Below are 115,343 nucleotides of genomic sequence, written 5' to 3'. Positions count from 1 at the left end.
ACGTAGATCAAACGGTTTTCCTGACGGTCCAGACCAACTGCTCCCGAGCCGACAAGCAAGCCAGCGAGGTTGACCTCAAGCAGATTTGCGTAAACTTCAGAATTATTGGTTGCGGGAAAATCGCCCAGGATCGACAAAAGCACCAAGTGCTTCTTTTCCGGATCATATTGTGCATCGATGATAATTTCATCGAAGCTCAAACGAATGGCATTGTTATCATCCAGCGCAAGACCAGGAATGCCCAGCTTGCGGCCAAAATCGGAAAAGAGAATCTTTGGGTCAGCGACGGTCGACATAAAACGTTTCTCCGCTAGGAAATAACATCGTTCAGAAAATTACGATACGTGCAAAACACTAAAGAAAAACATATAAAAGGAAAGGCAGAAAGTCAAGAACTTACCAGTTTTACAAATGAAAATGGTAATTATGCTCAATGCATAGCATGATTTAAATATGCAATGGTATAATTATGGAATATGCAAAGTATTTTTACGCTGAATGTCTGTCCTCTTAATCAATTGCAGCGTCGTGAGATTCTTACTTCTTGAGGCAGCATTACTTGCCACGTCAACACATCATTTTTTAAGCGTGATCCTAAAGAAGCGCTGCAGATTCTGCGTCTAGGTGCTTTCTTTTTCATGATGAGATGTAAACCGGGCCTCTTCAGCTTTGTGCTTATATTGAGAGCAAACCATCCACCCCTTGGCGGGCCGCAGCACGGCAAGGCACCCTAGCAGGATGAGCGGGAAAGTGGTTATAAAGTGCACCCATAATGGCGCCCCGATTGTGAGCTCAAGCCAGATGCCGAACGCAAGGGCGGGAATGCTCCCGATCCACATTGAGAAAAAGGCCGGCCCATCAGCAGGATCTGCAAAAGAATAGTCTAGGCCGCAGACTTCGCATTCTTTTGCAAGACTTAAGTATCCCTTAAAGATATGTCCTTCGCCGCACCGTGGACAACGTCCACGAATTCCCAGCTGGAAAGCCGATTCTTGGGTCTGTGGAATGTCCGACGTCGCCATCAGGGGTACTCTCCAACCATGTAAAATCACGCGACCTTATCGTTCTGCGTATTCTCATCTGTCCCGGTCACATCCGGAGACAATGTTTTAGACAGGCGTGAGCGCTCAAACAAAATCACGACAATGATAGCGAACGCTAACGGCACGATGAGATATAATAGTCGGAAAACCAGTAGCGCTGCCAGTATGTCAGACTGTGACAGATGATCGCTGGCCATGGCATTCATGAACACGAACTCAAGAACACCGAGACCACCAGGGGCATGAGATATCAGCGCCAGCGAGAATGACGCAAGAAAAACCCCTAAAACGACAAAGTAACCCGGATTGCCCGCCTCTGGCAGTGCAAAATAGATAATTGCAGCTGCACCAAGAAGCTCCAGCGGTGCAGCGAAGAGTTGACGTGTCGCGATGGGCAGGCGGGGATAATAAACCGCAAATTTGCCGATCTTAAGCGGTTTGAATTCGCGCCAGGATCCAAGCATATAAAGCGCAACAAGGGCGAGCAAACCAAACCCTGCAAGTCGGATTAGCCATATCGGTGCATCGATCAACCGTAGCAGCACTTCAGGCTCGCCCACGAGAACCAGGCCACCGAGAAGAATTGTGCCGAATGCAAATGTAAATGAGCATAAAGCAATCAGAACGCCAATCTCAGCGAGGCTCAATCCCATGCTGCCATAAGCGCGGAACCGAACCATTGCGCCGGAAAGCACAGATGCGCCAATGTTGTGCGATAAAGCATAGGTTGTAAACGATACCAGCGATACCACTGCCCAGGAGATCTTGCGCCCAAGGTGTAAGAGCGCGATGCGATCATACCAGGCAAGCGCGCCATAGGCGACCAGGGTCGACAGAGCGCACAAAATCCAGCGGTGCATGCTGATATTGGTTACGCTGTCCCAAACCTCATTGGCTGAAATACCCTTGAGCTCCTTATAAAGGAGCCAGAATGAGAATACGACAGCGGCGAGACCGATCAGCGGCCAAACATATTCAAGCTTCTTTTTCATCGGCTCTCTGGCATCTGATTCTGGTGGCGGGCGATTCCCGCATTAATTGCTTCCATATGAACGATCTTCCTAAGACAGACCTGCACATAAGGGCGCATTGCGGTTACGCCAGGTGGTCGTTTTGCAGGCAAGGTCATCGTTTTTATCGTGGGCACTATAATTTCACGTATGCAGCTTTACAGCTGCACGGTGCAGGCTGTCAGATTAATTCGCCATGTCTGCCCGACACAGCCGCTTGCCGCAAGCAGAACTTGCTACAAAAATGGATATCAGACCATAATTGCAACCGTATTAGGTGGGTTGGCGCTGTTAAATATCCCCAAAAGCGATTTTATCGACTGAAGTTAGTATATTTTTCCTTCAATGGGGCTTTGTGAAGCTTGCCGCAGATGAAATGTCATCGTATCCATGCTGGAGAATGCAAAACAAGCGCAGCGTTGAGGCAAGCGACGCGCATATAAATTGCAACGCATCACATTGGGGTTGGAGCGGCCTTGGCTTATTTTGTCGACCAGTTCATTAACGGGCTGACGCTTGGCGCGGTCTATGGCTTGATCGCTATCGGCTATACGATGGTTTACGGCATCATCGGTATGATCAACTTCGCGCATGGCGAATTGTTCATGATTGGTGCGTTCATCTCTCTCATTGTGCTGTTGCTGCTTGCGCAATTGGGCATCGCGTCGGTGCCGATTGCGATTCTCGTCACACTTGTGTTGTCGGCGGCATTTACGGCTCTCTGGGGCTATGTGGTGGAGCGTGTAGCATACCGTCCGCTACGCGGCGCCATGCGGCTTGCCCCCCTCATTTCCGCTATCGGTATGTCAATTTTGCTGCAAAGTTTTGTGCAGCTGGTACAGGGCGCTGGCCAGAAGTCGCTTGCGCCAATGATTACCGGACGTCTTGTGCTGGGCGAAATCGATGGGCAGACTGTGGAAGTCGCCATTGTGCGCATCGTCATCATCTGCGTGACTGTTTTGTTAATGGTCGGCTTCAGTCTTTTGGTCGCACGGACCAGCTTTGGTCGTGCTCAGCGCGCTTGTGAGCAAGATCGCAAAATGGCTGAGTTGCTGGGAATCAATGTTGATCGTGTGATTTCTATGACCTTTGTTTCCGGTGCAGTGCTGGCAGCGGTGGCGGGGCTTCTTTATACGGTCTACTATGGATCGATTGATTTCTTCATTGGTTTTCTCGCCGGCCTGAAAGCCTTTACTGCGGCAGTGCTGGGCGGAATCGGCTCCTTGCCGGGGGCCATGTTGGGTGGCATCCTTATCGGGTTAATTGAGGTATTCTGGGCGGGCTATGCGTCTGCTGAATATAAAGATGTGGCTGTTTTTGCCATACTCGTGCTCGTGCTGCTCTTCCGGCCGACCGGCCTTCTGGGACGTGCAGTTGTGGAGAAGGTCTGAGCGCTAGTTCAGTCCTTTGTAAGTTGTCCAAAACAGAGTCGCAATAAGACTCGAATCGGGAGACTGAAAATGAAACTGTCTGCAAATAAAGCTCTTGCTGGTGTTGGTATGCTGGCGTTACTGATGGGCGCTACCGCTGCACGTGCTGATGTCACCATCGCACTTGGCATTCCTGCGACCGGTGGGCAGATTGCAGCTCTCGGTGCACAGGCAAAGCTCGGCGCTGAGACGGCCGTTGCGGAGATTAATGCCAAGGGTGGTATTAATGGTGAGAAGATTGTTCTGCAGATCGCTGATGATCAGTGCGATCCCAAGAATGCTGTTTCCGCGGCAAATCAGGTTGTATCGCGTGGCACCAAGTTTGTGCTTGGTCATCTGTGCTCGGGCGCATCAATTGCTGCATCTGACGTTTACAATGACGAAGGTGTGCTGATGTTGACCGCATCTGCGACAGCGCCAGCACTGACTGAGCGCGGCTATCCGCTTATTTTCCGTGCTAATGGTCGCGATGATCAGCAGGGTGCAGTTGGCGGTCAATTTATCGCTGAAAAGTTTAAGGACAAGCGGATTGCCATCGTTGATGACAAGCAGGTCTACGGCCAAGGCCTCGCCAAGGAAGCAACGAAGGTGCTTGAAGCCGCTGGTATCAAGCCAGTTTACACCGGCACGATCAATGCAGGCGAGCGTGACTATTCAGCGCTTGTCAGTCGTTTGAAGGATGAGAAGGTCGATGTCGTATACTTCGGCGGTTACCATCCTGAGCTTGGTCTGATTGTCCGTCAGGCACGTCAGGCTGGCTTGACCACACGCTTCGTGGGCGCTGATGGTCTGGCTGCGAATGAGTTCTGGTCAGTTGCAGGTGAGGGGGGAGCGGGCACGTTGTTTACGTTCTCGGCTGAAGCCAAGGACAAGCCCAGCGCGCAAGCTGCCTATAACGAAATGAAGAAGGGTGGCGAGCCCGATAATTTCGCTTTCTATTACTATGCCGCTACACAAGCCCTTGCTAAGGCTATTGCCGATGGTGACAAGGATCCTCAGAAAGTTGCCAAGGCTTTGAAGTCGGAAAGCTTCGACACCATCGTTGGCACTTTCCGTTTTGACGAGAAGGGCGATCTGGTTGATCCAGAGTACGTCATGTTTGAGTGGCAGAACGGTGAGTATGACCCAACCAAGCTTTGATTGGTGGGAAGACAAACCCCGATGGTCGAACCATCGGGGTTTGGTTGTATATGTTGGACCACTACGCAAATAAACGTCCACGATAGTGCTTTGACCTATTGATGGGCGGGCCGTTTCAAGCGGGAATGCAGCGGTAGATGCGCAATCAAAGAACGAGAACGATAATGCGATATTGATTATCGTATTTATGTCTCAAAAAATTCCAGAGCTACATCATAAGAGCCAATTTCATGAGCCTGCCTGCCACATCTCCTCAGTTGGGAAATCCACTAGCCACTGCGCTGCGCGAGGCGGTGATTGCCGGCATCATCATGATCGGCCTTGCATTGCCGCTGCTTGGTTTTCAGTTGCAAAACCAGACAGGTGGCGGGGTTGCACTTGCATATCGTTTTGACTGGGTGGTGATTGCTGCGCTGATAGCGTTTTTCGGGCGGTTCATTGTCGCGCTTTCGCGGCCATGGATAGCGCATGCATTTGGAAAGAAGCCCGGTTCATCGGCGCGGACAACCACGGAAGGCACTGGCCTTTCAGGCCGCCTGACCTCGGCGCATCTGGGTCTTGTGCTGGGACTTGTGGCGTTGGTACTGCCATTCTTGCCGATCTCGGACCGTTACATCGTTGATACCGCAACGACGGTGATGATCTACGTGATGTTGGGGCTTGGCCTCAACATTGTAGTAGGCCTTGCAGGTTTGCTTGATCTTGGATACGTGGCATTTTATGCGGTTGGTGCTTATTCCTTTGCGCTGTTGTCGACGACTTATGGGCTGTCGTTTTGGATCTGCCTGCCGCTTGCCGGCATTCTAGCGGCATTTTTCGGGCTTATGCTTGGTTTTCCAGTGCTGCGGCTGCGGGGTGACTATTTGGCCATCGTCACCTTGGGGTTCGGTGAGATCGTTAGGCTCATTCTGATCAACTTCAATGCGCTAACAGGTGGCCCCAATGGCATTGGGGGCATTCCTCGCCTCACATTTTTTGGCTTGCCCTTTGCCAATAGCGCGCCTGATGGAGGAATGACGTTTCATCAGTTATTTGGCATCGAATATGCCCCGATCCATCGGGTGATGTTCCTCTACTATGTCATTTTTACCCTGGTGTTGATTACCGCGATGGTATCCATCAGACTTCGCCGCCTGCCAATCGGCCGTGCTTGGGAAGCCTTGCGTGAGGACGAGATCGCATGTCGTTCGCTGGGCGTGAATGTAACGGCAGTGAAGTTGTCAGCATTTGCAACGGGTGCAATGTTCGGTGGTTTTGCGGGCACATTCTTTGCTGCGCGCCAAGGGTTGGTCAGCCCGGAAAGTTTCACGTTCTGGGAATCGGCAATGGTGCTGATGATTGTGGTTCTTGGTGGTCTTGGAAGTCAGACGGGGGTTGTCATCGCGGCCATCGCTGTGGTTGCCGTGCCTGAATTTTCGCGAGATCTGGCGCATTTCCGCATGTTGATGTTCGGTGCAGCAATGGTGCTGCTGATGGTGTGGCGTCCGGGGGGTATTATAGGCACGCGCGCACCTAGCGTGGTGCTTGGCAGATCGTGGCGCAAGAAGCTGGCGGATACCGTTGGCGGTACGTGATATTCCAGGGTTGTGCTTAGACTTGGGCCTGCCATAATCGTCCGGTTATTGGACTTGAGTGTGATAGAGGTAAGGTGAACCATGATTAGGACTGCTGTTGGCGTGGCTGTCGCGATGGTGCTTGGTGCAAGTCCGGCCTGGTCTGAGACGCCTGTTGTTGCGATCACCTCGATCGTTGATCACCCCGCACTTAATGCCGTGCAAGAGGGGGCGAAAGACGCGCTTGCAAAAGCCGGCTTTAACGATGGGAAAGAAATCGAAATCGTTTTCGAAAATGCTCAGGGCCAGCCCGCGACGGCAGTGCAGATTGCGCGTAAGTTTGTTGGCGAAAAGCCTGCGGTGATAATCGGTATTTCAACGCCCTCTGCCCAGGCTTTGGCTTCGGCCACAAAAACAATCCCGGTGGTTTTCAGTGCTGTGACTGATCCGGTGGATGCCCAGCTTGTAAGCTCGATTGAGAAGCCTGGTGGCAATATTACTGGCGTGTCCGATCGTGCTCCAATAGAGGATCAGGTCGCGCTCATTCGCGAATTGACGCCGAACGTCAAAACGATTGGCGTGATTTTTAATCCGGGCGAGCCTAATTCTGTTAGTGCTGTTCGAGACTTGAAAGAAGCTGCCGAGAAGTTGGGGTTTGACGTAATTGAGGCGCCCACAACCAAAACGGCAGAAGTGCAGGGTGCCGCACGTTCGCTGGTTGGTAAGGCAGATGCTGTCTTCGTGCCAACAGATAACACGGTGGTTTCTGCATTTGAAGCAGTCTCTGGCGTGATGGAGGCTGCCAAGATCCCGCTGTATGCAGCAGATACTGATAGCGTTCCGCGGGGTGCTTTGGCTTCTGTAGGCTTTAATTACCGGCAGGTTGGTGAGCAGACAGGTGCGCTTGTGGCGCGTATTCTTAAAGGTGAAAAACCGGGCGATCTGTCGGTGCAGTTTGCTCAAGGTACAGATCTTTACCTCAACAAGGACGTTGCGGAAAAGATTGGTGTGACGCTATCTGAAGAGGCGGTTAAACGTGCGATCAAGGTAGTGGACTAGAGAAAAATGCAATAAATCTGCATTGCTATTTTACTCTAGTCGTTTGTTTTTCATCAGGTTTATCAAAAAACGATATCCATTTTTGAGCCTGATGCATTAAGATTCATTGACAAATATCGCATCGGCGTGCATTCGCACGCCGATGTTTATTTTCAGACGGGTGTTTGCAGAATCATGAGCAGTATCGCCCTACTGGGTGCAGTCGAACTTGGGTTGATTTACGCGCTCGTTGGCGTGGGCGTTTATCTGTCATTTCGCATTCTCGACTTTCCCGATCTCACAGTTGATGGCTCGTTTCCGTTGGGGGCGGCTGTTACGGCAGTTCTCATTATTGGCGATGTCAATCCATGGCTTGCGACGGGCGCTGGGGTGCTTGCGGGCGCAGCTGCCGGGTTCGTGACAGCTTTTGTGAGTGTGCGCTTCGGTGTGCTGCACCTGCTTGCCTCAATCCTGACAATGATTGCGCTCTTTTCCGTTAATTTGCGGATTATGGGGCGGCCTAATATCGCGTTGCTTAATGAGGAAACGGTGTTGACGCCTTATCTCGGCGGAGCAATTCCTGATGAGTATGTGCGCCCGCTAATCCTTGGTATCGTTGTGCTGCTGGTTGTGGTGTTGGTTGCGCTGTTTCTGCGGTCTGAAATAGGCTTGGCGATGCGGGCTACGGGTGCCAACGTACGCATGGCGCGGGCGCAGGGGGTGCGTACTGGTGCGCAGATTATCATTGGCATCATGCTGTCAAACGGACTTGTGGGCCTTGCAGGTGCGCTTTTTGCGCAAACCAATGGCTTTGCCGATGTGACCTCCGGGGTAGGCACCATTGTTGTTGGTCTCGCAGCTGTCATTGTGGGTGAGACCTTTATTCCGGGGCGACGTATTTTCTGGGCACTGATAGGTTGTGTGCTTGGTGCGGTGCTATACCGCATGGCGGTGCAGACTGCGCTTTCATTTGATTTTCTGGGGCTGGAGGCTTCAGATCTTAATCTTGCTACCGCGCTGTTGGTGCTTGTTGCATTGGTGTTGCCTAAATTGCGTAGCAAGGTGCCGGGAAGGAAGGCCGCATGATCGAAGTTCGCGATCTCGTCGTTACCTTCAATGCTGGTACGCCGCTGGAACGTGCCGCCCTGCGCGGTGTCTCGCTGAGACTGGATGAAGGTGAATTTGTTTCCGTAATCGGCTCGAACGGTGCTGGCAAATCGACCCTATTGGGAGCGATTGCCGGTGATGTCATGCCGACATCCGGAAAGGTGCTATTGTCGGATGATGATGTAAGTCGCGTGCCACTTGAGGTCCGTTCGCGCCATGTTGCGCGGGTGTTTCAGGATCCTCTCGCGGGTAGTTGTGGCACATTGTCGATTGCTGAAAATCTGGCCTTGGCAGCATCGAGGGGCCAACGACGCTCATTTCTGCCGGCTTTACGTCATGCGCGTTTAGCGAAAATCCGTCAGCGTATTGAAGAGCTGAACCTCAAGCTGGAAGACCGTTTGGACCAGCCGATGGGATCTCTTTCTGGTGGTCAACGTCAAGCGCTGGCGTTGGTGATGGCGACGCTTGCGCCCTCCAGCGTATTGCTGCTCGATGAACATACGGCTGCTCTTGATCCGCGGAACGCCGATTTTGTTCTCGATCTGACACGGGAGCTTGCTGCACGTTTTAATCTAACCGTCTTGATGGTTACGCATTCCATGCGGCATGCGCTTGACATTGGCACGCGTACGGTGATGCTGCATGAAGGGCGAATTCTGCTTGATGTTGCGGGCAACGCGCGGGCCAGCCTGACCATTGAGGACTTACTCGACCAATTCCGTCAGGCGCGCGGCGAAGCGTTGGCGGAAGATCGTTTGCTGATCAGCTGATGTTCATACACGTATCTCCACGCTCACCTTCATCTTCGCAATCGGACGTCGGGTCGCAAAAGCTCGTTCTTGTACAGGCTTTGCGTGTCTTGGCGGCGTTGATTGTGATTTTTGTCCATGCACAGGTCGATGCAGCGCATTTTGCTGGCCCGGAAGGTTTCATTCCCAACCGCGCGCTGCCGTGGGAGGTGGGGGTTGATATCTTCTTTGTTATTTCTGGTTTTATTATTGTGCACGCTTCGCGCAAATTGTTTGGCCAGCCTGAGAGCCGCCGGATATTTTTAGCGCATCGTCTTATTCGCATTTTGCCGCTTTATTGGGTAGCAACGCTGGCTTTTCTAAGCGTTGCTTTAGTCATGCCGCAGGCGCTGAATAGCTTGCCGCCAACTGTGTCAGAAATTGTTGCCTCATTTCTGTTTTTCCCGCTTACAAACAGTCAGGGGCTTGCACAACCTGTGTTGTCATTGGGCTGGACACTGAATTACGAGATGGCTTTTTATCTCGTTTTTATGCTGGCGGTTGCTTTACCGCGTGAGCGGGCAGTGTTTGTGGTTGCGTTGTTCTTCTCTCTGCTGGTTGGACTTGGTACCGTATTTTCCCTGCCAATGCCGTTATCATTCTGGGCCGATCCTATGGCGATGGAATTCGTATTCGGTATGGGTATTGCCTTGGCGCGGGATACGAAGGGGCGCCCCGGTATCATTTTGCGCGCTGTGCTGGTGTATGTTGCCATCTATATGCTGCGTGAGAATCTGCTTGCTGATGGAGTTGCACGCGTATTTGCGCTGGGTGTGCCTGCGGTGATGTTGGTGATGGCAGCTGTTTTAGGGCCTGAACCGCGGCTTCCACCCCTATTGGGGCGTGCAATTGTGCTTTTGGGCGATGCATCCTATGCGCTTTATCTGTTCCATCCCATGGTATTGCGCGCAACACGTCTGTTCTTTGCGGGAACGGAAATTGGGCCATGGACCTATGTCGTCATTGCCATGAGTATTGCTGTTGCTATGTCAGTGGTCGTGCATCTGGCGTTTGAAAGGCCGCTTACGCGCTATTTACGGCGGGCGTGGGAGCGCGGCGCATTTTCATGGTCGCGCAAACCCCGGTCTATCTAATATTTCGCTCTTCCAGCATCGTGATGGCGCCGGTTTGTGGATCTTGGCCACGTGTGATCAGGCGGATCCTTGAATGCGCGCCATCCGGTTGGATGTCGATCAGATGATATCCAGCACGATGATCATCGGTGCCCTTGATTGCTGATGCAGAGGGGGCACCAAGGATTGGCACGAGGGATCCGTGCGGTCCCGGAATAGTCGCGAACATCGTGCGATGATTGTGCCCATGCAGCACAAGTTCCGCACCTGTTTTAGCTAGAACCTGCTCAAAGGCGCGTGCATCGGTAAGCCTGCGCGTGAACTTGGCGCCGTTGCGATAGGGTGGATGGTGCACCATCACAACGCGGCAGAAGCCTTCGCGGCCAAGTCTGGCGAGCAATGTTTCCAGCGCTCGAAGCTGCGTATTCCCCAAAATACCGGTAGCAAAAAACGGGAATGTCGGGATGCCGGAACAGAGGCCAATCAGAGCGACGCCATTACTCTGTTTCACATAGGGAAAATGGCAACAGCTCTGCTTCGGGTCTTCTTTGTCGCCATCACGTTCGTCCCCGGTCATCCATGCTCCAAGTGCATTGTGCATGGGGGATATGGCTTCACTAACGTAGGCATCATGGTTGCCGGGCACGAAACTTACCGTGAGGGGCGAGCCAAGTTTTTCCAGAAAGTCGCGAGCTAGAGGAAACTCATCGGGAAGACCGATATTGGCGATATCGCCAGTCATCGCGATATGATCCGGCTTATGGGCTGAAATATCAGCCAGAATGCGATCAAGCAGGTCCATATCGTGGGTGCGCCAACGACTGCGGTGCCAGTTCATATAACCAGTAAGTCGCTTGCCGAGCAGATCGCGAAAGCGCGGAGTGGGCAGGGGGCCGATGTGGGCGTCGGATAAGTGCGCAATAAGCATTGGGTCTCAGAATATCTTGATGTTACGCCATAGCGGCACCATGGCCGGCAGCTTTCATGTCGCTGCCAGGACTGAAGCCGTCAAGCGCTGACAATGATATACTTGCCATAAATACCAGAAATCCGAGGACAATCACCTGAAATCTGACAGAAGAGCATTCGGCAAAAGCCAGATATATGCGGATGGACAGGCGCGCGAACTCGTGATAGATGGCGTGCCAGAAGGAAAAGATAATGAAGCAATTCCGGCTGATCCAGCGACGACGATGCAGGTGCATGCGCACGCTGTATGTGTTTGTGCGCGTACCGGCTTGAGTGCCGGACAGGCAGCTTTCAACGCTTCATGATATCTCTGGCTGCGATAGCGCGGCTACCTTGGGTGATCCTTCTTCATGACCTCACTTGCATTGACCATTCGCCACGAGCATCCTGCTGATCAGGATGCTATCGATCGTATGCATGAACGGGCTTTTGGTCCCGGTCGTTTTGCCCGCACGGCCTATCGTTTACGCGAAGGTGCGCCACCGCTTGCGCCGCTCTCATTCGTCTCTTTGGTTGGTACGCTGATTGTTGGCTCTGTCCGTCTTACGCCCGTGATTGCCGGTGGGCAGCCTGCACTGGTGCTTGGACCGCTGACCGTTGAGCCTGCATTTATGGATCGCGGCATCGGCAGTGCGTTGATGAAGGCTTCGTTGGATGCCGCCACTGAGGCTGGACATGGCCTCGTCATTCTGGTGGGGGATGCGCCTTATTACGCGCGTTTCGGATTTAGTGTTGTGCCGCCCGGACGTTTGGTGCTGCCCGGACCGGTTGATCCCAAACGTTTCTTATACCGAGAGCTGCGCGAGGGCGCTTTTGCTTTGGCTAGCGGTGCTGTCGCGGTGTTACCCGCAGCTGCGTGATAAAACGTCGGGCGTTCTGATACATCAGAACTGCGTTCTGAAATTGCATCAAACCAGAAAGTGGATTCTGCTCTAATTTTCGTGTCTTACCGCAACTGACCTTCAAGCGAATGATCAACTTGAAGGCAAACTGCTTTAAGTCACGCGCGTCGGCGGCTTTCGATAAGCCACGCTCCGAGCACCGCCCAGATCAGCAGAGCAAGTCCTGCCAGTCCTATGCCCAGCGGTAGTTCGTGCACGCCTGTGATGATGGCGCTGTTGCTTGGGCGCAGACCAATCCAGCCATTGCCGGCGAAATTTGAGCCCACGCTTACAACATCAATGCGCGGCACCACCGGAGTGCCGCTGCCGTTATCAACGCGTTGCACCATGCCCCCGGTCGCGCCTGCGAGAGGGGCCAGACGTTGTGTATCGCTGAACACATCCGTGAGTTCGCGCGGGTTTTCAGGGCCTGCGTTGACGAATGCAGACAGGGTGCCATCCGTAAGGCGATAAAGGCCAAGTTGATTATTTTCCACGTTGGCGGAAAACAGGCCTGGTTTTACGGGGGCGAGTGTAATCACCTGCGTGCTGCCATCGGGCGCAGTTAGCGTTACGGGTTGTGGCGTATCGGCCATTGTCTGGCGCTCAATGGCGATGAGCCCATCGCGTGAGAATGCGCGTAGTGCTTCCTCTTCCAGTGCTGGTTCGCGCATCAGCCAGTGGGATAGGCGGCGCAGCAGATCCACATGCGGCCCGCCGCCCTCAAATCCACGCGCCCACAACCAGGCGTGGTCAGATAGCAACAGTCCGATGCGTCCTTTTTCGTGGCGTGAAAGGATGAGCAGTGGCAATTGGTTGGTGCCATCCATAAGCGTTGTGCCGCCTTGCACGTTCGCCCCAATCTGACGCAACCATTCTCCCCATTTTGCTTGCCCTCCCGATGGTGCTCCACCGGGCAGATCGCGGGTTACGGGATGTCTGTCCCCGGTTGCTGTGACGTGAGGGCGGAAACTTTTCTCATGTACGCGGCCATCTGGCGTTGCCGGCAGGATCGCGCCCAGCGAGGTGCGCGCAACGCTTGATGCGCCAGCAAACTCCGGCCCCGATGCCAACAGCAGCGCGCCACCCTGACGGACATAATCCGCGATGTTGTCGTAATAGATTGGCGGCAGCACGGTGAGGTTGGCGTAGCGATCAAAGATGATCAGATCAAAATCATTGATCCGCTCCTGAAACAGCGCCCGCGTGGGGAACGCAATCAGAGACAGCTCATTGATTGGTGTACCGTCCTGCTTCTCCGGCGGACGCAGGATCGTGAAGTGTACCAGATCGACGTTGGCATCTGATTTCAACAGGTTACGCCAGGTGCGCTCTCCCGGATGCGGTTCACCAGACACCAGCAGTACGCGCAGTTTATCGCGCACGCCTTCTATGGTGAGGATGGCGCGGTTATTGGCTGGCGTAAGCTCGCCTGCAAGCGGTTCGGTCTCGATTTCAAGAACATTGGGGCCGGGGTGATCGATGGGGATCGATAATGGCACTGGTCGGCCGGTAGGCGCCTGAATTGAGCCAAGCTCCTTGCCATCCCGTCGCACTGTCAGCTTGGCAGCGCCGGTGCCACCACGCTCATCAACGACAACACGGATGGTCTGATTGCGTCCTACAATACCAAAACGTGGGGTGTCGATAAGGGCTACTCGCCGATCACGTTCCTGTTCCTCGCCGGTAATCAGTGCATGCAACGGGGCGTTAAAGCCAAGGGCTGCGGCATTTGCCGGCACATCATGCACCACGCCATCGGTGATTAAAATTGCACCTGCCACACGCTCAGCCGGTACATCGGCCAAAGTGCGTGCAAGGGCGCCAAACAGGCGCGTACCATCGCCGCCTTCACCCTCGCTTACGTCCACGAAGCGTGGTTCTATACCGGACAGCGCCGCCAATTGTTGGGCTACTGCGTTATGCACGGCGGTTGTCTGTGCATCCCGCGGGCCGAGTTTTTGCGACGCGCTGCGATCTGTAATGACAGCGACGATGTCGTTAAGCGGCTCGCGCTCATGCGAAACGATGGCCGGATTTGCCAATGCGCCAATCATCAACGCAAGCGCTATGCCACGGAAAAGCCCGGGCCAGAACCCGCGACCAATAAAGGCGATGATCGTTAAAAGCACAGCGGCAATCGCCAATCCGACCATTACCGGGAATGGCAGCAGGGGAGAAAAGCTGAGTGTGGGCAGTGTGTCGATAAACATCAGCCGTTCCTATTGCCCCAGCCTGTCGAGGAGTGCTGGCACATGCACCTGATCGGCCTTATAGCTACCGGTAAGCACATACATAACCATATTCATGCCCCCACGTGCTGCCATTTCGTGCTGCTCTTTATTGGAGCCGACAGTGGGGTAAAGCGGTGAGCCGAAGTTATCCGTGGCCCACGCGGCAGCGAGATCATTGGAGGTGATGATGATAGGCGACACGTTATCGCCGCTACGTGCCGGGCGCGACTCACCTTGTTGCATAGGGGGCAATGCTTCAACCCACGTTTGGCCAGTGGCATAGCGGCCAGGGAAATTATCCATTAGAAAGAAGGTTTTGGTAAGCACGTGATCCGGCGGCACAGGTTCAAGTTCGGGAATATCGAGACCAGCCAGCATTTGCCGCAGGCGGGCCGTTTCTGGTGAGGGAGCATTGCTGCCCGTCTGGCTCCAGGCGTCGCGTGTATCGAATATCACGGTGCCGCCAGCCTTCATGAAGGCATCGATCCGCCGCAACGATGCTTCGGATGGCATGGGCTGATCTGCCGTGATTGGCCAATAGATCAGCGGATAGAATGCCAGTTCGTCCTTTGACGGATCAATCCCAACAGGATCTGCTGGCTCGAAGGATGTGCGGTAAGATAATTCCTGGCTCAGGCCCGCAAGGCCAGCGCGGCTTATTTCATCCACCTCATTATTGCCCGTTATCACATAGGCAAGGTGCGTTTGCAGTGCCGATTGTTTTGCGGTTTCAGAAAGAGGTTTTTGCGCAGAAGTATGCGTTGTCATGGAAACAACGATGAAGCCTGCAAGCAGTATTGTGGCAGCTGCTCCAGAAGATCGCAGATTGGGGCGCCTCAGCCTGCCGCCGAGCATAGCACTGATTGCGGTATCTGCCATGAACAACAGCAGTGCAAGCAATAGCGCCGGTAACCGCAGATCGATGCTGAGTGGGGAGGACAATGGCTGAATAGTATCCTCAACAGCTGAGAGATCCAATGCAGCCAAGCGATCCTCCGGATTAAGCGCATTGACGGCAATCGGCGCTTCGCTGGTACCATAAAAGCCCGCAGGGTGATCAATCGATGCGCGTGTGGATATACCACGCACAATGGGGCGTGCCGTTGCGGGCGGATTACGGAATACGCCAAAACCGTCGAGAATGCGAAGCGGCGAGGCGGTTTCGAGGGCATCTGCGGTTGCAGCATCGCTGCCAGTATTCTTGCCCGACATCGCAATAATCCGGCGAAGCATATCTACGAATGTCCCGGATAAGGGCAGGTTCGACCATGTTGCATCGGCTGTGACATGCACCAGCACGATCAGCCCGTCGCCACGCCGTTCTGCGGTGACAATGGGTGTACCATCCGAGAGCGCTGCCCAGGTGCGGCGGGTAAGATCGGCATCAGGCTCAGCCAGAATCTGACGGTTCACAGTGACCTCATCAGACAAAGCCAGACCTTCAAATGGGCTTTTTTCCGGGAAGGGAGCAAGCGTACGTGGTGTATCCCATGATAATGCACCACCAATGGTACGTTCACCCTGACGTAGCCTTACTGGCACCAATTCCTCATCACTATTGGCCATGCGTGGACCAGCGAAACGGAGCAGCACGCCACCCTGTTTCACGAATTCTTCCAGCTTGCGGGTGGTCTGTCGGTCAATGTTGCCAATGTCCGTCATCGCGATGACCGTGGCGTTTTCATCGATCAGTTGGCTCACAACTTCAGGCAGAGACCCACGTGGTTCACGTAGCTCAGCGAAGGGTTCCAGCGCGCGTGAAAGATAGAACGTGGGTGACAGCAATGGTTGGCTTGCAGTATCCGCGCCCGCGCCAGAAATCAGGCCGACACGGTTGCGGCGCTGGCGGTCATCGACAAGGGTGACAGCACCAGCCGATGCCTGCCCCACGATATCGATGCGTGCAACGCTATTGCGGATCTCAATCGGCAGCGCGAACAAAGCCTTTGTTTCAAGGGTATCCTGTGCGAAGGCAAACGCGGTTTCGCCCAGTGGCAGGCCTTTGAAATCAACGGCACGCAGGCTACCTTGTGGCAAAGTTTGCGTATTGGCGCGGGTCAAGGTGACTTCAAGACCATCACGGGTGTTGGCGCTGCCCGCAAGAGCGAGAGAAGATGCAAACGGTTCAGCATGGATAACGAGCGCCCGCGCACCCTTCAGCGCATTGAGGCGCGTTGCGAAATTACCCCGCTCAGTATCCGCATTGATGGTTGGGGCTTGGATAGTTGTGCGATCGCTGATCCAGACGATGGCAGCATCGGCATGCTGATCAAGAAACTTCTGAATTTGCGGCAAATGGGCTTCGCGTGTCGCCTCATAAGGGCGTGGCTCCAGCGCGCGAAGACGGTCTTGCGCTTCTGCTCCATTGGTCAGGGTGATGTCAGCCGGGGCATCAGCCAAGCCTACGATGGCAGTGGCGCGCTTGTCACGTGTTGTGGCCGCTAGTACATTCTGGGCACTATTAAGGCGTGCCCGCCAATCATGTGCAGCAGAAAAACCGTTATCGAGCAGCAGTAGCACCGGCCCATTGCCAGGCATGGCTGGAAGCGGGTTCCAGGCGGGCCATGAGGCTGCAAAGATAAGGAGTGCTGCAATCAGCACACGCAGCAGCAACAGCCACCACGGTGTGCGCGCGGGCGTGTTTTGTTGGGGGGCAAGGTCAAGCGCCAACCGTAGCGGGGGAAAGGCGATGCGCTTCGGCGTAGGCGGCGTGATGCGCAGAAGCAGCCACAGCGCGGGCAGCAGCGCCAGCGCCAGCAATGTCAGCGGCGCGGCAAAAGCAAATGGAAGACTGAAGAGTTCCAGGCCAAACATATCAATCATCCCTGCCGCGACGGCTAGCGAGAAGCGTCAGCACGCGAAGTGCAGCCTCGCTTGCGGGTCTGTCGGTGTGATGAATTGTCATCGTGAAACCATGCCGGGTGAAGATCTCGCGCAATCCATCACGATGGGCAGCAATTCGTTGCCGATACTCTGCGCCCCAACTCGCTGCATCGCCAAGATAAAGACGTGCGCCGTTTTCCGGATCAACAAGCTCAGTTTGGCCGGTGAAAGGAAAGGTTTCCTCAACCGGGTCCACAATGAGGATGGCATGCCCATATGCGCCATTTGATGCAATGGATGCGATTGTCTTCTCAACTTGTTCTAATGCAACCAGAAAGTCGCCAATAATCAGAGGTTCGCTGCGGCGTTTCAGTGGGATGTGAGGGGGTAAGTCGCTGTTGACGTCCTGAGTATCTGAGGCAAGCGTTTGCGCGATCTGTTCGCCGATACGTCGTGATGCGCGCGGGCTTAGGCGCCCCATGTAGCCAACGCGCTCGCCAGCTGTCACCAGTGCTTCTGCAAGTGCCAGCCCTAGAACAATCGCGCGCTCGACTTTCGGTGCGGTGGCAAGATCAGAAGCGTAGGCCATGGATATTGAACGGTCGATCCATAGTTCGATGGTCTGGGCGGCCTCCCATTCACGCTCACGTACGTAGAGCTTTCCATCCCGGGCGGAGCGTCGCCAGTCAATACGAGTAGCCGCCTCACCGGAGTCAAAGGGGCGGAATTGCCAAAAACTCTCGCCAGGGCCCGCCCGTCTGCGGCCATGAATGCCATGGGTGAGATTGCTGGCCACGCGTCGCGCCTCCAGCACCAAACGTGGCAGGCGTGTGGCGAGATCATGCGCCAGCTCTGCTTCACCCAATCCGGGGAAGCGGCTGTTTTCCGGCAAGACTTCAACACGCGCCATTCGTTATATATCCGTTTAAGATTTCATCATAACATATTGCAGGTTAATCGTATTTCGTTATATGCCTTCAACCAGCCTTGCGATGATGTCTTCCACTGTGTGGCCCTCAGCGCGGGCGGCGAAGGTCAGGGCGATGCGGTGTTTGAGCACGGGTTCTGCCAATTCACGTACGTCGTCCAGCGATGGCGCGAGGCGTCCTTGAAGGAGCGCGCGGGCGCGCGCAGCCAAGGTAAGGGCTTGGCTGGCGCGCGGGCCAGGGCCCCAGGCGAGCTTGTCGGCAAGGCCAGCTTTTCCCTCACCTGGACGAGCAGAGCGTACGAGATCAAGGATGGCCTCAACCACGCTATCACCAACAGGAAGGCGACGTACGAGACGCTGGATTGCGACAAGCGTTTCCGTGTTAAGGGCGGCCGTAAGTGGCTTGTCTTCCGTGCCGGTTGTTTCCAGTAGAATGCGGCGCTCGGCATCGCGATCGGGGTACGTGACATCGATTTGTAGCAGGAAGCGGTCGAGCTGTGCTTCCGGAAGCGGATAGGTGCCTTCCTGCTCAATGGGGTTCTGGGTCGCGAGAACGTGAAATGGTTGCGGCAGATCGTAGCGTACGCCTGCGACAGTTACATGATGTTCCTGCATGGCCTGTAGCAGCGCAGACTGGGTGCGCGGGCTGGCGCGATTGATCTCATCCGCCATGAGCAGCTGTGTAAAAATCGGTCCCCGCACAAAACGGAAGCTGCGCTGGCCTGATGCGGTTTCGTCGAGAATTTCACTGCCGAGAATATCGGAGGGCATCAGATCTGGTGTGAATTGAACGCGTTGGCTATTAAGCCCCAGAACGGTGCCCATAGCCTCCACCAAACGGGTTTTGGCAAGGCCGGGTACGCCAACCAACAAGCCATGGCCACCAGCCAGGATGGTGACAAGTGCCAGTTCCACCACGCGTTCCTGTCCAAAGATCACAGAGCCGATGGCTTCACGCGCCTTTGCGGTGGCACTCAGCGCCATCTCTGCCTGTGCCACGATCGCAGTGGCGGCAATGGTGGCGTCGTCTAGCGCTGTGGCTGTCATCGTATCGGTTCCTGCCTTTGTGCGCTGACGCTATCTTTGCGTCATCCGCAGACTGCATATTTGGATAATCCCACCGTCTTTGTTGGGTGCAGATGCCGCGTCAGTCAAGCGGGCAACATCACAGGGTGGGACAATGCGCTGATGATGACTATAATAGAACCAAATCACAACACATCCTGCGGATGCTCGCTAATTAATTTCAGTTCAGACTCCGCGCTCTTGAGTTAATGTTTGAGCCAAAACCGCAACGATATAATATGCGGCAAAACTATTAGGGGAGGTGAATATGTCGACCTTGCAAGAAGACACAGGCGGCGCACCACCAGTTAATCCGGCAACAGGTGGTCGTCCAGAGATGCCAATTGATACGCCACAAGGCTTGGCGCGGCTTCTTTCAGCAGCAGAAGGGCTTGGTGCGCGAGAGGGGGTGGACAAATGGAATCCGCCCGATTGCGGGTGCATCGATATGCGTATCGGGGCCGATGGGGTGTGGATTTATCAGGGAACGCCTATCGGACGTCCCGCTTTGGTGCGTCTTTTCGCGTCGATCTTGCGCCGGGAAGGTGATCGTTACGTGCTTGTTACCCCTGTCGAAAAGGTGGGGATAAAAGTTGATGACGTGCCATTCCTTGCTGTTGAAATGGCGCGTGATTCTGCAACAGGCCAATTACATTTCCGCACAAATCTCGATGATGCTGTGGTGGTCAACAAAGACTTTCCATTGCGTTTTTCAATCGATGCGGGTGGCGGATTTCGTCCCTATGTCAAAGTGCGTGGCGATTTGTGGGCGCGATTGACGCGCGCACTCGTCGCGGATCTGTTGGCGCAGGCCGAGGAACGTAAGGTTGATGGCCGTTCTGTCGTCGGTATTGCTTCAGGCGATGCGTTCTTTCCGATTGCTGAGACAGCGGCCTTCTATAGCGAGGATCCCGCGTGAGTGTGCCTGATGTGGCCGTTTCACAGCTGATTACGCATTTGAGTGAAAGGTTATATCCCGCACCTTCCTTTGGTTTAAGCACTGGGGTAGCTGCGGAATATGCCTTTGGAGATCACGCGCTCGGCAATGCCTTGCCGGATATTCATCCTATCCGGCCAGCGGCTGTGCTTGTGCCTCTGGTTGTGCGCGATGGGGCGGGTGGCCCTCAATACAACATGCTGCTGACCCAACGTGCGGCAACGCTGCGTCAACATGCTGCGCAGATTGCCTTTCCTGGTGGAAAAATTGACCCCACCGATGCATCCCCGCTCGCGGCAGCGCTACGTGAGGCCAATGAAGAAATCGGTCTGCCGGCAGCTCTCGTGCGCCCGTTGGGCTATCTCGATCATTATCTTTCTGCAACCGGCTATAACATCGTGCCAGTAGTGGGGATCATAGATCCGCAATTCTCGCCCCATGCGAACCCCGATGAGGTGGAGGATGTTTTCGAGGTGCCGCTCGATTTCCTCATGAACGTTAATCATCATGAGCGTCATGCACGAGAATGGCAGGGTACGCTGCGTCATTATTATGCAATGCCCTATGGCAAGCGCTATATCTGGGGAGCAACTGCGGGAATCATCCGCAACCTCTATGAAAGGCTATATGCGCCATGAAACGTCGCACTATCAATGGGATGCTTTATGAGACAATCTTATGACCAGAGCCGTGTTTGAGGCGCTTGTCCTGTTTCTAAGCCCGTTTGTCCTGTTTGCGATCTATCTCTATTTGCGTCAGCGCAACCCATGGACGCGTGAGGCTTGGGATGGTCACGTGCCATGGCTTGTGCTTGTAGGCCTGCTCATCGCTATTGGTAGTTTTGTCATCACGGGTCTCACGGCAGAGCGCAACACCGGCGCGTATGTGCCCACGCATCTTGAGGACGGCAAGTTGGTGCCGGGACATTTCAAATGATGAACGAAGTGCGTGCACAAAAGCTGCTCGATGATCCTGTATTGCGCCACGTGTTGACGGTGATCGATGCGCAAGGGGCGGACACGCGGATTGTCGGTGGGGCAGTGCGTAATGTGCTGATGGGCCTGCCCGCGAACGATATCGATTGCGCCACGACTGCCACTCCGCAGGAAGTTGCGGAGCTGGCAAGGGCTGCAGGCCTGAAAGTCGTGCCAACCGGAATCGACCATGGCACAGTGACAGTCGTTGCCCATGGTCGGCCGTTTGAGATTACCACCTTGCGGCGAGATGTTGCAACCAATGGCCGCCGCGCGGAGGTTGCGTTCGGGACTGATTTTGATATCGATGCGCATCGGCGCGACTTTACGATGAACGCGCTTTATCTCGATAAGCACGGCAAGCTCTACGATTTCACGAATGGCTTGGCTGACATCACAGCACGGCGTGTGCGTTTTATCGGTGATGCCGCGACCCGCATTCGCGAGGATTACCTTCGCATTTTACGTTTCTTCCGCTTTTCAGCGGATTATGGCGTTGGTGCGCTTGATGCAGCAGGCTTGGCTGCCTGCATTCAGGAACGCGCTGGTCTGGCGCAACTCTCGCGGGAGCGTGTGCGCTCCGAAATGCTGCGGATTCTCGTGGCAAGGCGCGCGGTAGAGGTGGTGACAGATCTCAGTGATATAGGTGTGCTTACGGCAATCACGGGTGGTGTGGCAGAGCTTGGGCGCTTCACGCGTGTTGCTTCAGGCGCAGATGATGCTGTGATCCGCTTGTTGGCGCTTTCGGTTGTGGTGCCGGAGGATGCCGAACGGTTGCGGGAGCGGTTACGGCTCTCCAATGGGGAGTTCGATCGGTTAAATAAGGCAGGCTCGCTGATCGCCCGTATGCATGGTCGTCGCGAGACGGTTGATGTGCGTACGTTGCGCCGTCTGGTTGTTGAGCTGGGATTGCAGCCAGTGGCAGATGCGACAACCGTGCTGGCAGGAGAGCCGACGCCTGTGTTGAATGATGCCGCGCATGCTTTGCTTGCTGATTTTATCAATGGCAGTCAAAGGGTGCCGGTTTTTCCACTTACAGGCAAACATCTTGCCGCAGCAGGTGTTTCTGCTGGGCCGCGTATGGGGCGTGTGTTGGCCCGTGCGCGCGACCTATGGCTTGATGCTGATTGCAGCAGTAATGCAGATGATCTCAACGCGCTGTTGGCCAAGGCGGTTATTCAGGTGCCTTGATCGCTGTTATGGCGTGGGTAAGGGATCAGCAGTCTGTTCAATGTGGGGGGGCATGCTCTGCGATATCAGACATAGCCCAAGCCCGCCGGCAGCTAGCGCTGCCGATACCAATGGCAGGCTGTCATAACTAAGGCCGAGCGTCAGCGCCATGCCGCCAATCCATGCGCCACTGGCATTGCCAATGTTGAAGGCGGCCTGATTGAGTGTAGAGGCCATATTGGGTGCATCGCTGGCCGTATCGACAACACGTATTTGTAGCGGTGCGACGACAGCAAAATCGGCGATGCCCCATAAAAAGATGACAGCGACTGCCAGTTGCCACACAGGTAGGGCGAAATGCAGCCAGATAAGCAAAATGATCAAAGAGATAAAAATCCCGTTGATCGATGACATCAACCGCCAGTCGGCGAGGCGTCCACCCAGAAAATTGCCGATGGTGATGCCGACACCAAACAGCAGCAGCACCCATGTAACATGATGTGGCTCCAGGCCCGATACCTCACGCAGCATTGGGGCAATGTAGGTGAAGAGGCTGAACAGACTGGCAGAGGCCATGATACTCATGCCCATCGCCAGCATGACCTGCGATTTCCCCAGCACCCGAAACTCGCGCATGATGCTCGCCTTCGGGTTTGGGATGTTGGATGGTACTAGCACGGCAAGGGCTGTTACCGCAGCGACACCAATCAATGATACCGCCCAGAAAGTTGAACGCCATCCCAACTCCTGCCCCAGAGCGGTGCCTGCTGGAACGCCAAGAATGTTCGCCAACGTCAGCCCGCCAAACATCATAGCCACTGCTTGAGCGCGCTTATTTTTAGCGACAAGATTTGAGGCGACCACAGCCCCGATGCCGAAATAGGCGCCATGGCAGAAAGCCGTTACGACGCGTGCACCCATCAGAAGCCAGTAAGAAGGAGCGATCGCACACAGCACGTTGCCCAGTATGAACACGCAAGTGAGCGCGATCAGGGTTGCCTTGCGCGGCAGACCGTTGGTGATGACGGCAACAATCGGCGCGCCAACAACAACACCCAGCGCGTAACCCGATACCAGATGTCCCGCCGCAGGAATGCTGACGCCAAGATCTGCGGCGACCTCCGGCAGCAGGCCCATAATGACAAACTCGGTAGTGCCTATGCAGAATGAAGCAGCAGCAAGAGCGAGCAATGATAATGGCATTATGAGCTTCCTCACTCATGGAGTTTTGAGCATGAAGCATTGAGAATTATCGGGTTCTGCAAATAAAACAACTATCCATGTTGCAGTGCAGCTATGTTTTATAAGCGAGTGTTGCTCACACTTTGAGCATAAATTCTTTGATTATGCGTCGGGCTTTTAAGTGAAGGAGATCTGTCCCGCCAGCAATGCACCAATCACGGCCGCAGACAATACACTGCCATCATGCAGTGCCAACACTAGCCGTGAGGGTGGTCCGTTTTCATGTAGCCACTGCGTGGTGCCCGCTACGCTGATCGACCATCCTGCACCTAGCAGCGTAAGTGATAGCGTAAACATGCCCGCTGTTTCTGCGATGGCGAAGACAGGTATGCTCAAGGCAATCAATGCAAGACCGGCCAATGCAATCATCGGCGGTGTGAGGCGAGCGGGTAAATGAGCTGTGAAAAGAGCGGGTGCGTACATCGCAACCATATGCCAGGAAATGCCTGCAAAAATAAGGCCCGGCGATAATCCGCAGCCGGCCATAGCCAAGGGTGCAGCGGCCATCAGCATCGTCATGACCAACCATGCCACGACGCCCGCAAAAGTTGCCCCTGCTACGGCCTGCCAGTCTGTAACAGTTGTTAGGCGCAATGCTGCCGCTTCGACTTCTTGCGCCTCGATCATCTCAGTCGAAGTTGTGGGTAGGGTCAGGGCCAAAGCAAATGCGCCAACCTGCGCAGCAGCAGCGGCGAATGCCGTGCCAACAAAGAGATTGGGCGCAGCCAGCCCTTCCGCGAAACCGGCAAGCGAGGGCGCAACCAGCCCAACAAACGCACCGGCTCCAAATACAGCTGCGATTGCAGCTTTGCGATCGGCCTCGCCTGTAACGCTGGCGGCGGCGTGGCGATAGAAAAGACCAAAGCCATTAGCAATGCCAAGCCAGAATGCACCCAGTAAAAGCGAAATGAATTGATGATGGAGCAGGGCCCATCCCACCATGACGCCGCCCGCAATGCCAAGGCTGGCACCCAGTGCGAAAGCCGCTCGCCTGCCAAAGGCATCCATTAGAAAGGATGCAGGAAATGTCGCCACTGTTGCACCAATCAGCATGGCTGCATAAGGCAGTGTTGCCATCCATGGCATGGGAGCCAGAAATGCCCCTGCGAGCGGCAGGGTGCCAACAGCCAGCACTTGCGACAGCACTGCCAGGGCAAAGCCCACAGCGAGGCGATGGACGTGACGGCTGGCAGCGGGATCGGCAATGCTGAACGATGGCGCGCATAGACAGGCAAGCCTGCCCGCACGTGCTGTCATTTCACCGATCGGCAGTCCCATCAGCGTTGTTCTGCCTGAGATGCAGGAGGGAGATCGTCATCGTTGAGCACCCGCAGGCTTGCGCCCTCCAGGTCCTCATACTGATCGCTGCGCATGCACCACATAAAGCCAGCCAAACCCGCAAGGCCGAGTGCTAATGCCAACGGAACCAGCATCAATAATGCATTCATAGCGTTGCTCCTTGCGCAGAAATGCCCACGGTTGACGCCGCTTGAGAGCTGTCTCCGATCGTGATTTTGCTCTCACCTTTGCGAGCGCGCAAGGCATTGAGCGTGACAATGAGTGATGAACCAGACATAGCCACCGCCGCAACAAATGGTGTGACATGTCCCAGAAAGGCCAGTGGCACTGCTATCAAATTATAAATCGCGGCAATTGCCAGGTTTTGTAACATCAAGCGCCGTGCTTTGCTGCTGACGCTTACGGCAGATAGAACCGGCGCAAGCCGTTCACCAAGAAACACGCCATCAGCCTGTGCCTGTGTCAGGTCTGCAGCGGTGACGGGTGAGAGCGAGACATGCGCTGCCGCAAGTGCTGGCGCATCATTGAGGCCATCGCCCACCATCAGCACTTTGCGCCCCTGTGCCTTAAGCGCTGCCAGCACCGCAATCTTGTCTTGCGGCTTTAGACCGCCTTGCCAGGCCTCAATACCAAGTTGTTGTGCGATGGGGGCGACTGCATCAGGCCGGTCTCCAGAAAGGATGAATAAGGACAGGCCACGCTTTGCCAGATCACGCGTTATTGCAATAGCATCGCTGCGCAGCGTCTGCCGGATTTCCAGCAATGCGCGCTGCTCGCCCAGTTGCACGGCAACCAGTGATGTATCGGCGTTTACGGGTTGCGGTGCTTCGCTAAAACCGCAGAATGTAGGGCTACCAAGGCGGGCCTCCACACCTTCAATGAGCACGCGTACGCCTTCCCCAGGATGTTCTTCCACAGCATCAAAGGGTGCAGCGCGACCTGCTTCCTTTGCAACAGCGGCAGAAAGAGGATGCGCGCTGGATAGCGCCAGCCGGCCTGCAATTACAAGCAAGTCTGCCGGAATGCTCTCAACGTTAGCAACGCGCGGTTCGGGCACGGTGAGTGTGCCTGTCTTATCGAAAACGACGGTATCGGCTTCCGCTAACCGTTCTAGCGCATCACCTGAATTAAGCAGTAGATTGGCGCGAAATAGCGAGCCTGCTGCAACCACCTGCACCGCAGGAATAGCAAGCGCCAATGCGCAGGGGCAGGTGATGATCAGCACGGCAATGGCTGTGATCGCTGCATCATGGAAGGAATAGCCCCAAAGCATCCACACAATCAGCGTCAGAGCGGCAGCACCATGCACGATGGGTGCGTAGGCCCGAGCGGCCCGATCCGCAAGATGCATATAGCGCGAGCGCCCCTCTTGCGCGCTTTCCAGCAAACGTTCGATATCATCGATTAGTGTTGCCTGGCCTGCGGCTGTAACTTCGAGTGTTAGTGCGCCATTGCGGTTCAGGCTGCCTGCATAGACGGTATCGCCCATGATGATATCGCGAGGACGTGTTTCACCGGTGATAAGGCTTTCATCAATCGAGGTTGCGCCCGTTAATGCCCTGCCATCAGCGGGGATGCGCTCGCCCGGCAGTACTTGCACCCGTTCACCCGGATGCAAAGCCTCTGCTGGTGTCAGTGTGATGCTGCCATCTGCCTCAATCCGGCGTGCGGTGACGGCTTTTAAAGCTGCGAGATTGCCTGCAACCGCTCGTGTCTTGCGGCGCATTGCCTGATCCAGCACGCGCCCGCAGAGCAGGAAGAATAAAAGCGTAACGGCTGCATCGAAATACGCATCTCGTGCGTGGTTCATTGTCTCCACGATCGACATGCCAAGCCCAAGCATGATGCCAAGCGTTATCGGCACATCCATGTTGAGATGCCCGTTGCGCACAGCGCGCCATGCACTGGTAAAGAAGGGTTGGCCTGCATAAGCCGCTGCGGGCAGGGCAATGAGGGCGGAAATCCAATGAAACATGTCGCGTGTTTCAGACGTGATATCCGAAACATTGCCAGCCCATACTGATACCGACAACAGCATCACATTCATTGATGCAAAGCCAGCAACCGCAAGGCATTTGAGCAAATGCTGCATACGCTGCGCTTCAGCCTGCTCGACTTCGCGGGCCACAAAGGGCTGGGCACGGTAGCCGAGTCGTCGTAACTCATCGAGGATTGTTGCGGGAGTGAGCTTCTCCTCATCCCAATTGACTGTAAGCCGGTGGCGGCTGTAGTTCACCCGTGCCGCGAGCAGCCCGGGTAGACGTTGCAATCCATGCTCGATCTCGCCAATGCAGGCGGCGCAGGTCATGCCTTCAACCGCCAGATCAAGGCGTGCAGCCCCATTTTCATGGCGGATGAAACCAGCAAGGTCCAGCGTCATCGACATAGCTTATCCCTTCGGCTAGTTCAGCACTACGCGGCTGGAAGAGCGGAACATTTGTTCGCCCTGGCGGTCTAGATCAAGGTCGATGCTCCATCTGCCGGCGGTGGTGTCAATCTCGGTGCTGTATGTGCCGTCGCCCTTATCAACCATCGCAATGTACTGATCGCGACGTGAATCTGTCGGGTGGATGAGGATCAATGTTGCATCCAGCCCTGCAACCGGCTGGCCGTTCATATTTGTTACGCGAGCTTCAACTGGCCCTTTGGCGGCGCATGCGTGCCGCTCACTTGCGCATCCTTGATGTTCAGCGGCTTGTGTGCCTGCAATGCGCGGCAAGGCAATATCGACTTGCCAGTTCAGGCGCTTCTGTGCTTTGGCGGCATCGCGATCGCGTGCAAAGTTAAGGCCGGCGCGGTAGCTGCTGATTTTTTCAGCACCGCCACTCGTGGATAAAGCCGCGCGGATCATAAATGCATTCACGGCTGCAATTGTGCCGAAGAACCCGATCAGACACAGCAGCACCATTCGGCCCGTGAGTTTGCGTTCCCGCAGGGGGCGGGTTGCTTGTTGTTCAGAATGGGGCGCGGGGGTCGGCATGGTTGAGATCCTTAATTATTGGCCGAAGAAGTGATCAACTGCGCTTGCTCGCGCTGTGCCGCTGTCATCAGTAATGTTGAAGACGACTTGCTCTGCGGCAGGTAATGAGCCGCGCGGTTCGTCGTGAACGGTTACAAAGGCCCGGACTTCACGCGTTTGATCTGGCCCTATGGTGAAAGTGACGCGCTCATCGGATGCATTTTCATTGCCAATAGCGGAGAGCGTAGCGCCTGGTAGTAGCGTGCCGTCTGGTCGTGAGATTGAGAGCGTAAAGGTGCGTGCATCGCGGTATTTGTTGATTAAGCGCAGTGTGTACGCGTTGCGTACGGAGCCATCTGTAAGGCGTACCAATATTGGGTTGCGGTCGTGCAATACACTGATGCCTGTGGTTGAGCGCGTTGCCAGCGTATAGATCATCGCGCTACCGACCACCGCGATAATGAGCGCGTAGATGACCGTGCGCCAGCGGATAATCCGCACCCGTGTCGGCTTGCCCTCCATGCGCGCCTGGACATTGCGATCGGTATCGTAGGCGATGAGACGGGTGGGGCGGCCGATCTTTTCCATCACTGTATCGCAGGCGTCGATGCACAATCCGCACTGAATGCAGCCGAGCTGGCTACCTTCGCGGATATCCACGCCCGTGGGGCATACATTGACGCATTGGAAGCAATCGATGCAATCGCCTGCAGGTTCGCCCTTTTCTCGCAGCACGGCACTGCGCTTAAGCGGTCCGCGCGGTTCGCCCCGATCATAACGATAGGTAACGTTGAGGGCATCTTCGTCAGTCAAGGCGGCCTGAATGCGCGGCCACGGACACATGTAGAGGCAGACCTGCTCCCGCATGTGGCCAGCCAACGTATAGGTGGTGAAGGTAAGGATGCCGATCCAGATGTATGCGGAAGCTGGGGCTGTAAAGGTTGCCAGCTCGCGCACGAGGGTTGGTGCATCGGCGAAATACAGTACCCATGCGCCGCCGGTCCACCACGCTATGATGATCCATACGCTATGCTTTGCAATGCGGCGCATGACGGTATCGAGCGTTAACGGGCTGTTATCGCGCTTGATACGTTCGCGTCGGTCCCCTTCGATAAAGCGCTCGACGGTGAGGAACAGATCAGTCCAGACTGTTTGCGGGCAAAGGTAGCCACACCACACCCGCCCGGCGACGGCGTTCATAAGGAAAAGCGCCAGTGCTGCCACAATCAGCAAGCCTGTAATGTAGTAAAACTCTTGCGGCCAGATCTCGATAAAGAAAAAATAGAAGCGTGTTGTCGAGAAATCTATCAAAACAGCCTGATCGGGAGCGCCTGGCCCGCGATCCCAGCGTATGAATGGCAGCAGATAATAAATACCAAGGGTAACAACCAGCACGATCCACTTGATGCGTCGAAAGGTGCCCTGCACCTTTTGAGGGTAGATCTTCTTCTGCGCCGCGAACAACGGGCCATCGTCGGGATCTGTGGTGTCGATTACGCGGGTTGTACCCATGGTATTTCTCAGTTCCAGCTTGTTACTGGCCCCCGCCCAACGTGTGGACGAAGACTGTCAGCGCCTTGATGGTCGTATCGTCAAGCCGCCCTTCCCAGGCGGGCATAACCGAGCCGCGTCCATGCCAGACGCCATCGATAATGGTTTCACGCTCAGGCCCAAACAGCCAGATACCTGTGGTGAGGTTTGGCGCTCCAAGCTCCTGATTGCCCTTGCCTTCTGTGCCATGACAGGCTGCGCAATTATCCGCGAATACCTTTGCACCCTTTACCAGATTGGCTGGCGTACTAACCGGCAGGCCCGACATTGAAAGCACATAATCAGCAACAGCAACGATATCTGCACGTGGTAACATGCCATCGCGACCGAATGCTGGCATATCGCCAATGCGTGCCTCGTCATGACCAGACCGAATGCCGAAACGGATTGTTTGCTCAATATCCGCGAGTGTGCCGCCCCATAGCCAGGAGTCATCATTGAGATTGGGATAACCCTTTGCACCGCCGCCACCTGCGCCATGGCAGGGCGAACAGTTATCGCCGAATGCAGGCCGCGCCAAACCGCGTGCAAAGGATAGAAGGTCCGGATCTGCTTCGATTTCTGCGGTGCTTGCGGTATTCAGACGGCTCATCATGTCTGAACGTTGCTCACGCAGATTTTGCAGCTCTTCGGAAACCGCTCCGCGAGAACTCCAGTTGAGAGTGCCAGGTGTGAAGGTGTTGATTAGCGGCCATGACGGGTAGAAAATCCAGAAGCCGATTGCCCAAACAATGGTGGCGTAAAACGACCATAGCCACCAGCGAGGCAATGGGTTGTTCAGCTCCTGAATGCCATCCCAATCATGCCCTGTGGTGGTGGCGCCGGTTACGGCATCCACCATAACGCCATGGGTTTCGCTATCAGGGTTATGACTGTGCTCTTCTCTCTTCGTCATGATGCTCAGTCCTCCCGCAATGGAATGCGCGAGGCCTCTTCAAAGCTTTTCTTGCGTGAAGGGGCCAGGGCATAAATCAGAATTGCGATGAATATGCCGACGAAGTAGAGCAGGCCCCACGTCTGGGCGAATTCTGAGAGCATGTTATAGGTTTCCATGATCACCTCCGCCTATCGAATGTTGGCTTTGTTATCGTAAAGCTTGAAGTCGACGTGTGTCCCCAGCTGCTGCAGATAAGCGATCAGCGCATCCGCTTCAGTAATACGTCCTGGTTTGCCGCCGAAATTACGCACGTTTGCGTTGGCATAACGCGAACGCAGGCTATCCTCATCGGGATCGTCCAGCGTTGCTTGCGTGGTCAGATCTGCTTGCGCGCGGGTAATCATTTCTTCCGTGTAAGGCACACCGGTGGCGCGCAGCACGCGCATATCATCGGCGATGTAGCGGAAGTCGAGATCGGTTTCTTCAAGGAACCCGTAACGTGGCATGACAGAGCCGGGCACAACAGATTTAGGGTCGCGCAAGTGATCGCGATGCCATTCATCGGAATACTTGCCACCGACACGCGCCAGATCAGGCCCCGTGCGCTTCGATCCCCACTGGAAGGGGTGGTCGTACATACTCTCCGCTGCCAGCGAGTAGGGGCCATAACGTTCCACCTCGTCGCGCAACGTGCGGATCTGCTGGCTGTGACAGTTGTAGCAGCCCTCGCGCACATAAATGTTGAAGCCAGCAAGTTCCAATGGGGTCTGCGGGCGTATGCCCTCCACCTCTTCAATCGTGCTCTTCAAATAGAAAAGCGGAACCGCCTCAACGAGGCCGCCGATAGCGATTACAATAACAATGCCGATCAGAAGGATGATCGAGTTTTTCTCGAAGATCGCGTGTTTTTGCCAAAGCGACATGGTCATCCTCACTCAGCAGGCGTCAGCGCCGGTTTAGCGGCGGTTTCAGGAACGGAATCGGTGGACTCTCCATATTTCACGGTCATCCAGAGATTGTAGACCATGATCAGTCCGCCGATCAGGAACAGAATGCCCCCCATTGCCCGGATGATGTAGAACGGATGCATCGCCTCGACCGTTTCGATGAACGAGTATTCCAGGAAGCCGAGATTGGTGTATGCCCGCCACATGAGCCCCTGCAGAATGCCTGCCACCCACATCGACGTGATGTAGAGTACGATACCAATCGTTGAGACCCAGAAGTGCGCATTTACAAGCTTCAGCGAGTAAAGCTCCTTACGATTCCAGAGCCATGGTACGAGGCAGTAGATTGTGCCGAACGAGATGTAACCTACCCAGCCCAATGCGCCCGAGTGAACGTGGCCGATCGTCCAGTCCGTGTAATGCGACAGCGCGTTGACTTCACGGATCGACATCAGCGGCCCTTCGAACGTGGCCATGCCGTAGAAGGCAATAGCAACGACCATCAGACGTAAAACTGGATCAGTGCGCAGCTTGTCCCATGCGCCGGAGAGCGTCATGAGACCGTTGATCATGCCCCCCCATGAAGGCATCCAGAGGATGATTGAGAAGGTCATGCCGAGTGTTTGTGCCCAGTCGGGTAGGGCGGTGTAGAGCAGATGATGAGGGCCAGCCCAGATGTAGATGAAGATCAGCGCCCAGAAGTGGATGATCGACAGGCGATAGCTGTAAACGGGTCGATCCGCACGTTTGGGTACGAAGTAGTACATAATTGCCAGGAATGGCACCGTGAGGAAAAAGCCGACTGCGTTATGCCCATACCACCATTGGATCAGCGCATCCTGCACGCCGCCCCAGACGATGTAGGACTTGGGCGAGAAAATCGATACCGGTATCGCCGCATTATTGCCGATATGCAGCACCGCAATGGTGACGATAAATGCAAGATAGAACCAGTTTGCCACATAGATGTGGGGCTCTTTGCGCCGTGCGAGCGTAAACAGGAACACCAGCAGATAGGCCACCCAGACGACAGCTAGCAGCAAATCTGCATACCATTCCGGTTCGGCGTATTCTTTCGATTGTGTGATGCCGAGCAGATAGCCTGTGCCAGCAATAACGATAAAGAGGTTGTAGCCCAGCACAACGAACCAGGGGGCAATGTTACCCGCCAGGCGTGCGCGGCAGGTGCGCTGCACAACATAAAACGATGACCCGATCAGCACATTACCCGCGAACGCAAAAATCACGGCGGAAGTGTGCAAGGGGCGAAGGCGACCGAAATTCAGCCACTGATTGAAGTTGAAATCGGGAAATGCCAATTGCAACGCAATGAGGACACCGACCAAAAAGCCAGCAATGCCCCAGACCATAGCAGCAATCGTTGCGAACTTGACGGGTTCGAAATTGTAGTTGGGGCGACCGTTAATTTCTGCCGGTGGCAGCTCCGCCGGTCGGGCATAGAATCGATCTATAATCTTGAAGGTACCCCACGCACAGGCCGCAGCCATCACAAATGCGTGGAATGAGAAAGCCGTTGTGTGAGCCTTCGCTCCAATCAGTATTAACAGAAATGTAAACGCAGCCAATGATGTAGCCGTTCCGGCCTCACCAAATGTCATACGTTTAACAGGTGCGATAGCATGCGCCATGGTCTCTACCCGCCACTTTCAGAAATGCCGGATAAGCTTTGCCCGGCTTTACAATTATTATAGCTTTGGTCTGGGTTACGTTTCCACTCCTTGATTATAATCAATTTTTTTAAAAGAGGACGCTCGGTCGCACCCCCTGCTAATGCTTGGGTTTTTATGCGCGTCATTTTGGCGCGTGGAAGGCATTTCATGGTATGATTACGAGCAAAATGGATAACACTTGCGTATGCTATAAAGCTGTGGGCGGACATTAAGTGTAGGTAATTGGCACGCTTTCTTCCGTCATTTAGAGCCAACGGCAGACAAGCCCGAGGGTAACATTATGAAAGCACAAGATATTCTAAGAGCTGATGTGGTTGCTGTATCGGCGGATACGCCGTTGCCGGAGATCGCCGACCTGCTTGTGCAACATCGTGCCTGTTCTGTGCCGGTTCTGGATGAGGAGGGGTGCGTTATCGGCATTGTTTCGGAGGACGATTTTCTGCACCGTATTGAAACAGGGACCGAAAGACGACTTGATCGATTGGCGGCTTTTTTCACCAGTCATGCTGTGCAGCAGCAGGCATATGTGCGTTCGCGTGCACTGAAGGCGTGTGATATTATGCGTCAGGATTTACCGCTCATTACGCCTGACACCGCGTTGAGCGAGATTGTTGAAACACTGGAAAACCACAACCTCAACAGTGCCGCAGTAACGAAGGATGGCCGTTTGGTTGGTATGATCAGCCGTAATGATATGGTTCGAGCTTATGCTTCTGTCGCCCACCCTTGCGCACCGACTGCAGAGGATGATCGCTCAATCCGCGACGCTCTATTGGCTGAGTTGGATAGCTATTCATGGGGAGGTCGCTTCAAGAATGCGATTTTCGTTACGGATGGTATTGTGCATCTTTGGGGGCATGTCGCATCCCCAACAGAGCTCGCAGCTTTACGAATTGCTGCAGAGCGTATTCCGGGGGTGCGGCATGTACATGATCATACTGTATCCATCAAACCCGTCACGATACCCGAAGAGCATCAAGTCAGAATACAAACGTAGAACGGCCGCGGATTTTTGCATTCTCAGTTGTAGTGCAATACATTGAAGGCACTTTCTGATTAATCAGAAGGTGCCTTCAATAGTATTTATAATGGGATTTTCTTGTAAAAGTGGTAGGAGCCTTTAGAAAATACAGATAGGAAACCTTGAGTTGAGGTTACCATGGAAGCTCAGGGTGACGGAAGGTATCTACTGATCTAGGCCAGGTCATTATTTCCACAGAATCATCAGGATTTTTATCCTTATATACATCAACTTCTATGTCATCCTTATGAGGTAACCTTGGGTTTTTGATTACAGGTACTTTATTATGGGATTCAGAAATATTTTTGTTATTTACAGCAACTGGAAGGGGGACATCAATAGTGTTTGTGATCCTTTTAGAGTCTGTTTGTGCCAGTGCGTTATGGAATATTGCATTAGGAGCTAGGCTGTTCCTTCTGGAATACTGCGGCGTGCTGTTTCTTGAATGCGGGGGTATTGACTGGGAACGTTTAAAAGATTTCTTAGCTTTTTTTTCTTCCTCCTCTTCTTCTTCCATCTCCCATACCAATTGCCTTGTAAACAGCTGATTAGCCCGTACTGCCAGATCAAAAAGTATTGGATACAGCTTAAAAAGCATTGGATAGGATTCCTTATAACTTATAATTTTTTGCGGCCCTGACTCTTGCGGCTGCTTTGTCGGATTACTTGCTGGCGGAGGTGCATCTGTACTGGAGGCTCCCCATCTAAACAGCCAACCAAAAAAAGAAGAGTTATTGTTTCCAGTAGACAAGGGGGAAAGAGTAATAGTGAATATGATATCTTTAGAGGTTTCTTTTGTTTTTGCTTCAATGGTAACTAATATAGGTTCTGGGAAATTACTTGTATCAGATGTCGGAATTGATTGTTTTTGTGTATAAAATTTCTGTGACGGAAGAATTTTTTCTAGATTTTTTATCACATCTGATTTTAAATTCTCCACTATCGGCTCTCTCAGATCCGTATTTAAGCTTTCTCTCAATCTTCCCCCCAGCACTTTTAACCCACGGTATAGGGTACCACCTATCCCAATAACTTCAATTATATTCTCTGCAATTTGTTGCGAGTATTCCTTCTGCATTCTTTCAGTATATATAATCGTTGATTTTACTTCTAACTTTTTCTCTGTCAGGTCCTTGACTATCATCTCCTTTATTACTTTTTTCGCCATTTCTTCTGTCCACTGTCTCCAGTTTTTAGAGAAGAGCGGCCAGTGCATAGTCGCAAGTTCTCCGAATGATAATATTATCTCATGTACCTCTTTTTCAATGCGTAATTTTTCAATTAACTTTTCATTTACAGTATCAAGTAATTTTATTTCTATTGGTGTTTGGTATTCATTCGGAAATTTGCAGATGGGAGTTGTTGATGAAACAGGTTTTCCGACTTCTGTCTTAAAAGCAGGTTTTCCGACTTCTGTCGCATACATTTCTTCGACAGTAATTACACAATGAGATGAGCCGTATTCTCCCGAATATGCCAATATGGGTTGAGATTTTTTAGAGGAGGTTTGTAGCGATGCCTTCTCTTCAAGTATCTCTGTGACCCTATGCAATAGCCATTCTGGTAGTTTTTGAGATGCTCTCTTCTGTGCGCTTTCCAGAAGTTTTTCTACTGGTTCCTCTGGCATCTCTGTTCTTAAATCATTTGCCAGTGCTTGAGCCAGTAATTCCGGCAGCTTTTCCGGTAGCCTTTTTATCATCTTTTCCGATATTATCTGTGCCATTATCTTAAACAGCTCTGCAGGCGCTTCTTCTGGCATCTCTTCCGGCATCTCCTTCGCCAACTCTTGAATCACGCCTCTCCCTTCTCTGTTGGCGCTAACAAGGCAATCATACCCTATTTCCTGTCCCGTCATTATGCAGTTCGCTATTTTCTTTCCGAGACTTGTCGCCACGACGTCCGTCGCTATTTCGCTTCTTGCGAGTATCTTGGCCTTCGCCTTTTCTATTACTGCTGCCGAGAGTTTTACTTCAGTGTTCTTGGCCTTATCGTTGATCGGCGCTGGCTGTGTTGTTTTATTGATATCATCTTTAGGGGCAGCTGTGGTTGTGGCGACAGCAACGTTTCTTTTGTCGAGCGCTACGCCTGGCGTTGTTTTACTGTTAACCACAACTGTGGAAGCGGGATTATGGCTTGTTGTGGTAATTGGTGCAGGCTTCTTTTGCGCAGAAGTTTGCTGCGTTGAATTTTCTTGAGGAATATTCTGAAGCTGCGGCGCAGCTGGACTAGAAAACCAGTTAAACCAGGCCATGAATTTCTACCTTGTTTGATAGAGTCAGAAAGGAACTCATAAATTATTTCTTCAATAGAATTATCGCGTTGTGAATGTGCATCTGTCTAGTTTTTTGAACTAAGGACTAACACTTAGGCGGTGGGGGAGTGTGCATAAGTGATATCTTTGTTAACAATACCATTCAAATGAGATGAGCCAAGCTGGCGGCTTTCATCTTGGTTATAAGATACGCGCCGTGTGCTTCCATAGTATGGAAAGCTAAGGTCATATTTTAGTAATGCTTTTATTGATAAAATTATCTAAAAATCAGATAATAAAATTGGGGGGGCTGTAGTAGATAAGCATTGATGCTAAACTACTGCAATGAAGCTAACACGCTGTAAATTATCAAGGAAACATCAGCATCGCCTGCTTGAGTTTTTTGTGCTGGAAGTGACGGCCCGCTCGGCAGCTGATTTGCTTGGCATTCAGCCCAACACAGCGGCGCTGTTTTACCATAAAATCCGCCAGGTGATTGCGGCTCAGCTGGAGCAGCTGGCGAAAGAAATATTCGGCGGTGAGGTTGAGCTGGATGAGTCTTATTTCGGTGGCGCACGCAAGGGTAAACGGGGCCGAGGGGCTGCCGGAAAAGTCGTGGTGTTTGGCTTGCTAAAACGTGGAGATAAAGTCTATACAAAGATCATTCATGACACAAAGACAAACACATTAATGCCTATTATTCGCAATAAGATAGCTCCAGATAGCATTGTCTATACGGATAGCTATCACAGCTACAATGCGCTCGATGTGAGCGAGTTTCACCATTTCCGTATCAACCACTCAACCCATTTTTCCGAAGAGAAAACAAACCATATTAATGGGATCGAAAACTTCTGGAACCAGGCAAAAGGGTGCTCAGAAAATACAACGGAATACCCAAACAAAATTTCCATTTGTTTCTCAAGGAATGCGAATTCCGCTTCAATTTCGGAACACCAAAACAGCAACTCGCAATCCTCAAAAAATGGTGCTATTAGGAGCGATATCTACTACAGCCCCTTAAATTTTTAAAAATACGATTCATCACCGTCGTGGCTTGCGAGCTCAAATTCAAATTCATAATCTGAGATAAGCTCTGCGTCGGACTCTTCTGTATCTGTTATTGAGTTCTCTGTGTTAGGCCCTTCCGTGTCTGTTATTGCGCTCTCTACTTCAGAGGCTTCTGTATGCGTTAGAGAGTTTTCTGAATCAGAACTCTCAATGCGTAATTTTTCGATTAACTTTTCATTTACAATATCAAGTAATTTTATTTCTATTGGTGTTTGGTATTCATTCGGAAATTTGCAGATGGGAGTTGTTGATGAAACAGGTTTTCCGACTTCTGTCTTAAAAGCAGGTTTTCCGACTTCTGTCGCATACATTTCTTCGACAGTAATTACACAATGAGATGAGCCGTATTCTCCCGAATATGCCAATATGGGTTGAGATTTTTTAGAGGAGGTTTGTAGCGATGCCTTCTCTTCAAGTATCTCTGTGACCCTATGCAATAGCCATTCTGGTAGTTTTTGAGATGCTCTCTTCTGTGCGCTTTCCAGAAGTTTTTCTACTGGTTCCTCTGGCATCTCTGTTCTTAAATCATTTGCCAGTGCTTGAGCCAGTAATTCCGGCAGCTTTTCCGGTAGCCTTTTTATCATCTTTTCCGATATTATCTGTGCCATTACCTTAAACAGCTCTGCAGGCGCTTCTTCTGGCATCTCTTCCGGCATCTCCTTCGCCAACTCTTGAATCACGCCTCTCCCTTCTCTGTTGGCGCTAACAAGGCCATCATACCCTATTTCCTGTCCCGTCATTATGCAGTTCGCTATTTTCTTTCCGAGACTTGTCGCCACGACGTCCGTCGCTATTTCGCTTCTTGCGAGTATCTTGGCCTTCGCCTTTTCTATTACTGCTGCCGAGAGTTTTACTTCAGTGTTCTTGGCCTTATCGTTGATCGGCGCTGGCTGTGTTGTTTTATTGATATCATCTTTAGGGGCAGCTGTGGTTGTGGCGACAGCAACGTTTCTTTTGTCGAGCGCTACGCCTGGCGTTGTTTTACTGTTAACCACAACTGTGGAAGCGGGATTATGGCTTGTTGTGGTAATTGGTGCAGGCTTCTTTTGCGCAGAAGTTTGCTGCGTTGAATTTTCTTGAGGAATATTCTGAAGCTGCGGCGCAGCTGGGCTAGAAAACCAATTAAACCAAGACATGAGTTTCTACCTGCTTGAGAAAGCGAAAAAGAAGGGTTTGGTGAATTGTTGTTTCAACAGTATTATCGTACTGCGAACATTTCACCTGTCTAGTTTTTTGAACTAAGGACTAACACTTAGGCGGTGGAGGAGTGTGCATAAGTGATGTCTCTGTTAACAATACCATTCGAATAAGATGAGACAGGCTGGCGGCTTTCATCTTGGTCATAAGATGTGCGCGGTGCACTTCTACGGTACGGGGGCTGATGCCAAGTTTTATGGCGATACCTTTATTAGGAAGGCCATCTACTAGGCAGCCAAGAACTTCGTGCTCTCGCCCGGTAAGCGTTTGCAGGCGTTCATTGATATCGATGACATCTGTACTTAGACGCTGTACTCCCGCGCTTTCTCCTAATGCTGTCTGTATGGCGGCTAATAGCACCTCATCATGGAATGGTTTTTCCAGAAAATCTTGCGCGCCAACCTTCATGGCTTCAACCGCCAGAGGCACATCGGCATTGCCGGTAATGATGATTACTGGTAGCGTAACGCCTCTCTCTTTAAGAATGCGCAGCAGGTCAATGCCGGTGATATCTGGCATACGCACATCGGAAACGATGCAACCGCCCAGGCCCCAGGGGCGTTGTTCAAGAAACATAGTGGCTGAAGGATAAGTGAGAACCGTCAGGTTCATGCCTTCCAGTAGAAATGCCAGGGAATCGCGAACGGATTCATCGTCGTCGATGACATGCACTGGTCCGTTACGCATCCTCAGAAAACTCCCCTTGTGCTATCCGCAGTGTAAACCGAAAGCGTGTACCGCCCTTGTCCAGCGATTCAGCACTGATCTGTCCACCATGTGATTCAATGATTGTGCGGGAAATCGACAGTCCAACGCCCATACCATTTTGTTTCGTCGTGATGAATGGTTCAAACAGCTTTTGTGAAACTTCTGGCGCAATGCCAGGCCCGGTATCGGTGACGCTCACTTCAATGTTGCCGGTATTCTGTGCTGCAGTTGCTATAATGATTTCACGAACAGGTGCATGGTGCACAGCCTCAAGCGCATTGCGTATAAGGTTTACTAGAACCTGTTGAATCTGCACCTTGTCCGCAAATACCCAAATGGCATGCGAATCAAGCTCATAGGTGATGTGTGCGCCATATTCACGTGCGCCCACAAGGGCGAGAGCGCTGGCTTCTTCAATAATCTTTGTCAGATTTTCAATGCGCCGTTCGCTTTCGCCGCGCGCAACAAACTCACGAAGTCGTCGGATGATCTGGCCGGCCCGCAGCGCCTGATCTGATGCCTTCTCCAGCGCCTCTCGGGCGCGATCTGTGTTTGCATCGGTGTTGTTGTCAAGCAACCTGCGTACGCCACGTAGATAATTGGTGATAGCCGTGAGTGGCTGGTTGAGCTCATGAGCAAGCGTTGAAGCCATTTCGCCCATGGCCGTGAGGCGCGAAATGTGCACGAGCTCCGCCTGAAGATCCTGCAGGCGCGCGGCTGTCATCTGCCGCTCTGTCAGATCACGTATAAAGCCGGTAAAGAAGGTTTCACCAGGTGCTGTGGTTTCGCCGACGGAAAGCTGCATGGGGAATGTGGAGCCATCCTTGCGCCTGCCCATAACCACACGGCCAATGCCAATAATACGCTTTTCGCCGGTTTGCAGGTAGCGCTCTATATAGCGGTCATGATCTTCACGGTAAGGCGAAGGCATCAGGATGTTGACGTTGAGCCCTACCATTTCCTGTGCGCTATAACCGAACAACCGTTCAGCCGCGCGGGAAAAGGAGTGGATGTGCGCGGTTCGGTCTATCACTACCATCGCATCCGGTACCGTATCGAGGATCGATTGCAAGTGTGCTTCCCGGGCCATCAGATCACGCGTAGCGATGGCGGCTTCCATTGTGGCGTTCTGGCGGTGGTTGCGTAAACGCTCGCCGAAGTAAGCCATGCTGAAGCCGAGTATCGCAAAGGCCAATGAACCAGCAATATCAACCTGGGTGTTGCCCTGCGCGTGATGACCCAAACCCCATGTTGCAACAAGCGTCAGTATCGTTGCTGCAATACCTGATCGAAACCCACGTTCGCATGACACAAGTACTGCCAGAGAAAGCATTGGCAGTAATAATATGGGTTTATCGCCAAGCTGAAACACAAGGCCGAGTGCAGAGACAAAAGCGACTGCAATCACAGCCCGCAATGACGTAAAAATAAACCGGATGATGCGATACGCACCCGTTGCGTCAGGTGGTGGGGAGGCTTGTTTTAGGGGGTGTGTATGCTTTGAAAATGGGCAAGCGGATGCATCGCCCTTATCTGCCATCACATCGCGTGACAGTAATTGTTGATCGGGGGCAGATTCATGATCTTTCATCAGTTTTCACTGCAACCTTGCGGGGCCTTAATCAGTGTTTGCCTCAGAAAATGCCCCATACCCTGCTTTGGTATTACGGGATTTCCCTTACGCAGTCGACCCAATTTCATAAGGCGTCCATAGCGGATACACCCATAGCAGGCAACTAATGGGGACGACGAAGGAGAACACATGTCAAGTATCCTGCAAATCCGCCAGCCCGCTTTCGTTGAGCCCCTTTCTGTATCTTTGCCCAATATGCGATCCGGTCGTGGTCATGGGGAAGGGCAACAGGCGCTTTGTGTTGAAAAGATCGTCGATTGGTCGTCCGAAGCGCAGATTGCCCAGCTGTTTACCGAAACTGGCATTTCTTTGACTGTGTCGCGAAATAGCGAGCTTTTTGCCGAGGATCAACCCATCGACAATATTTATCGGGTTGAAAGTGGTGTTATCCGCACGTGCAAACTTCTCAATGATGGCCGTCGACAGATCGATGGCTTTTACATGGCGGGTGACATTGTTGGGCTGGAGATGGGCTGCCGTTATACTTATTGTGCCGAAGCAATTGCGCGCTCCACTGTGCGGGCCATACGAATGCGGAGCTTGCGCGTGCAGGTAGAAGCAGGCGGGCGTATGGCGTCGGTCTTATGGGATATGACAGCGCGAGAATTACAGCGCTCGCGCGAGCATATTCTGTTGCTGGGGAGGCGCAGCGCAACCGAACGGGTTGCCAGTTTTCTACTCTCATTTGCCAGTCACATCGGCCGGCCCAACGCGGCGGAGCCCGGTGGGATGATACTTGATTTGCCAATGTCACGTCAGGATATGGCTGACTATTTGGGGCTGACAATCGAGACAGTTTCGCGCACCTTCACGCAGCTTGAGGGCATGGGCGTTATCGCGCTGCTGTCTGCTCGCCGTGTGCATCTCAGCAATCGTACTGCCTTGCGAGATCTGAATGGATGATAAAATTTAGATAATACTGCGTTAAATCAATTACTTAATTTAAATATATGATCTGTTTTATCAATGTTGTAGCTAGCCCCAAGGCCCTTTTCGCCCAGGTTGCGTGCTGGTTGGGCCAGCATTAGCGCTGCCCCATGGACCAACTTGGTTCGTGCCAGCGGTGTCATCTACCGGTGCATCATGTCCTGAGTTGCTGAAGGGCGCTGATGGAGGGGAGGTTGTAGGGGCACGCCCACCACCGTGGCGCACCAGTGCTTCAATCCGTTTTTCAATCGGAGGATGAGTTGAAAGCAAACTGGCAAAGCCATGACGCGGATTATCGACACACATTTCCATCACCGATGATGGTGCAGAGGGCAGGTCGCTATGGCCTGATATTTTCATCAATGCGCCAATCATGGCATCGGGATTTTTGGTGAGCTCTACCGCACCTGCATCCGCCAGATATTCGCGAGAGCGTGAGAGCGAAAAGCGGATCACAATTGATAGCACCCAAGCCAGCACGACAAGCCCCAGCGCTACCATAAAAGCAATCGCCGCGCCGCCGTTGCCCTTGTCTTTTGAGGATGATTGCGAAGATCTGCGCGGTGTGAACTGCATCCAACGGAAGATCAGCTCACCAAAAAACGAGATTACGCCGGCGATGATCACAGCGGTGACCATCAGCTGCACATCCTTGTTGCGAATGTGTGTCAGCTCATGGGCAAGCACAGCTTCCAGCTCATCGCGCGAGAGCGTTTCCATCAGCCCGCGCGTTACAGTGACGGCATATTGGCCTTCGCTCATGCCGGATGCATAGGCGTTTAGCGCATCAGTTTCCATAATGGAAAGGCGCGGCACGGTGAGGCCACGGGAGATGCAGAGGTTCTCCAGCAAGGCGTAGAGGGCAGGTTCCTCGGTGCGGGTGACGTCATACGATCCGGTGACAGCGCTGATGATGCGGCGGTTAAAGAAGTAAGCAATCGCGATCCACGCGAGTGCCACCAGAGTAGCCACCGGAATCGCCGGTATCATATTGACGAGCGCTCGTTGAAGAAGAACGTTGAACGGCGCATTGTCGGCCAGCGCCTCGCCAGCGAGTGAGCCTGCAAACACAAGCACGTAGACCAGCAGGAAAAGCCCGCCGATCAGAAACATGGAGCGAATGCGGTTCGCCCTGATATGGGTATAAAGCCCAAACGCGGCCATTTGCTTATCCGCCGGATCAGAACTTCACGGCTGGTGGTGCATCGAGTTGCTGACGTGCAGTCTCGCCGACATCAAAGAATTCACGGTGCGTGAAGCCGAAGTTTCGCGCAAAAAGCGCCGCAGGGAACGACTCGATTGCCGCGTTATATTCACTCACCGAATTATTGAAGAAGCGGCGGGCGGCAGCCAGCTTGTTTTCGATATCTGAAAGGTCGATCTGCAACTGCTGAAAATTCTGGCTTGCCTTGAGATCGGGATAGGATTCGGCCAATGCAATCAGACGGCCCAGCGCGCCAGTCAGTGCCTGTTCCGCGCCTGCCTGGCCTGCCGTACCTTGTGCGTTCAGGGCGACCTGGCGGGCTTGTACTACGGAATCAAGCGTTTCACGCTCGTGCGTGGCATAGCCTTTGACTGTCTCAACAAGGTTGGGAACCAGGTCATGACGCTGCTTCAGCTGAACATCAATGTCGCCAAAAGCCTGATTGACCCGCTGCCGCAATGCAACCATGCCGTTGTAGGTGAAGATTGCATAGAGGGCGAGAACAACGATTATGCCAACAATGGCCCATAGCATGACAAAATTCCTCTCAGGACATGACGTAACGCAACAGATTGTGAGCGCGAGTGTGCCATAGGAAGTGTGTGCCGCAAAGCCCTGTTAAGTGGTGCATACATCGAGAAAAGCATTCGATTTAAATATCTTGCTGATGAGGTGCTCTCGACGCTTTACCTATTTGCATCTGTCTTTCGGTGTGGCGCGTGCGCGCTGGTGGCCATTCTGTGAAGCTCGTTACTGCCGGAGGCGCGAAGCGCCATGCCGCCAACCTGCAAGCCGGTTTGGCTAGTATCCTTGTTGCCCAACTGGAAGATAAGGCCGAAAGAATGCCAGTTGTCGGTTGGCACACCGTAATAGGCGACAATGTCTCGCAGGATTGGTTCCAGCCGTTGGGCGATGGAGAGGCGGCGTTCCAAATCGCGATCAAGTGCATGCAGCACTGCGTCGATATCGATAACGTCATCGGGTATGGGTGGCCCGGAGGTGTCGCTGCCGGTCATTTTGCATTCCAGTTTATGGATTGCGCCAAACCTCAATATATCATTGCTATCGTGGGCCTGTCGACTAAATGCAGGTGTTCTTGCCAAATGGCAGGGTGCTTATTTGTGCTATGTCTTCACGCGATGCTACTCCTGCAATAACAGTGGCTTCCGTGAAGGGCCAAGGTACGCTATTGGTCACGAGTCGATTATTCACATCGTGGGTAGTGGTTTTGGGTTCAGCACAGGCGTAGGCGAGCGATGCCAGACAAGCATAATTATATCCGGCGGATACTGACGTCATCGGTCTATGATGTAGCCATCGAAACTCCGCTTGATCCAATGAAGCGTCTTTCTCAACGGCTTGGCACGCCGGTCTTCCTCAAGCGGGAAGATTTGCAGCCGGTTTATTCATTCAAGCTGCGAGGCGCTTATAACAAAATCGCCCAGCTCACGCCTGAAGAGCGCTCGCGTGGTGTTATTTGCGCATCCGCTGGTAATCATGCGCAAGGTGTTGCCTTGTCGACCAATCGGCTGGGTATCCGGGCCGTTATCGTCATGCCGCGTACGACGCCTGCCATCAAGGTTGCGGCAGTGCGCAATCTGGGCGGTGAAGTGGTGCTGCACGGCGATGTATTTGATGATGCGCGCAAGCATGCCGCTATACTCGAAAAAGAGCAGGGACTTGTTTTTGTCCACCCATACGATGATCCCGATGTAATTGCCGGGCAAGGCACGGTTGGTGTGGAGTTACTGCGCCAGCATCCGGGACCGCTGGAAGCAGTATTTGTGCCCATCGGTGGCGGCGGATTGGCGTCAGGTATCGCGCTCTACATCAAATTCCTGCGTCCAGGCGTCAAGGTTATCGGTGTGGAGCCGGATGATGCTGCGAGTATGAAGGCGGCCATTGAGGCCAACGAGCGCGTTGTGCTGCCGCATGTCGGGCTGTTCGCCGATGGTGTGGCGGTGGCGCAGGCTGGTGTTGAGACCTTCAATATCTGTCGTGAGCTTCTTGATGACATCATCACGGTGTCGGGCGATGAAATCTGTGCTGCAATCAAGGATATCTTTGATGATACCCGCGCTGTCGCAGAGCCTTCAGGCGCGTTGGCGCTCGCGGGCTTGAAGCGTTATCGCGAGCTGTCAGTTGGCGGAAACGGGCCGCTGATTGCAATCAATTCCGGTGCTAATCTCAATTTTGATCGGCTGCAACATGTCGCTGAGCGGGCGCAGATTGGTGAGCGTACTGAGGCGCTGCTGGCTGTGACGATCCCTGAACAGCCTGGCAGCTATCGCCAGTTTATCCGATTGCTGGGTGGCCGGCAGATCACGGAGTTCAACTACCGATATGCGGCTGGCACGCAGGCGCATATATTTGTGGGCGTGCAGCTAACCGATGGTGAGCGCGAAAAAAAGCAGATAATCACGCACTTGCAGGAACATGATTATCCTGTCATCGACCTGTCCGATAACGAGCTTGCCAAGCTACATGTACGCCATATGGTAGGTGGGCGCGCTGCTTCCGTTGAGAATGAGCTGGTCTATCGCTTCGAGTTTCCCGAGCGACCGGGTGCATTGCTGCGCTTTCTGGAAGTGCTGCGGTCTGACTGGAATATTTCGATGTTCCATTACCGCAATCACGGCACCGATTTTGCCCGCGTTCTTGCTGGTATTCAGGTGAGTGAAAGCGATCGCGCCACATTTGAGGGCTATCTCGATAAACTCGGCTATCCCTTCTGGGAAGAGACGCAGAATCCAGCGTATCAGCTTTTCCTCGACGGCCATTGACGTTACCGCGATAATTTCACGCTATAGGAGACAATATGCGGGCCTTTGTAGGCGTTTGCGTGTACCGTAGCTTGTACGCGAGTCGGCTGTAACTGCAAATGTTCTGCTGAAAGCCGGGCAACGTGCAGTATAGCTACACTTCTTGATTATGACTTCGTTTCATCAGCAGTATCAACGATGACTTCCTTTTCTGAAATTGCCGGGCAGCCAATGGAAACGCCTTCCTCCGGGCTTCTTGAGATTGATCTTGGTGCAATCCGCGCGAATTATCGTTTGCTCCAGTCGCGTCTTGCAGGTGCCCGTTGTGGTGGTGTTGTCAAGGCTGATGCCTATGGCTTGGGCGCGCTACATGTAGCGCCTGCGCTGCTTGCTGAAGGGTGCCGCGATTTCTTTGTGGCACATATCGATGAGGCTTTTGCCCTTCAACCTGTGCTGCCGCCAGATGCGACGCTTTATGTACTGAATGGGATAACGCGCGAAGCTGTGCGCGCCTGCGCGCAGGCGGCAATCGTGCCCGTGCTGAATTCGTGCGATCAGGTCAATGCATGGCGAGAAGAGGCGCAGAGATTGGCGCGCCCGCTGCCGGCTGTTCTCCAAATCGATACCGGCATGTCACGTCTCGGGCTTACCCCCGCTGAGGTTGCGGAGCTTGTGGGGGATGTGGGGGCCTTTGTCGGGCTGGATGTACGCTTCATCATGAGCCATCTTGCCTGTGCTGATGAGCCATCCCACCCTGCCAATAGCGAGCAACTCGCCAATTTTGAGCAGACGCGGACTCTTATGCTGAAGCATCCAGCGCTTGCGAGGGCGGGGTATTCATTTGCCAATTCAGCGGGCATCTTCCTGGGTGCGGATTATCATTTTGATATCGTGCGTCCCGGTGTTGCTCTGTATGGCGTCAATTCACAGCCGGATAGTAAAAACCCCATGCATAGCGTGGTGCGGCTTTTCACCCGTGTTGTGCAGACGCGCGAAATTATGGCAGACGCGCATATCGGCTATGGCTACTCATTTACCGCTTCAGGGCCTACGCGTGTTGCCACGCTTGCAGTTGGCTATGCCGATGGCTGGTTGCGTAGCCAAAGTGGGCGTGGCAGCGGCTGGTGTGAGGGGTATCAGCTGCCAATATTAGGCCGCGTATCGATGGATAGCATGTCGGTAGATATCTCTGCTGTGCCGGATGGGCTTATCCATTCTGGCACACCAATAGAGCTGATCGGCCCGCATCAAACCGTTGATGATGTGGCCATCGCTGCGCACACCATTGGATATGAAATTTTAACCTCGCTCGGCCATCGCTACCAACGGGTATATAAAGATGGTTCGGCGTCTAGTGACGCAATCAAAATTTGAGAGTTGCCACAGTATGAAAGTGATTGTCCTTGGCGCGGGTGTCATCGGGGTGACATCAGCATGGTATCTTGCGAAGGCGGGTTGTGAGGTGACTGTCCTCGATCGCCAGTCCGGCCCGGCGCTTGAGACAAGTTTTGCCAATGCTGGCCAGATTTCGCCCGGCTATGCTTCGCCATGGGCGGCACCGAATGTGCCGCTAAAGGCTCTTAAATGGCTATTCATGGAGCATTCACCGCTAATCCTGCGCCCACGCGCTGATGCTGATATGATGGCCTGGCTTGTGCAGATGCTCGGCAACTGCACGCCAGCACGTTATGCAATTAACAAATCACGTATGGTCCGCGTTGCCGAATACAGTCGCGATTGCCTTGATCAATTGCGCACTGAAACTGGCATCAGCTACGATGAGCGCATGCAGGGTACGCTGCAGCTGTTCCGTACCCAGCAGCAGCTGGATAACGTGGGAAAAGATCTGGCGATATTGCGCCAGTTTGGTATGCCGCATGAGGTATTATCGGTTGATGAGTGTGTGGCGGCAGAGCCCGCGCTTGCCCTTACGCGCCACAAAATCGCTGGCGGACTGCGGCTGCCGAACGACGAAACGGGCGATTGCTTCAAGTTCACACAAGGATTGGCGCAACTTGCTGAGCGTGCAGGGGTTACATTCCGCTATGGCGTGGACATCAAGGGCCTCGACGTTTCCGCAGATCGCGTAACAGGCGTGCGCACTGATGCGGGCCTTGAGACTGCGGATCACTATGTTGTCGCGCTAGGTAGCTTCTCACCGCAGCTGCTGAAGCCATTGCAGATGCGCTTGCCGGTTTATCCGGTGAAGGGCTATTCGATTACGGTTGATATCACTGATGCGAATGGCGCGCCTGTTTCAACTGTTTTGGATGAGTCCTACAAAGTTGCCATCACCCGTCTTGGAGATCGTATCCGCGTTGGCGGGATGGCAGAGGTATCAGGCTATCGTCTTAAGCTGCACCCTGATCGCAAAGGCACATTGGCGCTTGTGTTGCACGATCTATTCCCGAACGGCGGTGACCCGTCTCATGCGCAGCTATGGTCAGGCCTGCGTCCTATGACGCCTGATAGCACACCAATTATTGGCACAACGCGTCTGGCGAACCTCTTCACAAACACGGGGCATGGTACGCTTGGTTGGACGATGGCGTGCGGATCAGGGCGTGTGCTGGCAGATATCATCACCGGTAAATCGCCGGATATCGATGCCTCAGACCTGTCGCTTGCCCGTTATAGTTGATGTGGCCTCGCGGTAATGGGCCAGCACAAACAAGCGTATCGCAGATGACAGATTGCTGTCACTGCGATGCGAGTCGATTTCAACGATTAAGCTGGCAACCGATGCACCTTTGATCATAGCGATCTCACGCAATGCGTCCCAAAAAGGTGCTTCGAGTGATACGCTGGTGCGATGTCCTGCAATCATCACCGAGCGTTTAACGACCACGTCCGTCAAGATGGATCGCCATTATCAGAGGTATCGCTGATTAGCTGGATTGGCGAGAGCTGATGTCCATCCAGCAGGCGTTTATCTTTCTCGCGCGCTGCAGCAGTCGTTGCTTTTTCTAACTTGGATGCACCGAAGAGCAGGCGGTTTTGTGCCGCCTGCTCTTCTTTTTGCGATTTTGCGCGCGCCTTGCGGACACGGCGCAGATTGATGACTTCAGCCATCGGGTATCCTATCAGTGCGGCGCCAGCATATCCTGCGGACGCACGATCGCATCGAACTCTTCGCCGGTCACCTTGCCAGACTTCAAAGCTTCTTCGCGAAGCGTCGTGCCATTCTTGTGGGCAGCTTTGGCGATATCCGCTGCTGCATCATAGCCCACTTTAGGCGCAAGTGCGGTGACGAGCATCAACGAGCGCTGCAGCAGATCAGTGATACGATCCTGATTGGCCTTGATGCCTACAACGCAATTGTCGGTGAAGCTGACAGCACCATCAGCCAGCAGGCGCACGGATTGCATGAATGCATAAACAATAACAGGCTTGAACACGTTCAGCTCAAGATGGCCCTGGCTGCCAGCGAACGAAATTGTTGTGCCGTTGCCGATAACCTGTGCTGTCAGCATGGTGACAGCTTCCGACTGGGTCGGGTTAACCTTGCCTGGCATGATTGATGAGCCAGGCTCGTTTTCAGGCAGCGACAGTTCACCAAGACCCGAGCGGGGGCCCGAGCCAAGCAAGCGGATGTCGTTGGCAATCTTGAACATCGCGGTCGCAACGCTGACCAAAGCGCCGTGCGCGAAAACCATGGCATCGTTGCTGGCCAGCGCCTCGAACTTGTTCGGCGCAGTAACGAATGGCTTACCCGTGATCTCTGCAATTTTTGCGGCAAACTGCTCTGCAAACAGCGGATGCGCATTCAATCCGGTGCCAACGGCGGTGCCGCCCTGCGCCAGCGGATAGAGCGATTTGATGCTCGTTTTTACGTGCGCGATGCCGGTTGCGATCTGCGCAGCATAACCGGAAAATTCCTGGCCTAGTGTTACAGGAGTTGCATCCTGCAAGTGCGTGCGGCCAATCTTGATGATGTCCTTGAACTCTGCCGACTTCGCAAGCAGTGCTTTGTGCAGGTGCTCCAGCGCAGGCAACAAGCGGCTGCTGATATCGAGAACGGCCGCAATGTGAATAGCTGTCGGGAAGGTATCGTTCGACGACTGGCCGCAATTAACATGATCGTTAGGATGCACAGGCGTCTTGGAACCACGCGGAGCACCAAGAATCTCATTCGCGCGGTTGGCGATGACCTCGTTGGCGTTCATGTTCGACTGCGTGCCCGAACCTGTTTGCCAGACAGCCAGCGGGAAGTGGTCATCAAACTTGCCGTCGATAACTTCTTGTGCAGCGGTGGCAATGGCGTCTGCGACCTTGTTATCAAGCACGCCAAGATCCTTGTTCACCAGAGCAGCTGCACGTTTCACCAGCGCAAGTGCATGAACAAGCGGAAGTGGCATTTTTTCTGTGCCAATGCGGAAATTCTCAAGCGAGCGCTGGGATTGCGCGCCCCAGTAGCGGTCCGCAGCCACTTCAATCGGGCCAAAGGAATCGGTTTCGATACGAGTCTGCGACATCAGACGCTCCTTGGAACGGCGATGCGCTCAACCTTTGCAAGCGCACGCTCAAAGCCACACGCGCAAGGCATGCCCGCATTCTGGAGTGGCGCCGATCAGCCAGGATCGGAAAGCGCTCTAAATTTACGCGGGCGATGCTTTGCTTTTCACTGGTAAGCATGGCGCAGCGCCACACTCCATTGGAGCAGAGGTATAGCCGTACTACAGCACATCCGCCAAGAGGGCTTTCTGCGGCAGCAATCTATTATCACGATAAATCAGGTGACGAACCGTTGCTTTTGTCACTTACGCTGTAAAATAGCGGCACATCCAGGGGCAATTTGCCATGATTATACCGCTGCGCATGATCACAGACGGTTGGCATGTGCACTGGATGCGCTGAACCATTCCCTTTCGAGTCTGAAATGGTTCATGCTCCTTTATTACGGATCAGGTGTTTTTCTTGCGAAACGCATCAAGCCGCACAACCTGTGCACCTGTATGCTCGGTTTCGTTTTCAGAGGCATCATCCGCATCAGGTTTGGATGAGGGTTCTTCGCCCTGATTTTTTGTAACCGCGTTTTCTGCATCCGGCGCCGATGTTGCTTCTTCAGATGAGGACGTTGCGCCGGTTACTTCATCAGCGTTGTTGGACGATGCGACTTCGAAGACGCGGCGTGGGAAAACGCCTTGCGTTACCTGCCCGGTCTCTTCTTCATCATCATCGCTGTCGTCCGCATCATCCTCATCGTCGATGTCCACGCCTGACTCAAAGCGCAACCCGAAATCGACCGAGCGGTCAAAAAATCCTGTAAGTGCTTCGAAAGGCACCACCAATTTTTCCGGCACGCCCTTGAATGACAGGCCGACCTCAAAAGCTTGTTCGGTCACCGTAAGGTCCCAGAACTGGTGCTGGAGGACGATCGTCATCTCAGTCGGGTATTCGGCGCGCATGCGGTTGGAAAGGCGTACGCCAGGATGCTGCGTGTGAAAGGTGATGTAAAAGTGATGCTCGCCCGGCAATCCGTCGCGCACAACATCAGTCAGAACCCGTCTTACAACGCCGCGAAGAGCGTCCTGAACATGGAGGTCGTAACGAATAAAATCCTGAGCCATTTACGAGTGCCTGAAACTACCTGATGCTATGACAACCTTGATGCCAGACTTGCAGGCATCTATGCAAGCCCCAACAAGTATCAATAGCGCTGAAACTGTCAAGAAATCGATTCACCTGAGCGGCGATATCATGCCGTTCTGTAGGAAAATCATTATATCACAAGTTGTTGATAGAATGTTCCAGCTGCCGTTAGGATGACATTGTCTGCGCCGGCTGGCATGCAATAACTTTATGCCTTGCAATCAGGCGTGTTGCCGTAACTCTGCCGTAATGTTGACTAAATATATTAAAAGGTATGAAGCTAACAACATCTACAAAATCTTAAATATTACCACCGCGGAGCATTGTCCGCGTTTGGTCTGATGCTTTGGGTATGCATTCTTTTAATAAGGGGTGGGCGATGGTAGGCGTCGGTGAAAATCACTTGAATCGTTTTAATTCTTTGATCCGTGCTGGGGATTCTTCCAAGCGTAATGATGAGGCCGCTGGCGCCGGCAAGCCGGTTATTTCTCCTGCAAATGGCATGCAGGTTCTAATTTCCGTGATCCTTCAGCAAAAAGCCGATATGACCATCAATTCGGACATCCAGACCATTGCTTTTGATATGCTTACTCGCCAAGGAGAGGCATTGACGGAAATGGGCAAGCTGTTCCTGGACATGCTTATCAAAACGGCTGATGCAGCGCAAAAAGAGGATGAGGCAATAAAAATAGATAACGACTTCTTTGAACAAAAAGCACAGCATAAACGTGATCTCGAAAAAAGAAGCGTTGCTAATATTATCCTTACGCAAGAAAATACGCGCCGGGAAACTCTCCGCCGAATTCAGCAAAAGAGTTCTTTTGCCATATAGATTAAATGCTTTTCATAAGCATCAGTAATCAGGATAAACAGTCAAGAGTCCATATCCAAATGGGCTCTTGTAATTTTTGTTTATGAAATTTTTAAATAAACCAAGCACTTGCAGTAAAATGCGAAATATAATTTTGCTGGCTAATCCAGATTTTTCAGACGCAGAGACACTCGATCCGCTGTCCGCAGCTCGAATTACATAGAGAAGTGCTTTATTAGAATGGAAAGTGGAGGCTTCTGTTGCCAGGTGCCTCCGAACCCCGCCTTACGGGGCTAACCGCAAGGACTTCAAGTAATGGTTACTTTTGCTGCATTACGCAGCTTGAGCAACCGGAGCATAGTTATCGTTTGCAACTATTGCTATGGCCCGATAACGGCGGAACCATTCCGAACGAAAGCACATCCTTTACACCCTCGTCGATCCTATTTCGCCCCCGCCGAAAGCCAACGCTATACGTTGCGCTGGCCTTTGGTGGAGGCGCCGGGTACCGCCCCCGGGTCCGAAAGGCTTATTACGATGACCATTTATCGCCATATCTGTCTTGCGACAGCTCTTCAGATATAGGAGCGATTCTGGTTCGAGGGAAGAGGTATTTTAAAGGAAAATTTCCAGCAGCAATCCTGGCATTAAGGTGGTGCATGGAAGCCCGGTCTATTTTCGGGTAAAACAGCCTTAATTTTATTTTTGGCGCTTTTAACATCGAGCAAGAGTGGTGCATATATTAAAAAAGTATGAAAAGCCGAATCTGTTAATGCTCTGTTTTGGCGCTTTACAGTCTGGCTAATGTCCCACTCACTGTGTTCACGCGCAGTTTGGTGGGCGCAATGCCGAGCACTGAAGGATTTTATGGAATGCGCGCTTACCTAGATTTGCTCGACCGCATCATGAAAGACGGAACCCGCAAGGATGACCGCACAGGTACGGGAACAATATCATTGTTCGGGCAGCAAATGCGGTTTGACCTTTCTGAAGGTTTTCCGTTGGTCACGACCAAGCGTGTTCATCTGAAATCGGTGGTGCATGAATTACTGTGGTTCCTGCGCGGTGACACCAATATTGCTTACCTGCGCGAACATGGCGTTAGCATTTGGGATGAATGGGCGGATGAAAAGGGTGATCTTGGCCCCGTCTATGGCAAGCAATGGCGCGCATTTGCAGGTGCCAATGGCGAGACAGTGGATCAAATCGCGTGGGTGCTGAATGAGATCAGGCATAATCCTGATTCACGCCGCCTTGTCGTCAGCGCCTGGAACCCGGTCGATATTCCGAAGATGGCGCTTGCACCTTGCCATTGCCTGTTTCAGTTTTATGTCGCGAATGGCAAGCTTTCATGCCAACTGTACCAACGCTCAGCTGATGTTTTCCTCGGTGTCCCGTTCAATATTGCAAGCTATGCGTTGTTGACGGCACTTATGGCGCACGTGTGCGGGCTGGAAGTTGGTGAGTTTGTGATTACCTTTGGTGATGCACATCTGTACCTTAACCATATGGAGCAGGCGCAAACCCAGCTTGAGCGCGCGCCACGGCCTCTGCCAAAGCTGCATATCAGCAAGGATCTTACTGATCTGTTCGAGGTGCGGGCGGAAGATATCCTTGTTGAAGGTTATGATCCACATCCGGCAATCAAGGCGCCTGTAGCGGTCTAAGGCGATGGTAGCAAACATTTTGCATTATCCGGTGGTGATTGTTGCGGCAGTTGCGCAGAATGGCGTGATTGGCGTGAACAATACACTGCCATGGCGATTGGGCAGTGATCTGGCGCGTTTTCGTGCGCTGACCATGGGCAAGCCCGTCATTATGGGACGCAAGACATTCGAATCGCTTCCACCTGCGCGCCCTGGCAAAGGCCGTTTACCCGGCAGGCCTCTCGTGGTGCTAAGTCGTTCTTCCTTTGCTGTATCAGCTGATGATGGCGAAGTGGTGCGAGCATCCAGTTTCGATGAGGCGCTAACACTGGCGAATGATTTGGCGCAACGCGATAACGCTGGCGAGATTGTGATCGCTGGGGGGGGTGATGTGTTTGCGCAAGCATTACCTATTACCCAGCGGCTTCATCTCACGTGGGTTGAGGCGTTGCCGCATGGGGATGCCTTCTTCCCCCCCATTGATCCAGCGGCTTTTCGTGAAGTATTGCGTGAAGCGCATAGTGCGGGTGAACGGGACGACCATGCTTTTGCTTTTGTTGACTATGAGCGACAAAGCTCGCCTCTTTGAGGGTGAAAAAGGCGCTCAGAGCTTGACTGCGCCGCCATGGCCACCCAAGTTGCCAAACAGGTTATATAGCATTTGAGATTCAATTGGACGTAGAGGCTGGAAGGTAAAGCGATCTGCAACCACTGCTAATGATTCAAGGATAATGCCAATCGCTTTCGAGCAGGGCGATTTGTGTTTGAATTGGACCATCGTTGGATGCACAACGCTTTTGCTTTGGAATTTTCCCGCGACTTGCGTTCAATTGCTAAATCACATTGAATGCAAACAGCTTTAGGCGCTCCGTATCTTTGCGGAGAATCAAAATCAAGACTTCAGAATAAGGAATGGCTGACTTATGCCTTGGAGTAACCAGAGCGGCGGTCCTTGGGGCCAGAAACCACAAGGACCGTGGGGCACGGGGCCGCAAGGCGGCGGGGGCGGGCAACAGCCCGATCTTGAAGATATGCTGCGACGCGGGCAGGATAAGCTGAAGGGGTTTATCCCTGGTGGCGGCGGCGGCTTTCGTGGTTTTGCTGTCATCGGCCTGGGAGCTATTTTGCTTTGGCTGGCGACGGGCTTTTATACCGTACGCCCCGATGAAGTTGGCCTAAATCTGATTTTCGGGCGCTATGTTGGCAAAACGGGCGAGGGGTTGCGTTATAATTTCCCTTACCCGATTGGTAGCGTTATCAAGCCGCGCGTGACAACGGTGAACACCATCGAAGTTGGGCAGCGGACGGGAGATACTTCGCAGCGAATTACCCAACGCGAAGTGCCAGAAGAAAGCCTGATGTTGACCGGCGATGAGAATATCGTCGACATCAACTTCACTGTGCAATGGCAGGTGAGCCCCACCGATCCGCAGAACTACGTTTTCAACCTGAAAAATCCTGATGCCTCAATCAAGGCCGTGGCCGAAAGTGCCATGCGTGAAGAGGTTGGTCGCCGTAACATTCAGGCTGTTCTAACGAGCGATCGTGGCCCTATCGAAGAAGAAGTGCGCAAGCTTATGCAGACTCAGCTTGATGAGTATGGCGCGGGCGTGGAAATTCGCCAGGTACAGCTGCAAAAAGTTGATCCTCCGCAGCAGGTGATTGATGCGTTCCGTGATGTGCAGGCAGCGCGGCAGGATCAGGACCGCGTGCGCAATGAGGCCGAAACCTATGCCAGCCGTGTCGTGCCTGAAGCGCGAGGTGAAGCCACACGTATTATTCAGGCCGCAGAAGGTTATCGTGAAGGTGTAGTAGCCGATGCACGTGGTGCGGCGTCGCGCTTCACACAGGTCTATGAGACATATAAGACGGCACCTGCCGTTACCCGTGAGCGCATGTTTATCGAAACGTTGGAAAAAGTGTTGGGTGGTTCTGATAAGGTTATTCTGGATCAAAAGGGTGGACAAGGCGCGCTGCCGTTACTGCCGCTCGGAACCTTGCAAGGCTCTGATACGCCATCACAACGTAATGTTGGTGGTCAGACCGGGACAGTGATCCAGCAGGGGGCAGGTCGATGAACGCTCAAACATTTAAAGTCGTAGGTGTTGTTGCCCTCGTTGTGGCATTGTTTGTGCTTTTAAGCGCGACATTTATCGTCAATCAAACTGAACAGGCACTTGTTTTGCGCTTCGGCGGTGTACGCTCTGTTGCAACAAAGCCAGGGCTGTACTTCAAGCTGCCGCTGATTGAAAACGTGGTTTATATCGATAACCGCGTACTCGATCTCGATCTACCGGAACAGGAAGTCATTGCTGCGGACCAGAAGCGCCTCGTCGTAGATGCCTTTGCCCGTTATAAGGTGACGGATCCAGTGCGTTTTTACCAAACCGTCAACAACATCGCTGGTGCAAACTTGCGATTGGCCAACATCATTAACTCGACAGCGCGTTCCGTGCTTGCTGAGGCGACATTCACCGATATCGTTCGCACAAACCGTTCGGGTTTGATGAACACCATCAGGCAAGAGGTGAATCGTCAGGCGCAAGGACTTGGGCTGACCGTGATTGATGTGCGGTTGCGTCGGGCTGACTTGCCACAGCAGAATAGTGAAGCGGTGTTCCAGCGTATGCAGACCGAGCGTCAGCGTGAAGCGGCAGATATTCGTGCTCAAGGTTCGCAGCTCGCTCAAGGCATTCGTGCCCGCGCAGATCGTGATGTCACAGTGATCAAGGCTGATGCTAACCAGCAAGCGCAGCAAGTGCGCGGTCAGGGGGATGCGCAGGTAAACAGCATTCTTGCTGAAGCCTACAATCGCGATCCGGAGTTCTTTGCCTTTTTCCGTTCGTTGCAGGCTTATGGTGCAAGTCTTTCAGGCAATGGAACGCGCTGGGTTCTATCGCCGGATTCTCCATTCTTCCGCTTTTTGAATGGTGACGGTGCGCCTTCGACGCCAGCCGAACGATAGGATTCTATGGGGCAAATGCATTATCTGACTAACTGGCATTTGCTCTGGGCGGGATAAAAATGAGCTGGAATAGAGCGGTGGGCATCTGTCAGGGGCCCACCGTTTTCTTTTTGACGGGCGTTTCAGCATTTCCATTTCAGGGTCGCATAATAAGGATGCGATCATATGCAATACGAACAAAAAAATAGAGCGCCATTGCGTATGACTTACGCAATGGCGCTCTATTTCTTAGAAATGCATTATCAAGCTTGATCGCTACAGCAAGCAGATAGCGAGGATACCGCTTGACTGCCTGCTAGAGGATTATATGCATCAATCGTCCATTTTGAGGGCGGCAATGAAGGCTTCTTGCGGGATCTCCACCTTGCCGAACTGACGCATGCGCTTCTTGCCTTCCTTCTGCTTATCAAGCAGCTTGCGCTTACGCGAAACGTCACCACCGTAACATTTGGCTGTCACATCCTTGCGTAGCGCACGGATGGTTTCACGCGCAATGATCTTGCCGCCAATTGCTGCCTGAACAGGAATCTGGAACATATGCGGTGGGATCAGCTCTTTAAGCTTTTCGCACATTGCTCGCCCACGTGCCTCGGCGCGCGTGCGGTGCACGAGCATGGATAGCGCATCCACTGGCTCAGCGTTCACGAGCAGCGACATTTTAACCAGATCGCCAACCCGGTATTCAGTGATCTGATAATCGAACGACGCATAGCCCTTCGATACCGACTTTAGGCGATCGTAGAAGTCGAAAACCACTTCGTTCAGCGGTAGATCGTAGACCACCATTGCGCGCTTGCCGACGTAGTTGAGATCAACCTGCTCGCCACGTCTATCCTGACAAAGCTTGATAATCGATCCCAGGTATTCGTCCGGCGTGAGAATCGTCGCCCGAATCCATGGCTCGGCAATCTCTTCGATCTTCATGACGTCCGGCATATCGGCTGGATTGTGAAGATCAACAGAGGTGCCGTCGCGCATCTTCAGCTGATAGACAACCGATGGTGCCGTGGAAATCAGGTCAAGATTGAACTCGCGTTCCAGCCGTTCCTGAATGATTTCAAGATGAAGCAGGCCGAGGAAGCCGCAGCGGAAACCAAAGCCAAGCGCTGCCGACGTCTCCATCTCGAATGAGAAGCTGGCGTCGTTCAGGCGTAGCTTACCCATGGCTGCGCGAAGATCTTCAAATTGGGCAGCATCAACAGGGAAAAGGCCGCAGAACACAACTGGCTGAACCGGCTTGAAGCCTGGCAATGCTTCCACGCAGGGACGCTTGTCATCGGTGATGGTATCGCCAACGGCAGTGTCTGCTACTTCCTTGATTGAGGCTGTGAGAAAGCCTACTTCGCCCGGTCCCAGCATATCAACGGTCGACATCTTGGGGCGGAAAACACCGATGCGGTCAACACCATAGGTGGCGTTTGTTCCGATCATGCGGATATTCTGACCCTTTTTCAACTGTCCATCAATGATGCGCACAAGCACCACCACACCAAGGTAGGCGTCGTACCAGCTATCAACCAGCAGCGCCTTCAGCGGAGCCGTTTCATCCCCTTTAGGTGGTGGCAGACGGGTGACGATGGCTTCGAGGACGCCTTCAATATTGATGCCTGTCTTGGCTGAGATTTCCACAGCTTCAGATGCATCAATGCCGATCACTTCCTCAATCTGCTCCTTGACGCGCTCTGGCTCAGCGGCGGGCAGATCGATCTTGTTGAGGACGGGTACGATTTCGTGGTTGGCATCGATCGCTTGATACACGTTCGCCAGCGTTTGTGCTTCAACGCCTTGCGAAGCATCAACCACCAGCAAAGAGCCTTCGCATGCGGCGAGCGAACGCGAGACTTCGTAAGCGAAGTCGACGTGGCCGGGTGTGTCCATCAGGTTCAGGATGTAAACCTTGCCATCCTTGGCCTTGTATTCAAGGCGCACTGTCTGGGCCTTGATGGTAATGCCGCGCTCGCGCTCGATGTCCATGTTGTCGAGCACCTGCTCGACCATCTCGCGGTCAGACACGGCGCCCGTCTTCTGAATAAGACGGTCGGCGAGTGTCGACTTGCCATGGTCGATGTGGGCGACGATTGAAAAATTACGGATGTTGTCAAAGCTGTGCGCGGTCATGGCAACGCCATATCAGTCCGCGCGCGCTTCGCCAAGAGCATCATTGCGTGACATACGTGAATTATTTGTAGAAGACGCCATCATGATGCCGCCAATGGGTGCTTTGCAAAGGGTGTTTTTTACGACCAGCTTGACTTGAGGCGCTCGCGCACTAGTTTGACGCATCCCATTTATTGCTCCCCTGAGGGGCCAGTTCGATAAAGATCGCGATGACCACGCCCGACAATTATGCACCAAGCCTGCACGATCCGCTGCATCCCACGCGTTCATTTCAGGGACTTATCCTGACATTGCAACGGTTTTGGGCTGCTGAAGGCTGCGTCATCCTCCAGCCGTATGATATGGAAGTAGGGGCGGGCACTTCGCATCCGGGCACCATGCTGCGCTCTTTGGGGCCAAAACCCTGGAAGGCTGCTTATGTGCAACCTTCGCGTCGTCCCAAGGATGGGCGTTATGGAGAAAATCCTAACAGACTCCAGCATTATTACCAGTTTCAGGTGATCCTGAAGCCGAATCCGCCGAATCTGCAGGAGCTTTATCTGCGTTCCCTCGATGCGATCGGTATTGATACGCAGCTGCATGACATCCGATTCGTTGAAGACGACTGGGAGAATCCAACCCTTGGCGCCTGGGGGTTGGGCTGGGAATGCTGGTGCGATGGCATGGAGGTGAGCCAGTTTACTTACTTCCAGCAGGTTGCAGGCATTGAATGCTCGCCTGTTTCGGGTGAGTTGACCTACGGACTTGAGCGGCTGGCATGCTATCTGCAGAACGTTGAGAGCATTATGGATCTCAACTTCAACGGTCGCGTGGGCGCTGATAAGGTGACCTACCGTGAGGTATTTTTGCAGGCCGAGCAGGAATATTCGCGCTACAATTTTGAGCATGCCAATACAGAGGCGCTCTTCCGCCGCTTCCGTGAGGCTGAAGAAGAGTGCAGAGCCCTGCTTGAAAAGGGGGCCGATGCTGAAAATGGCCGTCATCTTATGGTGCAGCCCGCGTATGACCAGTGCCTCAAGGCTGGCCATGCGTTCAATCTGCTCGATGCGCGCGGCGTGATTTCTGTGACGGAGCGTCAGAGCTACATTCTACGGGTGCGCGAGCTTGCCAAGGCGTGCGGTGCAGCGTGGTTATTGACGGAGGGCGGTGGCGCAAGTTGATGCGCTAATACCCCTTGCTCACCCCGACTGCTCTTTCGCGATCCAATAGAAAAGCCTTATCCGATGCCCGATCTGCTTCTTGAACTTCACTCGGAAGAAATTCCCGCCCGCATGCAGCGCAAGGCTGCCGACGACCTGAAAAAACTCATCACTGATGCGTTAGTCGAGCAAGGCCTCGTTTATGAGGGGGCGCAGGCGTATGTTACTCCGCGCCGTCTTGCGTTGCAGGTGGTGGGCCTTCCTGTGCGCCAGCCCGATGTTGAAGAAGAGCGTAAAGGTCCGCGTGTGGGTGCGCCAGAGGCGGCGCTTCAGGGCTTTTTGAAGAGCGCCGGGCTTGACAGCATTGATGAGGCGGAAATCGTTTCGGATGCCAAGAAGGGCGAGTTTTACGTTGCGCGCATCCGCCGTGAGGGGCGTGAGACGGTGGCGGTTCTGGCGGAGATTATACCGGCTGTCGTGCGCAGTTTCCCGTGGCCAAAGTCCATGCGGTGGGGGGCGGCTTCAGCAGCACCTGGCAGTATGCGATGGGTGCGCCCGCTTCAGTCCATCCTTTGCACGTTCGGGCCGGAGACGGAGATCCCCGATGTCGTGCAGTTTGATATCGATGGGCTGAAAGCCTCTGATGTCACAAATGGCCACCGCTTTGTGCCAGGTGAGCCGATTCTCGTGCGCCGCTTTGATGATTATATTGCAGCGCTGGAGAAGGCGCGCGTTGTGCTCGACCTTGATGAGCGTAAGCGCCGCATTCTGGCTGATGCCAACACGCTTGCTTTTGCGCAAGGCTACGAGATTGTGCCTGATGAAGGGTTGCTTGAGGAAGTCGGCGGGCTGGTTGAGTGGCCAGTCGTGCTGATGGGTAGCTTCGACGAGGCTTATCTCGCTGTGCCGCCTGAGGTTATCCGCGCCACGATTCGCGCCAACCAAAAGTGCTTTGTGCTGACCAGGGGCGAAAATGGCAAGTTAGCCAACCGCTTCATTCTGGTAGCAAACATTGAGGCCAAGGATGGTGGCGCTGCCATCGTTGCTGGGAATGAGCGGGTGGTGCGGGCGCGCCTTTCCGATGCGAAGTTCTTCTGGGAGACGGATCAGAAGTCATTGCCGGAGTTCTCTGGCAGCGCGCTAAAGCCTCTCGATCAGCGGTTGGAGCGTTTGCGGGCGCTTAATATCGTGTTCCATGAGAAACTCGGCACGCAGGCCGCGCGCATTGAGCGGCTTGCCAGGCTCGCACGCCATATTGCGCCGCTTGTTGGTGCTGATGCCGATAAGGCTGAGCGCGCAGCGTTTCTTTCCAAGGCCGATCTGGTCACCGAGATGGTGGGCGAGTTCCCTGAATTACAGGGCCTGATGGGGCGCTATTATGCTATTGCGCAAGGTGAGGATGCGTCTGTCGCTGCTGCAATCGAGGAGCATTACAAGCCGCAGGGGCCTTCAGACTCCGTGCCATCCGATCCGGTTTCGGTTGCGCTGGCGCTGGCTGACAAGCTCGATACTTTGGCGGGTTTCTGGGCAATCAATGAGAAGCCAACCGGCTCCAAGGATCCGTTTGCACTTCGGCGCGCAGCGCTGGGCGTGATCCGGCTTGTACTGGAGAACAACCACCGTCTGGCGCTGTCCCAACTGATCGCTGCAGCGCTTGAGGCACTGCCGGTTAAGGCGGACCATGCTGCAATCACGGCTGATCTGTTATCGTTCTTCGCTGATCGGTTGACGGTTTATCTGCGCGACAAGGGCGCGCGGCATGATCTGATTGCTGCAGTATTTGCGCTTGGTGGACAGGATGACCTGGCGTTGATCGTGCGCCGGGTAGAAGCGCTTGGCCGCTTCCTTGAGACGGAAGATGGCATCAACCTGCTTGCTGGCTATCGGCGTGCGGCCAATATCCTGCGAATTGAGGAAAAGAAGGATGGGCGCGCCTATGATGGCGGCCCTGATGCGACAATTATCCTAGGACGCGGTCAGCTTGAAGAGAAGGTGCTGATCGAAGCTCTGCGTGCTGCCCGCGAAACAGCACAGGCCGCGGTTGCGCGGGAAGACTTTGAAGCCGCGATGCGCGCGTTGGCAGATTTACGCCCTGCTGTTGATGCCTTCTTTGACAAAGTGACCGTAAATGCTGATGAGGCTGATTTACGGGTGAACCGCCTGAAATTGCTTGATGCATTGCGTGTTGCAACGCACGCCGTGGCTAATTTTGGCGTGATTGCTGGATAAGACGCGCATGACTATCAGCATGCGTTTTATGCAATGTCTTAGATACCAAGTGCACATTATGTCGTCTATCCGTCATATTTGTGCAATGCCGCATTGCTTTTTTGATGCGAATGAGCCACTTCAGCTGGGTTCGGATTTGCATCCTGTCTGCGGCATACATATGCAGCGGATGATACCATATAAAAGCAGGAGCGCTGCTGCATAGGGGGCGTTTGTTGCTGAGCAAAGGATGACGTGGCGGTTGACGACACGGCGCCATGTCGGAGTAGGGCGCTGATCCATGCCGGATCAGTGTCAGGTGGCTTGAAGCGGGATGGGGTGATGCGCAGGCATTACGCCGTTCCTTAGTTGAAGCATATCGTTCTCTGAAATGGCGCGTGCGCTATGATCAGGGATCATGCTCAAAAAGGCGAACGCCAATGACGAAATGGGTTTATACATTCGGTGATGGTCAGGCTGAGGGCGCATCGAGCTTGCGCAACCTGCTTGGTGGTAAGGGTGCAAACCTTGCCGAGATGGCGAATCTAGGGCTCCCTGTGCCGCCCGGCTTTACGATCACAACCGATGTCTGCACCTATTATTACGATAATGGTGAGAGCTATCCGCCAGATCTCGTGGCAGCTGTTGACGATGCATTGGCGCTGATTTCGCGCCAAACCGGCAAGGTTTTTGGCGATTCTGCCAACCCGCAGCTCGTTTCGGTGCGTTCAGGCGCGCGCGCTTCCATGCCTGGCATGATGGACACGGTGCTTAATCTTGGCCTCAATGATGAAACCGTGGTTGCCGTGGCCAAAGCCTCTGGTGATGAGCGTTTCGCGTGGGACAGCTATCGCCGTTTCATTAATATGTTCGGCAACGTGGTGCTTGATGTTGGCCATCATCACTTCGAGGAAGTGCTGGAGATCTACAAAGAGCGCAAGGGCGTTGAGCTGGATACCGATCTGACCGCCGCCGATTGGCAGGAGCTGGTCAAGCAGTACAAGAAAATCGTTGAGCAAGAAACCGGCAAGCCGTTTCCGCAGGATCCTAAAGAGCAGCTGTGGGGCGCAATCAGTGCCGTGTTTGGCTCCTGGATGAACGCGCGCGCTAAAAAGTACCGCGAGCTGCATGATATTCCAGCAAGCTGGGGAACGGCCGTTAACGTGCAGGCCATGGTGTTCGGCAACCGTGGCGAGACCTCGGCGACCGGCGTTGCCTTCACACGGAATCCGTCAACTGGTGAGAAGGAGCTCTATGGCGAGTTCCTGATCAATGCGCAGGGTGAAGATGTGGTTGCGGGTATTCGCACACCGCAGGATATTACCGAAAAGGCACGCATCGCGTCAGGCTCCACCCGTCCATCGCTTGAGAGCGCGTTGCCCGATGCCTATGGCGAATTAGTGCGTATCTACAAGCTGCTTGAGGGACATTATCGCGATATGCAGGATCTCGAATTTACCATCGAGTCCGGCAAGTTGTGGATGCTGCAAACCCGCAACGGCAAGCGCACAGCGAAGGCCGCGCTGAAGATTGCGGTTGATCTTGCGGCTGAAGGTGTCATCACCGAGCGTGAAGCGGTCGCACGGATTGAGCCTGCTGCGCTTGATCAGCTATTGCATCCTACCATCGACCCCAAGGCAGATCGCAAGGTGTTTGCCACCGGCCTGCCAGCCTCACCTGGTGCGGCGTCGGGAGCTGTTGTGTTCACTTCAGAGGCTGCTGAAGAGGCCAAGAAGATGGGGCGCAAGGTTATTCTGGTGCGTGTTGAGACCTCACCGGAAGACATCCACGGCATGCACGCGGCTGAAGGCATTTTGACCACGCGTGGCGGCATGACTTCGCATGCGGCTGTTGTGGCGCGCGGCATGGGCAAGCCCTGTGTATCCGGTGCTGGTACAGTGCGTGTTGATTATGCAGCAGGCACGGTATCTGCAGGTGGTGTGACGCTGAAGGCTGGCGATATCCTGACCATTGATGGTTCAACCGGCCAAGTCATTATCGGCGAAGTGAAGATGCTGGAGCCGGAGCTTTCCGGCGAATTCGCTACCTTGATGGGATGGGCGGATTCCGTGCGTCGCATGAAAGTGCGCGCCAATGCAGAGACACCGCTTGATGCGCGCACCGCACGCAACTTTGGCGCGGAAGGCATTGGCCTTTGCCGCACAGAGCACATGTTCTTTGATGCTGAGCGTATCGTTGCCATGCGTGAGATGATCCTTTCAGATGATGAGGCCGGTCGGCGCGCAGCGCTTGCCAAATTGTTGCCGATGCAGCGCAAGGATTTTGTTGATCTATTCACGATCATGCAGGGATTGCCGGTGACGATCCGTCTGCTTGATCCGCCATTACATGAGTTCCTGCCGCATTCTGATGCAGAAATCGATGAGGTGGCAAATTCTCTGGGCGTATCGGCTGATAAGCTGAAGGCACGTGCACAGGCGTTGCATGAGTTCAACCCGATGCTTGGCTTCCGCGGCGTGCGTCTGGCAATCCTCTATCCCGAAATCGCTGAGATGCAGGCGCGTGCGATCTTTGAAGCGGCTTCGCAGGTCGCGAAGGACACTGGGCAGACGGTAAAGCCCGAAGTGATGGTGCCGCTTGTCATGACGAAGGCGGAGCTTGATCTGACCAAGACGCGCATTGATGCCGTGGCGAAGGCGGTTGCGGACGAAACAGGCGTTGCGCTTGATTATCAGATTGGCACCATGATCGAGTTGCCACGCGCTGCATTGCGTGCGGGTGATATTGCGCAGTCTGCTGAGTTCTTCTCCTTCGGCACGAATGACCTGACGCAAACAACACTTGGGATCAGCCGCGATGATGCCGCGATATTCCTTGGTGATTATACAGCCAAGGGCATTCTGCCATCAGACCCATTCGTGACGATCGATCGTGAAGGCGTGGGTGAGCTTGTTGCATTGGCAGCTGAGCGTGGCAGGGCCACTCGCCCTGATATCAAGCTCGGCATTTGCGGCGAGCATGGTGGTGATCCGGCCTCTATCGCATTCTGCGAAGACACTGGTATGGATTACATATCCTGCTCACCCTACCGCGTGCCAATTGCACGTCTTGCAGCAGCGCAGGCAGCGTTGAAGGTGAAGGCTGAAGGGTTGGCTTAATCTTTATTACCTTTATCGCATTAATGGGCGCCTTCATCGCAAATGATGGAGGCGCCCGTTTCATTTTAACCATGCCTCAACCTTAACGCGCGATAATCATATTTACTGTTTATCGGGTTGAGTGATGATGATGCGTCGACGCAAATCAGGGGTGATCTGGGCGTTTGCTACGGCAGCTCCGTGGGCATTGGCTGGTGGTATGCTGATTTCCTTCACGGCAACAGCAGGGCAGCAGCCTGATGCAGGGGCCAGCTTTTCTAGTGTTAACCGCGGAATGGCATTAACCGCCATTGACGTTGTACCCGGAAACACCCGCGCTACCGCAACCATGATCGGTTTACCTGCGCTTGATCTGGATGGTCTGCTGCAAAGCGCCTCTGCATTACTCATGGCCGCAACTCCCGAAGAAATGCCATCCGATTCATTGCGTGGTGAGCTAAAGCGGTACGCAACAGGATGGCCGGAAGTCGTGCGCCAAGGCAAAGGCGATCCTATTAAGCCCAAGGCGGAATCTGTGGGGCTTCGCAGCCAGCAGGTGATGTTTGGGCGGGGGACGTTTTCGCAGGCCGTGCTGGGGCGCGACATTGAACTATTGCCACCAACATTGTTGATGGAAGGCTCCACCGAAATCCCTACAGCGGATGAAATGTGGGAGATGGAACCGGCAACGGAAGAAGATGTGCTGGCTATTCGTCAGGCGTTGGCACCGCGCACCACTCCAGCTTATGTAAGAGCGGAGGGCGTGACCATTCTGTTAGGAGATGGCGCAACGCCAGCTTCACCACGCGCTCAAGCGCTGGCCTCTGTCACTCCCGTGCCGGCAGAGATTATTCCGGTTGAAATTGCAGCCGTTCCGGTTTCTATGCCTGTCAACGGGTTAAGCGATGGCGCTGCTACATCCGCTTTTACTAAAATGAATGCCAAGCGTAGCGTGGGCTATGCGCATCTGATCGATGCAGATAACATGAAACGTGAGGCGCGGTGCCTGGCTGAGGCTGTTTATTTCGAGGCACGCGGAGAGTCTGAAGCGGGACAGGCAGCAGTTGCGCAGGTGGTGCTGAACCGGGTTAAAAGTGGTCTTTATCCCACCAGTGTATGCGGTGTGGTTTATCAAAATCGCCATCGGTACAAAGCATGCCAGTTTTCATTTGCCTGCGAAGGGCGCTCTTTGCGTGTGAGCGACAGGGCGTCTTGGAGCTCGGCCGTGCGTGTCGCCACGCAGGTGATGGACGGAGCGATCTACAACGCGGAAGTGGGCGGTGCGACCCACTATCATGCTGATTATGTGCGCCCATTTTGGGCAAACAAGCTAAAGAAGATGGATGTTATTGGGCGGCATATTTTTTATAAACTGCGGCCGGGGCAGACTTAAGAGCCTGTTTTTGCAATTATCTACCGTCGCTTTTGCCCTGTTCACCCTCAAGAAAAGGCCGCAGACGGCTGATTGCAGTGGCGGCATAATCCATAAATGCTCGTATGCGTACCGATTGCCGTAAGTCAGGATGGGTGAGAAGCCAAAGGCTGGTTGAGAAGCTGCTGTCGGGTTCTGTTAAACGACGTAATGTGGGCTGCGGATCTGCGATAAAACAGGGCAATGGACCAATGCCAATACCGGCTTGTACCGCTTCCGATAAGCCCAGCACAGAATTGATCCGGTAAACCAATTTGTCGTGACCCGCCATTTCATTCACATAGCGCACCGCTTTCATTGCGCCGAAATGTTCGTTCATTGATACCCAGTTCCGCTCCTTGAGCTCATCCGTACTCACTGAACCCTCGCTGAAATCACTGCGAAGGCCATAGACTGCCCATGCCATGGTGCTTAGCCTTCTGCCAACGAGTGTTTCGGGTGGGTTATCTGTGGCGCGGATGGCGATATCAGCATCTCGGCGGGAGAGGTTCAGGGGGTGGTTTGTGAGCAGGATTTCCAACTGGATATTGGGGTATTCCTTGCGAAAGCCCGCAAAAATCGGTGTCAACAAATGCACCAGTAGCGTGTCGTTGGTTGTAATGCGAAGCTCACCTGCGGGCGAATGCGCACAACCCATCAAAAGCCGCCCAAGTGAAGAGACATCGTCGGCCCAGCGTTCAGATATTGCCAGCATCTCTTCGCCCGGCGGCGTGGGAGTGTAGCCAGAGCGATGGCGCTCGAATAATTGAACACCGATCAGCGCTTCGAGGTTGGCTAAGCGACGAAATACAGTTGAGTGGTTGACGCCTAGTTGTTCTGCCGTAGCAGTCAACGATCCGGTTTCGCTAATTACGCGTACGAGCCTGAAGTCATCCCACGACATACGGCCAATGGCGTCCCGCGGTGGAGGGCTGAATGAGTCCATAGCGTAAGCCTTGCTGTCCTTGATCGTTATAAAAGTCTTTTTCATTGCAAATTTGCAATGTGCATTCTGCGCAGAAAGGTATCGCGATGTCATCAGGAATGGCTATGCTGCGAATAATTCAAATCTGCGCCATCATGCGCATAGCGGAGTATTGATCCATGGCTGCTAAAGTTCTCGTCCTCTACTACTCGACCTATGGCCACATCGAAACCCTTGCCTATGCAGTTGCTGAAGGCGCTGCAGCTGAAGGCGCAGAAGTGGTGGTGAAGCGCGTACCTGAAACCGTGCCAGAAGAAGTTGCACGAAATGCGCATTTCAAGCTTGATCAGAAGGCGCCTGTTGCGACTGTTGCTGAGCTTGCTGAGTATGATGCTATTATCTTCGGTGCTCCTACGCGCTTTGGCGTGTTTGCATCACAGATGCGTGCCTTCATCGATCAGACCGGTGGCTTGTGGGCAAAGGGCGCACTTGTTGGCAAGGTGGGCGCAGCTTTCACCTCATCAGCAACCCAGCACGGTGGACAGGAATCCACCATTCTGACTTTCCTGCCAACCTTGTTGCATCACGGTTTTGTTGTGGCTGGCCTGCCATACGCATTCGCAGGTCAGACCAAGCTTGATGAGATTGTTGGTGGCTCACCTTATGGCGCATCTACGATTGCAGGCAGCGATGGTAGCCGTCAGCCCACACAGACAGATCTCGATGGTGCAAAGTTCCAGGGCGCGCACGTTGCCAAGATCGCGGCCAAGCTGAAGGCGTAAGCATACACGCCTAAAGCAGTTTGCGTTTCATCCAAGCATCAAATAGAGCGGCTTCCCGGGGCCGCTCTTTTTTATGCATTTTGATATTATCGTGGAGCTGCAGCACGTTGTAGGCGATCGTTAATCGCTTCTCCAAGGCCATCGTGGGGGATTGATGCCACTGCGATGCAGTTTGCGCCGGAGGTATCCAGTGTCCGCAATGCGGCAAATAATTGCGCTGCTGCTTCGGATAAATCCCGTTCCTGGCTCAGGTTGAATTGCGCAACGGCATTATCAGTGCCAGGCAGCGGGGCGCCAAATAGCAGGGCTGCTTCACCTGGCTGAATGTCGCTGGCATTGAGGCGCACAGCAGCTTTTGGCGCGTAATGAGAGCTGAGCTGGCCAGGCGCGATAGGTGCATCGCTATTTGCAGAATTGCCAGGGTCGACATCATCTATATCAAAGCCGAGCACTTCTTTGATGGCCTCACGGGTGACACCGCCGGGGCGCAGCAGGACTGGCCGATCGTTGATGCAGGCCACGATGGTTGATTCCACACCGACATGCGTTTCCCCACCATCAAGAACAGCTGCAATCCGACCGTCGAGATCCTGCATCACGTGGAAGGCCAGAGTGGGACTCACGCGGCCTGAGCGATTGGCGGACGGTGCGGCGATGGGCGTGCCAGCTTCCCGAAGGATTGCACGCGCAGTTGGATGTTGAGGAACGCGTAAGGCGACACTATCAAGCCCGGCCGATGCCAGATCGCTGATAGGGCAGTTCTCGGCTTTAGGTACAACGAGTGTCAGAGGGCCCGGCCAGAATGCCTGGGCCAGCTTCTTCGCCGTATTATTAAAACGCCCATGCTGCATGGCGCTTAGAGCATCAGGATAATGGGCGATCAGGGGGTTGAAACTTGGCCTTTCCTTTGCGGTGTAGATAGCTGCTACGGCTTTGCCGTTGGTTGCATCAGCGCCGAGGCCATACACGGTTTCCGTCGGAAAGGCGACGAGCCTGCCTGCGCGCAATAAAGCGCCTGCCGTGGCGATGCCATCCGGCGTTGCTTGAAGTAAGTGTGTGCGCGAATCGTCGACGTGAGCAGACATCTGTGGCAGGTATGCATGAGTTAAAAGAGACAATAAGGAATGCATCAAATGCATTTCCAACTAGCCGATAACAGAAGCAAGGCATAAGCGCCAGTCTGCATGAAGCATACATTGCAGCGCATCACGTTGACCTGGGCGCAGGCTACGCCTAAAGCATCATTGTGGTAGGTGCTCACGGTGGTTGCCGGGCGAATGTCTTGAGCAAGGAATAGTTTGCATGCTGATTGTCTACAGCCTGGCTCCTGGTACAGCGCAATCCAAAGATATGCGGCTGCAGCGCCTCATGCTTGGCTTTGGCGAGCCTATTCCCTCTGATGCACTCTGGATTGATCTGGTTGAGCCAACACGAGCAGAAGAACAGCTCGTGGAAAAAACGCTGGGCGTTGAAATGCCCACGCGTGAGGATATGGAAGACATCGAGCTGTCCGAATTGCTCTATCATGAGAATAGTGCGCGCTATATTACGGTAAAGCTGCTTGTTGCCATTGATGACGAGCCGGACATGGCCGGCGTGACCTTCGTGTTGAAGGGCAATACACTTGTGACAGTGCGCTACGACGAACCGCGGGCATTTCCAATGTTCGCTTTCCGCGCCTCCAAGCCAGGCGGAACGGAAGGCACGGCAGAATCAATTTTCCAGGGACTTATCGAAACCGTAATCGATCGCTCTGCCGAGCTGTTGCAGGTAACGGCTGAGGAGATCAATACGCTATCTCGTTCGGTCTTTGAACAGAAAAGCAAGGCTGCCGGAAAGGGGCATCAGGAAACGCTTCGCACGCTTGGCCATGCAGGCACGTTGATTTCCATGAGCCGCGAAAGCCTTGTATCGCTGGAGCGGGCATTGTTGTTTATGTCTGCAAGTTATCGAGGCGCATCTGGAACAGGAGACCTGCGCAAGGAAATGCGCACGGTGCTGCGCGATATCCAGTCTCTGGAGGAGCACGCGACATTCCAGTCGAACAAGATCCAGTTCCTCTTGGATGCAACGCTGGGCCTCGTCAACCTTGAGCAGAACAACATCATCAAGCTGTTTTCGGTGATGTCGGTGGTGTTCATGCCGCCAACGCTGATTGCTTCAATCTATGGTATGAACTTTCACGTCATGCCCGAACTTGATTGGGATTTTGGTTATCCCGTTGCCATTCTGGTGATGATCATGGCCGCTGTGACACCTTATTTCTTTTTCCGCTGGAAGGGCTGGTTGTAAAAACTGGCTGTTGCCATTCTGTTCTTGATCTCCTATAAGACCCTGCGGCGTGTGGCGTCGTTGTTCGGATATGTGTGAGCGATGCTGGTTCATCTTTCGATTCGCGATATTGTGCTGATAGACCGTCTCGACCTTGCATTCGATGCTGGGTTGACGGTGCTTACCGGTGAAACGGGTGCAGGTAAATCGATCCTGCTTGATGCGTTTGCGCTCGCGCTTGGCGGGCGGGGCGATGGTGCGCTTGTGCGTCATGGTGAGGCGCAGGGGCAAATCACAGCTGTTTTCGAGGTGGCGCCCAATCATCCCGCGCGGCTGGCTGCGGATGAATTTTGCGATCCGGGCGAGGGGCAGATTATCCTGCGTCGTTTGCAATATGCGGATGGGCGCACGCGGGCCTTTGTCAATGACCGGCCTGTCAGTGTGCAGACGTTGCGGGCCATTGGCGTACATCTTGTCGAGATCCATGGCCAGCATGATGATCGCGCACTAACGGATCCTGCTTCGCATCGCAGCATTCTGGACGCGCTGGGCGAGCTGGAAGGGCCTGCGAGGGAGGTTGCAGCAGCCTATGCTGCATATCAGAAATTCAAACGCGAGCTTGCCGAACAGACAGCGCGTGTTGAAGCTGCTCGAAAAGAAGCGGATTTTCTGCGCCATGCGGCTGAAGAACTTGGCACACTTTCGCCCGAGGCGGGCGAGGAAGAGGCCTTGGCTGCACGTCGTCAGGTTATGATGCAATCGGAAAAGGTCGCGCGTGAGCTGCAAGAGGCCTATGAAACGGTTGCCGGCCATGCCTCGCCGTTGCCTGTTTTATCATCTGCCGTGCGCCGGCTGGAGCGCCGGGCTGATCAAGCGCCGCATCTGATTGAGCCTTCGGTCAAGGCGCTTGATGAAGCGCTTAATGCGCTGGAATTGGCAGGCAGCGCGCTGGAGCAAGCGTTGCGCGATGCTGAATATGATCCGCGCGAATTGGAGCAAACGGAAGAGCGGCTTTTCGCCATTCGGGCGGCCGCACGCAAATATAATGTGCCTGCTGATGAGCTGGCTGCATTGCGTGATAAGTTTGAGGCTGATCTTGCGGCACTTGATGCGGGTGAAGAACATGTCTCAGGCTTGTCAGCTGCATTGGCGCAGGCTGAGGCGAATTATTTAACTTTGGCGCGCGTGCTGAGCAAGGCGCGCCATGAGGCCGGCGCAAAGCTTGATGAGGCTGTGAATGCGGAACTACCCCCGCTTAAGCTGGAACGTGCACGCTTCATCTCCCGCGTTGAGACGGACGAGGAAGCGCGTGCGGCTGAAGGGTTCGACAGGGTAGAATTCTGGGTGCAAACCAATCCAGGCACCAAGCCAGGTGCGATGATGAAGGTGGCATCCGGTGGTGAGTTGTCGCGTTTCATGTTGGCGCTTAAAGTGGTGCTGGCTGATCGCGGATCAGCGCCGACGCTTGTGTTCGATGAAATCGATACCGGTGTGGGTGGTGCTGTGGCGGATGCGATAGGGCATCGTTTGGCGCGCCTTTCAACTGGTGTGCAGGTAATGGCCGTTACACATGCCCCGCAGGTAGCTGCGCGCGCAGTGAAGCATCTGCGCATCGCCAAGGAAATTGTCGGTCGGCAGATTGAAGCAGATGGTGTGGCTGAGGACCGTGTGGCAACGCGTGTTTCACCTTTGGCGCATGATGAGCGGCAAGAGGAAATTGCCCGTATGCTGGCCGGTGCGACGATCACCAGCGAGGCACGCGCTGCCGCAATTCGTTTGCTCAAGGGAGCATGACGATGGCAACAGAACTACGCACTGTCGAAGTGGCGGTGCTGACTTCCCGCGAGGCGAAGCGCGAGCATGCGGCCTTGGGCGAGGAAATCGCGGCCCACGATGTACGCTATTATAACGAGGATGCGCCGAGCATTTCGGATGCTGCTTATGACGCACTACGTCAACGTTATGAGGCGCTAGAGGCGCGGTTCCCGGCTTTACGCGATGGCGAGAGCTTGTCGACCAAGGTAGGTGCAAAGCCATCCGAGAGATTTCCCAAGGTACGGCATAAAGTGCCGATGTTATCGTTGGCGAATGGCTTTTCTGATGATGACATAACCGAGTTCGTGGCGCGTATCCGCCGTTTCCTTGATCTGCCTATAGATAGGGCTCTGACTTTTACGGCTGAGCCCAAGATCGATGGTCTCTCATGCAGCCTGCGTTATGAGGCGGGCTGCCTGGTGAAAGCTGCGACGCGTGGTGATGGCGAGGAAGGGGAGGATGTAACCGCAAATGCACTCACAGTTGCGGGCATTCCTCATACGCTTGTAGGCGATGATGTGCCGGATGTTATTGAGGTGCGCGGCGAAATTTATATGCGCCATGCGGATTTCACAGCGCTGAATGTTCGTCAGCAGGAGGCAGGGAAGCCAGTTTTTGCCAATCCGAGAAATGCGGCAGCTGGGTCTCTGCGTCAACTCGATGCAAAAGTGACAGCGGCGAGACCACTGGCGTTTTTTGCCTATGGTTGGGGCGATTATTCTGCGCTGCCAGAGCAAACGCAGTCAGGTGTTATTGCAGCCTTCAGGCGTTGGGGGCTTCCGGTTAATCCATTGATGGAATGCTGCCATTCGGCTGAGGATCTGCTGGTCCATTACCGCGCAATCGAAGCCCAGCGGGCAGATCTGGGCTATGATATCGATGGCGTTGTATATAAGGTTGACAGCCTGGCTTTGCAGCGGCGGCTAGGGTTTGTATCGCGCAGTCCGCGGTGGGCGCTGGCCCATAAGTTCCCTGCAGAACGCGCCACAACAAGCGTACTTGCAATCGATATTCAAGTTGGTCGGACGGGGACACTCACGCCTGTTGCCAAGCTGAAACCGGTGACGGTTGGTGGTGTTGTGGTCTCAAACGCAACCCTGCATAACGAAGATGAAATAGCGCGCAAGGATGTACGGGTTGGCGATACCGTTGTTATTCAACGGGCAGGCGATGTCATTCCTCAGGTTACCGGCGTAGTGCTTGAGCGCCGCTCCGCTGAGGCGCAAGCTTATGTATTTCCGACTGTTTGTCCGGTATGTGGTGCGCATGCGGTGCGAGAAATCAATCCGCGCACAGGCCGGCAGGATGTTGCGCGGCGCTGCACGGGTGGGCTGACGTGCGAAGCGCAGGCGGTGGAGCGCTTGAAGCACTTTGTCTCACGCAATGCCTTTGACATTGATGGGTTGGGTGAAAAACAAATTGAGCTGTTTTTTGCTGAAGGACTTGTGCGCCGACCGCAGGATATCTTCACCCTTGCGGTGCGTGATGCGCAGAGTGCTTCCAAACTCAAGTTTCGCGAAGGTTTTGGCGAAACGAGTGTCCGCAATCTGTTCGCATCGATTGAAACACGTCGTCAGGTAGCGCTGAACCGCTTCATCTTTGCGCTCGGCATTCGGCATGTAGGCGATACGACAGCCAAGCTGTTGGCGCGACATTATGGCAGCTTCGACGCATTCCGCGCTGGGGCGCTTACGGCGGGGCAGGGCATTTCGGCTGAAGCGCTGAATAATGAGGCCTGGGCTGAGTTGACGGCTATTGATGGCATCGGCGAAGTGGTTGCAGATGCGATTGTGCAGTTTTTTGTCGAACCACATAATGCCGAAACACTCGATGCATTGCTCGCTGAAGTGACACCTTTCGCGATGGAAGTGGCGGTGAGTGATAGTCCGGTGGCGGGTAAGACAGTGGTCTTCACCGGCTCGCTCGAACGTATGTCGCGCGATGAAGCCAAAGCCATGGCGGAACGTCTTGGTGCGAAGGTTGCGGGATCGGTGTCAGCAAAAACCGATCTTGTAGTCGCTGGTCCCAAAGCTGGCTCCAAGCTGGAGCGCGCCAAAGAACTGGGCATCGAAACCATTGATGAAGAGGCGTGGCTCGTGCTCGCAGGGGCTTCCAGTTGATGAATATGCATGTAGTTGACCGTGTGAATGTCGCGAGTGAAATCCGCCAAGGCCTGGCTGATATTGCCCCTGTGCTGGTGGCGATGGTGCCTATTGGTCTCTTGTTTGGTGCGGTCTGCACAACGAAAGGTTGGACGACATCTGAAGTGTGGCTGATGTCGTCACTGGTATTTTCGGGCGGGGCTGAGTTCGCGGCTATTGGTATCTGGACGTTGCCAGTTCCTTATCTGGCGCTTTTCGTCTCCACGGTTCTTGTCAGCGCGCGCCATGTGCTGATGGGCGTGTCGCTTGCGCCCAAGATGCGTGCTTTTAAAGGCTGGAAGTTATGGGCCGCCGCCTGGTTCATGACCGATGAAGCCTGGGCATTAGGCGAGAAGCGGGCACGTATGTGCTCGTTGACTGTGTCCTATTGGTTCTTTATGGCGGTGCCGGTTCATCTTGTCTGGTTTATGTCCACAATCACCGGCTCGATCGTTGGGCCGATGCTGGGAGACCCGGCGGTTATCGGACTCGATTTTGCCTTTACAGCATTGTTCATTGGACTGATTGCCGGTTTCTGGCAAGGGCGGTTGACTGTATGGACGCTGGTTGCCAGCGGCAGTGCGTCTGCGGTGGTGGCGATGCTTGTTGGTGAGCCGTGGAATGTGCTGGCAGGTGCTGCGGCCGGGATTGCAGCAGCGTGGTTTGCTTCGCCCGCAGACGTGGAGAAGGCGGCATGAGTGTCGATCCCGCAACCTTGCTGGCGATTTTGATGATGGCGGCGGTCACGTATTTCACGCGTGTGGCGGGCTTTCTACTCGCGAGCAGATTGACGCTAAAGGGGCGCGCGAAAGCAGCATTTGATGCCATCCCTCCTGCAGTGCTCTTTGCGTTGATCGCTCCGACAGCGCTCACTCATGGGTGGCCGGAGACCCTCGCAGCCGTTGCAGCAGGCCTTGCGGCTACGCGTCTGCCATTGCTTGGCGTCATTGCGGTTGGCGTTGCAACTGTGATTTTGCTGCGCGCGATTATGTAGCGTTGGCGCGATGGAAGTGGCGCACGAAACGGATCTCATTGGTCATTTGGCATGGGCCGATCTGGCCGCACCACTTGCTGCGGCAGAGGATGCGTTGGCGCGTCTCGATGAGCGCTTGCGGGCCAGCCCTATCCGCGACGGCTGGATAGCGCGATCACATTTTGCAGACGCGTGTGCGTCGTTGTGGATTGAGGGCGATCTCGTCGCCATGGAAGATCTGGTGCTACACGATGCAGACGCTGATGTGCGTGCACCAACGTTGCAGTTGTTGCGCGCAAAATCCATTGTCGATGCACGTCGATTAATTGTTTCGAATGGCACTGCCTGGTCCTTGTCACCTGCAGGCATTGCACGTCTTTCGGGAGAAGAATCAGCGCAGCAGCAGTTGGCGAACACCTTAGATTTGGATGATGAGCAAGGCTTTCTTGATGCCGCCCTTGCGGATATTGATGCTGCCTTGGCACGCTCTTCGCATGTTTTGTCGGCAGCGTTTCCTAAAGGAAAGCATACATTATCTTCCAGAAATTTGCCGGATAATCCATGGTTTCCGGCCTGGCAGCGGGCGATTGGTGCGCTTGATCATCTACCGCCTGTACTGGCAGCCGGTTTGTTATGGGATGCATGGGAAATGCGTCCACCAGTCCCCCGTCGTCGGTGGATTGGTCGGCAGCTTGTCGGTGCCTATCTTGCGCAACGTGGCAAAACACAGTGGCATTTACCGGCACTCAATATGGGGCTGCGTCAAACTTTGCGTGAACGCCGCCGTGCGCCTGAGAGAGTAACGCGTCTTCTGTCATGGCTTGAAGCTGTTAGCGCCTGTGCGAATGCAGGATTGCGTGAGCATGACAGGATAAGTGTGGCGCTTGCGCTGTTGCAATCCAAATGCACAGATCGGCGTTCAACATCGCGTTTGCCGGATCTTGTTGTCATGGTGGGTGCGTATCCTTTGATAACAGTTGCGATGGCCGCACGTGAGCTGTGCATTTCACAACGTGCGGCGCAAAACCTGATTGACCAGCTGGGCTTACGCGAGACAACGGGACGCGGTCGTTATCGTGCCTGGATGCTATGATATGCATCATGATGCGGAGAAGCTATCGCACTGAGGATGATCCATCATTTTATCCTGAGAGGATCATGATATGGTCAATAGACGGATGTTGTTTCAGTTAGTCTCTTATGGTTCTCTAACATATTGAGTTAATGCGTTTTCATGCTGAAAAAGCGGTACCCATTTTTTCTGGAAACGCTATAGTGCGGACCGGCAAATATGTTTGTGCCTGAGGCTTAAATAATCATAAGGGGACTGTGATGCGTCGTTTTTCCATAACTGCTTCTGCCGTTCTTGTTGCTACGTTAGCGGTGGCGTCATTCGCACCTGCCGCAATTGCCAAGGAGTGGAAGACAGTCCGCATCGCTTCGGAAGGGGGATATCCTCCCTTCAATTTTATGGACTCAACAGGCAAACTCGTGGGCTTTGAGCTCGATCTTGCCGAAGCCATGTGCGAAAAAGCTAATGTGACATGCACCTTTCAGGCGCAGGATTGGGACGGCATTTTGCCAGCCTTGCTAGCCGGTCGTTATGACGCAGTGATCGCTTCTGTCTCTATTACTGATGAGCGGAAAAAGCAGGTAGCGTTCTCCAAGCCCTACTTTGTGCTGCCAGCAAGTGTTGCTGTGCCAAAAGATTCGCCGCTTAAGGATGCTTCTCCTGAAAGCCTGAAAGGGAAGACGATTGGAGTGCAGTCATCCACGGTGCACACCAACTATGCTGAAGGCGTATATAAAGATTCCCGTATCCGCCTTTATCCCAAGCAAGACGAAGCCAACACGGACCTTGCGGGTGGTCGCATCGATGCGACAATGGCTGATAAGCCCACGATCATGGACTTTTTAAAGAGCGCCGAGGGACAGGCATGCTGCAAGCTTCTTGCAGATATCGAAAACAATGTTGAATTCCATGGCGAAGGCATCGGTATTGCGCTGCGCAAAGAAGATAGCGATCTCAAGGCCCTGTTCGATAAGGCTATTGCTGAAATTCATGCGGATGGTACATTCGACAAGATTTCTGCTAAATACTTCGATTACAAGCTGAATTAAGACTGGTTCTATAGCTTGCTATTCATGGCACTCGCTTTGATTATGCATGGCATTCGAAACTCAAAAATGGCGGAGAGGGATATTTCCTCTCTGTCCGTGCTTCGTATTTTTCAGGATATTTACGTTCTAATGTATTTGGTATCTGGACATTCGAGCAAATGTGCGCTTTGAGAAAAGCCAATGCCTTTGGTCGCTTTGAGCATTTTTTATCACAGCTTTTCTCATGTTAACGGGATCTGCTTGGCAGTTTGCGTTTGATTTGGTTTTCAATTTGGGCACAAATTGCGCAAAATAATAAGAGTAAGAATGGGTTGCATCCCAGCCTATAAGTTAATCAAATTGCTAACCGCTCACATAAGAGCGGGCGCGGAGATGCTTTAATGCCGATGCCTGAATTTCTAAACCTTTTGTCATTTGGGAACGGTGGTTGGGGCTATGAGCTTTTCAAAGGTGCGCTGCTTACTCTCACGCTTGCACTGGTAACCTTTCCATTTGGTATTGGCTTTGGTTTCCTGCTCGCGTTGGCACAGCGCTCACGCAGCAAGGTTACACGTAATGCCTCGCTTGCATTCACTTGGGTATTCAAAGGGTTGCCCGAGCTCTTGACGCTATTTCTCGTATTCTACGGCGTGCAGATCGGTATGAGGAGTTTATTTGCCGCAATCGCACCGGGCATTATTATTGAAATTCCGGCGTTTCTTGCTGGCGTTGTTGCGCTTGGTGTAGTCAACGCATCATATGCAAGCGAGGTGTGGCTTGGTGCCTTTACTACTGTACCGCATGGTCAGTATGCAGCAGCGGCTGCTTTAGGGTTGCCACGACATCTGACAATGCGACTTGTGGTGTTTCCGCAGTTGTTACGCGTCGCATTGCCGGGGATTGGCAATCTATGGCTGGTGCTGCTGAAGGACACGTCACTTGTGTCGGTCATTTCATTGGCTGAGCTGATGCGCATGACCCAGGCGGCGGCCGGTACAACCAAGCAATACTTTTTATTCTATATCACGGCTTTTATGATCTATCTGCTGATATCTGCGGTATCGGGTGAGGTCTTTGCCTATCTTGAGCGCCGTAGCGCGCGCGGATTGGAGCGCGAGGCATGAGCGACATCTTCTCTTCTTTGACCGGCTGGTTGCATTTAGGCCTGACCCAGTTTCTGGGGCTGTTGTTCTCGCCATTTGGCGATGCCGAAGCTTGGGAGCGTTATGGCGGGCGTATTGTTTCGGGTCTTGGTATTACAGTACAGATCGTGGTTATCACGTGTCTGCTTGGCGCAGTGCTAGGGCTGGCGGCAGCATTTCCGCTATTGTCCCGTAATCGGTGGATTCGTGCACCGTTTCGCGCTTTCAGCTATTCGCTGCGCGGTACGCCACTGCTTGTACAGCTGTTTCTTGTTTATTATGGTGGCTTGCAGTTTCGTGGGTTCTTTGAGGCCATCGGTGTGTGGTGGTTCTTTCGGGAAGCGTGGTACTGCGTGTTGTTGACATACACGCTAAACACGGCGGCTTATCAGGCTGAGATTTTTCGTGGAGCCATTCAATCGGTGCCTTCTGGGCAATGGGAAGCCGCGCGGGCGTTGGGTGTCAGCCGATGGACGACATTTCGCATCGTGATTCTGCCGCAGGCCATGATTGTGGCACTGCGGCCGCTCGGCAATGAAGTTGTCCTGATGATCAAGGCTAGTGCGCTGGCCGCCCTGGTCACGATTTTCGATCTGATGGGGGAGGTGCGATATGCATATTCACGCACCTACGACTTCACCGTTTATATATGGGCGGCCGTGCTTTATTTGATATTGGTAGACGTGACCCGTCGTCTCTGGATGCGTTTTGAGGTGCGCCTCACACGACATATGCCACAGCAGGTTACAGAATTACCGGGTTAATAGAGCCCAAGATTCAAATGGCATCATGATACTCTGATGCCATTGGTTTTTTGCCCTATGCTAGCGGTCTTTAAGCGGGGCCTGTTTCGATAGGCAGGTCTGCGCGCGCGCCCCATTCTGCCCAAGAGCCGTCATAGAGTGCGGCGGCAGGCTTGCCGATTCGATTGAGGCCTAATGCCAGGATCGCAGCTGTCACACCGGAGCCGCAGGAAACCACTACTGGTTTTTCAGGGTCAATGCCTGAGCTTGCAAATGCCTGTGCGATGTCCTGAGGTGATCTGAGGCGGCCATCTTTTAGAAGTTCGCTGTAAGGCAGATTGCGGCTTCCGGGAATATGTCCAGCGCGCAGTCCTGGACGTGGCTCCGGCGCTTCGCCGCGAAACCGCGGAGCACCGCGTGCATCCACAATTTGCACTGATCCAGACTTGATGTGATCATGTATCTTTTCAGCGGTTATCGCCGTTTCTAATGGCGCTTTGATGGTGAATGTCGCTACGTTACGCTTCACAATATCAGCATTAACTGGCAGGCCTGCGGCTTTCCATTGTGGTAGACCGCCATCCAGCACGAAAACATTCTCAGCGCCAAAGTGGCGAAAGGTCCACCACACGCGTGCAGCCGAGAATATCCCCGCACCATCATAAACGACGATAATATCTGTATCAGAAATACCCAGCCCGGCCATTGCGTGGGCAAAATCTTGCGGAGATGGAAGAGTATGAGGCAGGCCGGATGTCGCATCGCTGACGGCATCAATATCGAACCGTACGGCGCCCGGAATATGTGCTTTGTTGTATTCTGCTTCCGGGTCGCGCTTCTCTGTAGGTAGATACCATGAGCCATCAAGAACGACGACGGCGCGATCAGCAGCTGTTTCCTGAAGGCCAAGTTTTTCTGCTAGCCATTGTGGGGACACGAGAGGCGAGATCATATCATAACTCCAGAGAGCGGCGTAACAGATGGGTTGTTCACCATTCTGGCGTTATTTTGCGCAGATCAACGCATAGGTGCAAGTGAGGAAAGCACTTTATGGGGGAAATTTCTCTTCTGTAATTTATTGAATTATATGCGAAAAATAAAATACGCGCATAACAGGTTTTCTGTCATGCGCGCTAATTCTTTCTACATCACAAATTGCGTGCGCTTCAATTAGCGAGGCGCAAGAATCATGATCATCTGCCGTCCTTCGAGCTGGGGCTCGGCTTCCACCTTGGCAATCTCAGTGGTGTCCCCCTTCACGCGGATCATCAGCTTATAGCCAAGATCCTGATGCGCCATTTCACGACCACGGAACCGCAACGTAACCTTGACCTTGTCGCCTTCTTCAAAGAAGCGCTGCATGGCCTTCATCTTGACGTTGTAATCGTTGTCGTCGATGCCGGGGCGGAGCTTGATCTCTTTTACCTCGACAGTCTTCTGGCGTTTGCGCGCCTCGGCTGCCTTTTTCTGCTCAAGAAACTTGAACTTGCCATAATCGAGCAATTTGCAGACTGGCGGAGCTGAATTGGGAGCAATTTCTACGAGGTCCAGCCCGGCTTCTTCAGCCAGACGTAGTGCATCGAAAAAGGAGACAACACCTTTGTTCTGTCCTTCTTCATCGATAAGCTGAACTTCACGAACGCCACGAATGTCTCGGTTGGCGCGCGGTCCTTCCTTCTGTGGAACCGCAAGCGATCTCATTGGACGGCGAATGGCTGGTCTCTCCTATTGATGCCGGGCAGTTCACGAGCATGTCCCGGATCAAACCGAAAAAACAGACTGCCCTCCCTGCCACGACGCATTGCCTCGATGGAAGCGAACATTTGCATAAAGCAACATAAAGTCAATAGCATCCAAGCCATTTGCGATACGAAATCGGCAAGCTGTGGCATCAACGCCCGCTGGAGGCCTTGTTTGCCAGCAGCGTCATGTAGACGTCAAGTGTCTCGTTCACCATGTATTCTAGTGAAAAGTGTGTTTCGACATGGCGTCGTGCGCGCGTCATTAAAGCCTGTTGAGCAGATGCGCCGAGTGCAAACACATTAGCGATAGCTTCAGCAAGGGCGGGGGCGTCGCCAGGAGGCACGCGCCATCCCGTGCGCTCAGCCGCTGGCACCTCAGGAGGACCCAGGACGGTTTCTGGCACTGCGCCAAGTTCAGAGACAATCACGGGCGTTCCCATTGCTTGCGCTTCAACGGCAACACGTCCAAAGGCTTCCGGTTCGGTGGAGGGGACTACAACGATCGCCGCCGCCTGCAGAGCTGCAGGCATGTCCGTGCAATGCCCCACGTGGCGGACGATACCCTCAAGGCCATAGGTGGCAATATCCTTATCGAGCTGGCGTACATAGCCATCCCGCCCCTGCGGATCACCAGCAAGGATGAACACCACATCTGTAAGGTTTTGCTGTTGCAGCAGATGGGCCGCTTCGATCAATACGCGCTGTCCCTTCCAGGCCGTGAGGCGTGCGGCTAGTAAGACGATGCGCTGATGGGGGGCTACCTGCCATGCCTTGCGCAGGGCTTCAACCCGTTCAGGCGAGACCCTGTCCGGCTGATAACGCGAGAGATCTGTTCCGCGGTGGATAACTTTGAGCCTGCCCTGCGAAATCGGATGTGCGCGCTCGATAAGACCGGCAGTGTAACGAGAATTGGCGATAACGACATCACCACGCGCCATCACGGAATTATAAAGCACCTTGATAGCAGATTTGCCCGAATAGCTGCCGTGATAGGTGGTTACAAACGGTAATCCAAGCGCGCGTGCGGTCAGCAGCGCAACCCAGGCCGGCGCTCGCGAGCGGGCATGAATGAGCTCAACACCTTCATCGCGGCAAACGCGGATAAGTTTGCGGACGTTAAGCACCATTGATGCAGGGTTTTTAGTGCGGGCAGGAAAGGGGATCCAGATGCCGCCGTTGGCTTGTAATTCGCCGATCAGCCTGCCGCCTTCAGTTGCGACGAGCGCACGGGCGCCGGCTTCAGCGAGGCCAGCGGCGATATCAACTGTGGTGCGTTCCGCGCCGCCTGCTTCAAGTTCAGGGACGATTTGCAGTATGGTGCGGCCATACAGCGGACGGGACGCCTGGGGCGAGGCAAGGGAAGCGCCTGGTCGCATGGACGGGTCCACCGGGGGTTAGAAGAAAACTGATAATCTTGCACATTAGAGCATTATGCGTTCAAGATTGATCGAATAATGCTCCGTGTTCTTGAGCTTAAGCGATTTCTGTTCCATCAGATGATTCCATACGACGGACCAGCACTTTAGCCATGCTGGCAGTGGAGTGACCAAAAGTGAACCAACCAAATCCGCATTTCTTCATTAATTCAAGCATATCTGCTGAACGACGCATTGCTTTTTTGCCTCGGGAGGGGCAATCGCCAACAGTTGTGTGGCTTGGCGGGTTCAGATCGGATATGCGCGCTACTAAAGCAGAGGCTTTGGATCGGTGGGCGGAGAAAGCGGGGCATGCATTTTTACGATTCGATTACTCAGGGCATGGAGAGTCGGACGGACAGTTTGAGGATGGTACTATTTCCGATTGGCTGTCGGATGCGGTTGAAATCATCCTTGCGAAAGCCGGGCCGGCACCGGTGCTGGTCGGATCATCCATGGGAGGCTGGATTTCGTTGCTCGCAGCGCAGGTACTTGCAGAAACGCCAAGCGCACCTTCCGCTCTCGTGCTGATCGCGCCCGCTGTGGATTTTACCGATAAGTTGATGTGGGCCTCAATGAATGCGGAAAATCGCCGGGAAATTACGGAAAACGGTAAGTTGATGGTGCCTTCGGCATATGGTGAACCCTATGCGATTACGCGTGCATTGATTGAGGATGGCACGCGACATAATTTATTCGGTGCGCCGATTACACCCGGTTGTCCGGTTCATATTCTGCAAGGCATGCAGGACCCCGATGTGCCGTGGCAGCATGCGATGGAGTTGGTGGAACACCTGCCAGGGGATGCGACGACAGTCACGCTGATCAAGGATGGCGATCATCGGCTTTCGCGTTCGCAGGATATCGATCTCTTGATCGCAACAGTTGAACGTGCGGTAGCCAGATGAAAAACAAAGAGGCCGTCTCAGCAATCTGCTGCGACGGCCTCTAAAAATTTGTGATCGCGCGTTCGGTTTAATGCACGTTTACCGCTTCTAGATCATGCGCCCATGCGTTTGCAATGGCGGTATCGCGGGAATCGGTCACGACAATCGGCGTGCCATCTGCTGCTAAAAGCGCAAATAGCTTCATGCCGGGCTTGATAGCAGGTGCATCCGGGAAGAGGTTTGGTACATCTTCCGACCGGATTGAGCGTAGATAAGCCACCTTACCGCCGCCTGCCTGGCCAAAGGCCTGTTCATCGCTGGCATCGCCGACGAATTCAAAAGATCCATTAATCATCGCACCCTCCTTCAGAAGCAGTGGCGAACTGCGGCCGCGATTAGTCGCGCGCCAAAATATTGATCCGTCGGACGATGCGTTCAGCCTCAGGCCTAACAAGATCGATCGACAGAAGCCCATTAGCGAGGTCGGCTCCCAAAACCTCCATGCCTTCAGCCAGAAGAAACGACCGCTGAAACTGTCGCGCCGCTATACCGCGGTGCAGATAGTGACGGGTTTTATCCTCTGTTTGCCGGCCTCTTATAAGAAGCTGGTTCTCCTCCAGCGTAATTTCAAGTTGCTCACGCGTAAAACCTGCAACAGCAAGTGTAATGCGTAAGCGATCAGGCGTGTTGCCCTCACTGGCGACGCGCTCGATATTATAAGGTGGGTAACCGTCGCTCGCCGCTTTGGCAACCCGATCAAGTGCACGCTCGATTTCGTCGAATCCGAGCAAAAAAGGCGAAGACAATGATGGCATCCGAGACATATCCGAAGCCCTTTTGGCACTTCGTTATTGTTCATCCCCGCATAAACCCGCCTGCGCAGCATTGATGCGGAAACACCTTACATTCCGATATGGCGCTTCAAACTCTCCAGGTCAAGGGTAAGCTCAAGGTCAAGACGTGTGCCTTGTGCAGGGGGGTGGATTAAATGGCAGCAAGACGGTAGATAATAATATATAGCCACATTCTCGTTAATATCTGTCGCGCACAGCGGCAATGAGGGCGTGTGCTGTCTCAAGGATGTTTGTGAATGAGTTCTGAAGAAAAGATATTGCGAGCATCAATCGCAGCGACAGTCATTGTTGCGATAACGGGTATTGTTCTGGGTGCGCTTTCGGGCTCGTTCTCGATTATATTTGACGGTAGCTACGCTCTTGTTGATGCAGTGATGAGCGGTCTGGCTCTTTTTGTGGCTCGTCTTATCTCGCGTCATGCCTCTGGTCGATTGAATGCACGCCGGTTCACGATGGGCTTTTGGCATCTGGAGCCGATGGTACTGGCACTGAATGGCATTCTGCTGATGGCAGTCTCGATTTTTGCGCTCGTCAATGCTATTGGCCTCATTCTCAATGGCGGGCGTGCGCTTGAATTTGACTGGGCGATTGCCTATGCCGCGATGGCGACCATTGTCTGCTTTGCGATGGCATTTTTCGAATCCCGCATGAACGAAACCTTGCAATCCAGGTTTATCACGCTGGATGCTCGGGCATGGGTCATGTCAGGTGGCATCAATCTGGCATTGCTGATTGCATTCGTTGTTGGGTACATTCTGGATCATTCGGCCTATGATACGTTTACGCCTTATGTTGATCCCATCGTTCTGGCGATAATCTGTGTGGTGATCACGCCGCTACCCTACGCCACCGTGAAAAGCGCTGTTCAGGATATTATCCTCGCTGCACCATCTGAGCTTGTAGAGCATGTCGAGCAGGTGGCGCGTGATATCATTGCCAAGTATGGCTTCAAGGATTACGAGGCCTATGTAGCGCGCATCGGTCGCGCCCAGCAGATGGAGCTGCATTTCATTTTGCCTCCTGATTATCCGATAAAGGCAATTGGTGATTTCGATGCAATTCGCGAAGAAGTCGGCAATGCAATTGGCAGCGCAGGCCCGCATCGCTGGCTAACACTATCATTTACTGCCGACCCTAAATGGGCCAACTAACGGATGTGCTGATCACCACGTCAGTGTGGCCTGTAACTGCTGCCTTTCTGCGCGCTCTATACTCATGGGCAGAAGTCCATTGCGCTGCGGTTCTCTTTCTGCGCGGTTCTGTCAGCAGTTTATGACTGATGAAATTGTGCCCGCTTTCTTGGTTTTCTAATCCCGCTTAAATGTTGCGTTTGCGCTTGCTATAGGGGCGTGAAATACATAAACATATGTTTATATGAAAAGCGTCATTCTCAAGCGCGTTCCTGAGGGCGACTGGCAAGCCGAGTATGTTGATGTCCAAGGCTGATGCTCATTCTGGGGTGGAGCGTGAAGCGCCGATTGTGGCGGTTCCTCTGGCCTCAATGCTGACGGCGCTCAAGGCGGCGGGAGAAGAGACGCGTCTTCGCATCCTTGCGCTGCTGGCGGGCGGTGAACTGAATGTCTCTGATCTGACCGATATTCTTGTTCAGTCCCAGCCGCGTATTTCGCGCCATCTCAAGCTTTTGACAGAAGCAGGTTTGATCGAACGTCAGCGCGAGGGTGCGTGGGCGTTTTTCCGATTGGCTGAGCAGGGCGCTGATGCAGCTGCAGTGCGCGATCTTGTAGCGCGCCTTGATCCTGCGGATGGACAACTGCAGGCTGATCGCGAACGGCTGCGGGCTGTGCGTGAGGCGCGGGCGCATGCGGCGCAGGCGCATTTCTCGCGTCTCGCCGAGCATTGGGATGAGATGCGTTCGTTGCATGTGCCCGAAGAAGCGGTGGAGGCCTCCATTCGCGAGGTGCTGGGTGAGGGCACATTTAATGCCGTGCTCGATCTTGGCACGGGCACGGGGCGGATGTTGCAGCTTATTGCCCCGCATGCAGGGCGGGCGGTTGGCCTTGATGCAAGCCATGCAATGCTTGCAGTTGCACGTTCTAATCTGGAGCAAGCTGGCCTAAGCAATGTGCAGCTTCGTCAGGGTGATATTCATGCTCTGCCGGTAGAGCGCAATAGTTTCGATCTGGTGGTGATCCATCAGGTATTACATTTTCTGGATGATCCTGCCCGTGCAATTCGTGAGGCAACAGCTGCATTGGCGCCTGGTGGGCGGCTATTGATCGTTGACTTTGCAACGCATGAGCTTGAATTTCTACGTGAGAAACACGCCCATCGTCGGCTTGGCTTCTCAGTGGAGCAGATGACGGGGTGGCTTGAGGAAGCTGGGCTGGATGTGGTGGCGCACCGCGATCTTGCCTCGCCCGATGCTGCCGCTGATCAACTGACTGTATCGCTTTATCTTGCCCGTGACCGACGCATCATCACCGATGTGCCGGCAGGATCACCTTTTCGCGCCATTGCCTGACGGGAGTTATAGCAGTGACCACCTCTTCCCCCCGCTCAGATATTCGCCCAAGCCGTGATGGCGCTCATCCGGTGCGCGTGTCGATGGAATTTTTTCCACCCAAGACACCCGCGATGGAGGAGACGCTCTGGGCCTCGGTCAAACGGCTTGAGCCTTTGAGCCCGGCGTTCGTATCTGTGACCTATGGGGCAGGTGGTTCCACGCGTGAACGTACGCATGCCACGGTGAAGCGTATTGTTGAGGAAACAAAGCTGCTTCCAGCAGCCCATCTCACCTGCGTCTCTGCCACGCGTGATGAGGTTGACGAGGTTATTCGCTCTTATCAGCAAGCAGGCGTGCGACACATCGTGGCGTTGCGTGGTGATCCGGCTGAGGGGCTGGGTACGCGTTATCAGCCGCATCCGGATGGTTATGCTTCTACGCCTGATCTGATTGCGGGTATCAGGGCAATTGGTGATTTTGAGGTGAGCGTTTCCGCTTATCCCGAAAAGCACCCTGAAAGTGCTACGCTGGCTGTCGATATTGATGTTCTGCGCCAAAAAGTTGATGCAGGCGCCACGCGGGCGATCACACAGTTTTTCTTCGATAACGACACTTACTTTCGATATCTGGATAAAGTACGTGCGGCTGGCATCGATATTCCGATTGTGCCAGGTATCCTGCCTGTGCAAAATTTTCGACAAACAGCATCATTTGCTGAGCGGACAGGGGCGAGTGTTCCTGCATGGCTTGCGCAGCGTTTCGATGGTCTGGATGATGATGCTGAAACGCGCCGCCTTATTGCAGCTGCTGTTGCTGCGGAGCAAGTGTTCGATCTTGTGGACCGCGGCGTGACGGATATCCATTTCTACACCATGAACCGCGCTGATCTGGTTTATGCAATCTGCCATTTGCTGGGCTTGCGCCCAGGTGCGGAGCAAAAGCAGGCCGCGGCATAACAGGACGCATTGATTTTCGCGCCATGGTAGCCTGCAATGATGGTTTTCTGCTCACCCTGACGTAAATCTCAACACATCCTGGAGCGGCGTTCTAATGTCAGGTGTGATTTAACGTTTCGTCACATTGAGGGACCTCAAGGGCGAATAAAGGATATATCGAATGAATAAGTTTCAGGTTCCCACACGGCCTGTACCTGTTGATGGTGAGGAAGTGCGCAAGGCGTTGCATGCGGCAGCGCGTGAACGCATCCTTATTCTCGATGGCGCCATGGGCACGATGGTGCAGGGCCTGAAGCTCAATGAGGATGATTTCCGTGGCGAGCGTTTCCGCAATCACGGGCATGATCTGAAGGGCAATAACGATATCCTCGTACTAACCAGGCCCGATGCTATCCGCGATATTCACTTGCAGTATTTTCTGGCAGGTGCGGACATTGTCGAAACCAACACGTTTTCCGGCACCACGATTGCGCAGGCGGATTACGGGCTGGAATCTGCCGTTTATGACATTAATCATGAGGGTGCGCGACTTGCGCGCGAAGCGGCCATTCTTGCCGAGCAGCGCGATGGCCGTCGCCGCTTTGTAGCTGGAGCTATCGGGCCAACCAACCGCACATTGTCACTTTCCCCTGATGTCAACGATCCGGGGTATCGTGCGGTTACGTTTGATGAAGTGCGCGATGCTTATGCCGAGCAGACACGCGGACTGGTCGCAGGTGGCGCGGACATCATTCTGATTGAGACGATTTTTGATACGTTGAACGCAAAAGCTGCGGTGATTGCTGCACAGCAGGTGTTTGCTGAAACCGGCGTGACGCTGCCGATCATGATATCGGGGACGATTACCGATCTTTCAGGCCGCACGCTCTCAGGCCAGACGCCTACGGCATTCTGGTATTCGTTGCGCCATGCTGAGCCGTTTTCTATCGGTCTCAATTGCGCCTTGGGTGCACGCGAAATGCGGGCGCATATTCAGGAGTTGGGGCAGGTCGCAGACACGCTCGTATGCGCTTATCCTAACGCAGGGCTTCCCAACGAATTTGGACTCTATGATGAGAGTCCGGAAGCAATGGCGAAGCTCGTGGGTGAGTTCGCACAATCTGGATTGGTGAATATACTGGGCGGTTGCTGCGGCACCACGCCCGACCACATCCGGGCCATTGCGGAGGCTGTCAAGGACAAGGCCCCACGCGTGCCTGCAAAGCAGAAGCCGTTGATGCGCCTGTCTGGCCTGGAGCCATTCACGCTTACTGCCGACATCCCGTTTGTAAACGTGGGAGAGCGCACGAACGTTACCGGCTCGGCGAAGTTTCGCAAATTGGTAACGGCAGGTGATTATCCGGCGGCGCTGGATGTTGCGCGTGATCAGGTTGCCAGCGGCGCGCAGATCATCGATGTCAATATGGATGAGGGCCTGCTCGATAGTGAAAAGGCAATGACCACCTTTCTGAACCTGGTGGCGTCGGAACCCGACATTGCGCGTGTGCCGGTGATGGTCGATTCCTCCAAGTTTTCGGTTATTGAGGCCGGGCTGAAGTGCCTGCAGGGTAAGGGCATCGTCAACTCTATCTCGCTCAAGGAGGGTGAGGAGAAGTTTCTGCACGAGGCGCGTATCGTGCGTTCATACGGCGCTGCTGTCGTGGTGATGGCATTCGACGAAACCGGGCAGGCGGATACTGAAGCGCGCAAGGTCGAGATCTGCACGCGCGCTTACAAGATATTGACGGAACAGGTAGACTTTCCGCCAGAAGATATCATCTTCGATCCGAACGTCTTTGCCGTCGCGACCGGCATTGAAGAGCACGACAACTACGGTGTTGACTTTATTGAGGCGGCCCGCCGCATCCGCCAGACGCTGCCACACGCGCATATTTCTGGTGGCGTATCGAACCTGTCGTTCTCGTTCCGTGGCAATGAGCCGGTGCGTGAGGCAATGCATGCTGTGTTCCTCTACTATGCCATTCAGGCTGGCATGGACATGGGCATCGTTAACGCGGCGCAGCTTGCCGTTTATGATGAGATTGATCCTGTGCTGCGTGAGGCCTGCGAGGATGTCATCCTCAATCGCCGCAAGGATGGCATGGAGCGTTTGCTGGCACTTGCGGAAGATTTCAAGGGCGGTAAAGGTAAGCAGGCCCGTGAGGCAGACCTTACCTGGCGCACCTGGCAAGTCGGCAAGCGGCTTGAGCATGCGCTGGTCAATGGCATTACCGAGTACATTGATACTGACGTCGAAGAAGCCCGCCATACGGTTGCGCGCCCGCTTCATGTGATCGAAGGGCCGTTAATGGCCGGCATGAACGTCGTCGGTGACCTGTTTGGTGCGGGTAAGATGTTTCTGCCGCAGGTGGTGAAATCCGCCCGCGTGATGAAGCAGGCTGTCGCTTATCTCATGCCGTTTATGGAAAAGGAAAAGGCAGAGACCGGCCTTGATCAGATGTCATCTGCTGGCAAAATTTTGATGGCGACTGTCAAGGGCGATGTCCATGATATTGGCAAGAACATTGTTGGCGTTGTGCTGGCGTGTAACAATTATGAGATTATCGATCTTGGCGTGATGGTGCCTGCGCAAAAAATTCTCGATATGGCCCGTGCCGAGAAAGTTGATATTATTGGGCTGTCTGGCCTTATTACGCCCTCGCTTGATGAGATGGTGCATGTCGCTGCTGAAATGGAGCGTGAAGGCTTCGATATTCCGCTGCTGATCGGTGGCGCGACCACTAGTCGTGTGCATACGGCGGTGAAGATTCATCCGGGATATGCGCGCGGGCAGGCGATCCATGTAAATGACGCCAGCCGTGCCGTTGGTGTGGTCTCGGCATTGCTATCGAACGAGCAACGCGCGGATTATATTGCGGGCATCCGTGAAGAGTACGTGAAGGTTGCAGCCGCGCATGCGCGGGGCGAAGCAGAGAAGAAGCGTGTACCGATCGAAAAAGCGCGCGCTAACCCGGTTGCGATCGATTGGACTGATTATGCGCCACCAAAGCCAACGTTTTTGGGCACACGGACATTCAGCGCCTATGATGTAGCGGAACTCGCGCGCTATATTGATTGGACGCCATTCTTCCAATCATGGGAGCTGAAGGGGCGCTTCCCTCAAATCCTCGATGATGAAACTCAAGGCCCCGTGGCGCGCCAACTTTATGCGGAAGCGCAGGAGATGCTTCAGCGTATCATCGATGAGCGTTGGTTCACGCCCAAAGCTGTGATTGGCTTCTGGCCAGCCAATGCAGTGGGGGATGATATTGAGTTGTATAAAGGCGAAAGCCGACAAGATCACCTTGCGACATTTTACACGCTACGCCAACAACTGACGCGTCGCGACGGTAAGCCTAACGTGGCGTTGTCCGATTTTATCGCACCAAGAGAGAGCGGTAAGGCCGATTATATCGGTGGGTTTGTTGTGACCTCAGGCCTGGCTGAAGAGCGTATTGCCAAACGGTTCGAGATGGCCAACGATGATTATGCGTCCATCATGGTCAAAGCGCTCGCAGACCGGTTGGCCGAGGCCTTTGCAGAGCGGATGCATCAGCGTGTGCGCCGTGAGTTCTGGGGCTATGCGCCGGATGAGGCTGAGGACGATTATGAAGCGCTCTTGCGTGAGGATTATCCCGGCATCCGCCCCGCACCGGGCTATCCGGCGCAGCCAGATCATACTGAAAAAGCAACTCTGTTCGAATTGTTACAGGCTGAAAAAGCCGCAGGGGTAAAGCTGACTGAAAGCTATGCCATGTGGCCGGGGTCATCTGTTTCAGGCTTGTATCTATCGCATCCGGAAGCGTTTTACTTTGGTGTAGCCAAAGTGGAGCGGGATCAAGTGGAAGATTATGCCCGGCGTAAAGGCATGAGTGTTTCGGAGGTAGAACGGTGGCTTGGCCCCATTCTTAATTATGATCCGGCGGCTTATGCACGCAGTGCAGCAGAATAGCATGTCGCATTATTGACATAGTTTTTGCGTATTTAGTCTAGATGAGGCTCGGCAAGTCTCATCCATGATTTTATGACATAATGCGAGAATGGTTTTGACACCTGAAATTTTATTAAGCGCTTTCGGCGAGCGGATCGGTGTGCAAGGCATAGCATTGAACGCTGATAATGATGTCAGAGTTGCTTTTAATGAACGTGTTGTAGATATCCATTATGATCGAAATCGGGACATCATCCTGTTCGCTTCGACAATAGCCAATATCATTGCTGTTGAAAGCAGCTTTGTTTTTGCAAATATACTTGAGCTAAACTTGGCTCATGCTTTAACCGGCGCCGGGACAGTAGGGTTTGATAGACGCGAAAACAAATTACATTATGTAAGCTTTATCTCCATGAAAGGCATTGATGTTGATGTCTTTGCAGAATTCATTTTCTCAAGCATTGGGATGGTGGAAATCTGGAGCAAGGCAGTGAATTCGCGAGAGTTTTCTGAAAGGCCGATGTCTTTCAGCGATGCCGGGGCTTCCTTCAAGGCGTGATAGTGGAATTTTATAGCATTTGCGGGTTCGTGCGCCCCCTGACAATAAGATGTTGATGCGCGCTGTGTCTGATGTGATGTTAACTATAATGGAGGTGCACAGTTGTGCTTTTCTGTTATATGAAGTAGGTGCCATATGACTAGTAGGTACATTCTCATCGATTGGATAGTCTGGATAATTGATTGAAATGTACTTAATGGTTAATATTTAAGGGTTTGCGCAAGTTTTCTAGATATTCTTGCGTTATCGATAGATGTTTACTTATGTTGTGCTCGTTTCGGCGGGTGTATTGTGAAATAAAAATGGGTTCATGGGGTTGTGTATGTCTGATGTTCAATCTGCTTCAAGGGTAGGTAACGTCCCCCCTGCTTATCCATCAGACAATGATATTTCTGCTCAGAATGTGACTGCAGCAGGTGGTGCTTCTATATCCATTCCATCAGGTGATCAGCAGCAATCGTCCGTTTTCCGGCGTTATGTGGGTTATGTTGCTGCAGGATATAGGGGGGATGTCGCAAAAGGCGACCTATTGATCGGCGACGTTTCTTCGTCTCTTCCACGTAAAGTTTTGGGCAATGTTGGCAAGGCCGTTATCGTCGTTGGCGGCTCTGCTTTGAGGGTAACGGGGCTTCTCCCGCTCTTGTTATGGGCAAAAGAAATCAGCGATTCATTTCTCGGGTGGGTGCTCGAGGGTGGCTTGGGCAAGGCGGTTCAGGGAGCCCTGAGCAATAAAGCTGTTCATAATGCTGTAATGGATAATGTTGGTAAGCTCTTCGGTGGTTTGAAAAATGATGTCGGGGAAATCAGCCGTCCATATGCCATTGCTTACGGCACAGCATTTGTCGCTGGGGCAGTCGGAACGGTATATCAGGGCTATGGGGCTGGTGGGCCTGCTGATGCTGTGACAGGGGGGCTTCTTGTAGTTACCGCCGCGGCTGTAGCGCATCAAGGAGTCGTTGCAGCTCATAAAGCTATCCAGTCAGTTGACCTGACTAGCGAGGAAGTCCGCCCTAAAGTCATCGCGGGCGCGACGATCTTTGCGACAACTGTTGTGGGTGCGACTGCAGCTGTAGCTTATGATTATGCTGTAAACGCAGCTGAGACCATACCTTATGCTGCAGCAATAGGCGCGGCTTTTGGTGCAGTGGGTGCATTAGGGGTCTATTATGGGCCGGCGGTTTGCAAGTCATTATGGAGCCAGCCTGATAATGAAAATTCTAGCACAGATGTTTCTGCCAATACTGCGGATGCAACGAATATTCCTGTAAATGTTGGCGCCCCTGATGCTGTGAACGGTGCCGTTAATAATACAGCTACGGATCAGGAAGCTACCAGTATGTACTCTTACGTCGGCAGCCAGTTAGCTGGATTAAATGAATGGTACCTTTCCTTTAGAGCATAATAAGCAAGATTCTAGGCGGTCGTAATTTATATATTCAAGTAAGAGACGTTCGCGCTAATCTGCTTGTCTTATCACGCAGCATGCTTGACTGAAGATATAAGACTGCTATTTCTTTATGCTGATTTCAATTAATATACTTGGCTCATAACACTCTGTTGCGCGCAGTTATACTTCATGTATGCTGCGTGTTCTGTTTTATATGCTCTCGCTTTGCTGCTCAATTATTTCAGCAGGAAGCGACGCTTTTCCTCTCGTGCTGATCTGGAAAAAGGCTGGTCAATCCTTTATCAGATAGGGGGTATGTTATTAGCTGGTAAGGTGTGGTCTCATTGTCTTTGCTTTATCGCTGTAACTAATGGGTTGGAATGCTTGGCAAGAACTGGATGCAGGGGTGGGGCCTCTTGTGCATTGTCCTTGCGGGATGGTCTTGTATGAGCGATTTTTGGGATGAAATACCGCGCGGGCAAGACGTGCGTGGAAGTGAATATCGCAGGCGTTCTAAACCTATACGCCAGCCATGTCTGATTATTTTTTCGGGCGCGGGCATCAGCGCCGAGTCGGGCATTCCGACTTTTCGCGATAGCAATGGCTTATGGCATGGTCACGATCCTCTCGATGTCGCCAATTACGATACATGGCGTGATAATCATGCACTTGTGCATGCGTTTTATAATCATCGGCGAACAGAGCTTGGCGCAGCCGCGCCCAATGCGGCCCATACGGCAGTGGCAATGTGGGAGAAGGCTTTTCCAGGGCGCGTATTCAACATCACGCAAAATATCGATGACCTTTTCGAGCGTGCCGGAGTGGAAAGTACGCTTCATCTGCATGGCTTCCTGAGGAATATTCGTAATATCCGTACGGGTGAGCTGAGCGATCTTGGCTATTCGACATTTGATCCCGCAAGTGATCCTGAGCGGATCATTAAGCCGGATGTGGTGTTCTTTGGCGAGCAGGCTCCCCATTATCGTGTTCTTGGAGAGCTTGCAGCTAATCTGGATAGTCGCGATACTATTGTCAGTATCGGTTCTTCTGGCGCTGTTGTAAGCATCGATGGTCTTGTACAGGCTACAGGGGCGTTCGGCATTCTCAACGTGCTTGATAATGTTATCGGTGCTATTGATGAGGATGTATGGCACGAGCACTTCTTTGAGCCTGCAACCCAAGCCGTTAGCCGGATTGACGCTATTATTCGTGAGCGCATGCAGGATGGCCAGTGAGTATGCCGGAATTTGATAATATGACTCGCCTAACCAGCCGCGATGATCTTGCTGATACTTTCTTGCCAGCGAGCGAAGCGCTGTCGGTTGAGTGGTTGGTTAGTGATGCGCTCATTGGCTACGAAGAGGCCACGCGCTTTATGGAAGCGCGCGTTGCTGCCATAGCTGAAGGGGCTGCGCCAGAATGCATATGGCTGCTTGAGCATCCCCCTCTCTATACGGCTGGCACTTCTGCGCAACGCGAGGATTTGCTGGATACGCAGGGATTTCCCGTCTACGACACGGGACGGGGTGGGCAATTCACTTACCATGGGCCCGGACAACGTGTTGCTTATGTGATGCTTGATTTGCGCCGCCGCACTTTGACTAATCACTCTCCCGACTTGCGGCGCTTTGTGGCAGCGCTTGAAGAGTGGATTATCTCAACGTTAGATGCCTTCAATATCCGAGGAGAGCGGCGCGAAGATCGAGTTGGTGTGTGGGTGCGTCGTCCGGAAAAGGGCGAGGGGACAGAAGACAAGATTGCAGCCATCGGTATTCGGGTGCGCCGTTGGGTGACCTTTCATGGCATCAGTTTGAATGTAGAGCCTGATCTATCCCATTATCAGGGCATTGTGCCCTGCGGCATACATGGTCATGGGGTAACCAGTCTCGTGGATCTGGGCCTGCCCGTGACATTAAATGATGCCGATGTAGCGCTGCGTGCTGCCTTTGAAGAGGTCTTCGGACCAACAGAGTTAGGGAAAGCACCGTGAGTAGACTTCATCTGATCAAACTTTGTGTCGGTGTTGATTCTGTTGCGGAATTAAGTGATTGGGTTTCGCAACGGGGAGCTGATCACGGCCACACCACGCGAATGACGCCCAAGCGCGAGGACGAGCTGTTGGCGGGTGGATCGATCTATTGGGTGATCAAGGGACAGATTGCGTGTCGGCAAAAGCTCCTGGCATTGCGATCCGAACGCGGTGAAGATGGCATTTCGCGTTGTCGCCTTATGCTAGACAGAACAGTTGTGCCTGTGGTGCCACGTCCATTCAGGGCATTTCAAGGGTGGCGGTATCTGGCTGATCAGGATGCGCCACCAGATATTGCTGAGGGGGTGGATGCTGATAGCTCAATGCCCAAAGATATGCAGCGCGATCTGGCAGCTATGGGGCTGTTGTGAGATGCAGTAGTCATCTCGTAAAAGTGCATACCCCAGAAGAGACCTGCTATATAGAATGCATTGCTTTTAACTGATGGGGCTACAGATGGAGTACCTGCAGCCCAAATCTGGATTTTGACCGACGCAAGCTATGGCATTTAAAAGCCTGCATTCTTTGCATCGAAGCTTAAAGAAAGCGGGTTTTAATGGAGGTTGAGGTGAGACATCAGATTGTTGGCCTGATCACGGCGATCGCAATGGGAGGTCTGTTCGCTGTGCCTGCTGTTGCCGAAGCAAAACAGGGTAGCTGCGTTGCTGTCGACAATGGTTCATTACCTGCGCAGGATGCAGCCTCTTGCCGGGGCGGTCCGTTGGGACCTGGTGATCCGCGGTTGGGCAATGCAAAGATTCCGCAAACAGCGAATCGTGAAACACCGCCCAAGCATTCATTCGACATCGGTGGTACTTCTGTCACTGTCTCCGGCTCAATACGCGTGGATGGCGTATACGCTAAGTGAGTGACCTATGATTTTTTTTCTTGCTGGCGTCGTGGTTGTTGGACTGTTGTGGTATCTGGGCAAAAATTATGCCGAAGCAAACCCAAAGCATCTAGCAGCACTTTTGCGCAAAATTGGTGGCTGGGCTGTCATTGCGTTCGCAGCGCTGTTAGCATTGCGTGGACGCATTGATCTGGCCTTATTAGTTGGGGGGGCTGGATGGTGGCTGGTACAGGGGCAGCGCTTAGACGCGTATTTGAACAGCCGTTTTTCCATCGGGAGAAAAAACACTCATGGAGATGCGGACCCGGGGGCGGTCCAAAGTCCGGGGTTGGGCAGCATGTCCGAACAGGAAGCCCTTGAGATTCTCGGCCTTCAACAAGGTGCGACGGGGGCGCAAATTCGTGATGCTCACCGAGCTTTGATGAAGAAACTGCATCCCGACCAAGGGGGCACGAACTACCTTGCCACCCGGGTAAATCAGGCCAAAGATGTCTTGCTGAACGGACATCGCTAATGGCTCCACTCTCAACCAACGCAAACTAAACAAGAGCCTCAAACCGAAATACGCTTCGGATAAATGATGCCCAATCAAGAAGTCAGAACAATTCTGCGTTCACTTACCGCATTTTGCTCCAAAGTATTTTAAGCAGAGAAAATCATCTGCTTAATGAGAGCTTGCTCTAACTTCATGAATTTAAAGTTACTGTAAGTCTCGCTTGATTGAGAAATACACTGAAGGATTGACTGGTTTAAGCACCTGGAGGGAGTAAGAAATTAACCCCGAGTGGCAAAGCAGTCAAAGCCGTTACGTTTCAGCGTTTTACACGCTTCCTGCGCACCTTCCGGATCAAAACCCGAGAAGCGAGCGCGAAATAGGGTAACGTTTCCGCGCACAACTTTTTCAGTAAAAGGTGATGCATTGGCTAAAAGACCAAGCGATTTAATGCGCGCCTGCTGAAGAAGATGGTGTGCCTTGCCTTCATCTGCCGATGCGCCAAGCTGAATAATCCACCCCGCGCCTTGCATTGGTGCTGTGGATGCGATTGGAGCATTCGCAAGCTTGGCTAGCGCCTCTTTCTCTGCTGTCGGTAATGGGTTGTTTGCTGCCACCATATTCCCGGGGCGCGGTGTGGGCGCAGGTGCTTCAATATATGCGAGAGCGCCAGTTGCAGACGATGCCGCTAAACCTGAAGAGGGCGTTGTTGTTGCCCCCGAGGCGGAAGCAACAACCGGACGAATATTCGACAAATTGATCGGCTTGCCAACCGGCATTGGTGCTGTAGCAGAGAGCATCTGTGCAGATGTATCGACTTCTGCCACGCGAACTGGCGGAGCAATCTTGCGAGCGCTCGGGGCTTCTGCCACGAGTGGCGTGCGACGTTGTCCGGCGGATGCGTCAGGCAAGGTTCGATTAAGCAGGTTTTCCATGCGTTGGTCGCGCTGTGCGCCAGAGCGTCCACCTAGCACTGCTGCAACGACATGGCGATTGCTTGCACGCATCGATGTCAGCAAATTAAACCCGGATGCGCGCGTGTAACCGGTCTTGATTCCATCAACGCCTTCAACGCGGCCAAGCAGGCGATTGTGATTGCCGATAGGCTTGCCGGCATACGTGAAGCTGCGCGTGCTGAAATAAGCGTAGTAACGTGGAAAACGGTCCTGAATCGCGCGGCCCAGCGTTGTCAGGTCTCGCGCCGTCGTAATGTTAGGCGGATTGGCCGGCAGTCCGTGAGGATTGCGGAAAGTCGATTTGCCCATGCCAATTGCGCGTGCCTTGCTGGTCATCATACGCGCAAACTCGGCTTCAGTGCCGGCAATGTTTTCAGCGATAACAACAGCCACGTCATTGGCGGAGCGCGTCACGAGCGCTTTGATTGCATCGTCCACGCTGATGGTGGATCCCGCGCGTACACCTAATTTGGATGGCGGTTGAGACGCAGCGTATTTTGTAACACGCAAGCGGGTATCGAGCGTGAAATGACCACTCTCTATCTGTTCGAACAAGAGATAAAGCGTCATAACTTTGGTTATGGATGCTGGAATGCGAGGCGCATCAGCATTCTCAGCAAACAGGGTGCGGCCAGTTTTAACATCAACAACCATTGCTGCAGATGGTGGGGAATAAGCAGGCTCTGCGCTTTTACGCCGTGCCGCTTCAACAGGATTTGTCGCACAGGCCAATAAAGTGGCCGCTAGACCAATGGCGCCCGCAAACCCGAGGATGCGATGACGCGTTTCCATAACGCAACTCATGATCATAGCAACCGCCCCTTGTAACACACCCTGCAGTACTTATCGTTTCTGTGTCGTGCAATGACAGACCGATTGGGACCGTCGCATGACCAACACAGTCAATAATCCTATAGGGATGCGGTTACGGAGGGGTTAATTCCAGAATAGATACACCTGAAATTATTTTGCATTGCAACATGGCCCTTGACATAAATTGTGCGGTGCACATATGATAGTCACTAATCGAGGGTCGCCTTAAAGCTTGAAGGCGCATCTCGCTGAGGGATAAAGTGCCTGGTTGTTAGACGGCTTGTTCCTCCGGCACTCCGTTAACCATACACAAGCGCATGCATGCGCTCAAGGAGATAATTATGGCTGCACAGTACGAGAACGCTCAGAAGGTCGGCAAAGAGCAGATCGAGACCTCGCTCAAGGCTTTCGGTGCATTTTCCAAGGGCCTGCAGGGCATTGCTGCTGAGATCGCGGACTACACGAAGAAGTCTTTCGAAGAAAGCACGAGCACGTTCGAGAAGCTGGTTTCTGCCAAGTCGCTTGATAAGGCAATTGAGATCCAGACCGATTTTGCAAAAACAGCATACGAAGGTTTTGTTGCTGAAAGCACCAAGATCAGCGAGCTCTACACTGATCTCGCAAAGGAAAGCTTCAAGCCTTACGAGGGCATTTTTGCTCGCGCGCAGGCTTCTACAACAACGACTCGCTAAGCTTACTCGCAATTTGGGATACGTGGCTTTTAAAAGAGCGTATCTCAATTTAAAGTGATGTAGCAATTAAGTATGAAAAAGGCCCCGCTCAGTGGGCCTTTTTTATTTTGTCGTTGCGCATGTGCCTGAATGATTGGTGATGTGATGCCTAAAATCTGTGCATAGACTGCTGAATTATTGTTGGAAACATACCTGGCTCAATCCTCGCGACAGCTTCATAGTTGAATTATTGATCTAGGGTCTGGCTATCGTGGCAAACCACTATTAGATTGTGTGTGTGATAGGAATTAAGGGCGCTTAGTGGTGTCCATGCATATGCGGTTAGATTGTGGTGCAGGCAGGAATGACAGGAGCGACCGGAGTGCTCCACATGGTAAACCAGTCCAACGCTTTAAGCGGGCGAGATCCTTCGCCCCGTTTAGCCATAGCTTGGCGCGCGGAATTGATGGTGTTGGGGGAGGCTGTAACGAGGCATATGCTGACGGCGGATTGCATTGAAGACGACAGCATGGCTGACAAACGTTCACGCTCGGTGTCGGTCCCGGAGGGGCCAGGCACTGTTGTAATGACAAGAACGAGCTCGCGCACAAAGCGGCCAAGTATGTACCGGGTTCTGTTACTGAATGATGATTATACGCCTATGGAGTTCGTCATTCAGATTTTGGAGCGCTTTTTTAATAAGAATAAGGAAGATGCCACCCGTATCATGATGCATGTCCACCAGACGGGCGTCGGCGAATGCGGGGTCTTTACCTACGAAGTCGCAGAAACCAAGGTGACGCAGGTTATGGACTTTTCGCGAAAACACCAGCATCCTCTCCAGTGCGTCATGGAGAAGAAGTAGGGCCCCCAAGCCGGAGAAAGGATTTTCCCTTGCCGACATTCTCCCGCAGTCTCGAACAAGCCCTCCACCGCGCTTTGGCATTCGCCAACGAGCGCCGGCACGAGTATGCAACGCTCGAACACCTGCTGCTTGCGCTGGTCGATGATCAGGATGCTGTAGCAGTTATGCGTGCTTGCAACGTGGATATAGAGGCATTGCGCCGCAATCTGATTGATTATGTCGATGGTGAATTGGCTAATCTCATTACGACAGGGCGTGAAGATTCAAAGCCAACCGCAGGCTTTCAGCGTGTTATTCAACGTGCCGTCATTCACGTTCAATCATCCGGGCGGGAGGAAGTAACGGGCGCGAATGTGCTTGTGGCTATCTTTGCTGAGCGCGAAAGCCATGCCGCTTATTTCCTGCAAGAGCAGGATATGACACGCTATGACGCCGTCAACTATATCAGTCATGGCATTGCAAAACGCCCGAATGTAGCTGAGCCGCGTCCGCCCCGTGGTGCTGAAGAAGACAGCGAGCCGCGGGCACAGGGAAGCGATGACGCTGAAGTGCGCAGCAAGAAAAAGGGTGATGCGCTCGATGCTTATTGTGTAAACCTCAATAAAAAAGCTAAAGAAGGCCGCATCGATCCATTGATCGGTCGTGGGCAGGAAATCCAGCGTACTATCCAGGTGCTTTGCCGCCGCCAGAAAAACAATCCGCTTCTTGTGGGTGATCCCGGTGTTGGCAAGACAGCGATTGCCGAAGGTCTGGCGCTTAAAATCACCAGAGGCGAAGTGCCTGATGTGTTGAAGGATGCAACGGTATTTTCTCTTGATATGGGCACGCTGCTTGCTGGCACCCGTTATCGCGGTGATTTTGAAGAGCGTCTCAAGCAGGTCATGAAAGAAATCGAGGCACATCCTAACGCGATTGTGTTTATCGATGAAATTCATACTGTTATCGGTGCGGGCGCAACCTCTGGTGGCGCCATGGATGCCTCGAACTTGCTTAAGCCTGCATTGGCTTCGGGATCGCTGCGTTGCATCGGCTCAACAACATATAAGGAGTATCGTCAGTATTTTGAGAAGGATCGCGCTTTGGTGCGTCGCTTCCAGAAAATTGACGTGAATGAGCCCAGTATTCCCGACGCAATTGAAATCGTGAAGGGACTTAAGCCTTACTTCGAAGACTTCCATAAGCTGCGCTATACCAATGACGCCATCAAGGCAGCGGTGGAGCTGTCTGCACGCTACATTCATGATCGGAAGTTACCGGACAAAGCAATTGACGTGATTGATGAAACGGGTGCCTCGCAGATGCTGCTGCCGGCAAGTCGGCGCAAAAAAACCATTGGTACACGTGAAATCGAGGCAACTATTGCTACGATGGCGCGCATTCCGCCTAAAACCGTCTCTAAAGATGATGCTGAAGTTCTGGCGCATCTTAAGGAGACGCTTGAGCGGGTGGTTTATGGGCAAAATGATGCCATCGAAGCATTATCTGCTGCGATCAAGCTTGCCCGTGCGGGGCTTCGCGATGGTGAAAAGCCTATTGGCAGCTATTTATTTGCGGGCCCCACGGGTGTTGGTAAAACTGAAGTTGCTCGCCAGCTTGCTCATGCTCTGGGTGTTGAAATTTTGCGCTTCGATATGTCGGAATATATGGAGCGGCACACCATCTCCCGGCTGATTGGTGCGCCTCCCGGTTATGTTGGCTTTGACCAGGGTGGCTTGCTGACCGATGGTGTTGATCAGCATCCCCATTGCGTGCTTTTGCTCGACGAAATTGAGAAGGCCCATCCCGATCTTTACAACATTCTTTTGCAGGTCATGGACCATGGTAAATTAACGGATCACAATGGGAAGCAGGTCGATTTCCGTAATGTTATCTTGATCATGACAACGAATGCGGGTGCTTCTGATCTTGCCAAGCAGGCGTTCGGTTTCACCCGTACGCGCCGTGTCGGTGATGATCAGGAAGCGATCTCGAAGCTGTTCACGCCCGAATTCCGCAATCGCCTTGATGCTATTATCTCATTCGGCCGTCTGCCGCAGGAGGTGATTGCGAAGGTGGTCGACAAGTTCGTCATTCAACTTGAGGCACAGCTCGCTGATCGTAACGTGACTATTGAACTGACGGATGAGGCGCGCGATTGGTTGGTCGAGAATGGTTATGATGAGGCCATGGGCGCGCGCCCACTAGGGCGTCTCATCCAGACCACGATCAAAACTCCATTAGCTGATGCAGTGCTCTTCGGCATGCTAAAAAATGGTGGAGCGGTTCGGGTTGTAGTGGTAACAGACGAGATGGGCGTAAAGTCGCTGGCTCTTGATTACCCTCAAGAACGTGTGCCCCCTCAACCTGAAAAGGATGTCTCAGGGGCAGCGCGCAAGCGGCGGACATCCCGCGGCGGTGGAGGTGATGAGTCAGGAGCTGGTGGCGGCTCTGAGGGGCCTTCCAGCGGAGGTGATGATACAGTCACTGAACGGCGTGACCGTTCGGTTTCGGTAAAGGAAGCTACGCCAGATGGAGCAAAGGCTGAGGCCACGAAGCCCCGTCGCGCAAGGAAAGCAGCAGTTGAAGCTGGTCTCGCGGAGGCGAGCCAGACGGAAGCTGAGGATTTAATTACGGGAAAGAAAAAGGGCGCATCGAAGGTGGCATTACCTGTCAAGACCGTGCCTAAGGTTCCCCTGACACGGAGTTAGTACTGGAATGTCCACTCGGTTTGAGCGCCGGCGTGAGCGGGCACGGCGGCGACGGCACTTTGAGGAAATTACGGCCTGGATTGTGCTGCCGCTTATTGTTGTTGTGACATGGCTCATCGGCAGCGAAGTATATACGGTTCTGCAAGAGCCTATTGCGACTCTTATTCAAAGTATCGATCGCGAGAGTTGAGAGTTGATGGCTTAAAAACCGGCAAGAAGTTCGTTTTTGGACTTCTTGCCGGTTTTTTATTACTGTTTTTGAATTGTGTAATTGCAGCTTAACCAGAGTGTGGGCGACGTAAGTATCGTCATTTGTTTTCTATCAACCGCTTCTCTTATATCTTGTTTTGTGAGTGTTATTTTTGGGCATAAATGCCAAAAAAAATTGACTAAATCGAAATTATATTTCTAAATTAGACATCTAGGCAAAGCGCGTCTTTAATAATGCAAGAGACTCGTAGAGGTTTTTGATCTAGTTTGAATGATGATTTTCCAATTAAGTAAATAAGCTTTTTGAGTAAACAATAAATAAGATAAAGATAAGCTATGATTATGAAATTACTTTCAGCTTTAGTTTGTCTTTTATATCCATGGTGCATCGTAGGTATAATATGTGGTCTATCAATGTAATCAATTGATTATGTTTGGGGGGTGCATGTCTATTTCAGATAACTGCAGTAATTCACCATGCTGTTCTTATCCAGGGCAAGATGAGGATATCATATCAATTATTCCTCTTGATATTTATAAAGATAACCGAGGGCGTTCTACTTCCCTTTGCATGGATAAAAACGATCAACAATATGTGTATGTAAGTTCTCCCCAGCTGGTAGGGCATATTGTTGCTTATGGTCGCACTGCAGGCCTCTCATCTGAGCAGGTGTGCACTGTTATGGAGCATTATGACGCGGATGTTTATATCTCTGATGGGCTTTATCATTCAGAACGTGCAGATATTCGCAAACGTATGACTCAGCACTACCGCTCTGCTGAAGTGTATTTTCTGGCAGCGCTTCAATCACAGCGTGCGCTGACTGAGCATGAATGTGCAACCCAGAAATCAGATACCGTCGAGGATAAGAGTGTCTGTCATATTATTGCAAATGTTACGGTTCAGTGCATGCTTAACCATATGACTTTGCAATTTATTATGGGCTCAAATGCTGCCAGCAATGCCATGACTGCTTTACATGGTGCGCAAGCCAGGTTTGCTATTTCAGAGCAGAGGCTGTTGGCTACTTGCCATACATTGAATGATAAACAGGCGACAACTGCTGATTTGCAGGGAGGAAGTGGACGTGCTCAAGCGGGCGTTTCCCCGGAATTAGAGGCAAGATGGGGTAGTTATGATGAAAAGTACGCGCAGTTGCATAAGGCTGCAGCGCCGGTAATGGCTGGATTAGCACAGCAGGCAGCAGCTATTGCGCGCATGCGTGGCATTGGCCGTGCCATTATCGAAGAAGAGCCGGTAACTGCTGGTTATGGAGAAAAATGCAATTTTTCTTCCTCTGAATCGGAAAAAGCTAAAAAGATTCATAAGCGCAACCTTATGGCTCGTGATGTTAATCTGGCATTTGGTAATACGCCCAACATGGCATCAATTCTGCGCCAGAAAGCTCATAAAGATGCGAACCATAGAGGTGAAGGGGATATCGAAGCTGGAGGTAATTGGAAAACTCAAAAGCGAAAGCGCGCCAACAGTGCGCCATGCGGGGGGCAAAAGGGTATTCCAAATGATCTCAGTCTTGCTAAACAGACGCGGTTAAAAGCTTATATCAATTTTATGCGCAATACAGCCGATTCCGTTGGCAATTTGCGCTTGGGTAGTTCTGTTGGGAATGGCTTGGTTGGGGCGGGTTTTGATATGCCATTAACCCATGATCTCAAGCCTACCAAGCAAGGTGAGCATCTGCTAAAGGCGCTCCAAGCTTATGGGTTATCAGAGCTAACGATAGCAGAAAAGAAAACCGATGGCGGCTCTCCTTATACAACCGGGATATTCTCAACTGATAAGGACGGTAAACGATTAGCAAGTAGTCGCCAAATCGAGAGTGTGCCAGAAATTTTTCTGGATGGCTTTAAACTCGCAAGATAATTCAATAGCTTACTCTTTTGAAACTGATCCATTTTGTAAAAGAAAAGAGCGTCAACCGAATGATATCGGGTGACGCTCTTTGTATATTGCTAACTCTCGCCGAAGAAAACCGAAGCAATTTCTACTCGCATGAAAGCGGATTACATCATTGGCTTCGCGCAGTTTGCGTTCAATTCAAACATTAGATTGAACGCAAACTGCAATTTATCAAGCTTGGGCGTGGTATATCTGTGGCTTAGCCAGCAGGTTTGCGCGACCACCAGCCAAACCGCTTCGGCCGTGGTGTTGTAGAGACAGCTGCCTGATGCGCATCAGGAGTTTCAACCTCTGTAGATGACTGTGAAACAACAAGCGTTTCAGTGCTTGTGTTGCTACCAGCAGGTTCCCATGAACCTAAAGTCACTGCAGGTTCCGGCTTTAACGCTTCAACTGCAGCGCCAATGTCTGAAGATGCATTAGATGTAACATGACGAGAGTCGCCCTGATCCATTTCTGCAATTACCTTGGTGCGCCGACGAGGTGTGCGCCGGCGTTCAGACGATGAAGCTTCTAATTTATCATCATCTTGCGCTTCAGTAGTTGCATTAGCTTGTGCAGCTCTCGGATTGGAGCGACGGTTGCGCCGTGCGGGGGCTGATGAGGTGAAGTCGTCAGCAGCTTCCGCGGTGCCTGCCTCATTAGCATCTGTTTCAGCTATCACTTTCTGTGCAACAGACGATTCCAGGTCAGCCTCGAAATCGTCATCAGCTCCATCATCACCGTCTACTTGTGATGCGTCGCTATCGATTTGCGCGCCTTCAAGGCTCTGCGATGCTATTCCGTCTCCATTCCGGCGACCGCCACGGCGGCGGCGGCGACGGCGACGACGACCATTTGAATCACCTTCCGCCTGTTCAACGTTTGGTGTCGCGGGCGTTGCCGAAGTGGCAGTCATTTCCGGGGCAGGAATCTCACTGCTGATTTCCTCATCGGAAGAGGTGGAAACGGGAACGCGATACATATGAGATGGCCTGCTGCCACCTTCATGGCGCGGGCGTGGATGCCTGTGATTCTCATTCTGTCTGCGGTTATCCCGTGGCGCTTCAGCGGTTTTCTCGCCCGCATCATTTACCTCAGCTGCAGCGGCCTCGATCTGCACACCGGTGATGGGCGCGCGAGCAGGGGTGATCGTTACAGCTTCGCCCCGTTCTAGCACGTAATAATTGGTGCCTGTGAGGTTAATGTCATCCGCCAGTATAGAGATTGGAGCACCAAAGCGGGTCTCCAGTTCACGCAAATGCACGCGCTTCTGATTAAGCACATAGAGCGCTACTTCTGTGCGTGTCTTGACGTTGATTTCATAGCCTGCGCTCTTGATCAGTGCTTCTTCAATGGCCCGCAGAATGTGCAGTGCAATCGATGGTGTTGCGCGCACAAAGCCCGTGCCGGCGCAATGTGCGCATGGCACAGATGAGCTCTCAAGCACACCGGTGCGGATCCGCTGGCGCGACATTTCCATCAAACCAAACGCCGAAATCCGTCCAACCTGGATACGAGCGCGGTCGTCCTTCAGGCAGTCCTTCAGCTTCTTCTCGACATTGCGGACATTGCGCTTGTCCTCCATGTCGATGAAGTCGATCACAATTAGACCGGCCAGATCGCGCAGACGCAGCTGCCGCGACACTTCCTCTGCCGCTTCCAGATTGGTGCGGTAGGCGGTATCTTCGATGTTGTGCTCACGCGTGGAGCGGCCCGAGTTGACGTCAATCGAGACAAGCGCTTCCGTTGGGTTGATGACGATATAGCCACCAGATTTCAACGTTACCTGGCTGGAGAACATCGCATCAAGCTGCGCCTCGACGCCGCTGCGCGCGAAGAGTGGCTGGATATCCTTATAAGGTTGTACGGCCTTGGCATGGCTTGGCATCAACATGCGCATGAAGTCTTTAGCTTCACGATAGCCTTCATCGCCTGAGACGTGAACCTCGTCGATATCCTTGTTATAAAGGTCGCGAATAGCACGCTTGATCAGCGAGCCTTCCTCATACACGAGAGCAGGGGCGCTTGATTGCAATGTCAGCTCCCGCACGCTTTCCCACATGCGCAGCAGATACTCGAAATCACGCTTGATCTCTGCCTTGGTGCGTGACGCGCCAGCCGTGCGTACGATCACGCCCATGCCATCCGGCACCTCAAGCTCTTGTGCGATGGCCTTCAGCCGCTTGCGATCCGGGATATTGGTAATCTTGCGCGAAATGCCACCGCCGCGTGCCGTGTTAGGCATCAGCACTGAATAGCGACCAGCAAGCGACAGGTAAGTGGTTAGCGCCGCGCCCTTATTGCCGCGCTCTTCCTTCACAACCTGAATGAGGAGCACCTGGCGGCGCTTGATTACTTCCTGAATCTTGTATTGACGACGCAGAGGGCGCTGGCGACGATCAGGTAGCTCTTCCAGTGCATCGGTAGAACCGCCGACTTGCTCAACCTGATCTTCTTCACTGTCGTCGCTTTCAATCTCGGTCACGTTTGTGAGAGATTCAGTGACGCTCATCAAGGAAGCGTTTTCTTCGCTGCCCTCTTCGGCATCAGCAGAGATGGACACGTGCTTGCGCGCTGCCTGCTTGGCAACAGGGCGGTTACGATAGTTGCCGCGCTCGTCATCATGATCGAGATCATGCTCGGTATGCGCTTCTTCCTCAAGCAGCGCCTGACGGTCTGCAACAGGAATCTGGTAGTAGTCAGGATGGATCTCACTGAATGCCAGGAACCCATGCCGATTGCCGCCATACTCGACAAATGCAGCCTGCAAGGAAGGTTCTACACGCGTAACTTTAGCAAGATAGATATTGCCACGTAGCTGTTTGCGGCTGGCAGACTCGAAATCGAACTCTTCTACCTTGTTTCCACGGACCACGACAACCCGGGTTTCCTCCGGGTGTGAGGCATCGATAAGCATCTTGTTGGCCATGATGAACTCTCAGAAAGGCGTCCGCGCGCGCATGCAGCAGCTGCTGGAGGCAGGCTGCAGGGAAAGCCGGTTGGCCGTGTGGCCGTTCGAGCCCTGCAGATCGCATGGTGGCGGAGCGCAAAAACGCCGGAACTATGCCGGCGCGAAGGGAAAGTGAGGGCGCCAACGCCTGGAAAACACCAGGAGCTTTGTTGACGCAGAGAATGATGAAACACGGATCGATTGAGCCACGCGGGACGTGTCTCAGCAGTGAAATGGACATCAGCGCGGCGATTTGACTGCAAGCTGGCTTGAGGCAAAACCCTCAATGCCAAAGCAAAAACATCGCGTTCCACCTTAGGAAGCCGCGTGTTGTGCGATGCAATCTCAAGCCTTTGAATCAACGTCTGTTCCAAAAAAGGGAGCAAGATCCGATAGTGGAGCTTACCCAGCAACAACCCGATCAAACAACGCGCGTTTTGTTGCCATCCATTCGGCAATAAAACGGTTGTCATAATTAGTGCCAACACGCACGGTCCATCATAGATGGTCTGGCTCGTGCGCCTTAGATCTCACACCGAGCGCCGCAAAGGCGTAGCGGTGTGATGATGGAGCATTGTTAGTCGGTCTCAAGCCTTGGCAATCGGCACGTTAACCGCTGCCGACATGATGCGCAGGCTAGACAACTTCAGGTCGAAATGTTGGGGAGGAAGCATAACACTATCCCGCCTCGGCATTTCGAACCGCAGGCTCCACTGACCCGGATAGCGACGGACATCAAAACGACGGCCACACAATTGTTATCGCGCATGAGACATTGCAGCAGGCACGAGGGTTCTGGCTATTGTTGCGTTCGCCCAAACAAAGGGGAACGACGCATGACAACGCCGCAACCGGATCATCTTTATTACAGAAGGAGATCGCCATTTGGCAAGCACTATACGTGCACAGCGCAAAAGTTTATTCAGGAGAGCGTTCTGTGCGTCAGGGTGGGGCGCAAGGGGCATCTAGAATGAAGTGGTAGAGAAATGACAGAGATGCAGATATCGGAGGGCAATAGATACATTTCTGCTTTTATTGTTATCATGGTGTTTGCTCGCTTGCGCCATTCGCGGTAAAGGCCGATTAACCATCATCCGGGTATGGTGTTGAGAGCGTCAAATTCTGAAAAAGTGGCATCTGATGGATTTCTGGAGCGGCATCAATCTTTCGTTCCTGGTCAATGTGGTCAGCAGACCCATTGTCAGGCTGCGTGAGGCACGCGTTTGTGCGGCGGCTGTGATCGCCGGTTTATGGGTGCTTGCTACTATGGTCTTTGCGCCAATTGTCGATGCTTATGCCAATGAAACCGGGCATGCTGCAGGGGTAAGGGCGGTTGCAATTGATGTTTCGGGAGACCGCAATACAGCGCGTCTTGTGTTGACATTATCTGCGCCCGTGGAAGCGCGTGCTTTTTTGCTCGAACGCCCTGATCGCGTGATTATTGATTTGCCGCACGTCACTTTTAATCTTCCGGATGATTCGCTGGTCGATAAAAAAGAGAAACGGCCAAATGCGCTTATTGCTTCCTTCCGCTATGGCTTGTTCGCTCAGGCCCGCTCGCGCATCGTCATTGATTTGAAAGAGCCCGCTGTTGCGACGAAGGTTCTCAGCGAGCCGGCCGCTAATGGTGCAACGCTGACTATTGAACTCACGCGTACTGACCGTGCAGCTTATGGTCGTGCGGCCATGCAGCCAATGGTGGAAGCTGCCGCTGCGCTCTCCAGCACAGAAAGTGCCCGTATCGAGGCAGTGCGTGCATCTGCAGATTCGGCCGCGACAGCTGCACGCGATGATCGCCCGCTTATAATGATTGATCCTGGCCATGGCGGCGTGGATCCGGGTGCTGGCCACTCTGGTCTGCATGAAAAGGACCTCGTTCTGGCGTTTGCAAAACGCTTCAAGGATCAGATCGAACAGACGGGCAGATATCGGGTGCAGTTGACCCGCAATGATGACAGCTTCCTTTCTCTAGGCGGGCGTGTGCGCATTGCCCGTGAGGCGCAGGCAGATCTGTTCATCTCTGTGCATGCCGATTCGATTGGCGGCAATGCGCAAGTTCGCGGAGCAACTGTTTATACGAGTTCCAATATTCCAACCGATGCCGAATCTGCGCAGCTTGCTGCAAAAGAAAATCTTGCGGATCAGATTGCAGGCGTGGAAGCGGTTGAAGAGACAGGGGATGTCGTAGGCATTCTGGCCGATCTCACGCGGCGTGAAACCCAGACATTGTCGCAGTTCTTTGCTGAGCGCACCATTGATACGTTGCGTTCGGAAGTGTACCTGAACCGAAACCCGCACCGTTCTGCGCGATTTATGGTGCTGAAAGCGCCTGATGTGCCCTCGGTTTTGCTAGAGCTTGGCTATTTGTCGAGCGAGCAAGATGTTGCATTGCTGACTTCAAACGAATGGCAAGAGAAAACAGTGAATGCGCTTGTGTTGGCGCTTGATCGTTTTTTTGCCCGCAGGATTGCGGGACAGGGGCAGGAAAAGGGCTGAAAAACAAGGAAAAACACGTCGCTTCAAGATGGCTTATCCAGTGTGCCAACGTCACAAGCTGGTTAATTGGGGCAACCGGTGTTTTCCTGAGTGGCCTCTTCATGATAAAGGCTTATATGAACGTTAAATATGTGCTGTCTGGCAGGCTGCCTGGCGGCGTTCGTGCAGCTCTTCCTTGAATAGGGCGACAGGCCTTTAATATGAGATTTCTGCTTCGGTTCGTCGGGTTTGTCTTTTCCGCTCTTGTGCTGGCGTTTGTCGTTGGCGCGGGTGCTGTCGGCTTTTTTGTCTGGAAGTATTCTCAGGATTTACCCGACTATTCCCAGCTCGCCAATTACCAGCCACCTGTAACCACACGTGTGCATGCTGGTGATGGTAGTTTGTTGGCAGAATATTCGCGGGAGCGCAGGCTATACCTGCCAATTTCCGCAACGCCAAAGTTGGTGATCGAGGCATTCCTGTCAGCTGAAGACAAGAGCTTCTATAAGCATAGCGGTATCGATCCCGAAGGTATCGTTCGCGCATTTGTTTCCAATTTGCGTAGCGGGGGGCGGCCGCAAGGTGCCTCCACTATCACCCAACAGGTGGCAAAGAACTTTCTGCTGACGAACGAGCGCAGTTATGACCGCAAGATCCGTGAGATGCTGGTCGCGCTGCGTATGGAGAGCGTCTATACGAAGGACAAGATCCTTGAGCTCTACCTCAACGAGATTTATCTCGGCATGGGTAACTACGGCATTGCAGCTGCTGCGTTGAACTACTTCAACAAATCAGTCAACGAACTGACGCTGCCTGAGGCTGCCTATCTGGCGGCGTTGCCCAAGGGGCCAAACAATTACAATCCTTACAACCGCAATCAGGCGGCAGTTGATCGGCGCAACTGGGTGCTCGATCGTATGGTGGACAACCATTACATCACGTCTGCTGAGGCAGCTGAAGCGAAAGCAACGCCATTAAAGGCAACGCCACGTACACTTTCGCCCAACACTTATGTTGCAGGTTATTTCGCTGAAGAGGTGCGCCGCCAGATTGCTGAGCGTTATGGCCAGAAAGAGCTCTATGAGGGCGGGCTTTCTGTACGCACAACACTTGATCCGAAATTGCAAGCCGCTGCTCGTAAGGTGTTGACCGATGGCCTTGTGCGCTATGATGAGGCACGCGGATGGCGTGGTGCTTCAGAGAAAATCGAGATCGATGGTGACTGGGGCTCGGTTTTGGCTAAAAAGCCGGTGCTTGGCGATATTAAGCCCTGGGAGCTGGCAGTTGTTTTAGCTGTAGACAACGATAATGCCCGCATTGGTCTGCAGCCAGATGTTGATCCGGGTGGGCGGGTTAATGCTGAGCGCCAGACAGGCACGATCACCGCTGAAGGCATACGCTGGACACGCAAACGCCTACCGCAGGTATTTTCTGTAGGCGATCTTGTATATGTTGAGCCGATTGCTGGTCGGCGCGATAGTTACCGTTTGCGGCAATTACCAGAGGTATCAGGCGCCATTGTTGCGCTGGATCCATCCACAGGACGCGTATTTGCTATGGTGGGTGGTTTTTCGTTCGATCAGAGCGAGTTTAACCGTGCTATTCAGGCGCAACGTCAACCGGGTTCTGCATTCAAGCCATTTGTTTATGCAACGGCGATCGATAATGGCTATACACCTTCCAGCATTGTTGTTGATGGCCCTATCGAAATCAGTCAGGGGCCGGGTGTGCCGATGTGGCGTCCGGAAAATTATGAGCGTCGTTTTGCCGGCCCAAAGACGTTACGATATGGGCTTGAGCGGTCCAAGAATCTCATGACAGTGCGCCTGGCGCGCGATGTGGGTATGCCGCTCATTAGTGAATATACAAAACGCTTCGGTATTATGGACGATATCCCACCGATGCTTTCTATGTCGCTCGGTGCAGGCGAAACAACCGTTCTTCGTCTGACAGCTGCTTACGCGATGTTCGTCAATGGTGGTCGCAACATCCGACCAACCCTTATTGACCGCATTCAGGATCGTTGGGGTAAAACACTTTTCCGCCATGACCAGCGCGTATGCGATACCTGCAAGGCGCGTGCCTGGACCATGCAGTCAGAGCCAAATCTGATCGACAATAGTGAACGGGTAATTGATCCGCTAAGCGCCTATCAAGTTGTGTCAATGCTGGAAGGTGTTGTGGAACGTGGAACTGGCCGCATTGTAGCGTCTGTCGGTAAGCCGCTTGCGGGTAAGACCGGCACCACCAATGACGCCAAGGATGTGTGGTTCGTGGGCTTCTCGCCAGACCTCGCAGTGGGCGTGTACATGGGATATGATCGGCCGCGCTCGTTGGGTGCAAAGGCGCAGGCGGCAGCCTATGCTGCCCCTATGTTCCGCGATTTTATGAAGATTGCGCTTGAGGATAAACCTGCGACACCTTTCCGCGTGCCGGAAGGAATAAGGTTGATTCGAGTTGATGCGGCAACGGGAAAACGGACCTCTGGCAGTGGGGGCGGTACCTTGCTGGAGGCATTCAAGCCCGGCACTGCGCCCCCGGACTCTTCCGCGCCACAGAGTGAATTGCCCTCGGCATCGGGGCCGTATGTTGAACCTCAGCCCATCCCGTCTGCTGGCGGATATGGTGCGGGTGGGATTTACTAACCGACAGCTGATTTATCTATCGCCATTTACATCAGAGCGTGGGGCTTGTATGCCCCATGTTCATTCATTTGACACGCACACTACCCAATGGAAAGTCATGCGCGCAGAAATTGAAACTTTGGTCGAGAACATCAAGCAGTCCGTGGGACTGCTGAGGAGGCATCTTTGACTGGGATGTCGCACAAAAACGTCTTGCGGAACTGAACGCTCTCGCTGAAACGCCCGATCTCTGGAATGATGCAGAGGGCGCACAGAAGATTATGCGTGAGCGCACCGAACTTGATGATTCCATTGCCAGCATCATGCGGCTTGAGCGCGAGATGACCGATGCTATCGATCTGATCGAGCTTGGTGATGCGGAAGGCGATCAGGAAATTGTTACAGAGGGTGAAGAAATCATCCGTACGCTTGCCCATGAGGCTTCGCGCCGTCAGGTTGAGACGCTGCTTTCGGGTGAGGCTGATCAGAACGACACCTTCCTTGAAGTGCACTCCGGTGCTGGCGGAACGGAAAGCCAGGACTGGGCCTTGATGCTTATGCGCATGTATACACGCTGGGCCGAGCGGCGCGGTTTTAAGGTTGAGCTCCTTGAGCTCACCGACGGTGAAGAGGCGGGTATCAAGTCAGCTACATTGCAGATCAAGGGCCATAATGCTTATGGCTGGGTGAAAACTGAATCGGGGGTCCACCGACTTGTGCGCATTTCACCGTTCGATTCAAATGCCCGGCGGCACACAAGTTTTGCATCGATTTGGGTCTATCCCGTGGTTGATGATCGCATCCAGGTGGATGTCAAGGAATCGGATTGTCGCGTAGATACATTTCGTGCATCGGGTGCTGGTGGTCAGCACATCAATAAGACTGACTCTGCGGTACGCATTACGCATATTCCAACCAATATCGTGGTGTCGTGTCAATCTGATCGCTCGCAACACAAAAACCGCGCTACCGCATGGAACATGTTGCGCGCACGTCTTTATGAGCTTGAGCTCAAAAAGCGTGAGGAAAAGGCTAACGCTGATGCTGCCAGCAAGACTGATATCGGCTGGGGGCACCAGTTGCGCTCATATGTGTTGCAGCCATATCAGCTGGTTAAGGACCTGCGTACGGGTGTTACTTCGGGTACACCATCTGATGTGCTTGATGGCGATATCGATGAATTCCTGGAGGCTGCATTAGCGCAGCGTGTCTATGGAGGTGAGGGCGATATCGAGGATATCGACTGATCCTTTTGTAATTCGGGGGATGATCGCTTGCGCTTCCTTTATGCATCCCTCTAAGACTTGCGATTTTTACGCTGTGATGCAACATTGTGTAGCGCGTCCGTATTTCGCGTCTCCGGATTCACTTGGAGGTGGCGGACGATAACAACAACAATATCGTCTTTCTTTGGGAAGCGATTGGCTCACGAGGCTCAAAAAATGGCGGGCGAACGCACGCAAAACCTTCAGGACACTTTTCTCAATTATGTCCGTAAGAACAAGGTTCCGCTTACAATTTTTCTTATCAATGGCGTCAAGCTGCAAGGTGTAGTGACGTGGTTTGACAATTTCTGCGTACTGTTGCGCAGAGATGGTCACTCACAGCTTGTCTATAAGCATGCTATCTCCACGATCATGCCCGGCCAGCCGGTACAGTTGTTCGACCAGGCAGACGAGCCGCTTGCTGATAAGTGATTTTTGCAAGTGTAATCTTCCATGGTGAACTGGCATTTTCTGTCAGTTCACTGTCTCGGTTAAAGGGATTTGAATTGCTGGTCTCTCATTAATTTGGGGGTGTGAAATGGCGTTCTTATCCAGTGGATTTTGTTGAGTAGGGTGTTTTTTAATGGCATTTATCGCATGTCTTTTTCTTTTTGTTATTGCCAGTCTTCTTGTTCTGTTCAATTGGCGCCGTACGGGAGTAGTGCTGTATGCGACGTCAATAATTTTTTTTCTGGCGCTAGCTTGTGGTCCTATTCCATTATGGTTGTTAGATAAATTGCAATCCCCATATGCTTCTAAGCCGGTAATTGAATGGGGTGCTCGTAATGTGATTGTTTTGCTTGGTGCTGGTACAGAGAAAGTTCCCCATGCAGGCCAAGTTGAACCACGCATATTTTCTCACTCGCGTCTTATTGAAACTATTGGCCTCTATACCGAATGTCGCAAGACGGAGGCAGATTGCAAAATCATTATTAGTGGTGGCGATGCCTTTAAAAATGGTGCTCCAGAAGCATTAATCTATCAAGACGAGTTGG

General features: G+C 53.3%; 97 protein-coding genes, 1 other RNA gene and 2 pseudogenes (2 of these 100 running past the window's edge). 60 read left to right on the top strand and 40 right to left on the bottom strand.

Annotated elements, in window-relative coordinates; genetic code table 11:
• From VRZ32_RS08500 to VRZ32_RS08490, 3 genes are all read right to left on the bottom strand, one after another.
• Positions 1-296, bottom strand: partial view of a type III secretion system chaperone gene (locus tag VRZ32_RS08500; protein ID WP_414525317.1) — the 5' portion only. It extends 175 nt beyond the left edge of the window; only the first 296 of its 471 coding nucleotides appear in the window; it begins with the start codon at positions 294-296; the stop codon falls past the left edge of the window.
• A 324-nt stretch (positions 297-620) separates the two neighbouring features.
• The gene (locus VRZ32_RS08495) at positions 621-1,022 is read right to left on the bottom strand and encodes a DUF983 domain-containing protein (RefSeq protein ID WP_414525316.1); all 402 of its coding nucleotides are present in this window, start codon (positions 1,020-1,022) and stop codon (positions 621-623) included.
• A 26-nt stretch (positions 1,023-1,048) separates the two neighbouring features.
• Positions 1,049-2,035, bottom strand: a complete 987-nt coding sequence (locus tag VRZ32_RS08490; RefSeq protein WP_414525315.1) for a lysylphosphatidylglycerol synthase domain-containing protein — start codon at positions 2,033-2,035, stop codon at positions 1,049-1,051.
• Positions 2,036-2,529: 494 nt separating this feature from the next.
• Here VRZ32_RS08490 and VRZ32_RS08485 point away from each other — a divergent pair, with 494 nt between their 5' ends.
• From VRZ32_RS08485 to VRZ32_RS08455, 7 genes are all read left to right on the top strand, one after another.
• Positions 2,530-3,444, top strand: a complete 915-nt coding sequence (locus tag VRZ32_RS08485; protein WP_414525314.1) for an ABC transporter permease subunit — start codon at positions 2,530-2,532, stop codon at positions 3,442-3,444.
• A gap of 69 nt (positions 3,445-3,513) precedes the next feature.
• A complete protein-coding gene (locus tag VRZ32_RS08480; RefSeq protein ID WP_414525313.1) occupies positions 3,514-4,623 on the top strand; it encodes an ABC transporter substrate-binding protein in 1,110 nt (369 codons plus the stop codon).
• Between the two features lie 230 nt (positions 4,624-4,853).
• Positions 4,854-6,197: a high-affinity branched-chain amino acid ABC transporter permease LivM gene (gene livM / locus VRZ32_RS08475; protein WP_414525312.1), complete on the top strand. Its 1,344-nt coding sequence runs from the start codon at positions 4,854-4,856 to the stop codon at positions 6,195-6,197.
• Positions 6,198-6,278: 81 nt separating this feature from the next.
• Positions 6,279-7,235, top strand: a complete 957-nt coding sequence (locus VRZ32_RS08470; protein WP_414525311.1) for an ABC transporter substrate-binding protein — start codon at positions 6,279-6,281, stop codon at positions 7,233-7,235.
• A gap of 174 nt (positions 7,236-7,409) precedes the next feature.
• The gene (locus VRZ32_RS08465) at positions 7,410-8,300 is read left to right on the top strand and encodes an ABC transporter permease (protein ID WP_414525310.1); all 891 of its coding nucleotides are present in this window, start codon (positions 7,410-7,412) and stop codon (positions 8,298-8,300) included.
• The gene (locus tag VRZ32_RS08460; protein ID WP_414525309.1) at positions 8,297-9,091 is read left to right on the top strand and encodes an ABC transporter ATP-binding protein; all 795 of its coding nucleotides are present in this window, start codon (positions 8,297-8,299) and stop codon (positions 9,089-9,091) included. Before VRZ32_RS08465 ends, VRZ32_RS08460 begins: the two co-directional genes overlap by 4 nt.
• A complete protein-coding gene (locus tag VRZ32_RS08455) occupies positions 9,091-10,203 on the top strand; it encodes an acyltransferase family protein (protein ID WP_414525308.1) in 1,113 nt (370 codons plus the stop codon). The genes VRZ32_RS08460 and VRZ32_RS08455 overlap by 1 nt, the downstream gene beginning before the upstream one ends.
• Here the strand turns inward: VRZ32_RS08455 and VRZ32_RS08450 are convergent.
• Complete coding sequence (locus VRZ32_RS08450) at positions 10,196-11,110, bottom strand: metallophosphoesterase family protein (RefSeq protein WP_414525307.1); 915 nt, start codon at positions 11,108-11,110, stop codon at positions 10,196-10,198. The two genes, VRZ32_RS08455 and VRZ32_RS08450, sit on opposite strands and share 8 nt — an antisense overlap.
• A 202-nt stretch (positions 11,111-11,312) precedes the next feature.
• Here VRZ32_RS08450 and VRZ32_RS08445 point away from each other — a divergent pair, with 202 nt between their 5' ends.
• The gene (locus VRZ32_RS08445; RefSeq protein WP_414525306.1) at positions 11,313-11,456 is read left to right on the top strand and encodes a hypothetical protein; all 144 of its coding nucleotides are present in this window, start codon (positions 11,313-11,315) and stop codon (positions 11,454-11,456) included.
• A 45-nt stretch (positions 11,457-11,501) separates the two neighbouring features.
• Positions 11,502-12,011 carry a GNAT family N-acetyltransferase gene (locus VRZ32_RS08440; RefSeq protein WP_414525305.1) on the top strand — a complete coding sequence of 170 codons (510 nt, stop codon included), beginning with the start codon at positions 11,502-11,504 and terminating at the stop codon, positions 12,009-12,011.
• A 140-nt stretch (positions 12,012-12,151) separates the two neighbouring features.
• On the opposite strand, the gene VRZ32_RS08435 is transcribed toward VRZ32_RS08440, so the two are convergent.
• Genes VRZ32_RS08435 through VRZ32_RS08420 form a run of 4 tightly spaced genes read right to left on the bottom strand, consistent with a single transcriptional unit; the run spans position 12,152 to position 19,064 of the window.
• Complete coding sequence (locus tag VRZ32_RS08435; RefSeq protein ID WP_414526172.1) at positions 12,152-14,230, bottom strand: hypothetical protein; 2,079 nt, start codon at positions 14,228-14,230, stop codon at positions 12,152-12,154.
• Between the two features lie 24 nt (positions 14,231-14,254).
• Complete coding sequence (locus tag VRZ32_RS08430) at positions 14,255-17,080, bottom strand: DUF4159 domain-containing protein (RefSeq protein WP_414525304.1); 2,826 nt, start codon at positions 17,078-17,080, stop codon at positions 14,255-14,257.
• Position 17,081: 1 nt separating this feature from the next.
• Positions 17,082-17,999, bottom strand: coding sequence for a DUF58 domain-containing protein (locus VRZ32_RS08425; protein WP_414525303.1), 918 nt, complete (start codon positions 17,997-17,999; stop codon positions 17,082-17,084).
• 57 nt (positions 18,000-18,056) lie between these two features.
• Positions 18,057-19,064, bottom strand: a complete 1,008-nt coding sequence (locus VRZ32_RS08420; RefSeq protein WP_414525302.1) for an AAA family ATPase — start codon at positions 19,062-19,064, stop codon at positions 18,057-18,059.
• 355 nt (positions 19,065-19,419) lie between these two features.
• Here VRZ32_RS08420 and VRZ32_RS08415 point away from each other — a divergent pair, with 355 nt between their 5' ends.
• Genes VRZ32_RS08415 through VRZ32_RS08400 form a run of 4 tightly spaced genes read left to right on the top strand, consistent with a single transcriptional unit; the run spans position 19,420 to position 22,184 of the window.
• Positions 19,420-20,001, top strand: a complete 582-nt coding sequence (locus VRZ32_RS08415; protein ID WP_414526171.1) for a DUF1285 domain-containing protein — start codon at positions 19,420-19,422, stop codon at positions 19,999-20,001.
• Complete coding sequence (locus tag VRZ32_RS08410; RefSeq protein ID WP_414525301.1) at positions 19,998-20,657, top strand: CoA pyrophosphatase; 660 nt, start codon at positions 19,998-20,000, stop codon at positions 20,655-20,657. Before VRZ32_RS08415 ends, VRZ32_RS08410 begins: the two co-directional genes overlap by 4 nt.
• A 40-nt stretch (positions 20,658-20,697) precedes the next feature.
• Positions 20,698-20,955 (top strand): DUF6111 family protein, encoded by a 258-nt coding sequence (locus tag VRZ32_RS08405; RefSeq protein ID WP_414525300.1) that lies wholly within the window; start codon positions 20,698-20,700, stop codon positions 20,953-20,955.
• The gene (locus tag VRZ32_RS08400) at positions 20,952-22,184 is read left to right on the top strand and encodes a CCA tRNA nucleotidyltransferase (protein WP_414525299.1); all 1,233 of its coding nucleotides are present in this window, start codon (positions 20,952-20,954) and stop codon (positions 22,182-22,184) included. Before VRZ32_RS08405 ends, VRZ32_RS08400 begins: the two co-directional genes overlap by 4 nt.
• Positions 22,185-22,190: 6 nt before the next feature.
• Here VRZ32_RS08400 and VRZ32_RS08395 read toward each other — a convergent pair whose 3' ends face one another.
• The 10 genes from VRZ32_RS08395 to ccoN all read right to left on the bottom strand — a co-directional run bounded on the left by VRZ32_RS08395 (position 22,191) and on the right by ccoN (position 32,687).
• Positions 22,191-23,366 carry an MFS transporter gene (locus tag VRZ32_RS08395; protein ID WP_414525298.1) on the bottom strand — a complete coding sequence of 392 codons (1,176 nt, stop codon included), beginning with the start codon at positions 23,364-23,366 and terminating at the stop codon, positions 22,191-22,193.
• Positions 23,367-23,522: 156 nt separating this feature from the next.
• Positions 23,523-24,683, bottom strand: coding sequence for a hypothetical protein (locus tag VRZ32_RS08390; RefSeq protein WP_414525297.1), 1,161 nt, complete (start codon positions 24,681-24,683; stop codon positions 23,523-23,525).
• Positions 24,683-24,853 carry a cbb3-type cytochrome oxidase assembly protein CcoS gene (gene ccoS / locus VRZ32_RS08385; protein ID WP_414525296.1) on the bottom strand — a complete coding sequence of 57 codons (171 nt, stop codon included), beginning with the start codon at positions 24,851-24,853 and terminating at the stop codon, positions 24,683-24,685. The genes VRZ32_RS08390 and ccoS overlap by 1 nt, the downstream gene beginning before the upstream one ends.
• Positions 24,850-27,090 (bottom strand): heavy metal translocating P-type ATPase, encoded by a 2,241-nt coding sequence (locus tag VRZ32_RS08380; protein WP_414525295.1) that lies wholly within the window; start codon positions 27,088-27,090, stop codon positions 24,850-24,852. Before VRZ32_RS08380 ends, ccoS begins: the two co-directional genes overlap by 4 nt.
• A gap of 15 nt (positions 27,091-27,105) precedes the next feature.
• A complete protein-coding gene (locus tag VRZ32_RS08375) occupies positions 27,106-27,684 on the bottom strand; it encodes a FixH family protein (protein ID WP_414525294.1) in 579 nt (192 codons plus the stop codon).
• A 15-nt stretch (positions 27,685-27,699) separates the two neighbouring features.
• Entirely contained in the window at positions 27,700-29,175 is a 1,476-nt protein-coding gene (ccoG, locus tag VRZ32_RS08370; protein ID WP_414525293.1) for a cytochrome c oxidase accessory protein CcoG, read from the bottom strand.
• A 22-nt stretch (positions 29,176-29,197) separates the two neighbouring features.
• The gene (ccoP, locus tag VRZ32_RS08365) at positions 29,198-30,109 is read right to left on the bottom strand and encodes a cytochrome-c oxidase, cbb3-type subunit III (protein ID WP_414525292.1); all 912 of its coding nucleotides are present in this window, start codon (positions 30,107-30,109) and stop codon (positions 29,198-29,200) included.
• A 5-nt stretch (positions 30,110-30,114) separates the two neighbouring features.
• Positions 30,115-30,267: a cbb3-type cytochrome c oxidase subunit 3 gene (locus VRZ32_RS08360; RefSeq protein ID WP_414525291.1), complete on the bottom strand. Its 153-nt coding sequence runs from the start codon at positions 30,265-30,267 to the stop codon at positions 30,115-30,117.
• 12 nt (positions 30,268-30,279) lie between these two features.
• A complete protein-coding gene (ccoO, locus tag VRZ32_RS08355) occupies positions 30,280-31,014 on the bottom strand; it encodes a cytochrome-c oxidase, cbb3-type subunit II (protein WP_414525290.1) in 735 nt (244 codons plus the stop codon).
• A gap of 8 nt (positions 31,015-31,022) precedes the next feature.
• Entirely contained in the window at positions 31,023-32,687 is a 1,665-nt protein-coding gene (gene ccoN / locus VRZ32_RS08350) for a cytochrome-c oxidase, cbb3-type subunit I (protein WP_414525289.1), read from the bottom strand.
• Between the two features lie 322 nt (positions 32,688-33,009).
• On the opposite strand from ccoN, the gene VRZ32_RS08345 reads away from it, so the two are divergent.
• Positions 33,010-33,726, top strand: coding sequence for a CBS domain-containing protein (locus VRZ32_RS08345; RefSeq protein ID WP_414525288.1), 717 nt, complete (start codon positions 33,010-33,012; stop codon positions 33,724-33,726).
• 157 nt (positions 33,727-33,883) lie between these two features.
• On the opposite strand, the gene VRZ32_RS08340 is transcribed toward VRZ32_RS08345, so the two are convergent.
• Complete coding sequence (locus tag VRZ32_RS08340) at positions 33,884-36,001, bottom strand: hypothetical protein (RefSeq protein WP_414525287.1); 2,118 nt, start codon at positions 35,999-36,001, stop codon at positions 33,884-33,886.
• 345 nt (positions 36,002-36,346) lie between these two features.
• On the opposite strand from VRZ32_RS08340, the pseudogene VRZ32_RS08335 reads away from it, so the two are divergent.
• Positions 36,347-36,999: pseudogene (locus tag VRZ32_RS08335) on the top strand (IS1595 family transposase).
• 30 nt (positions 37,000-37,029) lie between these two features.
• Here VRZ32_RS08335 and VRZ32_RS08330 read toward each other — a convergent pair.
• The 3 genes from VRZ32_RS08330 to VRZ32_RS08320 all read right to left on the bottom strand — a co-directional run bounded on the left by VRZ32_RS08330 (position 37,030) and on the right by VRZ32_RS08320 (position 40,568).
• A complete protein-coding gene (locus VRZ32_RS08330) occupies positions 37,030-38,208 on the bottom strand; it encodes a hypothetical protein (RefSeq protein ID WP_414525286.1) in 1,179 nt (392 codons plus the stop codon).
• A gap of 109 nt (positions 38,209-38,317) precedes the next feature.
• A complete protein-coding gene (gene fixJ / locus VRZ32_RS08325) occupies positions 38,318-38,956 on the bottom strand; it encodes a response regulator FixJ (RefSeq protein WP_414525285.1) in 639 nt (212 codons plus the stop codon).
• Positions 38,949-40,568, bottom strand: a complete 1,620-nt coding sequence (locus VRZ32_RS08320) for a sensor histidine kinase (RefSeq protein ID WP_414525284.1) — start codon at positions 40,566-40,568, stop codon at positions 38,949-38,951. The genes fixJ and VRZ32_RS08320 overlap by 8 nt, the downstream gene beginning before the upstream one ends.
• 171 nt (positions 40,569-40,739) lie before the next feature.
• Between VRZ32_RS08320 and VRZ32_RS08315 the strand changes: the two genes are divergently transcribed.
• Positions 40,740-41,513: a helix-turn-helix domain-containing protein gene (locus tag VRZ32_RS08315; protein ID WP_414525283.1), complete on the top strand. Its 774-nt coding sequence runs from the start codon at positions 40,740-40,742 to the stop codon at positions 41,511-41,513.
• A gap of 72 nt (positions 41,514-41,585) precedes the next feature.
• Here VRZ32_RS08315 and VRZ32_RS08310 read toward each other — a convergent pair whose 3' ends face one another.
• The 3 genes from VRZ32_RS08310 to VRZ32_RS08300 form a co-directional block, all read right to left on the bottom strand.
• On the bottom strand, positions 41,586-42,701 hold the full coding sequence (locus VRZ32_RS08310) for a M48 family metallopeptidase (protein WP_414525282.1): 1,116 nt from the start codon (positions 42,699-42,701) through the stop codon (positions 41,586-41,588).
• Positions 42,702-42,717: 16 nt separating this feature from the next.
• Positions 42,718-43,275, bottom strand: a complete 558-nt coding sequence (locus VRZ32_RS08305) for a LemA family protein (RefSeq protein WP_414525281.1) — start codon at positions 43,273-43,275, stop codon at positions 42,718-42,720.
• Positions 43,276-43,427: 152 nt separating this feature from the next.
• A complete protein-coding gene (locus VRZ32_RS08300) occupies positions 43,428-43,757 on the bottom strand; it encodes a hypothetical protein (RefSeq protein ID WP_414525280.1) in 330 nt (109 codons plus the stop codon).
• Positions 43,758-43,997: 240 nt separating this feature from the next.
• Between VRZ32_RS08300 and ilvA the strand changes: the two genes are divergently transcribed.
• From ilvA to VRZ32_RS08285, 3 genes are all read left to right on the top strand, one after another.
• Positions 43,998-45,524: a threonine ammonia-lyase, biosynthetic gene (gene ilvA, locus VRZ32_RS08295; protein ID WP_414525279.1), complete on the top strand. Its 1,527-nt coding sequence runs from the start codon at positions 43,998-44,000 to the stop codon at positions 45,522-45,524.
• Positions 45,525-45,701: 177 nt separating this feature from the next.
• A complete protein-coding gene (alr, locus tag VRZ32_RS08290; RefSeq protein WP_414525278.1) occupies positions 45,702-46,877 on the top strand; it encodes an alanine racemase in 1,176 nt (391 codons plus the stop codon).
• A 13-nt stretch (positions 46,878-46,890) separates the two neighbouring features.
• Positions 46,891-48,144 carry a D-amino acid dehydrogenase gene (locus tag VRZ32_RS08285; RefSeq protein ID WP_414525277.1) on the top strand — a complete coding sequence of 418 codons (1,254 nt, stop codon included), beginning with the start codon at positions 46,891-46,893 and terminating at the stop codon, positions 48,142-48,144.
• Here the strand turns inward: VRZ32_RS08285 and VRZ32_RS08280 are convergent.
• From VRZ32_RS08280 to VRZ32_RS08265, 4 genes are all read right to left on the bottom strand, one after another.
• On the bottom strand, positions 48,115-48,360 hold the full coding sequence (locus VRZ32_RS08280; protein WP_414525276.1) for a ribbon-helix-helix domain-containing protein: 246 nt from the start codon (positions 48,358-48,360) through the stop codon (positions 48,115-48,117). The genes VRZ32_RS08285 and VRZ32_RS08280 overlap by 30 nt on opposite strands.
• Complete coding sequence (locus VRZ32_RS08275; protein WP_414525275.1) at positions 48,357-48,575, bottom strand: DUF4169 family protein; 219 nt, start codon at positions 48,573-48,575, stop codon at positions 48,357-48,359. Before VRZ32_RS08275 ends, VRZ32_RS08280 begins: the two co-directional genes overlap by 4 nt.
• An 11-nt stretch (positions 48,576-48,586) precedes the next feature.
• On the bottom strand, positions 48,587-49,978 hold the full coding sequence (gene fumC / locus VRZ32_RS08270; protein ID WP_414525274.1) for a class II fumarate hydratase: 1,392 nt from the start codon (positions 49,976-49,978) through the stop codon (positions 48,587-48,589).
• A gap of 429 nt (positions 49,979-50,407) precedes the next feature.
• Positions 50,408-51,073: an SspB family protein gene (locus tag VRZ32_RS08265; protein ID WP_414525273.1), complete on the bottom strand. Its 666-nt coding sequence runs from the start codon at positions 51,071-51,073 to the stop codon at positions 50,408-50,410.
• 401 nt (positions 51,074-51,474) lie between these two features.
• Between VRZ32_RS08265 and VRZ32_RS08260 the strand changes: the two genes are divergently transcribed.
• On the top strand, positions 51,475-51,927 hold the full coding sequence (locus VRZ32_RS08260; RefSeq protein ID WP_414525272.1) for a hypothetical protein: 453 nt from the start codon (positions 51,475-51,477) through the stop codon (positions 51,925-51,927).
• A 225-nt stretch (positions 51,928-52,152) separates the two neighbouring features.
• On the opposite strand, the gene ssrA is transcribed toward VRZ32_RS08260, so the two are convergent.
• Positions 52,153-52,517: a transfer-messenger RNA gene (gene ssrA, locus VRZ32_RS08255) on the bottom strand.
• Positions 52,518-52,778: 261 nt separating this feature from the next.
• Between ssrA and VRZ32_RS08250 the strand changes: the two genes are divergently transcribed.
• The 4 genes from VRZ32_RS08250 (at position 52,779) to hflC (ending at position 56,517) form a co-directional block, all read left to right on the top strand.
• Positions 52,779-53,573, top strand: a complete 795-nt coding sequence (locus tag VRZ32_RS08250) for a thymidylate synthase (RefSeq protein ID WP_414525271.1) — start codon at positions 52,779-52,781, stop codon at positions 53,571-53,573.
• A 4-nt stretch (positions 53,574-53,577) separates the two neighbouring features.
• The gene (locus VRZ32_RS08245; protein ID WP_414525270.1) at positions 53,578-54,141 is read left to right on the top strand and encodes a dihydrofolate reductase; all 564 of its coding nucleotides are present in this window, start codon (positions 53,578-53,580) and stop codon (positions 54,139-54,141) included.
• A gap of 334 nt (positions 54,142-54,475) precedes the next feature.
• Positions 54,476-55,630, top strand: a complete 1,155-nt coding sequence (gene hflK, locus VRZ32_RS08240) for an FtsH protease activity modulator HflK (protein ID WP_414525269.1) — start codon at positions 54,476-54,478, stop codon at positions 55,628-55,630.
• Entirely contained in the window at positions 55,627-56,517 is an 891-nt protein-coding gene (hflC, locus tag VRZ32_RS08235) for a protease modulator HflC (protein ID WP_414525268.1), read from the top strand. Before hflK ends, hflC begins: the two co-directional genes overlap by 4 nt.
• A gap of 312 nt (positions 56,518-56,829) precedes the next feature.
• Here hflC and lepA read toward each other — a convergent pair whose 3' ends face one another.
• The gene (gene lepA / locus VRZ32_RS08230; RefSeq protein ID WP_414525267.1) at positions 56,830-58,635 is read right to left on the bottom strand and encodes a translation elongation factor 4; all 1,806 of its coding nucleotides are present in this window, start codon (positions 58,633-58,635) and stop codon (positions 56,830-56,832) included.
• Positions 58,636-58,844: 209 nt separating this feature from the next.
• On the opposite strand from lepA, the gene VRZ32_RS08225 reads away from it, so the two are divergent.
• From VRZ32_RS08225 to VRZ32_RS08210, 4 genes are all read left to right on the top strand, one after another.
• Positions 58,845-59,795, top strand: a complete 951-nt coding sequence (locus VRZ32_RS08225) for a glycine--tRNA ligase subunit alpha (protein ID WP_414525266.1) — start codon at positions 58,845-58,847, stop codon at positions 59,793-59,795.
• 63 nt (positions 59,796-59,858) lie between these two features.
• Positions 59,859-62,003: a glycine--tRNA ligase subunit beta gene (gene glyS / locus VRZ32_RS08220; RefSeq protein WP_414525265.1), complete on the top strand. Its 2,145-nt coding sequence runs from the start codon at positions 59,859-59,861 to the stop codon at positions 62,001-62,003.
• 419 nt (positions 62,004-62,422) lie between these two features.
• Positions 62,423-65,101: a pyruvate, phosphate dikinase gene (ppdK, locus tag VRZ32_RS08215; protein WP_414525264.1), complete on the top strand. Its 2,679-nt coding sequence runs from the start codon at positions 62,423-62,425 to the stop codon at positions 65,099-65,101.
• Between the two features lie 130 nt (positions 65,102-65,231).
• Positions 65,232-66,473, top strand: a complete 1,242-nt coding sequence (locus VRZ32_RS08210) for a cell wall hydrolase (RefSeq protein WP_414525263.1) — start codon at positions 65,232-65,234, stop codon at positions 66,471-66,473.
• Positions 66,474-66,489: 16 nt separating this feature from the next.
• On the opposite strand, the gene VRZ32_RS08205 is transcribed toward VRZ32_RS08210, so the two are convergent.
• Positions 66,490-67,482: a LysR family transcriptional regulator gene (locus tag VRZ32_RS08205; protein ID WP_414525262.1), complete on the bottom strand. Its 993-nt coding sequence runs from the start codon at positions 67,480-67,482 to the stop codon at positions 66,490-66,492.
• A gap of 113 nt (positions 67,483-67,595) precedes the next feature.
• Between VRZ32_RS08205 and wrbA the strand changes: the two genes are divergently transcribed.
• Positions 67,596-68,198, top strand: coding sequence for an NAD(P)H:quinone oxidoreductase (gene wrbA / locus VRZ32_RS08200; RefSeq protein ID WP_414525261.1), 603 nt, complete (start codon positions 67,596-67,598; stop codon positions 68,196-68,198).
• An 86-nt stretch (positions 68,199-68,284) separates the two neighbouring features.
• On the opposite strand, the gene VRZ32_RS08195 is transcribed toward wrbA, so the two are convergent.
• Positions 68,285-69,283 carry an L-threonylcarbamoyladenylate synthase gene (locus tag VRZ32_RS08195; protein ID WP_414525260.1) on the bottom strand — a complete coding sequence of 333 codons (999 nt, stop codon included), beginning with the start codon at positions 69,281-69,283 and terminating at the stop codon, positions 68,285-68,287.
• 217 nt (positions 69,284-69,500) lie between these two features.
• Here VRZ32_RS08195 and corA point away from each other — a divergent pair, with 217 nt between their 5' ends.
• The 9 genes from corA to VRZ32_RS08150 all read left to right on the top strand — a co-directional run bounded on the left by corA (position 69,501) and on the right by VRZ32_RS08150 (position 79,404).
• Positions 69,501-70,490, top strand: coding sequence for a magnesium/cobalt transporter CorA (corA, locus tag VRZ32_RS08190; RefSeq protein WP_414525259.1), 990 nt, complete (start codon positions 69,501-69,503; stop codon positions 70,488-70,490).
• 81 nt (positions 70,491-70,571) lie between these two features.
• On the top strand, positions 70,572-72,263 hold the full coding sequence (recN, locus tag VRZ32_RS08185; RefSeq protein WP_414525258.1) for a DNA repair protein RecN: 1,692 nt from the start codon (positions 70,572-70,574) through the stop codon (positions 72,261-72,263).
• Positions 72,264-72,265: 2 nt separating this feature from the next.
• On the top strand, positions 72,266-74,404 hold the full coding sequence (ligA, locus tag VRZ32_RS08180) for an NAD-dependent DNA ligase LigA (protein WP_414525257.1): 2,139 nt from the start codon (positions 72,266-72,268) through the stop codon (positions 74,402-74,404).
• Positions 74,404-75,123, top strand: a complete 720-nt coding sequence (locus VRZ32_RS08175; protein WP_414525256.1) for an AzlC family ABC transporter permease — start codon at positions 74,404-74,406, stop codon at positions 75,121-75,123. The genes ligA and VRZ32_RS08175 overlap by 1 nt, the downstream gene beginning before the upstream one ends.
• Positions 75,120-75,419 carry an AzlD family protein gene (locus VRZ32_RS08170; RefSeq protein WP_414525255.1) on the top strand — a complete coding sequence of 100 codons (300 nt, stop codon included), beginning with the start codon at positions 75,120-75,122 and terminating at the stop codon, positions 75,417-75,419. Before VRZ32_RS08175 ends, VRZ32_RS08170 begins: the two co-directional genes overlap by 4 nt.
• Before the next feature lie 16 nt (positions 75,420-75,435).
• Positions 75,436-76,491, top strand: a complete 1,056-nt coding sequence (locus tag VRZ32_RS08165; RefSeq protein WP_414525254.1) for an RHE_PE00001 family protein — start codon at positions 75,436-75,438, stop codon at positions 76,489-76,491.
• Between the two features lie 239 nt (positions 76,492-76,730).
• Complete coding sequence (locus VRZ32_RS08160; RefSeq protein WP_414525253.1) at positions 76,731-77,519, top strand: transporter substrate-binding domain-containing protein; 789 nt, start codon at positions 76,731-76,733, stop codon at positions 77,517-77,519.
• A gap of 386 nt (positions 77,520-77,905) precedes the next feature.
• Positions 77,906-78,622, top strand: coding sequence for an ABC transporter permease (locus VRZ32_RS08155; protein ID WP_414526170.1), 717 nt, complete (start codon positions 77,906-77,908; stop codon positions 78,620-78,622).
• Entirely contained in the window at positions 78,619-79,404 is a 786-nt protein-coding gene (locus VRZ32_RS08150) for an ABC transporter permease (protein ID WP_414525252.1), read from the top strand. The genes VRZ32_RS08155 and VRZ32_RS08150 overlap by 4 nt, the downstream gene beginning before the upstream one ends.
• A 70-nt stretch (positions 79,405-79,474) precedes the next feature.
• Here the strand turns inward: VRZ32_RS08150 and sseA are convergent, their stop codons facing one another.
• The 3 genes from sseA to VRZ32_RS08135 form a co-directional block, all read right to left on the bottom strand.
• Entirely contained in the window at positions 79,475-80,335 is an 861-nt protein-coding gene (sseA, locus tag VRZ32_RS08145; protein WP_414525251.1) for a 3-mercaptopyruvate sulfurtransferase, read from the bottom strand.
• Positions 80,336-80,553: 218 nt separating this feature from the next.
• Positions 80,554-81,084, bottom strand: coding sequence for a translation initiation factor IF-3 (gene infC / locus VRZ32_RS08140; RefSeq protein WP_414525250.1), 531 nt, complete (start codon positions 81,082-81,084; stop codon positions 80,554-80,556).
• Between the two features lie 190 nt (positions 81,085-81,274).
• Positions 81,275-82,501, bottom strand: a complete 1,227-nt coding sequence (locus tag VRZ32_RS08135) for a glycosyltransferase family 4 protein (RefSeq protein ID WP_414525249.1) — start codon at positions 82,499-82,501, stop codon at positions 81,275-81,277.
• Positions 82,502-82,677: 176 nt separating this feature from the next.
• Here VRZ32_RS08135 and VRZ32_RS08130 point away from each other — a divergent pair, with 176 nt between their 5' ends.
• Positions 82,678-83,448, top strand: a complete 771-nt coding sequence (locus tag VRZ32_RS08130) for an alpha/beta hydrolase (protein ID WP_414525248.1) — start codon at positions 82,678-82,680, stop codon at positions 83,446-83,448.
• A gap of 67 nt (positions 83,449-83,515) precedes the next feature.
• Here the strand turns inward: VRZ32_RS08130 and VRZ32_RS08125 are convergent, their stop codons facing one another.
• Together VRZ32_RS08125 and VRZ32_RS08120 are read right to left on the bottom strand one after the other, a co-directional pair.
• A complete protein-coding gene (locus tag VRZ32_RS08125; protein WP_414525247.1) occupies positions 83,516-83,782 on the bottom strand; it encodes a DUF1150 family protein in 267 nt (88 codons plus the stop codon).
• 40 nt (positions 83,783-83,822) lie between these two features.
• On the bottom strand, positions 83,823-84,251 hold the full coding sequence (locus VRZ32_RS08120) for an Hsp20 family protein (protein ID WP_414525246.1): 429 nt from the start codon (positions 84,249-84,251) through the stop codon (positions 83,823-83,825).
• Positions 84,252-84,517: 266 nt separating this feature from the next.
• Here VRZ32_RS08120 and VRZ32_RS08115 point away from each other — a divergent pair, with 266 nt between their 5' ends.
• The 11 genes from VRZ32_RS08115 (at position 84,518) to VRZ32_RS08065 (ending at position 96,950) form a co-directional block, all read left to right on the top strand.
• Positions 84,518-85,432: a cation diffusion facilitator family transporter gene (locus VRZ32_RS08115; RefSeq protein WP_414525245.1), complete on the top strand. Its 915-nt coding sequence runs from the start codon at positions 84,518-84,520 to the stop codon at positions 85,430-85,432.
• Between the two features lie 281 nt (positions 85,433-85,713).
• Complete coding sequence (locus VRZ32_RS08110) at positions 85,714-86,763, top strand: ArsR/SmtB family transcription factor (protein WP_414525244.1); 1,050 nt, start codon at positions 85,714-85,716, stop codon at positions 86,761-86,763.
• Complete coding sequence (gene metF, locus VRZ32_RS08105; RefSeq protein ID WP_414526169.1) at positions 86,760-87,701, top strand: methylenetetrahydrofolate reductase [NAD(P)H]; 942 nt, start codon at positions 86,760-86,762, stop codon at positions 87,699-87,701. Before VRZ32_RS08110 ends, metF begins: the two co-directional genes overlap by 4 nt.
• Before the next feature lie 160 nt (positions 87,702-87,861).
• Positions 87,862-91,632: a methionine synthase gene (metH, locus tag VRZ32_RS08100; RefSeq protein ID WP_414525243.1), complete on the top strand. Its 3,771-nt coding sequence runs from the start codon at positions 87,862-87,864 to the stop codon at positions 91,630-91,632.
• 94 nt (positions 91,633-91,726) lie between these two features.
• Positions 91,727-92,170: a type III secretion system chaperone gene (locus VRZ32_RS08095; protein ID WP_414525242.1), complete on the top strand. Its 444-nt coding sequence runs from the start codon at positions 91,727-91,729 to the stop codon at positions 92,168-92,170.
• Positions 92,171-92,492: 322 nt separating this feature from the next.
• Positions 92,493-93,572 carry a hypothetical protein gene (locus tag VRZ32_RS08090; protein ID WP_414525241.1) on the top strand — a complete coding sequence of 360 codons (1,080 nt, stop codon included), beginning with the start codon at positions 92,493-92,495 and terminating at the stop codon, positions 93,570-93,572.
• 431 nt (positions 93,573-94,003) lie between these two features.
• Complete coding sequence (locus tag VRZ32_RS08085; protein ID WP_414525240.1) at positions 94,004-94,792, top strand: SIR2 family NAD-dependent protein deacylase; 789 nt, start codon at positions 94,004-94,006, stop codon at positions 94,790-94,792.
• A 20-nt stretch (positions 94,793-94,812) separates the two neighbouring features.
• The gene (gene lipB / locus VRZ32_RS08080) at positions 94,813-95,547 is read left to right on the top strand and encodes a lipoyl(octanoyl) transferase LipB (RefSeq protein ID WP_414525239.1); all 735 of its coding nucleotides are present in this window, start codon (positions 94,813-94,815) and stop codon (positions 95,545-95,547) included.
• Positions 95,544-95,957 carry a DUF1489 family protein gene (locus VRZ32_RS08075; protein WP_414525238.1) on the top strand — a complete coding sequence of 138 codons (414 nt, stop codon included), beginning with the start codon at positions 95,544-95,546 and terminating at the stop codon, positions 95,955-95,957. Before lipB ends, VRZ32_RS08075 begins: the two co-directional genes overlap by 4 nt.
• A gap of 197 nt (positions 95,958-96,154) precedes the next feature.
• Positions 96,155-96,454, top strand: coding sequence for a hypothetical protein (locus tag VRZ32_RS08070; RefSeq protein WP_414525237.1), 300 nt, complete (start codon positions 96,155-96,157; stop codon positions 96,452-96,454).
• 7 nt (positions 96,455-96,461) lie between these two features.
• Complete coding sequence (locus tag VRZ32_RS08065) at positions 96,462-96,950, top strand: DnaJ domain-containing protein (RefSeq protein ID WP_414525236.1); 489 nt, start codon at positions 96,462-96,464, stop codon at positions 96,948-96,950.
• A gap of 260 nt (positions 96,951-97,210) precedes the next feature.
• Here VRZ32_RS08065 and VRZ32_RS08060 read toward each other — a convergent pair whose 3' ends face one another.
• On the bottom strand, positions 97,211-98,677 hold the full coding sequence (locus VRZ32_RS08060) for a serine hydrolase (protein WP_414525235.1): 1,467 nt from the start codon (positions 98,675-98,677) through the stop codon (positions 97,211-97,213).
• Positions 98,678-99,039: 362 nt separating this feature from the next.
• Here VRZ32_RS08060 and VRZ32_RS08055 point away from each other — a divergent pair, with 362 nt between their 5' ends.
• The 5 genes and pseudogenes from VRZ32_RS08055 (at position 99,040) to VRZ32_RS08035 (ending at position 105,016) form a co-directional block, all read left to right on the top strand.
• A complete protein-coding gene (locus VRZ32_RS08055; protein ID WP_414525234.1) occupies positions 99,040-99,390 on the top strand; it encodes a phasin family protein in 351 nt (116 codons plus the stop codon).
• A gap of 508 nt (positions 99,391-99,898) precedes the next feature.
• Positions 99,899-100,234 carry an ATP-dependent Clp protease adapter ClpS gene (gene clpS / locus VRZ32_RS08050; RefSeq protein WP_414526168.1) on the top strand — a complete coding sequence of 112 codons (336 nt, stop codon included), beginning with the start codon at positions 99,899-99,901 and terminating at the stop codon, positions 100,232-100,234.
• 29 nt (positions 100,235-100,263) lie between these two features.
• Positions 100,264-102,523: pseudogene (clpA, locus tag VRZ32_RS08045) on the top strand (ATP-dependent Clp protease ATP-binding subunit ClpA); the annotation flags it as partial.
• Positions 102,524-102,928: 405 nt separating this feature from the next.
• On the top strand, positions 102,929-103,111 hold the full coding sequence (locus VRZ32_RS08040; protein ID WP_414525233.1) for a hypothetical protein: 183 nt from the start codon (positions 102,929-102,931) through the stop codon (positions 103,109-103,111).
• A gap of 465 nt (positions 103,112-103,576) precedes the next feature.
• On the top strand, positions 103,577-105,016 hold the full coding sequence (locus VRZ32_RS08035) for a hypothetical protein (protein WP_414525232.1): 1,440 nt from the start codon (positions 103,577-103,579) through the stop codon (positions 105,014-105,016).
• A gap of 235 nt (positions 105,017-105,251) precedes the next feature.
• Here VRZ32_RS08035 and VRZ32_RS08030 read toward each other — a convergent pair whose 3' ends face one another.
• Positions 105,252-107,963, bottom strand: coding sequence for an Rne/Rng family ribonuclease (locus VRZ32_RS08030; protein WP_414525231.1), 2,712 nt, complete (start codon positions 107,961-107,963; stop codon positions 105,252-105,254).
• A 1,161-nt stretch (positions 107,964-109,124) separates the two neighbouring features.
• Between VRZ32_RS08030 and VRZ32_RS08025 the strand changes: the two genes are divergently transcribed.
• The 5 genes from VRZ32_RS08025 to VRZ32_RS08005 all read left to right on the top strand — a co-directional run.
• Positions 109,125-110,480 (top strand): N-acetylmuramoyl-L-alanine amidase, encoded by a 1,356-nt coding sequence (locus VRZ32_RS08025; protein WP_414525230.1) that lies wholly within the window; start codon positions 109,125-109,127, stop codon positions 110,478-110,480.
• A 200-nt stretch (positions 110,481-110,680) separates the two neighbouring features.
• Entirely contained in the window at positions 110,681-113,104 is a 2,424-nt protein-coding gene (locus VRZ32_RS08020) for a penicillin-binding protein 1A (protein ID WP_414525229.1), read from the top strand.
• A 97-nt stretch (positions 113,105-113,201) separates the two neighbouring features.
• Positions 113,202-114,330 (top strand): peptide chain release factor 2 gene (gene prfB / locus VRZ32_RS08015; protein WP_414525228.1). Its coding sequence is split into 2 segments (ribosomal slippage): positions 113,202-113,270 and positions 113,272-114,330, totalling 1,128 coding nucleotides; the frame shifts between segments, so codons are not numbered across the junction.
• Positions 114,331-114,525: 195 nt separating this feature from the next.
• Entirely contained in the window at positions 114,526-114,780 is a 255-nt protein-coding gene (gene hfq / locus VRZ32_RS08010; RefSeq protein ID WP_414525227.1) for an RNA chaperone Hfq, read from the top strand.
• 151 nt (positions 114,781-114,931) lie between these two features.
• A protein-coding gene (locus tag VRZ32_RS08005) for a YdcF family protein (RefSeq protein ID WP_414525226.1) crosses the window boundary here: on the top strand, positions 114,932-115,343 show its 5' portion. Its footprint extends 350 nt past the window's final position; 412 of the gene's 762 nt are visible here — the first part of the coding sequence; it begins with the start codon at positions 114,932-114,934; its stop codon lies off the right edge, out of view.

Source organism: Pseudochelatococcus sp. G4_1912 (assembly GCF_047501465.1).
GTDB lineage: Bacteria > Pseudomonadota > Alphaproteobacteria > Rhizobiales > Beijerinckiaceae > Pseudochelatococcus.
This window is presented reverse-complemented; position numbering and strand designations above follow the sequence as displayed.

What these genes read in the sequence shown, in the direction of transcription:
- hflC (WP_414525268.1), top strand. Translation starts at nt 55,627, where the DNA reads ATGAACGCTCAAACATTTAAAGTCGTAGGTGTTGTTGCCCTCGTTGTG.
- glyS (WP_414525265.1), top strand. Translation starts at nt 59,859, where the DNA reads ATGCCCGATCTGCTTCTTGAACTTCACTCGGAAGAAATTCCCGCCCGC.
- VRZ32_RS08170 (WP_414525255.1), top strand. Translation starts at nt 75,120, where the DNA reads ATGAGTGTCGATCCCGCAACCTTGCTGGCGATTTTGATGATGGCGGCG.
- VRZ32_RS08345 (WP_414525288.1), top strand. Translation starts at nt 33,010, where the DNA reads ATGAAAGCACAAGATATTCTAAGAGCTGATGTGGTTGCTGTATCGGCG.
- VRZ32_RS08470 (WP_414525311.1), top strand. Translation starts at nt 6,279, where the DNA reads ATGATTAGGACTGCTGTTGGCGTGGCTGTCGCGATGGTGCTTGGTGCA.
- VRZ32_RS08440 (WP_414525305.1), top strand. Translation starts at nt 11,502, where the DNA reads ATGACCTCACTTGCATTGACCATTCGCCACGAGCATCCTGCTGATCAG.
- hflK (WP_414525269.1), top strand. Translation starts at nt 54,476, where the DNA reads ATGCCTTGGAGTAACCAGAGCGGCGGTCCTTGGGGCCAGAAACCACAA.
- VRZ32_RS08055 (WP_414525234.1), top strand. Translation starts at nt 99,040, where the DNA reads ATGGCTGCACAGTACGAGAACGCTCAGAAGGTCGGCAAAGAGCAGATC.
- VRZ32_RS08195 (WP_414525260.1), bottom strand. Translation starts at nt 69,283, where the DNA reads ATGTCTGCTCACGTCGACGATTCGCGCACACACTTACTTCAAGCAACG.
- recN (WP_414525258.1), top strand. Translation starts at nt 70,572, where the DNA reads ATGCTGGTTCATCTTTCGATTCGCGATATTGTGCTGATAGACCGTCTC.
- VRZ32_RS08395 (WP_414525298.1), bottom strand. Translation starts at nt 23,366, where the DNA reads ATGCCATTATCATTGCTCGCTCTTGCTGCTGCTTCATTCTGCATAGGC.
- VRZ32_RS08205 (WP_414525262.1), bottom strand. Translation starts at nt 67,482, where the DNA reads ATGAAAAAGACTTTTATAACGATCAAGGACAGCAAGGCTTACGCTATG.
- VRZ32_RS08450 (WP_414525307.1), bottom strand. Translation starts at nt 11,110, where the DNA reads ATGCTTATTGCGCACTTATCCGACGCCCACATCGGCCCCCTGCCCACT.
- VRZ32_RS08115 (WP_414525245.1), top strand. Translation starts at nt 84,518, where the DNA reads ATGAGTTCTGAAGAAAAGATATTGCGAGCATCAATCGCAGCGACAGTC.
- ligA (WP_414525257.1), top strand. Translation starts at nt 72,266, where the DNA reads ATGGCAACAGAACTACGCACTGTCGAAGTGGCGGTGCTGACTTCCCGC.
- VRZ32_RS08310 (WP_414525282.1), bottom strand. Translation starts at nt 42,701, where the DNA reads ATGGCCGCGTTTGGGCTTTATACCCATATCAGGGCGAACCGCATTCGC.
- fumC (WP_414525274.1), bottom strand. Translation starts at nt 49,978, where the DNA reads ATGTCGCAGACTCGTATCGAAACCGATTCCTTTGGCCCGATTGAAGTG.
- VRZ32_RS08360 (WP_414525291.1), bottom strand. Translation starts at nt 30,267, where the DNA reads ATGGAAACCTATAACATGCTCTCAGAATTCGCCCAGACGTGGGGCCTG.
- VRZ32_RS08085 (WP_414525240.1), top strand. Translation starts at nt 94,004, where the DNA reads ATGAGCGATTTTTGGGATGAAATACCGCGCGGGCAAGACGTGCGTGGA.
- livM (WP_414525312.1), top strand. Translation starts at nt 4,854, where the DNA reads ATGAGCCTGCCTGCCACATCTCCTCAGTTGGGAAATCCACTAGCCACT.
- VRZ32_RS08420 (WP_414525302.1), bottom strand. Translation starts at nt 19,064, where the DNA reads ATGACAGCCACAGCGCTAGACGACGCCACCATTGCCGCCACTGCGATC.
- VRZ32_RS08305 (WP_414525281.1), bottom strand. Translation starts at nt 43,275, where the DNA reads ATGCTATGGGCCATTGTTGGCATAATCGTTGTTCTCGCCCTCTATGCA.
- lepA (WP_414525267.1), bottom strand. Translation starts at nt 58,635, where the DNA reads ATGACCGCGCACAGCTTTGACAACATCCGTAATTTTTCAATCGTCGCC.
- VRZ32_RS08035 (WP_414525232.1), top strand. Translation starts at nt 103,577, where the DNA reads ATGTCTATTTCAGATAACTGCAGTAATTCACCATGCTGTTCTTATCCA.
- VRZ32_RS08250 (WP_414525271.1), top strand. Translation starts at nt 52,779, where the DNA reads ATGCGCGCTTACCTAGATTTGCTCGACCGCATCATGAAAGACGGAACC.
- alr (WP_414525278.1), top strand. Translation starts at nt 45,702, where the DNA reads ATGACTTCCTTTTCTGAAATTGCCGGGCAGCCAATGGAAACGCCTTCC.
- VRZ32_RS08155 (WP_414526170.1), top strand. Translation starts at nt 77,906, where the DNA reads ATGCCTGAATTTCTAAACCTTTTGTCATTTGGGAACGGTGGTTGGGGC.
- VRZ32_RS08330 (WP_414525286.1), bottom strand. Translation starts at nt 38,208, where the DNA reads ATGTCTTGGTTTAATTGGTTTTCTAGCCCAGCTGCGCCGCAGCTTCAG.
- VRZ32_RS08175 (WP_414525256.1), top strand. Translation starts at nt 74,404, where the DNA reads ATGAATATGCATGTAGTTGACCGTGTGAATGTCGCGAGTGAAATCCGC.
- VRZ32_RS08300 (WP_414525280.1), bottom strand. Translation starts at nt 43,757, where the DNA reads ATGACCGGCAGCGACACCTCCGGGCCACCCATACCCGATGACGTTATC.
- VRZ32_RS08495 (WP_414525316.1), bottom strand. Translation starts at nt 1,022, where the DNA reads ATGGCGACGTCGGACATTCCACAGACCCAAGAATCGGCTTTCCAGCTG.
- VRZ32_RS08150 (WP_414525252.1), top strand. Translation starts at nt 78,619, where the DNA reads ATGAGCGACATCTTCTCTTCTTTGACCGGCTGGTTGCATTTAGGCCTG.
- VRZ32_RS08455 (WP_414525308.1), top strand. Translation starts at nt 9,091, where the DNA reads ATGTTCATACACGTATCTCCACGCTCACCTTCATCTTCGCAATCGGAC.
- ccoN (WP_414525289.1), bottom strand. Translation starts at nt 32,687, where the DNA reads ATGGCGCATGCTATCGCACCTGTTAAACGTATGACATTTGGTGAGGCC.
- VRZ32_RS08285 (WP_414525277.1), top strand. Translation starts at nt 46,891, where the DNA reads ATGAAAGTGATTGTCCTTGGCGCGGGTGTCATCGGGGTGACATCAGCA.
- ilvA (WP_414525279.1), top strand. Translation starts at nt 43,998, where the DNA reads ATGCCAGACAAGCATAATTATATCCGGCGGATACTGACGTCATCGGTC.
- fixJ (WP_414525285.1), bottom strand. Translation starts at nt 38,956, where the DNA reads ATGCGTAACGGACCAGTGCATGTCATCGACGACGATGAATCCGTTCGC.
- VRZ32_RS08265 (WP_414525273.1), bottom strand. Translation starts at nt 51,073, where the DNA reads ATGGCTCAGGATTTTATTCGTTACGACCTCCATGTTCAGGACGCTCTT.
- VRZ32_RS08225 (WP_414525266.1), top strand. Translation starts at nt 58,845, where the DNA reads ATGACCACGCCCGACAATTATGCACCAAGCCTGCACGATCCGCTGCAT.
- VRZ32_RS08390 (WP_414525297.1), bottom strand. Translation starts at nt 24,683, where the DNA reads ATGGGACTGCCGATCGGTGAAATGACAGCACGTGCGGGCAGGCTTGCC.
- VRZ32_RS08415 (WP_414526171.1), top strand. Translation starts at nt 19,420, where the DNA reads ATGCCAATTGATACGCCACAAGGCTTGGCGCGGCTTCTTTCAGCAGCA.
- VRZ32_RS08090 (WP_414525241.1), top strand. Translation starts at nt 92,493, where the DNA reads ATGTCTGATGTTCAATCTGCTTCAAGGGTAGGTAACGTCCCCCCTGCT.
- VRZ32_RS08405 (WP_414525300.1), top strand. Translation starts at nt 20,698, where the DNA reads ATGACCAGAGCCGTGTTTGAGGCGCTTGTCCTGTTTCTAAGCCCGTTT.
- VRZ32_RS08065 (WP_414525236.1), top strand. Translation starts at nt 96,462, where the DNA reads ATGATTTTTTTTCTTGCTGGCGTCGTGGTTGTTGGACTGTTGTGGTAT.
- clpS (WP_414526168.1), top strand. Translation starts at nt 99,899, where the DNA reads ATGGCTGACAAACGTTCACGCTCGGTGTCGGTCCCGGAGGGGCCAGGC.
- VRZ32_RS08480 (WP_414525313.1), top strand. Translation starts at nt 3,514, where the DNA reads ATGAAACTGTCTGCAAATAAAGCTCTTGCTGGTGTTGGTATGCTGGCG.
- ppdK (WP_414525264.1), top strand. Translation starts at nt 62,423, where the DNA reads ATGACGAAATGGGTTTATACATTCGGTGATGGTCAGGCTGAGGGCGCA.
- infC (WP_414525250.1), bottom strand. Translation starts at nt 81,084, where the DNA reads ATGAGATCGCTTGCGGTTCCACAGAAGGAAGGACCGCGCGCCAACCGA.
- VRZ32_RS08030 (WP_414525231.1), bottom strand. Translation starts at nt 107,963, where the DNA reads ATGGCCAACAAGATGCTTATCGATGCCTCACACCCGGAGGAAACCCGG.
- VRZ32_RS08460 (WP_414525309.1), top strand. Translation starts at nt 8,297, where the DNA reads ATGATCGAAGTTCGCGATCTCGTCGTTACCTTCAATGCTGGTACGCCG.
- VRZ32_RS08245 (WP_414525270.1), top strand. Translation starts at nt 53,578, where the DNA reads ATGGTAGCAAACATTTTGCATTATCCGGTGGTGATTGTTGCGGCAGTT.
- VRZ32_RS08110 (WP_414525244.1), top strand. Translation starts at nt 85,714, where the DNA reads ATGTCCAAGGCTGATGCTCATTCTGGGGTGGAGCGTGAAGCGCCGATT.
- VRZ32_RS08315 (WP_414525283.1), top strand. Translation starts at nt 40,740, where the DNA reads ATGTCAAGTATCCTGCAAATCCGCCAGCCCGCTTTCGTTGAGCCCCTT.
- VRZ32_RS08340 (WP_414525287.1), bottom strand. Translation starts at nt 36,001, where the DNA reads ATGGCCTGGTTTAACTGGTTTTCTAGTCCAGCTGCGCCGCAGCTTCAG.
- corA (WP_414525259.1), top strand. Translation starts at nt 69,501, where the DNA reads ATGCTGATTGTCTACAGCCTGGCTCCTGGTACAGCGCAATCCAAAGAT.
- ccoS (WP_414525296.1), bottom strand. Translation starts at nt 24,853, where the DNA reads ATGAATGCATTATTGATGCTGGTTCCGTTGGCATTAGCACTCGGCCTT.
- VRZ32_RS08125 (WP_414525247.1), bottom strand. Translation starts at nt 83,782, where the DNA reads ATGATTAATGGATCTTTTGAATTCGTCGGCGATGCCAGCGATGAACAG.
- ccoP (WP_414525292.1), bottom strand. Translation starts at nt 30,109, where the DNA reads ATGACGAAGAGAGAAGAGCACAGTCATAACCCTGATAGCGAAACCCAT.
- VRZ32_RS08425 (WP_414525303.1), bottom strand. Translation starts at nt 17,999, where the DNA reads ATGGCGCGTGTTGAAGTCTTGCCGGAAAACAGCCGCTTCCCCGGATTG.
- VRZ32_RS08060 (WP_414525235.1), bottom strand. Translation starts at nt 98,677, where the DNA reads ATGGAAACGCGTCATCGCATCCTCGGGTTTGCGGGCGCCATTGGTCTA.
- VRZ32_RS08275 (WP_414525275.1), bottom strand. Translation starts at nt 48,575, where the DNA reads ATGGCTGAAGTCATCAATCTGCGCCGTGTCCGCAAGGCGCGCGCAAAA.
- metH (WP_414525243.1), top strand. Translation starts at nt 87,862, where the DNA reads ATGAATAAGTTTCAGGTTCCCACACGGCCTGTACCTGTTGATGGTGAG.
- sseA (WP_414525251.1), bottom strand. Translation starts at nt 80,335, where the DNA reads ATGATCTCGCCTCTCGTGTCCCCACAATGGCTAGCAGAAAAACTTGGC.
- VRZ32_RS08120 (WP_414525246.1), bottom strand. Translation starts at nt 84,251, where the DNA reads ATGTCTCGGATGCCATCATTGTCTTCGCCTTTTTTGCTCGGATTCGAC.
- VRZ32_RS08490 (WP_414525315.1), bottom strand. Translation starts at nt 2,035, where the DNA reads ATGAAAAAGAAGCTTGAATATGTTTGGCCGCTGATCGGTCTCGCCGCT.
- VRZ32_RS08020 (WP_414525229.1), top strand. Translation starts at nt 110,681, where the DNA reads ATGAGATTTCTGCTTCGGTTCGTCGGGTTTGTCTTTTCCGCTCTTGTG.
- VRZ32_RS08400 (WP_414525299.1), top strand. Translation starts at nt 20,952, where the DNA reads ATGATGAACGAAGTGCGTGCACAAAAGCTGCTCGATGATCCTGTATTG.
- wrbA (WP_414525261.1), top strand. Translation starts at nt 67,596, where the DNA reads ATGGCTGCTAAAGTTCTCGTCCTCTACTACTCGACCTATGGCCACATC.
- VRZ32_RS08465 (WP_414525310.1), top strand. Translation starts at nt 7,410, where the DNA reads ATGAGCAGTATCGCCCTACTGGGTGCAGTCGAACTTGGGTTGATTTAC.
- ccoG (WP_414525293.1), bottom strand. Translation starts at nt 29,175, where the DNA reads ATGGGTACAACCCGCGTAATCGACACCACAGATCCCGACGATGGCCCG.
- hfq (WP_414525227.1), top strand. Translation starts at nt 114,526, where the DNA reads ATGGCGGGCGAACGCACGCAAAACCTTCAGGACACTTTTCTCAATTAT.
- VRZ32_RS08025 (WP_414525230.1), top strand. Translation starts at nt 109,125, where the DNA reads ATGGATTTCTGGAGCGGCATCAATCTTTCGTTCCTGGTCAATGTGGTC.
- VRZ32_RS08210 (WP_414525263.1), top strand. Translation starts at nt 65,232, where the DNA reads ATGCGTCGACGCAAATCAGGGGTGATCTGGGCGTTTGCTACGGCAGCT.
- VRZ32_RS08260 (WP_414525272.1), top strand. Translation starts at nt 51,475, where the DNA reads ATGGTAGGCGTCGGTGAAAATCACTTGAATCGTTTTAATTCTTTGATC.
- ccoO (WP_414525290.1), bottom strand. Translation starts at nt 31,014, where the DNA reads ATGTCGCTTTGGCAAAAACACGCGATCTTCGAGAAAAACTCGATCATC.
- VRZ32_RS08135 (WP_414525249.1), bottom strand. Translation starts at nt 82,501, where the DNA reads ATGCGACCAGGCGCTTCCCTTGCCTCGCCCCAGGCGTCCCGTCCGCTG.
- VRZ32_RS08430 (WP_414525304.1), bottom strand. Translation starts at nt 17,080, where the DNA reads ATGTTTGGCCTGGAACTCTTCAGTCTTCCATTTGCTTTTGCCGCGCCG.
- VRZ32_RS08040 (WP_414525233.1), top strand. Translation starts at nt 102,929, where the DNA reads ATGTCCACTCGGTTTGAGCGCCGGCGTGAGCGGGCACGGCGGCGACGG.
- VRZ32_RS08375 (WP_414525294.1), bottom strand. Translation starts at nt 27,684, where the DNA reads ATGCCGACCCCCGCGCCCCATTCTGAACAACAAGCAACCCGCCCCCTG.
- lipB (WP_414525239.1), top strand. Translation starts at nt 94,813, where the DNA reads ATGACTCGCCTAACCAGCCGCGATGATCTTGCTGATACTTTCTTGCCA.
- VRZ32_RS08320 (WP_414525284.1), bottom strand. Translation starts at nt 40,568, where the DNA reads ATGAAAGATCATGAATCTGCCCCCGATCAACAATTACTGTCACGCGAT.
- VRZ32_RS08160 (WP_414525253.1), top strand. Translation starts at nt 76,731, where the DNA reads ATGCGTCGTTTTTCCATAACTGCTTCTGCCGTTCTTGTTGCTACGTTA.
- VRZ32_RS08380 (WP_414525295.1), bottom strand. Translation starts at nt 27,090, where the DNA reads ATGTCGATGACGCTGGACCTTGCTGGTTTCATCCGCCATGAAAATGGG.